At 70.3% G+C, this 111,914-nt stretch carries 107 protein-coding genes, 1 pseudogene and 1 riboswitch (1 of these 109 running past the window's edge); of the genes and pseudogenes, 76 read left to right on the top strand and 32 right to left on the bottom strand.

All coding sequences use genetic code 11. The features are described 5' to 3' along the window. The 6 genes and pseudogenes from RS86_RS05445 to RS86_RS05430 form a co-directional block, all read left to right on the top strand. Positions 1-313 carry the end of a hypothetical protein gene (locus RS86_RS05445; RefSeq protein WP_152642085.1) on the top strand. The gene continues 347 nt to the left of window position 1, outside the view, so 313 of the gene's 660 nt are visible here — the last part of the coding sequence; the start codon falls outside the window, past its left edge; the stop codon is at positions 311-313. 69 nt (positions 314-382) lie between these two features. After that, on the top strand, positions 383-928 hold the full coding sequence (locus RS86_RS05440) for an SdpA family antimicrobial peptide system protein (RefSeq protein WP_152642084.1): 546 nt from the start codon (positions 383-385) through the stop codon (positions 926-928). Continuing rightward, positions 925-1,920: a sporulation-delaying protein SdpB family protein gene (locus RS86_RS20085; protein WP_082076590.1), complete on the top strand. Its 996-nt coding sequence runs from the start codon at positions 925-927 to the stop codon at positions 1,918-1,920. Before RS86_RS05440 ends, RS86_RS20085 begins: the two co-directional genes overlap by 4 nt. 3 nt (positions 1,921-1,923) lie before the next feature. Beyond that, positions 1,924-2,268, top strand: a complete 345-nt coding sequence (locus tag RS86_RS05435; RefSeq protein WP_045271190.1) for an SdpI family protein — start codon at positions 1,924-1,926, stop codon at positions 2,266-2,268. Then, positions 2,255-2,668, top strand: coding sequence for a thiol-disulfide oxidoreductase DCC family protein (locus RS86_RS21160; RefSeq protein WP_082076589.1), 414 nt, complete (start codon positions 2,255-2,257; stop codon positions 2,666-2,668). Before RS86_RS05435 ends, RS86_RS21160 begins: the two co-directional genes overlap by 14 nt. A gap of 360 nt (positions 2,669-3,028) precedes the next feature. Beyond that, a pseudogene (locus RS86_RS05430) lies at positions 3,029-3,367 on the top strand (DUF1992 domain-containing protein); the annotation flags it as partial. 18 nt (positions 3,368-3,385) lie between these two features. On the opposite strand, the gene RS86_RS05425 reads toward RS86_RS05430, so the two are convergent. Together RS86_RS05425 and RS86_RS05420 are read right to left on the bottom strand one after the other, a co-directional pair. Continuing rightward, entirely contained in the window at positions 3,386-3,883 is a 498-nt protein-coding gene (locus tag RS86_RS05425; RefSeq protein ID WP_152642083.1) for a hypothetical protein, read from the bottom strand. Then, positions 3,880-4,350, bottom strand: a complete 471-nt coding sequence (locus RS86_RS05420; RefSeq protein ID WP_045271189.1) for a DM13 domain-containing protein — start codon at positions 4,348-4,350, stop codon at positions 3,880-3,882. The genes RS86_RS05425 and RS86_RS05420 overlap by 4 nt, the downstream gene beginning before the upstream one ends. A gap of 151 nt (positions 4,351-4,501) precedes the next feature. Here RS86_RS05420 and RS86_RS05415 point away from each other — a divergent pair, with 151 nt between their 5' ends. The 13 genes from RS86_RS05415 to RS86_RS05355 all read left to right on the top strand — a co-directional run bounded on the left by RS86_RS05415 (position 4,502) and on the right by RS86_RS05355 (position 16,380). After that, positions 4,502-5,212: a response regulator transcription factor gene (locus RS86_RS05415; protein WP_045271188.1), complete on the top strand. Its 711-nt coding sequence runs from the start codon at positions 4,502-4,504 to the stop codon at positions 5,210-5,212. After that, complete coding sequence (locus RS86_RS05410; protein WP_082076588.1) at positions 5,209-6,357, top strand: sensor histidine kinase; 1,149 nt, start codon at positions 5,209-5,211, stop codon at positions 6,355-6,357. The genes RS86_RS05415 and RS86_RS05410 overlap by 4 nt, the downstream gene beginning before the upstream one ends. Before the next feature lie 266 nt (positions 6,358-6,623). Further along, positions 6,624-7,055 carry a prepilin-type N-terminal cleavage/methylation domain-containing protein gene (locus tag RS86_RS20735; protein ID WP_052680092.1) on the top strand — a complete coding sequence of 144 codons (432 nt, stop codon included), beginning with the start codon at positions 6,624-6,626 and terminating at the stop codon, positions 7,053-7,055. Beyond that, positions 7,055-7,546, top strand: a complete 492-nt coding sequence (locus RS86_RS05400; RefSeq protein ID WP_152642082.1) for a pilus assembly FimT family protein — start codon at positions 7,055-7,057, stop codon at positions 7,544-7,546. The genes RS86_RS20735 and RS86_RS05400 overlap by 1 nt, the downstream gene beginning before the upstream one ends. Next, positions 7,543-8,124: a PilW family protein gene (locus RS86_RS05395; protein WP_045271186.1), complete on the top strand. Its 582-nt coding sequence runs from the start codon at positions 7,543-7,545 to the stop codon at positions 8,122-8,124. Before RS86_RS05400 ends, RS86_RS05395 begins: the two co-directional genes overlap by 4 nt. Next, positions 8,106-9,728 carry a hypothetical protein gene (locus RS86_RS05390; protein WP_152642081.1) on the top strand — a complete coding sequence of 541 codons (1,623 nt, stop codon included), beginning with the start codon at positions 8,106-8,108 and terminating at the stop codon, positions 9,726-9,728. The genes RS86_RS05395 and RS86_RS05390 overlap by 19 nt, the downstream gene beginning before the upstream one ends. Next, positions 9,725-10,645, top strand: coding sequence for a prepilin peptidase (locus tag RS86_RS05385; RefSeq protein WP_152642080.1), 921 nt, complete (start codon positions 9,725-9,727; stop codon positions 10,643-10,645). Before RS86_RS05390 ends, RS86_RS05385 begins: the two co-directional genes overlap by 4 nt. Positions 10,646-10,679: 34 nt before the next feature. Next, positions 10,680-11,738, top strand: a complete 1,059-nt coding sequence (pilM, locus tag RS86_RS19810; protein ID WP_052680091.1) for a pilus assembly protein PilM — start codon at positions 10,680-10,682, stop codon at positions 11,736-11,738. Further along, entirely contained in the window at positions 11,738-12,418 is a 681-nt protein-coding gene (locus RS86_RS05375; protein WP_045271183.1) for a hypothetical protein, read from the top strand. The genes pilM and RS86_RS05375 overlap by 1 nt, the downstream gene beginning before the upstream one ends. Further along, complete coding sequence (locus tag RS86_RS05370) at positions 12,415-13,179, top strand: hypothetical protein (RefSeq protein WP_045271182.1); 765 nt, start codon at positions 12,415-12,417, stop codon at positions 13,177-13,179. The genes RS86_RS05375 and RS86_RS05370 overlap by 4 nt, the downstream gene beginning before the upstream one ends. After that, positions 13,176-14,315, top strand: coding sequence for a type IV pilus twitching motility protein PilT (locus tag RS86_RS05365; protein ID WP_082076586.1), 1,140 nt, complete (start codon positions 13,176-13,178; stop codon positions 14,313-14,315). Before RS86_RS05370 ends, RS86_RS05365 begins: the two co-directional genes overlap by 4 nt. After that, positions 14,315-15,553, top strand: coding sequence for a type II secretion system F family protein (locus RS86_RS05360; protein WP_052680090.1), 1,239 nt, complete (start codon positions 14,315-14,317; stop codon positions 15,551-15,553). Before RS86_RS05365 ends, RS86_RS05360 begins: the two co-directional genes overlap by 1 nt. Positions 15,554-15,654: 101 nt before the next feature. Then, a complete protein-coding gene (locus RS86_RS05355; protein ID WP_045271180.1) occupies positions 15,655-16,380 on the top strand; it encodes an NYN domain-containing protein in 726 nt (241 codons plus the stop codon). Positions 16,381-16,451: 71 nt separating this feature from the next. Here RS86_RS05355 and RS86_RS05350 read toward each other — a convergent pair whose 3' ends face one another. Beyond that, complete coding sequence (locus RS86_RS05350; RefSeq protein WP_045271179.1) at positions 16,452-18,119, bottom strand: GspE/PulE family protein; 1,668 nt, start codon at positions 18,117-18,119, stop codon at positions 16,452-16,454. Between the two features lie 182 nt (positions 18,120-18,301). On the opposite strand from RS86_RS05350, the gene RS86_RS05345 reads away from it, so the two are divergent. The 5 genes from RS86_RS05345 (at position 18,302) to RS86_RS05325 (ending at position 24,068) form a co-directional block, all read left to right on the top strand. Further along, positions 18,302-18,730 carry an SRPBCC family protein gene (locus RS86_RS05345; protein WP_045271178.1) on the top strand — a complete coding sequence of 143 codons (429 nt, stop codon included), beginning with the start codon at positions 18,302-18,304 and terminating at the stop codon, positions 18,728-18,730. Between the two features lie 90 nt (positions 18,731-18,820). Then, the gene (locus RS86_RS05340) at positions 18,821-20,788 is read left to right on the top strand and encodes a M13 family metallopeptidase (RefSeq protein WP_082076585.1); all 1,968 of its coding nucleotides are present in this window, start codon (positions 18,821-18,823) and stop codon (positions 20,786-20,788) included. 140 nt (positions 20,789-20,928) lie between these two features. After that, the gene (locus RS86_RS05335) at positions 20,929-21,321 is read left to right on the top strand and encodes a hypothetical protein (protein WP_045271176.1); all 393 of its coding nucleotides are present in this window, start codon (positions 20,929-20,931) and stop codon (positions 21,319-21,321) included. Positions 21,322-21,774: 453 nt separating this feature from the next. Further along, complete coding sequence (locus tag RS86_RS05330; RefSeq protein WP_045271175.1) at positions 21,775-23,103, top strand: alpha-hydroxy-acid oxidizing protein; 1,329 nt, start codon at positions 21,775-21,777, stop codon at positions 23,101-23,103. Between the two features lie 89 nt (positions 23,104-23,192). Continuing rightward, a complete protein-coding gene (locus RS86_RS05325; protein ID WP_045271174.1) occupies positions 23,193-24,068 on the top strand; it encodes an NAD-dependent epimerase/dehydratase family protein in 876 nt (291 codons plus the stop codon). A 159-nt stretch (positions 24,069-24,227) separates the two neighbouring features. Here the strand turns inward: RS86_RS05325 and RS86_RS05320 are convergent, their stop codons facing one another. Together RS86_RS05320 and RS86_RS05315 are read right to left on the bottom strand one after the other, a co-directional pair. After that, a complete protein-coding gene (locus tag RS86_RS05320; RefSeq protein ID WP_152642079.1) occupies positions 24,228-25,697 on the bottom strand; it encodes a peptide MFS transporter in 1,470 nt (489 codons plus the stop codon). A gap of 46 nt (positions 25,698-25,743) precedes the next feature. Next, complete coding sequence (locus RS86_RS05315; RefSeq protein WP_045271245.1) at positions 25,744-26,160, bottom strand: VOC family protein; 417 nt, start codon at positions 26,158-26,160, stop codon at positions 25,744-25,746. 144 nt (positions 26,161-26,304) lie between these two features. Between RS86_RS05315 and RS86_RS05310 the strand changes: the two genes are divergently transcribed. Then, positions 26,305-27,690 (top strand): glycine--tRNA ligase, encoded by a 1,386-nt coding sequence (locus tag RS86_RS05310; RefSeq protein ID WP_045271244.1) that lies wholly within the window; start codon positions 26,305-26,307, stop codon positions 27,688-27,690. Between the two features lie 2 nt (positions 27,691-27,692). Next, positions 27,693-28,487: a hypothetical protein gene (locus RS86_RS05305; RefSeq protein WP_045271172.1), complete on the top strand. Its 795-nt coding sequence runs from the start codon at positions 27,693-27,695 to the stop codon at positions 28,485-28,487. A gap of 9 nt (positions 28,488-28,496) precedes the next feature. Here RS86_RS05305 and RS86_RS05300 read toward each other — a convergent pair whose 3' ends face one another. The 3 genes from RS86_RS05300 to RS86_RS05290 form a co-directional block, all read right to left on the bottom strand. Beyond that, complete coding sequence (locus RS86_RS05300; RefSeq protein ID WP_045271171.1) at positions 28,497-29,393, bottom strand: RNA polymerase sigma-70 factor; 897 nt, start codon at positions 29,391-29,393, stop codon at positions 28,497-28,499. After that, complete coding sequence (locus RS86_RS05295) at positions 29,390-29,986, bottom strand: carboxymuconolactone decarboxylase family protein (RefSeq protein WP_045271243.1); 597 nt, start codon at positions 29,984-29,986, stop codon at positions 29,390-29,392. The genes RS86_RS05300 and RS86_RS05295 overlap by 4 nt, the downstream gene beginning before the upstream one ends. A gap of 213 nt (positions 29,987-30,199) precedes the next feature. After that, positions 30,200-30,796: a GNAT family N-acetyltransferase gene (locus tag RS86_RS05290; RefSeq protein ID WP_045271170.1), complete on the bottom strand. Its 597-nt coding sequence runs from the start codon at positions 30,794-30,796 to the stop codon at positions 30,200-30,202. Positions 30,797-31,024: 228 nt separating this feature from the next. Here RS86_RS05290 and RS86_RS05285 point away from each other — a divergent pair, with 228 nt between their 5' ends. Then, on the top strand, positions 31,025-31,840 hold the full coding sequence (locus RS86_RS05285) for a serine hydrolase domain-containing protein (protein ID WP_045271169.1): 816 nt from the start codon (positions 31,025-31,027) through the stop codon (positions 31,838-31,840). Positions 31,841-32,047: 207 nt separating this feature from the next. On the opposite strand, the gene RS86_RS05280 is transcribed toward RS86_RS05285, so the two are convergent. Next, positions 32,048-33,004 carry a helix-turn-helix transcriptional regulator gene (locus RS86_RS05280; protein ID WP_152642078.1) on the bottom strand — a complete coding sequence of 319 codons (957 nt, stop codon included), beginning with the start codon at positions 33,002-33,004 and terminating at the stop codon, positions 32,048-32,050. 66 nt (positions 33,005-33,070) lie between these two features. Between RS86_RS05280 and RS86_RS05275 the strand changes: the two genes are divergently transcribed. The 3 genes from RS86_RS05275 (at position 33,071) to RS86_RS05265 (ending at position 35,562) form a co-directional block, all read left to right on the top strand. Beyond that, positions 33,071-34,213, top strand: a complete 1,143-nt coding sequence (locus RS86_RS05275; protein ID WP_045271167.1) for an epoxide hydrolase family protein — start codon at positions 33,071-33,073, stop codon at positions 34,211-34,213. 80 nt (positions 34,214-34,293) lie between these two features. Further along, positions 34,294-34,962 carry a hypothetical protein gene (locus RS86_RS05270; RefSeq protein WP_045271166.1) on the top strand — a complete coding sequence of 223 codons (669 nt, stop codon included), beginning with the start codon at positions 34,294-34,296 and terminating at the stop codon, positions 34,960-34,962. 126 nt (positions 34,963-35,088) lie between these two features. Beyond that, complete coding sequence (locus RS86_RS05265) at positions 35,089-35,562, top strand: S-ribosylhomocysteine lyase (RefSeq protein ID WP_045271165.1); 474 nt, start codon at positions 35,089-35,091, stop codon at positions 35,560-35,562. Between the two features lie 173 nt (positions 35,563-35,735). Here the strand turns inward: RS86_RS05265 and RS86_RS05260 are convergent, their stop codons facing one another. Further along, positions 35,736-38,792 carry an alpha-mannosidase gene (locus RS86_RS05260; protein WP_045271164.1) on the bottom strand — a complete coding sequence of 1,019 codons (3,057 nt, stop codon included), beginning with the start codon at positions 38,790-38,792 and terminating at the stop codon, positions 35,736-35,738. 90 nt (positions 38,793-38,882) lie between these two features. On the opposite strand from RS86_RS05260, the gene RS86_RS05255 reads away from it, so the two are divergent. Beyond that, on the top strand, positions 38,883-39,905 hold the full coding sequence (locus RS86_RS05255) for a LacI family DNA-binding transcriptional regulator (RefSeq protein WP_045271163.1): 1,023 nt from the start codon (positions 38,883-38,885) through the stop codon (positions 39,903-39,905). Between the two features lie 122 nt (positions 39,906-40,027). Continuing rightward, positions 40,028-40,513, top strand: coding sequence for an adenylyltransferase/cytidyltransferase family protein (locus tag RS86_RS05250; protein WP_045271162.1), 486 nt, complete (start codon positions 40,028-40,030; stop codon positions 40,511-40,513). Between the two features lie 12 nt (positions 40,514-40,525). Here RS86_RS05250 and RS86_RS05245 read toward each other — a convergent pair whose 3' ends face one another. The 3 genes from RS86_RS05245 to RS86_RS05235 are packed head-to-tail and all read right to left on the bottom strand — an operon-like array spanning position 40,526 to position 44,606. Then, positions 40,526-41,827, bottom strand: a complete 1,302-nt coding sequence (locus RS86_RS05245) for a sulfatase (protein ID WP_045271161.1) — start codon at positions 41,825-41,827, stop codon at positions 40,526-40,528. Then, complete coding sequence (locus RS86_RS05240) at positions 41,824-43,182, bottom strand: glycoside hydrolase 5 family protein (RefSeq protein WP_045271160.1); 1,359 nt, start codon at positions 43,180-43,182, stop codon at positions 41,824-41,826. Before RS86_RS05240 ends, RS86_RS05245 begins: the two co-directional genes overlap by 4 nt. Then, positions 43,179-44,606 (bottom strand): sulfatase, encoded by a 1,428-nt coding sequence (locus RS86_RS05235; protein ID WP_045271159.1) that lies wholly within the window; start codon positions 44,604-44,606, stop codon positions 43,179-43,181. Before RS86_RS05235 ends, RS86_RS05240 begins: the two co-directional genes overlap by 4 nt. A gap of 172 nt (positions 44,607-44,778) precedes the next feature. Here RS86_RS05235 and RS86_RS05230 point away from each other — a divergent pair, with 172 nt between their 5' ends. The 7 genes from RS86_RS05230 (at position 44,779) to RS86_RS05205 (ending at position 52,220) form a co-directional block, all read left to right on the top strand. Beyond that, positions 44,779-46,074, top strand: coding sequence for an ABC transporter substrate-binding protein (locus RS86_RS05230; protein ID WP_045271158.1), 1,296 nt, complete (start codon positions 44,779-44,781; stop codon positions 46,072-46,074). Positions 46,075-46,103: 29 nt separating this feature from the next. After that, positions 46,104-47,075, top strand: coding sequence for a carbohydrate ABC transporter permease (locus RS86_RS05225; protein WP_045271157.1), 972 nt, complete (start codon positions 46,104-46,106; stop codon positions 47,073-47,075). Beyond that, the gene (locus tag RS86_RS05220; RefSeq protein ID WP_082076584.1) at positions 47,072-48,052 is read left to right on the top strand and encodes a carbohydrate ABC transporter permease; all 981 of its coding nucleotides are present in this window, start codon (positions 47,072-47,074) and stop codon (positions 48,050-48,052) included. Before RS86_RS05225 ends, RS86_RS05220 begins: the two co-directional genes overlap by 4 nt. Beyond that, positions 48,049-49,560 carry a family 20 glycosylhydrolase gene (locus RS86_RS05215; RefSeq protein ID WP_082076583.1) on the top strand — a complete coding sequence of 504 codons (1,512 nt, stop codon included), beginning with the start codon at positions 48,049-48,051 and terminating at the stop codon, positions 49,558-49,560. Before RS86_RS05220 ends, RS86_RS05215 begins: the two co-directional genes overlap by 4 nt. Further along, complete coding sequence (locus tag RS86_RS19805) at positions 49,557-49,787, top strand: hypothetical protein (protein ID WP_052680088.1); 231 nt, start codon at positions 49,557-49,559, stop codon at positions 49,785-49,787. The genes RS86_RS05215 and RS86_RS19805 overlap by 4 nt, the downstream gene beginning before the upstream one ends. After that, positions 49,784-50,818: a hypothetical protein gene (locus RS86_RS05210; RefSeq protein WP_052680087.1), complete on the top strand. Its 1,035-nt coding sequence runs from the start codon at positions 49,784-49,786 to the stop codon at positions 50,816-50,818. Before RS86_RS19805 ends, RS86_RS05210 begins: the two co-directional genes overlap by 4 nt. A 112-nt stretch (positions 50,819-50,930) precedes the next feature. Next, a complete protein-coding gene (locus RS86_RS05205; protein ID WP_235281626.1) occupies positions 50,931-52,220 on the top strand; it encodes an alpha-L-fucosidase in 1,290 nt (429 codons plus the stop codon). Between the two features lie 85 nt (positions 52,221-52,305). Here RS86_RS05205 and RS86_RS05200 read toward each other — a convergent pair whose 3' ends face one another. After that, entirely contained in the window at positions 52,306-52,872 is a 567-nt protein-coding gene (locus RS86_RS05200; RefSeq protein ID WP_045271155.1) for an HhH-GPD-type base excision DNA repair protein, read from the bottom strand. A 79-nt stretch (positions 52,873-52,951) separates the two neighbouring features. On the opposite strand from RS86_RS05200, the gene RS86_RS05195 reads away from it, so the two are divergent. Together RS86_RS05195 and RS86_RS05190 are read left to right on the top strand one after the other, a co-directional pair. Further along, a complete protein-coding gene (locus tag RS86_RS05195; RefSeq protein WP_045271154.1) occupies positions 52,952-53,422 on the top strand; it encodes an SRPBCC family protein in 471 nt (156 codons plus the stop codon). Continuing rightward, the gene (locus RS86_RS05190) at positions 53,419-54,264 is read left to right on the top strand and encodes a metalloregulator ArsR/SmtB family transcription factor (protein WP_082076582.1); all 846 of its coding nucleotides are present in this window, start codon (positions 53,419-53,421) and stop codon (positions 54,262-54,264) included. The genes RS86_RS05195 and RS86_RS05190 overlap by 4 nt, the downstream gene beginning before the upstream one ends. A gap of 24 nt (positions 54,265-54,288) precedes the next feature. On the opposite strand, the gene arr is transcribed toward RS86_RS05190, so the two are convergent. Both arr and RS86_RS05180 read right to left on the bottom strand, forming a co-directional pair. Beyond that, positions 54,289-54,699 (bottom strand): NAD(+)--rifampin ADP-ribosyltransferase, encoded by a 411-nt coding sequence (gene arr / locus RS86_RS05185; RefSeq protein WP_045271153.1) that lies wholly within the window; start codon positions 54,697-54,699, stop codon positions 54,289-54,291. A gap of 29 nt (positions 54,700-54,728) precedes the next feature. Next, positions 54,729-56,063, bottom strand: a complete 1,335-nt coding sequence (locus RS86_RS05180) for a glutamyl-tRNA reductase (RefSeq protein WP_045271152.1) — start codon at positions 56,061-56,063, stop codon at positions 54,729-54,731. Positions 56,064-56,479: 416 nt separating this feature from the next. Between RS86_RS05180 and hemE the strand changes: the two genes are divergently transcribed. The 11 genes from hemE to RS86_RS05125 all read left to right on the top strand — a co-directional run bounded on the left by hemE (position 56,480) and on the right by RS86_RS05125 (position 66,705). Beyond that, positions 56,480-57,538: a uroporphyrinogen decarboxylase gene (gene hemE / locus RS86_RS05175; protein WP_045271151.1), complete on the top strand. Its 1,059-nt coding sequence runs from the start codon at positions 56,480-56,482 to the stop codon at positions 57,536-57,538. Further along, on the top strand, positions 57,535-59,085 hold the full coding sequence (locus RS86_RS05170) for a protoporphyrinogen/coproporphyrinogen oxidase (RefSeq protein WP_045271150.1): 1,551 nt from the start codon (positions 57,535-57,537) through the stop codon (positions 59,083-59,085). Before hemE ends, RS86_RS05170 begins: the two co-directional genes overlap by 4 nt. A 108-nt stretch (positions 59,086-59,193) precedes the next feature. Next, positions 59,194-59,616 (top strand): hypothetical protein, encoded by a 423-nt coding sequence (locus tag RS86_RS05165; protein WP_045271149.1) that lies wholly within the window; start codon positions 59,194-59,196, stop codon positions 59,614-59,616. Between the two features lies 1 nt (position 59,617). Further along, on the top strand, positions 59,618-60,022 hold the full coding sequence (locus tag RS86_RS05160) for a phage holin family protein (RefSeq protein WP_045271148.1): 405 nt from the start codon (positions 59,618-59,620) through the stop codon (positions 60,020-60,022). Then, positions 60,012-60,287, top strand: a complete 276-nt coding sequence (locus tag RS86_RS05155; RefSeq protein ID WP_045271147.1) for a hypothetical protein — start codon at positions 60,012-60,014, stop codon at positions 60,285-60,287. Before RS86_RS05160 ends, RS86_RS05155 begins: the two co-directional genes overlap by 11 nt. A gap of 191 nt (positions 60,288-60,478) precedes the next feature. After that, positions 60,479-61,183: a hydrogen peroxide-dependent heme synthase gene (gene hemQ / locus RS86_RS05150; protein ID WP_045271146.1), complete on the top strand. Its 705-nt coding sequence runs from the start codon at positions 60,479-60,481 to the stop codon at positions 61,181-61,183. After that, positions 61,180-62,211 carry a hydroxymethylbilane synthase gene (gene hemC, locus RS86_RS05145; protein ID WP_045271145.1) on the top strand — a complete coding sequence of 344 codons (1,032 nt, stop codon included), beginning with the start codon at positions 61,180-61,182 and terminating at the stop codon, positions 62,209-62,211. The genes hemQ and hemC overlap by 4 nt, the downstream gene beginning before the upstream one ends. An 11-nt stretch (positions 62,212-62,222) precedes the next feature. Continuing rightward, complete coding sequence (locus RS86_RS05140) at positions 62,223-63,017, top strand: uroporphyrinogen-III synthase (protein WP_374954858.1); 795 nt, start codon at positions 62,223-62,225, stop codon at positions 63,015-63,017. Next, complete coding sequence (hemB, locus tag RS86_RS05135) at positions 63,014-64,018, top strand: porphobilinogen synthase (RefSeq protein WP_200892752.1); 1,005 nt, start codon at positions 63,014-63,016, stop codon at positions 64,016-64,018. The genes RS86_RS05140 and hemB overlap by 4 nt, the downstream gene beginning before the upstream one ends. 184 nt (positions 64,019-64,202) lie before the next feature. Then, on the top strand, positions 64,203-65,525 hold the full coding sequence (hemL, locus tag RS86_RS05130) for a glutamate-1-semialdehyde 2,1-aminomutase (RefSeq protein WP_045271143.1): 1,323 nt from the start codon (positions 64,203-64,205) through the stop codon (positions 65,523-65,525). A 715-nt stretch (positions 65,526-66,240) separates the two neighbouring features. Then, complete coding sequence (locus RS86_RS05125; protein ID WP_045271142.1) at positions 66,241-66,705, top strand: hypothetical protein; 465 nt, start codon at positions 66,241-66,243, stop codon at positions 66,703-66,705. A 121-nt stretch (positions 66,706-66,826) separates the two neighbouring features. Here RS86_RS05125 and RS86_RS20730 read toward each other — a convergent pair whose 3' ends face one another. Beyond that, the gene (locus tag RS86_RS20730) at positions 66,827-69,367 is read right to left on the bottom strand and encodes an ATP-binding cassette domain-containing protein (RefSeq protein WP_200892751.1); all 2,541 of its coding nucleotides are present in this window, start codon (positions 69,365-69,367) and stop codon (positions 66,827-66,829) included. 188 nt (positions 69,368-69,555) lie between these two features. On the opposite strand from RS86_RS20730, the gene RS86_RS05115 reads away from it, so the two are divergent. The 3 genes from RS86_RS05115 (at position 69,556) to RS86_RS05105 (ending at position 74,878) form a co-directional block, all read left to right on the top strand. Beyond that, positions 69,556-70,671 carry an enoyl-CoA hydratase/isomerase family protein gene (locus RS86_RS05115; protein ID WP_235281624.1) on the top strand — a complete coding sequence of 372 codons (1,116 nt, stop codon included), beginning with the start codon at positions 69,556-69,558 and terminating at the stop codon, positions 70,669-70,671. A gap of 209 nt (positions 70,672-70,880) precedes the next feature. Further along, entirely contained in the window at positions 70,881-72,608 is a 1,728-nt protein-coding gene (locus tag RS86_RS05110) for an ABC transporter ATP-binding protein (protein WP_045271141.1), read from the top strand. Between the two features lie 86 nt (positions 72,609-72,694). Beyond that, the gene (locus RS86_RS05105; protein ID WP_045271236.1) at positions 72,695-74,878 is read left to right on the top strand and encodes an ABC transporter ATP-binding protein; all 2,184 of its coding nucleotides are present in this window, start codon (positions 72,695-72,697) and stop codon (positions 74,876-74,878) included. Between the two features lie 210 nt (positions 74,879-75,088). Here the strand turns inward: RS86_RS05105 and RS86_RS19800 are convergent, their stop codons facing one another. Then, positions 75,089-77,014 carry a hypothetical protein gene (locus RS86_RS19800; RefSeq protein ID WP_052680085.1) on the bottom strand — a complete coding sequence of 642 codons (1,926 nt, stop codon included), beginning with the start codon at positions 77,012-77,014 and terminating at the stop codon, positions 75,089-75,091. Between the two features lie 107 nt (positions 77,015-77,121). Further along, positions 77,122-77,231, top strand: a riboswitch (TPP riboswitch). Here RS86_RS19800 and RS86_RS05095 point away from each other — a divergent pair. From RS86_RS05095 to RS86_RS05085, 3 genes are all read left to right on the top strand, one after another. Beyond that, a complete protein-coding gene (locus RS86_RS05095; protein ID WP_045271140.1) occupies positions 77,227-77,868 on the top strand; it encodes an ECF transporter S component in 642 nt (213 codons plus the stop codon). It overlaps the preceding riboswitch by 5 nt. Position 77,869: 1 nt before the next feature. Further along, positions 77,870-79,324 (top strand): ABC transporter ATP-binding protein, encoded by a 1,455-nt coding sequence (locus RS86_RS05090; RefSeq protein ID WP_082076579.1) that lies wholly within the window; start codon positions 77,870-77,872, stop codon positions 79,322-79,324. After that, on the top strand, positions 79,321-80,154 hold the full coding sequence (locus tag RS86_RS05085; protein ID WP_152642077.1) for an energy-coupling factor transporter transmembrane component T family protein: 834 nt from the start codon (positions 79,321-79,323) through the stop codon (positions 80,152-80,154). Before RS86_RS05090 ends, RS86_RS05085 begins: the two co-directional genes overlap by 4 nt. A 71-nt stretch (positions 80,155-80,225) precedes the next feature. Here RS86_RS05085 and RS86_RS05080 read toward each other — a convergent pair whose 3' ends face one another. Beyond that, entirely contained in the window at positions 80,226-80,885 is a 660-nt protein-coding gene (locus RS86_RS05080; protein WP_045271139.1) for a TetR/AcrR family transcriptional regulator, read from the bottom strand. 210 nt (positions 80,886-81,095) lie between these two features. Between RS86_RS05080 and RS86_RS05075 the strand changes: the two genes are divergently transcribed. The 3 genes from RS86_RS05075 to RS86_RS05065 all read left to right on the top strand — a co-directional run bounded on the left by RS86_RS05075 (position 81,096) and on the right by RS86_RS05065 (position 86,656). Then, positions 81,096-82,403, top strand: coding sequence for an MFS transporter (locus RS86_RS05075; RefSeq protein ID WP_045271138.1), 1,308 nt, complete (start codon positions 81,096-81,098; stop codon positions 82,401-82,403). Positions 82,404-82,420: 17 nt separating this feature from the next. Beyond that, complete coding sequence (locus RS86_RS05070) at positions 82,421-84,202, top strand: glycoside hydrolase family 3 protein (protein WP_045271137.1); 1,782 nt, start codon at positions 82,421-82,423, stop codon at positions 84,200-84,202. A gap of 333 nt (positions 84,203-84,535) precedes the next feature. Further along, positions 84,536-86,656 carry an MMPL family transporter gene (locus RS86_RS05065; RefSeq protein ID WP_045271136.1) on the top strand — a complete coding sequence of 707 codons (2,121 nt, stop codon included), beginning with the start codon at positions 84,536-84,538 and terminating at the stop codon, positions 86,654-86,656. 237 nt (positions 86,657-86,893) lie between these two features. On the opposite strand, the gene RS86_RS05060 is transcribed toward RS86_RS05065, so the two are convergent. Further along, complete coding sequence (locus RS86_RS05060; protein ID WP_045271135.1) at positions 86,894-87,682, bottom strand: helix-turn-helix transcriptional regulator; 789 nt, start codon at positions 87,680-87,682, stop codon at positions 86,894-86,896. Between the two features lie 138 nt (positions 87,683-87,820). On the opposite strand from RS86_RS05060, the gene RS86_RS05055 reads away from it, so the two are divergent. Then, on the top strand, positions 87,821-88,612 hold the full coding sequence (locus tag RS86_RS05055) for a class I SAM-dependent methyltransferase (RefSeq protein WP_045271134.1): 792 nt from the start codon (positions 87,821-87,823) through the stop codon (positions 88,610-88,612). A 221-nt stretch (positions 88,613-88,833) separates the two neighbouring features. Here RS86_RS05055 and RS86_RS05050 read toward each other — a convergent pair whose 3' ends face one another. After that, positions 88,834-89,727: a helix-turn-helix domain-containing protein gene (locus RS86_RS05050; protein ID WP_045271133.1), complete on the bottom strand. Its 894-nt coding sequence runs from the start codon at positions 89,725-89,727 to the stop codon at positions 88,834-88,836. Between the two features lie 102 nt (positions 89,728-89,829). On the opposite strand from RS86_RS05050, the gene RS86_RS05045 reads away from it, so the two are divergent. The 3 genes from RS86_RS05045 to RS86_RS05035 all read left to right on the top strand — a co-directional run bounded on the left by RS86_RS05045 (position 89,830) and on the right by RS86_RS05035 (position 92,742). After that, a complete protein-coding gene (locus RS86_RS05045; protein WP_045271232.1) occupies positions 89,830-91,092 on the top strand; it encodes a multidrug effflux MFS transporter in 1,263 nt (420 codons plus the stop codon). An 11-nt stretch (positions 91,093-91,103) separates the two neighbouring features. After that, positions 91,104-92,132 carry a zinc-dependent alcohol dehydrogenase family protein gene (locus tag RS86_RS05040; protein ID WP_045271132.1) on the top strand — a complete coding sequence of 343 codons (1,029 nt, stop codon included), beginning with the start codon at positions 91,104-91,106 and terminating at the stop codon, positions 92,130-92,132. Positions 92,133-92,331: 199 nt separating this feature from the next. Next, positions 92,332-92,742 carry a cupin domain-containing protein gene (locus RS86_RS05035; RefSeq protein ID WP_045271131.1) on the top strand — a complete coding sequence of 137 codons (411 nt, stop codon included), beginning with the start codon at positions 92,332-92,334 and terminating at the stop codon, positions 92,740-92,742. A 194-nt stretch (positions 92,743-92,936) separates the two neighbouring features. Here the strand turns inward: RS86_RS05035 and RS86_RS05030 are convergent, their stop codons facing one another. The 4 genes from RS86_RS05030 to RS86_RS05020 form a co-directional block, all read right to left on the bottom strand. Continuing rightward, positions 92,937-94,100, bottom strand: coding sequence for a PQQ-dependent sugar dehydrogenase (locus RS86_RS05030; RefSeq protein WP_045271130.1), 1,164 nt, complete (start codon positions 94,098-94,100; stop codon positions 92,937-92,939). 354 nt (positions 94,101-94,454) lie between these two features. Next, complete coding sequence (locus RS86_RS05025; RefSeq protein WP_045271129.1) at positions 94,455-95,180, bottom strand: aminoglycoside 3'-phosphotransferase; 726 nt, start codon at positions 95,178-95,180, stop codon at positions 94,455-94,457. 74 nt (positions 95,181-95,254) lie between these two features. Then, entirely contained in the window at positions 95,255-95,419 is a 165-nt protein-coding gene (locus tag RS86_RS20725; protein ID WP_181158297.1) for a hypothetical protein, read from the bottom strand. Between the two features lie 121 nt (positions 95,420-95,540). Continuing rightward, complete coding sequence (locus RS86_RS05020) at positions 95,541-95,795, bottom strand: hypothetical protein (protein WP_045271128.1); 255 nt, start codon at positions 95,793-95,795, stop codon at positions 95,541-95,543. Positions 95,796-96,001: 206 nt separating this feature from the next. Here RS86_RS05020 and RS86_RS05015 point away from each other — a divergent pair, with 206 nt between their 5' ends. Continuing rightward, entirely contained in the window at positions 96,002-96,886 is an 885-nt protein-coding gene (locus tag RS86_RS05015; RefSeq protein WP_045271231.1) for an SDR family oxidoreductase, read from the top strand. Between the two features lie 13 nt (positions 96,887-96,899). On the opposite strand, the gene RS86_RS05010 is transcribed toward RS86_RS05015, so the two are convergent. Continuing rightward, entirely contained in the window at positions 96,900-97,118 is a 219-nt protein-coding gene (locus RS86_RS05010; protein WP_045271127.1) for a hypothetical protein, read from the bottom strand. A 242-nt stretch (positions 97,119-97,360) separates the two neighbouring features. Between RS86_RS05010 and RS86_RS05005 the strand changes: the two genes are divergently transcribed. Beyond that, entirely contained in the window at positions 97,361-97,699 is a 339-nt protein-coding gene (locus RS86_RS05005; protein ID WP_045271126.1) for a hypothetical protein, read from the top strand. Positions 97,700-97,723: 24 nt separating this feature from the next. Here the strand turns inward: RS86_RS05005 and RS86_RS05000 are convergent, their stop codons facing one another. After that, positions 97,724-97,918: a hypothetical protein gene (locus RS86_RS05000; protein WP_045271125.1), complete on the bottom strand. Its 195-nt coding sequence runs from the start codon at positions 97,916-97,918 to the stop codon at positions 97,724-97,726. Positions 97,919-98,269: 351 nt separating this feature from the next. On the opposite strand from RS86_RS05000, the gene RS86_RS04995 reads away from it, so the two are divergent. After that, positions 98,270-99,031 carry an SDR family NAD(P)-dependent oxidoreductase gene (locus RS86_RS04995; protein WP_045271124.1) on the top strand — a complete coding sequence of 254 codons (762 nt, stop codon included), beginning with the start codon at positions 98,270-98,272 and terminating at the stop codon, positions 99,029-99,031. Positions 99,032-99,079: 48 nt separating this feature from the next. Continuing rightward, positions 99,080-99,937: an SDR family oxidoreductase gene (locus RS86_RS04990; RefSeq protein ID WP_045271123.1), complete on the top strand. Its 858-nt coding sequence runs from the start codon at positions 99,080-99,082 to the stop codon at positions 99,935-99,937. Positions 99,938-100,298: 361 nt separating this feature from the next. On the opposite strand, the gene RS86_RS04985 is transcribed toward RS86_RS04990, so the two are convergent. Further along, positions 100,299-101,123, bottom strand: coding sequence for an ankyrin repeat domain-containing protein (locus RS86_RS04985; RefSeq protein WP_082076578.1), 825 nt, complete (start codon positions 101,121-101,123; stop codon positions 100,299-100,301). Between the two features lie 162 nt (positions 101,124-101,285). Here RS86_RS04985 and RS86_RS19795 point away from each other — a divergent pair, with 162 nt between their 5' ends. Then, a complete protein-coding gene (locus tag RS86_RS19795; RefSeq protein ID WP_052680084.1) occupies positions 101,286-102,002 on the top strand; it encodes a DUF3592 domain-containing protein in 717 nt (238 codons plus the stop codon). A gap of 9 nt (positions 102,003-102,011) precedes the next feature. On the opposite strand, the gene RS86_RS20910 is transcribed toward RS86_RS19795, so the two are convergent. Next, on the bottom strand, positions 102,012-102,608 hold the full coding sequence (locus RS86_RS20910) for a ribosomal protein L7/L12 (RefSeq protein ID WP_045271122.1): 597 nt from the start codon (positions 102,606-102,608) through the stop codon (positions 102,012-102,014). Positions 102,609-102,683: 75 nt separating this feature from the next. Between RS86_RS20910 and rlmN the strand changes: the two genes are divergently transcribed. Then, a complete protein-coding gene (rlmN, locus tag RS86_RS04970) occupies positions 102,684-103,937 on the top strand; it encodes a 23S rRNA (adenine(2503)-C(2))-methyltransferase RlmN (protein WP_045271121.1) in 1,254 nt (417 codons plus the stop codon). Between the two features lie 94 nt (positions 103,938-104,031). Here rlmN and RS86_RS04965 read toward each other — a convergent pair whose 3' ends face one another. Together RS86_RS04965 and RS86_RS04960 are read right to left on the bottom strand one after the other, a co-directional pair. After that, positions 104,032-104,508, bottom strand: coding sequence for a SixA phosphatase family protein (locus RS86_RS04965; protein WP_045271120.1), 477 nt, complete (start codon positions 104,506-104,508; stop codon positions 104,032-104,034). A 205-nt stretch (positions 104,509-104,713) separates the two neighbouring features. Continuing rightward, positions 104,714-105,628 (bottom strand): LysR family transcriptional regulator, encoded by a 915-nt coding sequence (locus RS86_RS04960; protein WP_045271119.1) that lies wholly within the window; start codon positions 105,626-105,628, stop codon positions 104,714-104,716. A 63-nt stretch (positions 105,629-105,691) separates the two neighbouring features. Between RS86_RS04960 and RS86_RS04955 the strand changes: the two genes are divergently transcribed. Genes RS86_RS04955 through RS86_RS04945 form a run of 3 tightly spaced genes read left to right on the top strand, consistent with a single transcriptional unit; the run spans position 105,692 to position 108,517 of the window. After that, positions 105,692-106,465: a 3-hydroxybutyrate dehydrogenase gene (locus RS86_RS04955; RefSeq protein WP_045271228.1), complete on the top strand. Its 774-nt coding sequence runs from the start codon at positions 105,692-105,694 to the stop codon at positions 106,463-106,465. Then, complete coding sequence (locus RS86_RS04950) at positions 106,462-107,418, top strand: alpha/beta fold hydrolase (protein ID WP_200892750.1); 957 nt, start codon at positions 106,462-106,464, stop codon at positions 107,416-107,418. Before RS86_RS04955 ends, RS86_RS04950 begins: the two co-directional genes overlap by 4 nt. A 31-nt stretch (positions 107,419-107,449) precedes the next feature. Beyond that, complete coding sequence (locus RS86_RS04945) at positions 107,450-108,517, top strand: alpha/beta fold hydrolase (RefSeq protein ID WP_045271118.1); 1,068 nt, start codon at positions 107,450-107,452, stop codon at positions 108,515-108,517. 106 nt (positions 108,518-108,623) lie between these two features. Here RS86_RS04945 and RS86_RS04940 read toward each other — a convergent pair whose 3' ends face one another. Then, positions 108,624-109,259: an NAD(P)H-dependent oxidoreductase gene (locus RS86_RS04940; protein ID WP_045271117.1), complete on the bottom strand. Its 636-nt coding sequence runs from the start codon at positions 109,257-109,259 to the stop codon at positions 108,624-108,626. 64 nt (positions 109,260-109,323) lie between these two features. Between RS86_RS04940 and RS86_RS04935 the strand changes: the two genes are divergently transcribed. Together RS86_RS04935 and RS86_RS04930 are read left to right on the top strand one after the other, a co-directional pair. Then, positions 109,324-109,902 (top strand): TetR/AcrR family transcriptional regulator, encoded by a 579-nt coding sequence (locus tag RS86_RS04935; RefSeq protein WP_045271116.1) that lies wholly within the window; start codon positions 109,324-109,326, stop codon positions 109,900-109,902. Between the two features lie 194 nt (positions 109,903-110,096). Further along, positions 110,097-111,914, top strand: a 1,818-nt coding sequence (locus tag RS86_RS04930; protein ID WP_152642076.1) for a DUF4407 domain-containing protein, incomplete at its 3' end; no start/stop codon positions are given.

Below are 111,914 nucleotides of genomic sequence, written 5' to 3'. Positions count from 1 at the left end.
GGCGTTCAACGAGAAGGTCACTCTCGCGCTCCAGTCCGGTGACCCGTACACGGCACAGGCGGGAATCGAGCAGTTCCGTGCAGACGTCGCGGTATTGACAAAGCAGGCCGGTCCCGGAGCGGTATCTCCCGACTGTGTCGTAGCCGGACCTGTCTTCTTCGCGGTCGCCGGCGCAGTCGCCGTGTTCATCGTGGCCGCTGCGGGTGCAGTTGTCGTCACGCTGTACGCGGTCGTCAACGCCTACGTGCCGTCGGATGAGGGGACCAAGTTCGATCTCCAAGGCTTCTCAGCCGAGCTCGCTCGCACGATCTGATCGGAGACTGTTGTGTCGCACGCTCAGGACGAGAAAGTGTCACCGGGCAACGCCTCCAAGTGTCAGCTGATGGTCTTCTGGATCGGCGCCGCTGCCATCGCATCGCTGTTCGCGTTGGGGGCGTATGCCTCCTGGCCCACCAACGTTCTGAGCGGCGGCACGGCAGATACGATCAAACGCGCGTTCGGGGAGACCTTCCCCCAGGGGTGGGCGTTCTTCACGAAGAGTCCAGAGGGCCCACAGGCTGGCGCCTATGTCGCCAAAACGAGGGAATCGCTCTTAGTCACCCCGCAGTCTCGCGCTAGCAACCTGTTCGGCCTTTCGCGCAATCAACGCGCACAGGGACCGGAGATCGCGGTCCTGAACGCCGACCACGCGCTCATTTGGGTCGATTGTACTGGCCAGGCGAGCACGTGCTTGTCGAAATCGGCGGAGTCCACCCCTACGCATCTCACCAACTCTGAGTTCACGCGGACGATTTGTGGCGATGTTGTGCTGACGTACGAGACGATCACGCCCTGGCTGTATCGGGGTTTCGAGAGCGTCGGGGACACTCGGATCGTTCGCACCGCGCATGCGATCGTGGACTGCTCGGGAAAGGTCGATCTCCGATGAAGCACCTGCGTACCGTTCTCGCCAATTTCGAACCTCGCACCCCATGGTTCGGAGTTGGGCGGAGCCTGATCGCTTTCGCGCAGCTCACCGTTCTCGTGTTCACCACTCCCGCATCGTTGTTGCAGCCTCTTCTGGGAACTGGGCCAGGCCCCGCGTGCAATGGAGTGAGGTCGATCACGCTCTACTGCATCGGGGGTTCTGAGATCCCTCAAGAACTACGGCGCTGGGTGATGGTTGCGATGCTCGTCATCGTGATCAGCGGGTTCCTGCCGAGATACACCGTTTGGCTTCACGCCTGGGTCTCGATCTCTCTCGGCTGGAGCATCTCGTTGCCTGACGGAGGGGAGCAGATCGCGCGAATCATCGTGGTCCTGCTCGTCGTGATCGGTCTTGCTGACAATCGAACCTGGCATTGGACCCGCCCCACGAAACCAAGACCACGCCTTCTGAGTTCGCTCGCGTTGGCGGCGCTGGTGGGCATCCGTGTACAGGTCGCGATCGTCTACTTCCATGCGGGGATATCGAAGTTCTGGACGGACGACTGGGCAAACGGCTCCGCTGAGTACTACTTCATTCGAGACCCGCTGTTCGGCGCATCAGGCTTACCGTACGTCATCCTGCATGACTTGACGGCGATCCCCATCTTCGTCGCGCTGATGACCTGGGGAGGAATCCTCCTTGAGCTCTTGATCGCGGTACTGATTCTCGGCCCTCGACGGTGGCGAGAGCGTGCGCTTGGGCTCGACATCCTTCTACACGGATTCATCATCGCCACAATGGGACTCTGGAGCTTCGGGCTCATCATGATCGGAACAGCAATTGTCGCTTCGGCTCCGCACACACTTGATCCATCTCCGACCCCCGTAACAGTCCGAAGGCTTCTCGGATACGTTGGAGTGCAGATCCCTCGACGAGCGAAGCAAGCATCAGCGGCACCACGAAAGCCAGGTATCGCAACGCCAGAGCCTGCTCTGAGCCAAGGAGGTAGCTAGATCATGACAACCGCTATCGCGATCCTCTTCCTCGCGCTGGCGGCCCTGAGCGTCATCACCATCGCTCTGGCCGCAGCGGGCAGCCTGGGACGGAATCGTTTCATAGGAATACGCACTGCGGCGACTTTGAGCAGCGACGACGCATGGAAGCGAGCGCATCGCGCCGGATTGCTGCCGGCAGGAGTTGGCGCGTTCATCTGCGCGCTCCTGGCGGTCATCGCGATCGTGCTCGTCCAGACCCACGGATCAGAGCCCCTGGCCGAGGTCACGGTGGGATGCTCAATCGCTGCGATCCTTGTGGGAGGCGTGTGGAGCACGATACGAGCGAGCCGGCATGCGACACCCTGAGCGAACGAGGTCGGACGCCGGAATGCAGCTCCGCGGACACGGCCTTCTCATCTTTGACGGAGACTGTGCTTTCTGCAGTCTCTCCGTCAGGTGGTTGATGAAGCGCAGCGCTGTTCGGCCGGCCTCTTGGCAGTCAGCCCCTCTCGAACGGCTCGGGCTGGCTGAGGATCAAGTGAGGACCAGGGTGTGGCTTCTCGCAGACGACGGGACAGTTCTGGCCTCAGGTGCACGGGCGTTCGCTTGGGTCCTTTCTGGCTCCCCCCAGCGCACCTGGAGATTGGCCGGCTTGATTCTCGGATGGCCCATTGTTCGATCGGTAGCATCGAGAATCTACGGTTTCGTTGCACGACATCGTCATCAGATGCCTGGCGGGACTGCGTCCTGCAAGTTGCTGGTCTAGAGATTCGCCAATGTGGAGAGCGCTGGAGTTCGCCCAGTTCCCAGTCACGTTTGCGGCCAGGAGCCCATTTCAGCTCAACGACCAGCATCACGCGAGGGCGGTTAAGGCGAGTTCTCATCCCCCTGACCTCACGACCGGCGGATGATCCACGCGTCTCAGGCAACTGCCGTCCATCGGAGGCAGATTTCGCGGGCCCAAGAGAATCGAACCGGGCGCGTGAAGACGGCGACCACGACGGATCCCGTCCGCCCACGCGGCTCAAGCCTCTGAGGGAGCCTCGGCGGCCGCAGGCCCGAGGCACTTCATGACCTTCTCGACGCCCAGGATCGAGGCCAACCGAAGGGCGTCCGAACCGTCCATGGCGATCATCACGATCCGGACTGGTGGATCCGCCGCAAGATCGAGCGGGAGAACCTCACCGGTCTCGGCCCGCCCGCGCTCATGCTGCGCGTCGAGGACCGCGAGCTCGACGCCCGGCTCGACGCCCTGCGGCGGGAGGGCGACGTGCGCGCGGTGCTGGAGGACTTCAACCGGCGCGTGGTCGATGCCCGGCGTCAGCTGCTCGGCGGCCCGCCGGTGGTGACGAAGCCTCGGGACGTGGACGCCGAGGTCGAGGCATGGCACGGACGCCGGGCAGCCGCCGCGGCAGCGGAACCCCCGGCGCTCGAACCGAGGAAGCGCTGGTTCCGTCGGAGCTGACGAGGCCTCCCGCACGCGTCAACGCCCGCGCCGTCGCTCCCACCACCAGGCGACCCCCACCCGCCCCGCCCGCGGCAGTGCCAGCACCACGGCCGACAGCAGCACCATCGCCGGGTACTGCGCGATGAGCTGATCCGACGACCAGTACAGCATCAGGGTCGCGATGGATCCGAGGGCGGCGATCGCGGTCAGCACTCGACCAAGGCCGAGCACGAGCAGCAGCCCCAACCCGGCCTCGAGCGCCGGGATCGCGATGCCGAACAGGTCCGGCGCCGCCTGCATGAGGGCGCCCAGAGGGCGGAAGAAGAACGGCACGCGGCTGTTGCCCGCGGCGCCCTGCGCGACGAGCAGGATGTCGGCGGATCCGAATCCGGCGCGATACTTCAGGATCCCCTCGTTCAGCCACAGCGCGCCCGCCGCGATCCGGGCCGCCGCGCCGAGAAGCGCGGAGGCGAGCAGCCAGGGCGCGGTGCGGGCCGGCTCCCCACGGCCGACCCGCACCGCGGTCGCGGTCATGAGAGGGAAGCGGCCCCGAACACCGCCTTGGCCTTGTCGCAGTGGATCACGACGTCGGTGTACATCGAGAGGTCGACGCCGCTCAGCATGAACGTCTGCGACGCTTTGTCGAAGGCGACCGCGTCGATCTGCTTGCCGGCGGAGACGGCCGCCTCGTCGGTGCCGTTCGTCAGGTACACGTGCAGATCCGGGCCCTCGTCGGAGGAGAAGCCGGTGAGCATGAGCTCGGATCCGGACACGGTCACGGAGCCCTGCACCTTCTTGCCGTTCAGGCCCGTGAACGTCCCGGTCTTGTGCATGGCGTCCATGGACGACATCGGGGACGAACTCGGCTCGGACGACGAGGTCGACATCGTGTCGGACGACGGCGAGGAACCCCCCGGTGTCGAGCTGCAGCCCGCGAGCGACAGGCCCAGAGCCAGGACGGCCACGCCGAGCGAGGCGGGGACGAAAGCGATCTTGCGCATGAGTGCTCCATTCCGTGGATGCGCCGGCGACGGACGTGCCGGCTGTCGAGTACGAAACCGACGGTAGATACGGCACGAGCGCCGCGGGGGAGTTCTTTCGGGGCCGTAAGGAACCGGGATCCGGCATGTGCGGCGGGATTAGCCTCTGAACATGGAGACGTCAGCGATCGCGCCGCCCCGCGTGGTGGTCGTCGAAGACGACCCCACCGTGCGCGCCGCCGTCGAGCGCTACCTCGGCGCGAACGGCTACCTTGTCGAGGCATTCGGGGACGGGATCTCGGCGCAGCGCGCGGTACGGGCGGATCCGCCCGATGTGCTCATCGTCGATCGCATGCTGCCGGGCATCAGCGGCGACGAGCTCGCGCGCGATGCGCGGGAGCGATCGGCCGTGCCGATCATCATGCTCACCGCGCTCGGCGAGGTCGAGCAGCGCATCGAGGGGCTGGAGACCGGGGCCGACGACTACCTGGTGAAGCCCTTCGCGCTGCGCGAACTGCTGCTGCGAGTCGGGGCGCTGCTGCGTCGATCCAGGGCGGCTGCGGCGCCGACGCGCGAGATCGTGCTCGGCGACTTCCGGCTGGATCCGGCCCGCCGCCGGGTGCACGTGCGGGGGGAAGAGGTGCCGCTCGCCGCGCGCGAGTACGAGCTGCTCGCGCACCTCGTGCAGCACGACGGGGAGGTGCTGTCCCGTGACGACATCCTGCGCGAGGTCTGGGGCTGGTCGTTCGGCGAGGCCAGCACGGTGACCGTGCACGTGCGCCGGTTGAGGGAGAAGATCGAGCAGGATCCGCGTCGTCCTCTGCACCTGCTCACGGAGTGGGGCGCCGGCTACCGGTTCTCGGCGGACGGATCCGGCTCATGATGCCTCTCGGCGTCGCGGACGTGCTCCTCATCCTGCTCACAGCGCTGGTCTGCGCCGCGGTCGTCACGTGTCTGGCCTTGCTGGTGCTGCGCCGGGCACGGCGGGCCGGGCTGACGCTGCGCCTGGTGGTCGTCGGAGTCGCGTCGGTCCTCGCGCTGGCGACGGGCGTGCTCGCGATCTCGGCCGAGATGTACCTGTCGGTGCACGACTTCACGGTGCTGGTGTGGGTACTCGGAGCCGCGCTGCTGTGCGCTCTCGCGACGGCATGGATCACGGCCCGCGCGGCGCGGAGCTCGGTGCAGGGGCTCACGGACGCGGTGCGCCGGGTCGGCGAGGGCGACGTCGTCGACGGCGGAACCAGCGGCTGGCGCGAGTTCGACGATCTGTCGGGGGAACTGGCCGAGGTGTCGGCGAGACTCAGCGACGCCAGGGCGGAACTGGAGCGGCTGGACTCCGACCGCCGTCGCTTCCTCGCCTGGATCTCCCACGATCTGCGCACCCCGCTCACCGCGATCCGCGCGCTCGCGGAGTCGGCGGAGGAGGGGCTTGCGGATCCGGAGGCATTCCCCGGCCAGGTCCGCGCTCAGGTCGAGACGATGGGCCGGATGGTCGACGACCTGTTCGAGCTGTCCCGCATCACCTCGGGCTCGCTGCGGCTGCGCGCCGAGCAGGTCGAGCTGCTCGATGTGGTCTCGGATGCCGTGGCCGACGTGCGCGCGGCGGCCGGCGCGCACAGGGTGCGGATCGTGCAGCAGGGCATCGACGGCCATGTGCTGTGGGCAGATCCGCATCAGCTCACGCGCGTGATCGTCAACCTGCTCACGAACGCCGTGCGGCATGCGCCGGAGGGATCCGAGATCCTCGTGTTCGCGGAGTCGCCGTCGCCGCACCGGCTGGTGCTCGCCGTGCTCGATCACGGCAGCGGCGTGGCCGTCGAGGACCTGGACCGCATGTTCGAGGTCGGGTGGCGCTCGGATCCATCCCGCACCGGCGGTGCCGCACCGGATGCGGTGGCGTCGGGGGCCGGGCTGGGCCTCGCGATCGCGCGCGGGCTCGCCAGGGCGCACGGAGGAGACGTCTTCGCCGAGCACACCGACGACGGCTTCTGCCTCAAGGTGCTGCTGCCGGTGACGCCCGGATCCTGAGGTCGTCGACGGGGATCGGGGCTCGGCGCGTTTCCGGCCCCGGGGTCTCGGCCGATCGTGCTTGGTATCCCGAAATAGCGGTTTCGCGTTTCCTCTTGCGCAGACACGATGACAGGTCCATCCTTTTCCCAGGATGAGAGCTCTGGGACAGCTCGAGTCCGAATCTGGGGACCGGGACAACCCGGCATTGGTTGATGGGCGCAGGGATGCGTCGGTTCGCAGAGTGCGTTTTTACCCGAAACGACTCTCTGAAATGGGGACAAGCAATGCTCGCTATTCGTCGCGCCTTCGAGGCGAAGAAAGAAGCACGTGAGAACGGTGAAGAAGCCGGATTCTCACTGATCGAGTTGATCATCGTCGTGGTGATCATCGGCATTCTCGTGGCCATCGCACTGCCGCTGTTCGGCTTCATCCAAAAGACCTCGGTGGACGGGGCGACGCAGTCGACTACGAAGAATGCTTCGACCACGGCGGTCGCCGATTTCGCGCAAGACCCGACCAACGGCGCAACGAAGGCCGCGGCTGATATCGCAACCATGCAGACTGGCGGGACCGTGTTGGCGCTTGAGGCCTCATCGACTTCCGCTTCGAACGTCTGCGTTTCCGGGTACAACGCCGGAGGCCAGAACTTCGTTGCGACAGGGAAGTTCTATGCAGGCCCAGGTGCGCTCGCTAACGGCACTGGCTGCAAGCCCTAGTGCCCAACATCGACCAGGGCCGATGTCTGATCCTCGGCCCTGGTTCGGTGTATCACCTGCCCTTTGGTTGTTACTCGGCCGAGGAGACAAAAATGCTTGCCGGGCATCAAGACACTGACGAAGGCTTCGGCCTCGTCGAGCTCATCATCGCGATGTTCCTCCTCGCCCTCATCACGATCGCCCTGATTCCCGCGCTCTACAACGGGATCATCTACTCCTCGCAGCAGGCGACGACCGCGACCGCGACCAGGGAACTGAACGCGCTTGTCGAGACCGCCCGTCAGACACACCAGTGCGGGGCAAGCGGCGCGCCATCCGGTTCCCTGAGTGCGGTGTCTTCGTCTCAGACGTTCCGCGATGGCGCGAATCAGAAGTTCACGACGTCCGGGACGTTCGACTGCACGACCGCGCCTGCCCGGTTGACGCTCGTAGCCACGGATGTCGACGGCAAGCAAATAGTCACGATCAACGCCCTGGTCTACCTCCAATGAACGCCCCGATTGCACGCGACGACGACGGCCTTTCGCTGATCGAGCTGATCTTCTACGTGGTGATCCTCGGGCTGATAACGACGGGAATCGCGGTCGTGTTCTTCAACATGTGGCGGGCGCAGGCCAGCGTGAGCGATCAAACAGATGCGACGGAACGGGGACAGCTCGTGGCGACGCAGATCGAAAAGGCGATGCGCAACGCAGTCGCGTTCGAGGTGACGGACGCCAGTTCTACCCCGGGACTCTCAACCGGGCCCGTGTTGCTGGTCGCGACGGGTCTGACCGGTCAGAACGCCTGCATGGCCTTCAACTTCTCCGCTGGGCAGGCGCAGGTCATTCAGACCTCCGGGTCGAGCATCGCCGCATCGAGCTGGTCCACGTGGCAGACCGGGATCGTTTCTGCGGGTGGTGCTCCGTACTTCAAGAAGACCGCCAACAGCAGTGCATCGATCGACTACAGCTTCGCCGCGACCAGCAAGAACGGTCCCACCGTCCAATTCGGCGGCACCGCGTACATGCGCACCACGAGCGGAAGACTCCCAGGCGGAGGGACCCAGACATGTTTCGCAGCTCCATGAATCCCTCGGATGCGCGAAACGAGCAGGGCGTAGCACTCGTGCTCGTGGTTTTCGTGATGCTCATCGGGCTTATCGCGGCATCGGCCATCGCGGCCGCGATCTTCTTCGTCATCAACGGGAACGCGACGAACAAGAGCAACACGCAGGCATTCATCGCTGCCGAGTCGGGGCGTGATGCCGCTCTCGCGAACGTCCTCAAGAACTGCTCCCTCGTGACCCGGAACTTGATCGGAGGTGGGGGCACGGCGCCGTTCTACGACGCGTCGGTCGACAAATGCCCCAACACCCCGGACCCGGGAGGACCCCCATACAAGTCCACGTTCACGATCACGTCAACGGGCTTCGACCTCAGCGGCGCGAAGACGAAGGTGACTTCGCAGTACATCCGCAACTTCACCTCGGGGATCGTGGGGGGCCAAGTCGCCTATTTCGACGGATCCTTCACTCTCACGCATTCCCAGTACTCGGGCGATCTGGTGATCCGGAGCGGAAACTACAACTGCACGACCTCGAAGTCCACGATCGACGGCGATCTCTGGGTCCTCGGTGGATCGGACGGCACGAACGGAGGCAACGTCACGCTCAGCCAGGGATGCACCGTCACCGGAAGCATCTATGCTGCGGGGTCGGTGACCTTCGGCCAGACGAGCGACACCGTCGGCGGCAGCGTGATCGCAGCGCACGACGTGACCATTTCCACGAACGGCTTCACCATCGGTGCGGCCGACCCTGCGGTCAAAGGCGGCATACACGCCGGCGGCGCCATCAACTTCACCAACGCGAAAAGCGGAACGATCGCCGGTGATGTGCTCGCCGGTGGCACCTACACGGCGAGCGCGGGAGTGACGATCGGCGGGAGCGCGAAGGGCGGTGTCGCGCCGAGTCCCGCCGTCTTCTCGCCGACGTTGCAGGACGTGTACGCGCAGAGCGCGTGGGTGGATCTGTCCACGGCGCGAGCACCGTGGGGTTCAGGAGTCGACTGGCGCACGCCTTCCTCATGCACCGCCGATGTGACTGCGCTGCTCCAGACTCCGCCCGCGGCGGGGAAGACACAGATCGGACTGGACTACTCGGCGTGCAGCAGCGCTGTCGTCGTCGCGATCAATGGACCTGGCAAGAAGCCGGGCAACTATGTCTTGAACTACGACACCGTCGTGCTCGTGCCTGCAGCAGCGTCGATGGACGTTGTGCTGGGGGGATCTCCTGGGCCCGCAGCAGGAACCAAAACTCAGCTGTTCTTCATCCATGGCGACCCGACAGTAAACGCCCAACCCGACTGCAGCACGAACGTCGGCTGGGCCGGTGATGGCATCTCCGTCCCCTCGACCATGGGGAGCGGTCTCAATCTGATGTTCTATTCCGCGTGCGGCGTGGGAAAGATCGCGGGAAATGCGAACCCGTTCACCGGACAGTTCTATGCCGGCGGTGCTGGGCAGACGGGCTGGGTCCAGCCGGTCTTCACCTGCCAACCGATGAAGTGGGAGACCGCAGAGGCCACATCTTTCATTGACATCGGTTGTGAAGTCGGCAAGGCGGGCGGGTCCGGAACCCCGAGTCCTCCGCAACCTCAGATTCCGTTCCTGACGAGCCAGGCGGAGCAATGATGCCGCTCCTCGTGCTCGCGGTCGCGGGCCTCTACGGATTGGTCATCGGATCGTTCCTCAACGTCGTCGCGTACCGCGTGCCGGCCGGGATCCCGCTGGTCCGCGAGAGCCGGTGCCCGAGCTGTGGCGAGCACATCCGCTGGTGGCAGAACGTCCCGGTGATCTCATGGGTCCTGCTCCGTGGTCGGTGCGCGTCGTGCGCCGCCCGCATCAGCGGCCGCTACCCGCTCGTGGAGGCCGCCACAGGAGTCGCATTCGCCGGAGTCGCGTGGTGGGCCATGACAGCAGGGCTTTCTCGTTCGGTCGCGGGCGGCGCCGACGCACCGTCCTCGCTGGGTGTCCCCGGAATCGCCGGGGTCGGAGACCCCACCGTCACGTGGTCGAGCGGTCCCGCGGTCTGGATCGTGCTGGTCGCGTTCCTCGGCTTCGCCGCGGTCTCGATCGTGCTCACGCTCATCGACCTCGATACGCAGCGGCTGCCGAGCGCGATCGTCCTGCCGAGCATCGCGGGGGCCGTCGTGCTGCTCGGCGCGGCGGCCGTGGTCGCTGCGGCGACGGGATCCTCCGATGCCGGCTGGGGGGACCTGCTGCGCGCGCTCGCCGGGGCCGCGATCCTCTACGCCTTCTACTTCACCCTGCGACGGATCAAGCCGCGCGGGATGGGCGGAGGAGACGTGAGGCTCGCAGCCCTGGTCGGGCTGTACCTCGGGTGGACGGGATGGGGCGCGCTCGCGGTGGGGGCGTTCGCGGCCTTCCTGTTCGCCGGGATCTACGCCGGCGTGCTGATGCTGCTGCGGCGGGTCGGGCGCAAGACGGCGATCCCGTTCGGTCCGTGGATGATCGCGGGAGCCTGGGCAGGGATCGCGCTCGGCGAGCCGGTGTGGCGCTGGTATCTCGGACTGCTGGGGATGCACTGAGCCGCGACGGCTCAGCGGGGGAAGGGGAACGGACATGGCGAAGAGTCACGTGGGCGTGGAGATCACGGAGGAGAGCGTCCGCGCGGTCGAGGTGAGCGTCGACCGCCAGCCGCAGGTGCTGGCCTACGGGGAGGTCGTCCTCCCCCCGGATTCCGCGCACGACTCGGAGGTGCTCGATCAGGGTGCGGTCGCGGTGGCGATCCGGCAGCTCTGGAACCTCGCGAAGATCGGATCGAAGTCGGCGACCCTCGGCATCGCGAGCCGTCGCGTGCTGGTGCGCGAGCACACCACGACCGCCATGGCACCGGAGCTGCTGCGCCAGGCACTGCCGTTCCAGGTGCAGGATCTGCTCCCTGTGCCGGTCGCGCAGGCCGTGCTCGACTACTACCCGACATCGCAGCAGGGCGACCAGCTGCACGGGCTGCTGGTCGCGGCCGTCTCCGAGACGATCGAGTCGATGATCGCCTCGTTCGCTCGGGCGAAGATCCGTGTCGACGGCGTCGACCTCGGAGCGTTCGGCCTCGCCCGCGCCGCCGCTCGGGTCGTGCCTGAGGGCACTGCGGCCGTGGTCCACGTCGGCGACCACACCACGCAGATCGTTATCCTGCGCGACGGGATCCCGGACTTCGTCCGCATCACCCCCGTCGACCTGGAGACCGTGGCGGTGAGGAGGCGCGCGGCGCAGATGGTCGCACCCGACGGAGCGGGGGACGGGACGTTCGTCGCCGCCGGTGCTCTGGATCCGGCTCGCCTCGTCGTCGCGGATCTCGTGGGCGCCGCGGGCATCGTGCCGCATGGCGCGCTCCGTTCCGACACCGCCCTGCGCCCGGTCGCCGACGTGATCGGCCGGATACGCAGCACTCTCTCGTTCTATGCGAACAGGCCGGCCGCCCCGCCCGTCGAGCAGGTGCTGCTGTGCGGCGCCGGGGCCGGGGTCGACGGGGTCCTCGGTGGCTTGACGGAGACCGTCGACGTGCCCGTCCGCACCCTCGGCATCGCCGATCTGCTGCCGCTGCGAGTCCCGGAACCGACCGGGGAGCTCGCTCTCAACCTCGTGAGCACGCTCGGGCTCGCCCTCGGAAAGGAACGCTGATGGCACGCATCGTGACCGCCGCGCCCGGCGGGGTGCCACGGGTCGACCTGCTGCCCCGGTCCGAGATCGAGCGCAGGGAGCGTGAAGCCCTCTCCGCCGTCTGGGTGCGGATCTGCCTGCTCGCCGTCCTGCTCGCGGCGGTGCTGATCGGCGGGGCGTTCGTCTGGAACCTCTTCGCGCAGCAGCGGCTGTCCGCGGAGCAGGACCGTTCGCAGCAGCTGATCGGCCAGATCGCCGAGCTCTCCGACGTGAGCAAGGCGCTGGCGACCGAGAGTGAACTGCAGAGCTTTCGAGCCGAGGCCATGGGTTCCGACTTCGCGTGGAGCGGGATACTCGACAAGGTCCGCGACTCCCTGCCCCCAGGCGCGTCGCTCATCGGCTTCGCACTGACGCCAGGGGCTCCGCCCGCCGCGTCGACGAGCGGAACAGATGCAGCGAAGACGGCGAGCGCGGCGAAGAAGGCCGTCGGGCTCACCGGGACGCTCACGATCGACAGTCCGACGGCGGTGGATCTGGGTTCGTACGTGCGCTCCCTGCGCGGGGTCGACGGCATCCTTTCCGCCGATGCCAACGCGACCACGAGCGGCGCATCCGCCGTGGGCCGGTTCACCTACAAGATCGACATCACCTTCGACCAGACGGTCTACTCGGGCCGCTTCGCCGAGGAGGCGACGAGATGACGAAGTCCCTGATCACACTCATCGGCGCGATCGTCTCGATCGCCATCGTGGCGCTCGCCGTGGTCTTCGGTGTGCTGCCGCTGCTCGGGCAGTCGTTCACCGCGCTCGGCGACACCGCACAGGCCGGGACGACGAACAAGGCCTACGAGAAGCAGATTTCCGACCTGCAGAAGCAGAAGGCGCGCAAGGACGAGATCGACGCGGCGGTCTCCGACCTACGCGCGCAGATCGCCGCGGCGCCTGACCTCGACCAGGCGTTCGACGTCATCTCGGGTTCGGCCCAGACTGCCGGCGTGGTCATCACCAGCATCACCCGCGGTGACCTCGCGGCCTACGTCGCACGCACCTCGCCGATCCCGGCCGGCCCCGAGGCCGCAGCCGCCGCGAAGAAGACCCCGCCGGCCGCCCAGCCGACTCCTCAGCCGACGAGCGCATCGGATCCGGTGGGGGCGGCGAACAGCACGGCGGCGCAGGCCAGCAGCAGTGCGGCTCAGACATCGAAGATCGCCGGAGCCGGCGCGTCCCCCGCGTCGGCTCCGGTCGGGGGCAGCCGCCAGCAGATCCCGATCACGGTCGTCGCGAGCGCGTCGGACATGACCGCGGTGCAGTCGTTCCTGGACGGACTGCGCGGATCCGGCCGGTTGCTCGGGGTCGACAAGGTCGAGGTCACGGGCAGCGACGGGAGCTTCGTCGTGAATCTGGATGTGCTCGCCTTCTTCAGCGCCGACGCAGCGGCCCCGACCGCAGGAGCCTCGAAATGAGCGCCGCGGAGCTCACGCGCATCCTCGCGATCGGCGCCCGCGCCGGGGCGAGCGACGTGCATGTCACCGCGGGGGCCGCGCCGCTCATGCGCGTCGACGGCGACCTCGTGCTCGTGCCGCGGCACGAGCAGGCGCTGAGTGCCGACTGGGTCGAGCAGGCCGCGTACGACCTGATGACGCCCGCGCAGCGGGAGGAGTTCGCCACTCACCACGAGGTCGACCTGGCCCACGCCGTGGACGAGATCGGGCGGTTCCGGGTGAACGTCTTCCGCCAGCTCGGCGAGATCGCGATGGCGCTGCGCTTCATCCCCGACCGCGTGTTCAGCCTCGAGGATCTCGGCGCCCCGGCGATCGCGTACGACCTGGCCCTGCGCCCGCGCGGGCTCGTGCTGCTCACGGGACCGACCGGATCCGGGAAGTCGACGACGCTCACGGCCATGGTCGACATCATCAACGCGACCCGTCCCGTGCACGTCGTGACGATCGAGGATCCGATCGAGTTCCACCACACCAGCCGACGGGCCCTCATCCACCAGCGCGAGGTCGGATCAGATACCGTCTCCTTCGCCGAGGCGCTGCGACGCGTGCTGCGGCAGGATCCCGACGTGATCCTCGTCGGCGAGCTGCGCGACCCCGAATCGATCTCGACCGCGCTGTCGGCCGCGGAGACCGGCCATCTCGTGCTCTCCACGCTGCACACGCAGGGCGCGGCGAAGTCGGTCAACCGCATCGTCGACGTGTTCCCCGCCGATCAGCAGCATCAGATCCGCACCCAGCTCGGCGACACCCTGCAGGGCGTCATCAGCCAGACGCTGCTCCCTCGCGCCCAGACGGTGGGGCGCACGATCGCGACCGAGGTGCTGATCAACACCCCGGCGGTGGCGAACCTGATCCGGGAGGGGCAGGTGTCGCAGCTGTACTCCACGATGCAGTCGAGCCAATCCGTCGGCATGCACACGCTCGACCAGGATCTGCGCCGCCTCGTGGGCGACGGCGTGATCGCCGCGCACGTCGCGCGCACCTTCGCCGTGGATCCGAAGTCGATCGACGGCGTGCACGTGAAGCCCGCGGATCTGGACGCGGAATCGTGGTCGACGTTCGCCGCCGGCCGGCAGCTCGAGGAATGGGGATCCTGATGGCCGGAGTGCAGGAGTACGAATACCAGGCGCTCGACGCCGCCGGCGCGCAGACCGTCAAGGGCACGATGGACGCGTCGAGCGACAGCGCGGTCGCGGCCAAGCTCCGCGCGCAGGGCCTCACGCCGCTGCGCGTCGCGCCGGTCGCGAAGACGGGTCTGCATCGCGAGATCTCGCTGCCGTCCCTGCGCAAAGGGGTCTCGGCGAAGACCCTCGCGATCTTCTCCCGGCAGATGGCGGCGCTCATCAACGCCGGTCTGCCGCTGCTGCGCACCCTCACCGTGCTGGCGGAGCAGGCCGATGACAAGAAGCTGCAGCAGGTGCTCGTCATCGTCCAGACCGACGTGGAGTCCGGATCCTCCCTGTCCGCGTCGATGGGACGGCACCCGCAGGTGTTCCCGCCGCTCATGGTGTCGATCATCCGCGTCGGCGAGGCCGGCGGCTTCCTCGGCAAGGCGCTGACCTCGATCGCCGAGACCTACCAACGGCAGTCCGACCTGCACGCGAAGATCCGCTCCGCCACGACGTACCCGCTCGTGGTGCTGATCATCGCGATCCTCGGCGTCACCTCGATGCTGATCTTCGTCGTCCCGGTGTTCAAGAACATGTTCGCAGGACTCGGGACGAGCCTGCCGCTGCCGACCCAGATCCTGGTCACGGTCTCGGAGAACATGCGATGGATCGCGCCGGCGGTCGCCGTGCTGCTGATCGCGCTGTGGATCTGGTGGGCGCGCAACCGGTACACCGACGCGTACCGCAAGGTGGTGGATCCCTTCCTGCTGAAGCTGCCGATCTTCGGCAAGCTGCTGACGAAGATGGCCGTCGCGCGCTTCACCCGGAACCTGTCGATGATGCTCGACGCCGGCGTACCGATCATCCAGGCGCTCTCGATCGTCGGGCAGGCGTCGAACAACTGGAAGATCGAGCAGACGGTGCGCGACATCCAGGAGTCGATCCGCAGCGGGCGCTCGTTCGCCGCGCCGCTGGCCGCGGCCGAGGTGTTCCCGGCGATGGTGTCGCAGATGGTCGCGGTCGGCGAGGAGTCAGGCACGCTCGCCGAGATGCTCGGCAGCATCGCCGACTTCTACGAGGACGAGGTCGAGACCGCCACGGAACAGCTGTCCTCCCTCATCGAGCCGGTGCTGATCGTCGGGCTCGGCGTGGTCATCGGCGGCATGGTGATCTCGCTCTACCTGCCGATCTTCACGCTGTACGGCGACCTCGCGAAGCAGCACTGAATCGGGTGATCGGTCCCTGAGCTCGTCGAAGGGCCGAGGACGAGGATCGGTCTTCTCCACAGGCCCGTTGTTGGCCGCATCCCGGCGCTACGGTGGTGGCCATGAGGGTCGGGGTGTATGTCGACGGGTTCAACCTGTACTACGGCGGGCACGCCCAGCTGGGCGGTCGGGCGGGCTGGAAATGGATCGACCTTCGCGCCTTGGCGACCCGCTACGCATCCTGGCAGGGGGCAACAGTGGAGCGGGTGGTCTACTGCACGGCCCGAGTCAATGATCCGGACGATCCCGGGCAGACCTCTCGACAGGATTTCTACCTCAAAGCGCTGAAGGCCAGCGGCTCGGTGGATGTGATCGAAGAGGGCTACTACGCCTCGTGGTCAGCCGAGTCGGTCATGACCGCGGAGAAGGCCGGTACTCGCGCACCGACAGTGATGCGCGACCCCGGCGCGCAGCTCAGCTGGTCATCACGTCTGCGCGTTCGGCGATCCCAGGACGGCGCGCTGCTTGCAACAGTGCGGAAGCGCGAGGAGAAGGGATCCGACGTCAACGTCGCGACGCACCTGCTCGCAGACGTTCTGCAGAAGCGAGTGGAGGCGGCGATCGTCATCTCGAACGACTCCGACCTTGCGCTACCCATTCGGATCGCGCGTGAACACGTGCCGATGGGCATCATCAACCCAGGAAAGAAGCCTCTGGCGGGTGCCTTGAAGGGGCATCCGGACGACGGGGTAGGACGCCATTGGTGGCGTCGGCTGGACATCTCGGATCTGCGGCAATGCCAGCTGCCGGACCTGGTCGACGGAATCCACAAGCCCCGCGGATGGTGAGCCGGGGAAGATCGCCGTGTGCTAGTCTCGAGTCACCAACCCGCCTCTCCATGTGAGGGCGGGTCTTTCTTTTACACCGAGACCCGCAGCACCTCTTCGATCGTCGTGATGCCCTGCGCCACCTTGGCCCAGCCGTCGTCGCGCAGCGGGATCATCCCCTGGTCGAGGGCGATCTCGCGCAGCTCGCCGCCCGTCGCGCGCCCGACGAGCGCCTGCTCGATGCGGTCGGTGATCTCCATCGCCTCGTGCAGTGCGACCCGGCCGCGGTAGCCCGTGCTCGAGCAGGCCGCACAGCCCACCGCGCGGTGCACGGTGGCGCCGTCGATGAGATCGACCGGCATGCCGACGGCCTCGAGCATCGCGCCGTCGTCGTCGATCGGCTGACGGCACTTGATGCAGAGCCGCCGTGCCAGCCGCTGCGCGATCACCGCGCTCAGCGCCGTCGCCACGAGGAACGGCTCGGTGCCGATCTCGACGAGCCGGGTGAGCGCGCTCGGGGCATCGTTGGTGTGCAGGGTCGAGAGCACGAGGTGCCCGGTCAATGCCGCCTCGATGGAGATCGCCGCGGTCTCGCGGTCACGGATCTCGCCCACCAGCACGACATCCGGATCCGCCCGCAGGATCGACCGCAGCGCGGTCGCGAACGTGAGGCCTGCCCGCGGGTTGACCTGGATCTGGTTGATGTCCGGGATCCGGTACTCGACGGGATCCTCGACGGTGATCACGTTCACGCGCGGATTCGCGACGGCCCGCAGCGCCGTGTAGAGCGTCGTGGACTTGCCGGATCCGGTCGGGCCGGTCACCAGCACCATGCCGTGCGGGCGGGAGATCGCCTGCGTGAAGCGCTCCGCGTTGCGCTCGGAGAACAGCAGGTCCGACATCAGCATGACCTGCCCGCTGTTGTCGAGGATGCGCATCACGATCTTCTCGCCCCACACCGTCGGCAGGGTCGCCACGCGGAGGTCCACGCTGCGCCCCTCGTGCAGCACCGAGATGCGCCCGTCCTGCGGCACCCGCTTCTCGGCGATGTCGATCGAGGACATGATCTTCAGCCGCGAGATGACGCCGTCCTGGATGCTGCGGTCCGCGCGCTGCATCTCGTGCAGCACGCCGTCGATGCGGAACCGCACCGTGAGCCGGTGTTCGCCCGGCTCGATGTGGATGTCGCTCGCACGGTCGTTGATCGCCTGCGTGATGAGCAGGTTCACGAAACGCACCACGGGCGCATCCGCGTCCTGATCGTCGAGATGCTCGGTGAAGACGATGTGCGCGGAGGTCGATGCCTCGCCGATCTGCTCGGACAGGTCGGTGAGCTCCTCGTCCGAGCGCAGGAAGCGCTCGAACGCCTGGTTCAGCGCCTCCGCGGTGACCACGACAGGGCTCACTCGAAGGTCCGTGATGCTCGCGACGTCGTCGAGGGCGATGATGTCGGTCGGATCCAGCATCGCGACCGTCAGCTGATCGCGGTACTGCCGCAGCGGCAACAGGCGGTAGCGCCGGCACATCACGCCGGGCACGAGCGAGATGACCTCGGGATCCAGCGGATACGAGGAGAGATCCACATAGGGCGTGCCGGTCGCGACCGACACCGCCTCCGCCAGCTGCGTCTCGTTCACGAGGCCATGCCGGAGCAGGTACTCCGGCAGTGCGTCGCCGTCGCCGACCGCCGAGACCGCGGAGGTCATCTCATCGGCGCGCGCAGCGCCGGTCAGCACGAGCATCTGCCCCAGGCCGCGCATGGGATCCCCATCCCGCGGCGCCCCACACGCCGCTCCTGTGCTCATCCTAGGACTGCGCGGCCCTTCGCGGCAGTGTCGATATTCCGGTCGACACGGTGCGTCCGCGGGAGCGCGTCGACGCCCTTTCGGATCCCCTCGTCCCGGCCCTGTACCGCGACCGATCCGGGCGGGATACTGGGCTCATGCCCACCGCATCCCGGACGATCGAGATCGCCGCACCCATCGAGACCGTCTTCGCGTTCTTCACCGATCCGAGCAAGGATCCGACCTGGCGAGCGGGCGTCAAGGAGATGCAGGCGCAGGGCGCCCCCGGCGTCGGGACGACCGTGCACCAGGTGGTCGCGGGCCCCGGCGGACGGTCGATCGACGCCGACATTCGCATCACGGAGTACGCCGCGCCGCATCGCTACGCGTTCGCGACGATCGCCGGCCCTGTGCGTCCGGTCGGCAGCTACGCGTTCGACGAGACCGAGCGGGGCACGCGTGTCGCATTCACGCTGTCCGTCGAGCTGGGCGGGCTGAAGAAGCTGCTGATGGGCGGGCCGGTGCAGAAGAGCATGGACGGCGAGATGGCCGCGCTCGACAAGGCCAAGGCGCTCCTGGAGGCCTGAGCGGTTCTTGTGGTCTTGGCTCCTGCCTCCTGCTCCTGATCCTGCGCCGGATCGGCGAGTCCGTCGGTCCCGGCGCATAGGCTGGGCCTCATGACCGACGTTCTTCCCTCCGGCCTCGCCATCGGCGACTTCGACCCCGCGATCCGCCCTCAGGACGACCTCTACCGGCACGTGAACCACACGTTCCTCTCCACGACCGAGATCCCTGCCGACAAGGCGCGCTGGGGATCCTTCCACCTCCTCGCCGATCAGTCTGAGAAGGACGTCCGTGCGATCATCGAGGAGGCGCAGGACGCGGAGCCCGGCACGGAGGCGCGCAAGATCGGCGACCTGTTCACGAGCTTCATGGACACCGAGCGCATCGCCGCGCTCGGCACCGCCCCTCTGGCCGAGCCGCTCGCCGCGGTCGACGCGATCACCACGATCGACGAGTTCCTCGCGACGATCGGATCCTTCGACCGTCAGGGCCTCGCGGCGCTCATCGGAGTGTTCGTGGAACCGGACCCCGGCAACCCGGAGCGCTATGTGCCGTTCGTGGTGCAGGCGGGAATCTCGCTGCCCGATGAGAGCTACTACCGCCTCGACAGCTTCGAGGCCACGCGTGCGGCCTACCGGGCGCACCTCGAGCGGATCCTGACCCTCGGCGGTGTCGCCGACGCCGCAGGCCAGGCCGACCGCGCCTTCGCGCTCGAGCACGACATCGCGGGGCACCACTGGGACAACGTGGAGAGCCGCGACGCGGTCAAGACCTACAACCTGAAGAGCTGGGACGAGTTCCAGACGCTCGTCGGCGTCGACCTCGCCTCCTGGCGCGACGCGGTCGCCGGTCCCGCGGGAGCCGACGCCTTCGCCGAGGCCGTCGTCTACCAGCCGAGCTTCTTCGAGGGGCTCGGATCCCTGCTCACCGCAGAGCGCCTGGAGGACTGGAAGGCGTGGCTGCGCGCCAAGGTCGTGCACGGCCTCGCCGCCTACCTCACGGATGACATCGTGCAGGAGAACTTCTCCTTCTACGGCACCGAGCTCACCGGCGTCCCCACGATCCGGGAGCGCTGGAAGCGCGGCGTCTCGCTCGTCGAGGGCGCGCTCGGCGACGCGGTCGGCAAGGTCTACGTCGAGCGGCACTACCCGCCGGCCGCGGAGCAGGCGATGGGCGAGCTCATCGGCAACCTGCTCGAGGCCTACCGGCAGTCGATCACCACGCTCGAGTGGATGAGTCCGGAGACCCGGGAGAAGGCGCTCGCCAAGCTCGACACGTTCACGCCCAAGATCGGGCACCCGAAGGTGTGGCGCGACTACTCGACCGTGACGGTCGACGCGGGCGACCTCATCGGCAACGCCGGTCGCGCTGCGCGGTTCGAGCACGACCGCACGATCGGCAAGGTGGGCAAGGCCATCGACCGCGACGAGTGGTTCATGCCTCCGCAGATGGTGAACGCGTACTACAACCCGCTCATGAACGAGATCGTGTTCCCCGCGGCGATCCTGCAGTACCCGTTCTTCGATGCAGGGCGCGATGCGGCGGCCAACTACGGCGGGATCGGATCCGTCATCGGTCACGAGATCGGACACGGCTTCGACGACCAGGGCAGCCGCTACGACGGCGACGGCAAGCTGCAGGACTGGTGGACCGACGATGACCGCGCCGCGTTCGAGAAGCGCACCACGTCGCTCATCGCGCAATACGAGGCGCTCGTGCCGGAGGGGCTGAGTGCCGAGCACCACGTGAACGGCGCCCTCACGATCGGCGAGAACATCGGCGACCTCGGCGGCCTCGGCATCGCACTGAAGGCGTACGAGATCGCTCTCGGCGGTGCGGAGGCACCCGTCATCGACGGCCTGACCGGCGTACAGCGCCTGCTGCTGTCGTGGGCGCAGGTGTGGCAGCAGAAGAGCCGCGAGGCCGAGACGATCCGCCTGCTCACGATCGACCCGCACTCGCCCAACGAGTTCCGCTGCAACCAGATCCTCCGCAACATCGACGCCTTCTACGAGGCGTTCGACGTGACCGAGTCGGACAAGCTGTGGCTCGCCCCCGAGGAGCGCGTCACGATCTGGTGACCCTCCTGGCGTGAAGCGACGCTCGCCCTGGCCTGTGCCGGGGCGGGCGTTCCCTTTCGGTTCCCGAGCGAGCGGAGCGAGACGAGGGACGAGCGGGGCGAGACGAGGGACGTCCGCGGGGCGTCGGTTAAGCTCGCCGGATGATCCCCGCAGACTGGACCCCGCATCGCCGCGAGGACGGCGAACTCCTGGGCTGGATCCGGCCGGAAGGCGCCGACTGGCTCGCCGTCGACGTGCTCGGCCGCGAGCTCACCGGCGAGATCGACTGGCTCGATGCCGAGGCCGCGCTCGAGGAACACGGGATCCGGTGGCTCGCGGATCCGTGGGTCCTCGAGGGCGAGGCCGAGGGGCCGCTGCGGGTGCAGATCGTCGAGGTCGTGCCCGAGGGAGAGGGCCGGATCACGGTCAAGATCGACGACTTCGGCGACATGCAACGCCCGCCGACGCAGCGCTACGCCCTCGCGTGGCCGCTCCCCGCACGCCTGCGTCCGCACGGCCCCGGCGACCCCGACGGACGCACGATCACCCGGTAGGTTCGGGCCGGCGCTGCCTTCTGAGTTTGGGCGTGTCCTGTTGGGTTGGGGCGCGACTACCTCGGTTTTGGGGCGCACTCCGCCGGTTTGGGGGCTTTCAGCTCCACTACCTCGGTTTTGGGGCGCATCTCGTCGTTTTGGGGCGCGCTACGCCGCTCAACTCGGTCGTTCTGCGCCCCAAAACGGAGGGGCCCGCCCCAAACCCGGTTGCGTCGTCGTCCGATCATCGGATCCTGCCGGTGCGAGTTGTTCTCCTCCCGGGGTCAGGCTCCTTCGTTTGGGGCGCATCCTGTCGTTTTGGGGCGCGCTACGCCGCTCATCTCGGTCGTTCTGCGCCCCAAAGCGGAGGGATCCGCCCCAAACCAGTCGCGGACGTCGATGTCGTCCGAGTGCGAGGATCCCACTGTGTCCGGGGTGCAGGCTAGCCTGAGCGTGAGTGGACGAGGAGGTCTCATGGTCGGTGCTGTCGCTGCTCCGGATGACCCGGCCGCGGCGCGCGGGATCGCGCGGCGGGCCCAGTCCGACGTCTATCGCGCGGGCGTGAGCGGCGCCCGGCCCGCGGTGCCGACCCAGCCGGGCGCGCTTGAGGAAGCGGCCCGTGCGGCGCTCAGCCCCGAGGCGTTCGCCTACATCGCAGGCGGAGCAGGAGCCGAGCGCACGGTCGCCGCGAACCGCGCCGCGTTCGCGCGCTGGCAGGTGTGGCCGCGTCCGCTGCGGGACGTCTCCGTGCGCGACCTCGGCGCGCGTTTCCTCGGTGTCGACCGGCCCACTCCGCTCCTGCTCGCCCCGCTCGGGGTCATGGAGCTTGCGCACCCCGACGCCGATCTGGCCGTCGCCCGGGCGGCCGCCGCGATGGGCGTGCCATACGTGCTGTCGAACCAGGCCTCGGTACCGATGGAGCGCGTCGCGGGGTCGGTGCCAGAAGGTGCGCGGCTGTTCCAGCTGTACTGGTCCGCGTCCGACGAGCTCAACGCCTCGCTGCTTCGTCGCGCCGAAGCCGCCGGCGCCGAGGCGATCGTGGTCACCCTCGACACGCATCTGCTGGGCTGGCGCACGCGCGACCTCGACCTCGGCTACCTGCCGTTCACGCGGGGCATGGGCATCGCCCAGTACACGTCGGATCCGGTGTTCCGGGAACTCGTCCGAGCGAGGGCAGGATCCTCGACCGGCGGATCCAAGGTGCGGGTCACCCCGAAGACGATCGCCGCGGGGATCTCGATCGCGCGCAACGGCGCCGCGGTCACCGGATCCCCGAGCCTGCGCGGGAACCTGCGCTCGCCGCTGCCCCGGTTGGCGGTCGAGACCTTCCTCGACGTCTTCTCGACCCCGGCCCTCACCTGGGACGACCTGGCGAAGGCGCGGACGTGGACCTCGCTTCCGCTGATCCTCAAGGGCATCGTGCATCCCGACGACGCCGCGCGCGCGGTCGATGAGGGGCTCGATGGCGTGTGGGTGTCGAACCACGGTGGCCGTCAGATCGACCAGTCCGTGCCGACGCTGGATGTACTGCCGGCGATCGTGGAGCGGGTCGCCGGACGCGTCCCGGTCGTCTTCGACTCCGGGGTTCGCGGCGGGGCGGACGCCTTCATCGCCCTCGCCCTCGGCGCGACCATGGTCGCGCTCGGACGCCCCTACGCGTACGGACTCGGGATCGCCGGTGAGACGGGCGTGCGCGAGGTCATCCGCAACGTGCTCGCCGAGCTCGACGTCACGCTGGGGCTCGCCGGGCTCACCGCCGTGCGCGACGTGGATACTGCCGCTCTCCGTCGCACGGACGGCTGACCCCCCGGACGCGTGACGGCTCACGGCCGACCGCGGGCAGCGGATCCGGGTCGGGGAATATCCGCGCGGGTGCGGCGTTCGCGAAGGGTATGAAGGTTCTTCTCACCGGCGCGACCGGCTACATCGGCACTTCCGTCCTCGATCGGCTGCTCGCGGAGGGCCACACCGTGACCGCCCTCGTCCGAGATGCGGCGAAGGCGAGCGCTGTGGAGGCGGTCGGGGCGACCGCCCTCATCGGTGACGTCGCGGATTCCGTGCTCGTGGCGGAGGCCGCGGTCGCCGCGGACGGCGTCATCCACACGGCCTCGACCCCCGAAGGCGATGCCGCGTTCATCGACGCCGTGCTCGGTGCGCTCGAGGGCACGGGCAAGCCGTTCGTGCACACGGGCGGGATCTGGAGCTACGGCACGGCGAGCGACATCACGGAGCAGACTCCGATCGACCGGCCGGCCCTCACCGCCTGGCGCGGCGCCGGAGAGGCGAAGGTGCTCGGCGCCTCCGGCATCCGCGGCACGGTCGTCGCGCCCGCCGCGGTCTACGGACGCGGCGGCGGCCTGGTGCGGATCCACACCGACGCGACCGACGGGGGAGTGCTCCTGATCGGCGACGGCAGCCAGCACTGGACCAGCGTCGATGTCGACGACCTCGCGGCACTGTACGTGCTCGCGCTCGAGAGCGGCCGCGCGGGAGAGACCTACATCGGCGCCTCCGGGCAGAACCCGACGATCCGCGAGATCGGCGAAGCGATCGCGTTCGGATTCGACGTGGCGGAGGGCGTCCGCGCCGAGAGCGTCGAGCAGACGCGCGCGCGGCTCGGCGAGGCGTTCGCCGACGCGCTCCTCCTCGACGAGCAGGCCTCGGGTGCCAAGGCACGGGCCGAGCTCGGCTGGACTCCGACCGCGCGCCCGCTCCTGGACCAGCTCGCCGACGGCACGTATCTGGAGAGCGTGGCCGCGCGGGCCTGAACCCGAGGCGCGGGGCCTGAGCCACGGAGGTGGAGCCGGGCTCGGGGCGCACCTCGCCGGTTTGGGGCGCGTTAGGCCGGGAATTCCTGACCGGACGCGCCCCACAACGGGAGGGTGCGCCCCAAACGGGGAGTGCGCTCCGAGGCCCGCCTCACGTCGTCAGCGCACGCCCTTCATGAGCGCGAGCACGGGCTTGGCCGACACCAGCAGGCCGATGCCGACGACGATCGCGATCGCGCCGAGGATCGAGAAGTACGGGACCTCGTTGTGCGGGTCGTAGAACTGCACGAGCCAGCCCGAGATCGCGGTGCCGAGCGAGACCGAAAGGAAGAACAGCGCCACCATCTGCGTGTGGAACGCGGACGGGGCGAGTTTCGTTGCTGCGGACAGGCCGATCGGCGAGAGAAGCAGTTCGGCGACCGTGAAGACGAACAGGATCCCGATGATCGCCAGCAGCGGAGTGGAGTTCGCGGCCCCGCCGGCGAACGGCAGGAACAGCAGGAACGCGGCTCCCATGATGATCGCACCGAGCGCGAACTTCACCGGGGTCGACGGTTGGCGGGCGCCGAGCTTCGTCCAGATCGCGGCGAACACCCCCGACAGCACGATGATGAAGACCGGGTTGATCGACTGCACCCACGAGACCGGCATCTCCCAGCCGAACAGGTCGCGGTTCAGGCGCTCGTCCGAGTACACGGTCAGCACGGTGAACTGCTGCTGGTACAGCGACCAGAAAGCCACGCTCGTGATGAACAGCGGCAGGAAGCCCCACACCCGGGACCGCTCGGTCGCGTTGATACGGCGGCTCGTGAGGATCACCGCGAAGTAGGCGACCGCCGCGACCGTGGCCGCGATGATCACGACCGTGGCGAGGTTGTCCGCCGTGATGACCCCGGTCAGCACGAGCGCGACGAGGATCAGCCCTCCGGCGATCGCGATGATGACCGCCGTCGCGTAGCGGTTCCGCGGTAGCGGGTTCGCGATGCGATGCGCCTCCGCGGGCAGCTTGCGGCGCCCGAACGAGTACTGCGCCAGGCCGGCGGCCATGCCGATCGCGGCGAGGCCGAAGCCGAAGTGGAAGCCCAGGGTCGATTGCAGCAGGCCGGTGAGGATCGGCCCGAAGAACCCGCCGAGGTTGATGCCCAGGTAGAACAGCGAGAACCCGGCGTCGCGCCGCGGATCCTCGGCCGGGTAGAGCGTGCCGACCACGGAGGTCGCATTGGCCTTGAGCCCGCCGGACCCGATCGCGACAAGCACCAGGCCGACGCCGACGCCGGCGACGCCCGGCAGCAGCGCGAGGGCGATGTGTCCCGCCATGATCACGATCGCGCTGTAGAACAGCGTGCGCTCGGATCCGAGGAGCCGGTCGGCGATCCAGGCGCCGAGGATCGTCGCCAAGTAGACGGAGCCGCCGTAGGCGCCGACGATGCCCCCCGCCACGGCCTTGTCGAGCCCGAGTCCTCCGTCGGTGACGGAGTAGTACAGGTAGATGAGCAGGATGCCCTGCATGCCGTAGAAGCTGAACCGCTCCCACATCTCGACCCCGAACAGGTGGGCGAGGGCCCACGGCTGCCCGAAGAACCGGGTGTCGCGTTCGCCGTGCGGGCGGGCTTCCTGTGCAGTGCTCATCATTCCAGGGTAAGCCGCACCATCGCAGGTCGGGGATCGGGACGGGTCAGCTCCGGGGTGCCAGCACGAACGCCCCGGTCTCGTCGGGGTTCATCGCGATCTCCCACCGGAATCCGTCAGGATCGGCGAAGTAGCCGGAATAGCCGCCCCAGTCGCGGCGTACGGCAGGCGTGACGGGAGCGCCCAGCGCGGCCGCCTCGGCGAGCACCGCGTCGACCTCGGCGTCGGTCGCCACGTTGTGCGCCAGCGTGAGCGGGGCGATGCCGGGGGCGGGCGGTGCGCCGATCTCCGCGGTGAACCCTTCCACGCTCCACAGCGAGAGGATCATCCGTTCCGCGACGGGGAGCATCAGGACCTCATCGGCTTCGAAGATCGGCTGCCATCCGAGACCGTCCACGTAGAAGGCCCTGCTGCGCGCGACATCCGCGACGGCCAGGGTGATGAAGCTCGCTCGTTGTTCCATGGCAGCCATGGTGTCACCGACCTCCGACATCGGTCGCGAGCGGTGCCGCCTTCGGTGCCCTCTCGCGCTCCAGAGGGCACCGATAGGATTGATCTGCGCCTCTTCGTGCGCATTCCCCGCATCATCGCGACCATTGGAGCCACCGTGGCCGAACAGTCCCGTCTTGACAAGGTCATCGCCCTCGCCCGCCACCGCGGGTTCGTGTTCCAAGCGGGTGAGATCTACGGCGGTTCCCGCTCGGCCTGGGACTACGGCCCCCTCGGCACCGAGCTCAAGGAGAACATCCGGCGGCAGTGGTGGCAGACCTTCGTGCGCGGCCGGGGCGACATGGTCGGCCTCGACTCGTCGATCATCCTCCCCAAGCGCGTGTGGGAGGCTTCCGGCCACGTCGCGACGTTCACGGATCCGCTCGTCGAGTGCCTGCAGTGCCACAAGCGGTTCCGCGCCGACACCCTCATCGAGGACTTCGAGGCCCGCAAGGGCCGCCCCGCCGAGAACGGCTTGGCCGACGTGCCCTGCCCGAACTGCGGCACGAAGGGCCAGTACACCGAGCCGAAGGCGTTCTCTGGCCTGGTGAAGACCTACCTCGGCGTGGTGGACGACGAGTCGGGCGTGTACTTCCTGCGCCCCGAGACCGCGCAGGGCATCTTCGTGAACTTCTCGAACGTGCTCACCGCGAGCCGCAAGAAGCCGCCCTTCGGCATCGGCCAGGTCGGCAAGGCGTTCCGCAACGAGATCACCCCCGGCAACTTCATCTTCCGTACGCGCGAGTTCGAGCAGATGGAGATCGAGTACTTCGTGCCGCCCGCCGAGGCGCAGGAGTGGTTCGAGCACTGGGTGCAGGAGTGCTGGGACTGGTTCATCGACCTCGGGATCAGCCCTGAGAACATGCGCCAGTTCGACGTGCCGGAGGATGATCGCGCCCACTACTCGGCCGGCACGATCGACGTCGAGTACCGCTTCGGGTTCGCCGGCAAGGAGTGGGGCGAGCTCATGGGCGTCGCGAACCGCACCGACTACGACCTGTCCAGCCACAGCGAGGCCTCCGGCTCGTCGCTCAGCTACTTCGATCAGGCATCGGGCGAGAAGTACATCCCGTACGTGATCGAGCCCTCGTTCGGCCTCACCCGCTCGATGATGGCGTTCCTCGTGGACGCCTACGTCGAGGAGGAGGTGCCGAACGCCAAGGGCGGCACCGATGTGCGCACCGTGCTGAAGCTCGACCCGCGCCTCGCCCCGGTCAAGGTCGCGGTGCTGCCGCTCTCGCGCAACGAGCGCCTGTCGCCGCTCGCCCGCGAGGTCGCCGACAAGCTCCGCGGTCACTGGGCGATCGACTTCGACGACGCCGGCGCGATCGGGCGACGCTACCGCCGCCAGGACGAGATCGGCACCCCGTTCTGCGTCACGATCGACTTCGACTCGCTCGACGACGACGCCGTGACCGTGCGCGACCGCGACACCATGGCGCAGGAGCGCGTGCCGCTGGCCGAGCTCGACGCCTACCTCTCGGAGCGTCTGAAGGGCGCCTGATCATGACGTCGGCGGCGCCCCTGCCGGGGGTCTCGGCAGGGGCGCCGTCGCGTCCGCGCACCGTCGTCATCGTCCTCGCTCTCGGGATCGCGCTGGCACTCGGATGCGCCGTCGTCGTGTTCGCCCTGCGTGGCGCGGAGGATCCGGAGTCCACGCGGCTGATGGTCCTCGGGGGGATCCCGTCGGCGCTGGTCGCGGCGGTCGTCACCGCGCTCGCCCTGACCGGCTTCCCCGTCACTGCGCGTGCGGCGGCGTGGGGTGCCGGAGGTCTGGTGCTGGCCGCCGGCCTTCCCTGCGCCGTGGCGATCACGGTGCAGGACGGATACGCCGAAGGGCTGGGATCCGCCCTGCTGTTCGCGCTGCTCCTCGTGCCGCTGGCCGAGCTGCTCGGCATCCTCGTGGGCATGATCGTGCTGTGGCCGGTGGCGGTCGTGCTGCACGCCCTGACGCGGCGACGCGGGCGCACGTCGCCGCGCGTCCTTCTCGTCATGATCCTGCTGCTCCTCGTCGCCGTCTCCGGCGTGACGGCCATGCTGGCCCTGGACACCCATGGATGGGCCCCGGGGCGGGGGTCGGGTCCCGCGATGCTGGGCGTCGTGTTCGGCCTCCCGATCGAGGACGTCACCGTGCGATCCGTGCCGATGCTGTGGGCGACCCGTGCCATCGTCGTGGTGATGGCGGGATGCGTCGTCGCACTGCTGGGCATCGAACGCAGCGAGGAGCGCGCTCGCCGTGAACCTCGGGCGGGGCAGGGGCGACGACCGCGCGGCAACCGATATCGCGGACCGGCCGAGTAGTGCCGCAGGTCAGCGGGCGAGCGGTGCCTCGGCGCCGAGGCCCGAGAGCTTCTCCGGATTGGCGACCGAGAACACCCGGGTGATGCGACCGTCCTCGACCGCGAAACTCACGGCGGCGAGCAGTTCGCCCCCGACCTGGATCCCCGCGCCGAGCATGCCGTTGACGCGCAGGGGCACCACCGCGAAGGCCATATCGAGCTTCGCGATGCTGCCCCGCAGGAACGCCACGACGCGCTCTGCGCCGTGCAGCGGCCGCCGAGCGGCATGCCGGACGAGTCCGCCGCTGTCGGTCACGGCAACCACGTCGGGCGCGAGCACGTCCATGAGCGATTGCACGTCGCCCGAGTTCATGACCGCGATGAAGCGCTCCACGACGCGGTCGTGCTCGGAGGCGTCGACGGCGACGCGCGGACGGCGGGCGGCCACATGGTCGCGGGCGCGGTGCGCGATCTGCCGCACCGTCGCGGGCGTCTTGCCCACGGCCTCGGCGATCTCGTCGAACGGGACGTCGAACACCTCGCGCAGGACGAACACCGCGCGCTCGGTCGGCCCGAGGGTCTCGAGCACGGTCAGCATCGCGAGCGAGACGCTCTCGGCGAGCACCACGTCGTCCGCGACGTCCGGCGTGGTGCGCAGGGGCTCCGGCAGCCAGGGCCCGACGTACTCCTCGCGCCGGCGCGAGGCCGTCCGCAGCTGATTGAGCGCCTGCCGCGTGACGATCCGCACCAGGTAGGCGCGAGGGTCGAGCACATCGCCGCGGTCGTCGGCGGACCAGCGCAGCCAGGATTCCTGCAGCACGTCCTCGGCGTCGGCAGCGGACCCGAGCATCTCGTACGCGACCGTGAACAACAGGCCGCGGTGCGTGACGAACGGATCCTCGGGCGCCGGCCGGCTCGCGTCGCTCATGCCTGCGACGTTACGCGGGTTTCGCTCCGCGTGGCCAGGGGCGCAAGACCGCACGCGTCCGCGAATCCGTCGGAGTGGATCCCGAGCGCGATGTTGGATCGGGCCGTCGCGTTGAGGTAGCCGACCTTCGCGGCGAGCTCGAGCAGCGCAGGGGCGCCCAGCTCCGCGAGCAGCGCGTCGGAGAGCTCGTCGGTGACGGCGGGCGGCGTCAGGCTCATCGCCTCGGCGTACTCCATCACGAGCCGCTCCCGGCGCGTGAACCGGGAGGACTCGCGCCAGATCGGCACCTCGCGGGCCTTCTCCTCGTCGAGCCCCTTGTCGTGGGCCATGAAGTAGTGCAGGTCGAGGCAGAAGCTGCAGCCGACGGTCGCCGCCGCCGTCATGGCGGCCAGCGTCGACAGGCTCTTGTCGAGCTCGTGCCACTTCTCGGTCTTGCGGCCGAAGTTCATCATGTCGGTGAAGACCGGCCGGTGGTGCCAGAGCACCCCGATCGAGTCGGGCACCCGGCCGAACATCTTCTTCGTGGCGAACTTCACCACGGCGCCGTACAGTCCGGTCACCTCGGTCGCGGGGATGCGGGCCTGAATCGTCATGATCTGCTCCTTCTGCGGCACGGTTCTCGTGCCTTCGAACATGGAGACACCGGCCGGCGCGGAAGTGTGACATCGGCGCAGCACCGCTCGTCGAGTGCACGGCATCGCCCCGAGGGCACCGGAAGTTCACGCGACCACGCCGCGCACTCGACGGCTTCCCGTGCACTCGGCGCCCAAAGCGTCCTACTCCCTCACTGCTAGCCGGGCGGCGAGTCAGCCTGCCGCCTGCGGGGCCCGCCAGTATGTCTGCACCCGCGCGCCGCCGGCGAGCTCCACCAGAGCGTGCGGGCGGTATCCGAGCCTCTCGTAGCGCACGTCGTTCGCCGGGTTCGACGACTCCAGGTAGGTGGGGATCCCCGCCTCGTCATAGCGGGCGAGCGCCGCCCGGAGCAGCCCCATGCCGTATCCTCCGCCGCGTGCCTCGGGGGCTACGCCGAGCAGGGTCAGGTAGGCGTGCGGCTCGCTCGGCCGGGCCTCTGCGAACTGCGCGCCGGCCCGTTCCAATGCGGCGGCGGCCTCCGCGTCGAGCAGGTCGCCGACCAGGGCGTCGTAGGCGGGGTGGGCCTCCGCCGAGATCTCGTCCTCGCCCGGCGGGTACCAGACGGAGACCGCACGAAGAGTTCCGCGCTCGACGGCTTCGGCCGGACCGTCGAGCGCGATGTCGAGCACCCGCGACTCGGAGAAGCGCAGCGCCTCCCCAACCATGAACCGCCAGTACGCGCCGGCCACCTGCGGACGCGTCGCGCGGTCGGGGAACGAAGGGCCCCACACCGGATCGTCCAGGAAGGACGCGGTGAGGATTCGAGTCATCTCGTCCAGGTCGGCGGGGGTGGCCGGACGGACTCCCCGCGGGAGTAGGTCGCTGCTCAAGAAGGTCCTCGTCTCACTCGTGCTCGTCGAGCGGTCAGCCTACAGACTCGGCGAGAAACCAGATCCTGCATCAAACACCACGTCAGCCCTGGTGTCTCGTGCGGGATCTGGTGTCTCGCGGAGGGCGGAAGGCGGAGGAGGGCATCGGCCCCATGGGACTATGGATCCGTGGAGACGACGACCTTCGCCGCGACCGACGGCTTCCCGCACACCGCCCTCGTCGGGGTCACCGGTCCCGACGCGACGCTCGCGGTACAGGGCGATCCGCAGACGGTGCTTCCCCTGGCGTCCGTGACGAAGCCGCTGACCGCGTGGGGTGCCCTCGTCGCGGTCGAGCGCGGGCTCGTGGATCTGGACGAGCCGGCGCGGCCCGCGGGCTCGACCGTGCTGAACCTGCTCGACCACACCAGTGGTCTGCCGATGGAGGGTTCCGAGCCGCAGAAGGCCCCTGGCGAGCGGCGCATCTACTCCAACGCCGGGTTCGACGCGCTCGCCGCGCATGTCGCCGACGCCGTGGGCATGGAGTTCTCGGACTGGATGCTGCGCGAGGTGACGCTTCCGCTCGGCATGGACCGCACCGACGTGACGGGCCGCCCGTCGGCCGGGGCGTCCTCCTCGATCGAGGATCTGCTGATCTTCGGCCGTGAGGTGCTGCGTCCCACGCTCATCCCTGCCGCGCTGCGCGATCTCGCGCTCACCGTCTCGCATCAGGGGCTGCGCGGCCTCGTCCCCGGCTACGGCTCCTACCCGGACAACCAGTGGGGCCTCGGTTTCGAACTCAAGGGCGTCAAGAGTCCGCACTGGCTGAGCGACGAGTTCCCGCCCGAGACCGCCGGCCACTTCGGCGCCCTCGGCAGCTTCCTGTTCATCGACCGGTCGCGCGATATCGCGGCGGCGTTCCTCTCCGGGGTGCCGTTCGGCGAGGAGCACAAGCGGATCTGGCCTCCGCTCACCGAGGAGATCGTCGGGCGCTACGGACGCTGACCGGCCCCGACGCCGGATCCGGATCCGGATCCGGAGAGATGGAAAAGGCAGCTCGGAAGGCGCTCGCGGCGGCGTTTTCCATCTCATGCGCGTGGGACGAGCCGATACGGGATGGAAAAGGCCGCTCGGAGGGGGTTCCCCGCGGTGTTTTCCACCTTCTGACCCTTCCCGCGACGGATGCTCAGGATCCGGATCGGGTCCCGTACGTCAGGATCCCGCGACGGCCCTGGCGTAGCGCTCGGACAGCAGGCGCAGCCGGGGGATCAGCTCGGGCGGGCTCTCCACGGTGAAGTCCATCATCAGCATCCCGATGTACGCGGCGACGGTATCGAGGCTGTCGGCGCCGGTCACCAGGACGCAGTGGTCGGCGTCGAGCGGTTCGACCACGCCGACGGTGGGGTTGATGCGGTCGAGCACGCTCTGCGCGGGGGCGTCCACGCGCAGTCGCGCATGCACCTTCCACCCGCTCGCCGCGATCGTCCGCATCGCGAAGGCCGTGTAGTCGCCGCCCGCGAGCGGCTGCGGCGTGAACGGCCGTCGTGTCGGCATCCGCAGCGTCATCCAATCCACCCGGTAGGTGCCCCAGGATCCGTCCTGCGGGTCACGGGCGACGAGGTGCCACCGTCGCTGCCAGCTCAGCAGCCGGTACGGCTCGACCAGTACGGGCGCGTCCTCGTAGTCGAAGCGCAGCCATTCGGTGTCGCGGATCGCCGCGGCGACGGCCCGCAGCGCGGCGGGATCGACCTCGGGATCCGGCGCGTCGGTGCCGACGTTCTCCTGTCCGCGGTCGACGGTGGATCCGAGCGCCTCCACGGTGGGCCGCAGATGCGCCGGGAGCACCTGCTCGATCTTGGCGAGCGCCCTGGCGCGGACGTCCTCGATGCCGGCGATGCCCGCGGCGGCCTGCAGGCCGACGGTCACCGCGACGGCCTCCTCGTCGTCGAGCAGGAGAGGAGGGAGGGATCCGCCCGCGCCCAGGCGATAGCCGCCGACCGCGCCGCGCGTCGCATCCACCGGATAGCCGAGTTCGCGCAGCCGCTCGATGTCGGCGCGCACCGTGCGGCCGCTCACGCCGAGGCGCTCGGCGAGCTCCGTGCCGGTGCGCGCGGATCCGGTCTGCAGCAGCGAGAGCAGCGCGAGGAGCCGCGCGGAAGGGCCGGTCACGGGATCTCCCATCGGTGCGATTCATTAGGAACGAATCCAGCCTAATTGGCTCATAGTGTCGGAGACATGAACAACACCGCAGCCCTCGCCCCCCGCCCGTTCACCGTCTCCGTCACCGACGCCGAAGTCGCCGACCTGCAGGATCGCCTGACGCGCACCCGCCTGCCGCAGCCGGCCCCCGCCGACGACTGGACCACCGGCACCCCCAACGACTACCTCCGCGAGGCGCTCGCCGCGTGGCGCGCCTTCGACTGGCGCGCCGCCGAGGCGCGCATCAACGCCTTCCCGCACTTCGTCGCCGAGATCGACGGCCAGGACATCCACTTCATCCACGTGCGCTCGGCGCACGAGGGGGCGACGCCCCTGCTGCTCGCGCACACCTACCCCGGATCCTCGGTCGACTACCTCGACGTGATCGACCGCCTCGTCGACCCGGTGGCCTATGGCGGCCGCACGGAGGACGCCTTCGACGTCGTGGTCCCCGATGCGCCGGGCTACGGCTTCTCGCAGCCGGTGACCGCGTCGGGATGGACGATGGCGCGCGTGGCCAGGGCGTACGACGCGCTCATGCGGGGGCTCGGCTACGAGAGCTACGGCGTGCACGGATCCGACAACGGCGCGATGGTCGCGCGCGAGATCGGTCTGCTCGCCCCGGAGGGCTTCCTCGGCCTGCACGTGCTGCAGCTGTTCTCTTTCCCCTCGGGAGACCCGAGCGAGTTCGAGCGTCTCGAGCCCGCCGACTACGCCGGACTCGAGCACATGCAGTGGTTCCAGTCGGTGGGCGGCTACAACACGATGAACGCCTCCCGCCCGCAGACGGTCGCGGTCGGGCTCAGCGATTCCCCGATCGGCCTGCTCGCGTACAGCGAGTTGTTCAACAGCTTCGGCAACGGCACCTCCCTCGTGCCGCTGGAGAAGATCCTGCTCGAGGTCAGCGTGAACTGGTTCGCGAACGCGGCGGCGGGCATGAGTCGCAGCTACTTCGAGAACGCGCAGGCGCAGGCCGAGCCGCAGGTGAACCGCGCGCCCACCGGCGTCGCCGTCTTCAAGGACGACTTCCAGACGATCCGCGTCTTCGCCGAGCGCGACAACGACAACATCGTGCACTGGAGCCGCTTCGACGAGGGCGGCCACTTCGCCGCGCTGGAGCGCCCCGACCTGCTCGCCGGCGACGTCCGCGCGTTCTTCGCGGGGATCCGCACTCGCTGAGGCGGCCGGCTCGAGCGCAGAGTCCGCGGTCCGGGATGCCGGGCGGCGGGCTCTGCCGCGCTCGGGGGTAGGGTCGGGGCATGGTCACCGTGGACCCCGGATCCGGAGCAGCAGTGCAGCGCCGGCGCACGTGGGTGCTCGGGGGAGTGCTGCTGGTCGCGTCGGCGACCGCCATGCTCGCCGCCCAGGGGCGGCTCTTCGTGCTGTCCTCGCTGATCGACCCGCTCTTCGCGCTGGGGGCTCTCGTCTTGGCCGTCGGGATCGGTCGGGCCGGGAGCGTGACCGCGCGCCGACCGCTCGGCACCGGGGCTGTGATCGGGCTGGTCGTGGTCATGATGTCGCAGTCGTTCGTCTACTCCGTGCTCGCACCTCCCCCGCAGCGGGAGATGCCGTTGCGGAACTCCCCGTCTCCCCTCGAGCTCGTCTTCCCCGTGACTCAATCGGTGATGCTGCTGCTCGCCATCACCGCCGTGGTGCAGATAGGCCGGATCGGGGTCGTGCCCCGTCCCTGGAACTGGGCGCCGCTCTGGGCGCTGGCCGCCGTCGCCCTCGCAAGGGCACTGCCGATCGCGCCTTTCTGGTCGCCGCTTCTGGCATCCGGGGAGAACGTCGTCCCGCTCTTCCAGGTGTTCGACGTGCTCTCTCTGCTCAATCCGCTCGCGGTCGCATTCCTCGGCATCGTCGCGATCGTGCTCGGTTCCCGCACGGAGCCGGGGCCCGTTCCCGTGTATCCGTCCGCGGCCCAGTAAGGCACGTGATCCCGCCGCTCCGTCATCGTGTTGCGGACGAGGGCCCCCGTCGCGGGTCGGCGGGGTAGCCTCGGATCCGGGCCGGATCCGGCCCCGTCATCCATCCGCCACACGAAGGAGATCCGCATGGCCGAGGTCGAGAGCTTCACCCTGGACCACACCGCCGTCAACGCGCCCTATGTGCGCCTGATCGGCGTCGAGCAGGGGCCGCGCGGCGACGAGATCTCCAACTTCGACGTGCGCTTCGTGCAGCCGAACGAGGGCGAGATCCCCACCGCCGGCCTGCACACGATCGAGCACCTGCTGGCCTCGCTGCTGCGCGACCGCGTCGACGGCGTGATCGACATCTCGCCGTTCGGCTGCCGCACCGGGTTCCACCTCATCATGTGGGGTCGCCCCGAGGTCCCGGCGCTCGTGGACGCGATCACCGACAGCCTGCGCTTCATCGCCGAGAAGGCGGAGTGGAGCGACGTCCCCGGCGTGAGCGCTGTGGAGTGCGGCAACTACCGCGACCACAGCCTGCACAGCGCCCGCGAGTGGTCCGCGCGGATCCTGGAGCAGGGCATCAGCCGCGACGCCTTCACTCGCGTCCTGGGCTGAGCCGCCCCCTCGCGCCGCGTCACGACGGCTCCCGGACCGCGTCCAGATACGCCGACGCCCCCTCTGCGCACCGACGCCCCCTCTGGGGTGCGTTAGTGGGAGGGGGCGTCGGTGCTGCGAGGGGGTCTCGGCGGGAGTGGGGCGGGCGAGCCAGCGCGCGAGCCCAGCGCGCGTCAGGCCCGGGCGATGCGGAGCGTGCGGACCTCGAAGGGGCGCAGGGACAGCGTCTCACCGGTGCGCGGTGACTCCAGTTCGTCTTCGATGAGCGAGACCTCGCGGATCCCGCTGTGTGCGAAGCCGACCGACAGGGATCCGGACGTGCGCCGTCCGAGCGACTCGTAGACGCGCACGATCACGTCTCCGGAGCGGTCGTCGGCGAGCTTCACGCTCGACACCACGATGCCCTCACCGGACACGGCGACCAGCGGCTCCACCTCGTTCGCGCCGCGGACGACGGTCGACGGCGCGTTCAGCGCGATGCCCTCCGCGGTCGCGATCTCGGCGTCGGCGCCGATCACCAGGCCCACCTGGATCTCGTGCCGCCCGTGATCGGTGTCGGGGTCGGGGAAGCGCGGGGCGCGCAGCAGCGACAGGCGCACGGTCGTGGTGACGTCGTCTCCGTCCACGTCGCGCGTGGTGTCGAAGCCGTAGATCGAGTCGTTCACGAGCGCGGCGCCGAAGCCGCCGTCCTCCTGCACCAGCACGAAGCGGTGCATCGAGGTCTCGAACTTCGCGGCCTCCCAGCTCGTGTTCACATGCGTGACCCTGCGCTGGAAGCCGAACTGCGTCTCGGCGGCCGTCTCGCGGGCGAACACCTCGAGCGGGAAGGCGAGCTTGAGCAGCTTCTCCGTCTCGTGCCAGTCGATCTCGTTGCGGAGCAGGACCGTACGGGATCCAGGACGCAGGGTGATCGTCTGCCGCAGGGAGGACTCCGAGAACGGCCGCTCGACGACGATCGTCGCGACGCCGTCTTCGACGGACGCCGAGATCGACGACACCGCCACGAGGTCGTCCACGCGGTTGCGGTAGAACCTGTCGATGTCCCACGCGTCCCACATGTTCGGGAAGTCCTGGTGCAGCTGGAACAGGTTCGCAGGCTTGCCCGCGGGGATCGTCTCCCGGCCCGAGGCCTTGTCCAGGGCGGAGACGATGAGGCCCTCGGGGGAGACCGTGACTGCGACGAGGTCGTTCTCGAGACGGAAGCCGTCGGTGGACTCGGTGAGGGAGATGCCCTTCGTCTCGTCGGTGTCCGGTTCCTGAGCGAGCGAAGCGAGACGAAGGACGCTCGGGGACCGGCGCGCGGCGGCGCCGAGCGCGCATCCGCCGCCGACCGAGGTCGGGGTGAAGACGAGCTCCACGTCCCCGGAACCGGCGAGCGCAGCGCGGGCAGCCTCGGACAGCGCGCGGGCCTCGTCGAGCACTCCGGAGAGCACCGAGACCGCCTCGCGGTGCACCCACGCGATCGAGGTGCCGGGGAGGATGTCGTGGAACTCGTGCAGCAGCACCGTCTGCCACAGCCGGTCGAGCTCGTCGTGCGGATACGTCGCGCCGAGGCGCACGGCCGCGGTCGACGCCCACAGCTCGGCTTCGATGAGCGCCTGCTCCGCCCAGCGGTGCAGCGCCTTCGTGGCGTGCTGGCTCGTGAGCGTCCCGCGATGCAGCTCGAGGTACAGCTCACCGACCCAGACGGCCGGATCCGGAAGCTCCGCCTTGGCGGCGTCGAAGAACTCGTCGGGGTGGATCCACTCCACCTGGGCGGATCCCTCGAGCGAGGCGAGGCGGGAGGCCTTGCCGGTCATCTCGCGGGTCGTGCCGCCGCCGCCGTCGCCCCAGCCCACCGGGGCGATCGAGCGCGTCGCGACGCGGTTCTCCTTGAACTGGCGCGAGGCCTTGGCGACCTCCATGCCGCTCAGCTGCGAGTTGTAGGTGTCCATCGGCGGGAAGTGCGTGAAGATCCGCGACCCGTCGATGCCCTCCCAGTCGAAGCTGTGGTGCGGGAACACGTTGCGCTGGTTCCACGAGATCTTCTGCGTGAAGAACCACTCGAAGCCGGCCCGCCGCATGAGCTGCGGCAGGGCGGGGGAGTAGCCGAAGCTGTCCGGCAGCCACACGCCCTTGGACCGGATCCCGAACTCGCTCTCGAAGAAGCGCTGTCCGTGCGAGAACTGCCGCACGAGCGACTCGCCGGTCGGCATGACGGTGTCGGATTCGACCCACATGCCCCCGAGGGGCAGGAAGCGTCCCTCGGCGACGGCGGCCTTGATCCGGGCGTAGACCTCGGGACGGTGCTCCTTCATCCAGGCGTACTGCTGCGCGCTGGACATGCCGTAGCGGAACTCCGGCTGCTCCTTGAGCAGGGTCGTCATCGACGAGGTGGTGCGGGCGACCTTGCGCACGGTCTCGCGCAGCGGCCACAGCCAGGCGGAGTCGATGTGCGCGTGCCCGATCGCGGCGATGCGGTGCGCACTCGCATCGGCCGGCGCCGCCAGCACCTCGGCGAGCTGCGCCCTGGCGTCGCCCGCGGTCTGCACGATGCGCTGCAGATCGAGCACGTCGAGCGCATCGTCGAGCGCCTGCAGGATCCGCATGCGGCGCGGGCTGGTCTCGGGGAGCTCTGCCTGCAGGTCGAGCAGCACCTCGAGGTCGAGGGAGAGCTCGAACACCTCGGTCTCGAAGACCGCGAGGTCCATGTGCCGCACGCGGTAGAGCGGATCCGGCGATGAGGTGAGGATGTCGCCTTCCTGCGTCGGCAGGAAGGGGTGGTAGTCCAGCAGCACAGGGTTGGAGGCGCCCTCGAGGTACAGCTCGATCGCCTCCTCGCCCTCGGCCCGCTCCGTGATCGGCAGCCACTGGTTGCGCGGGTTGAGGCTCTTCACCGGGATCGGCTCGCCGTCGGCGCCGGTGCGGTAGGCGAGGGCCTCGCACTGGAAGCCGGTCATGTTGATGTCGAAGCCGAGGTCGACGAGCGCCTCGACGCGCTTGCCCGCCCACTCGGCCGGCACGGTGCCGCGGAGGCGGAACCACGTCGTGCCCCACGCGGGACCCCACTGCTGCCCGGCCGAGAACAGCGCGTACTCGAGCGCCATGCCCTCGGCGGCCGGGATCGGCTCGCCGGGCAGGACGTGCGCGGCGATCTCCAGCGGGATGCGGGCGGAGTGGACGGCGGGGCGCACGCGCTCGCCGAGCACGCGGGTGACGCGGCCGACGGTGAGCGAGGTCTCTTCGTGCACGGGGGTGCTCCTTCGCGGTGCGAGAATGTCAGAACGCCTGGGGAATCCTCTCCCACAGGGCCAACTAAAACGATCTAGTACGGTGAGTCTATGTCACAGGCGAAGCGCATCACCATCGCCGATATCGCCCGGCTCGCGGGAGTGTCCCCCGGCGCGGTCTCCTTCGCGCTGAACGGGCGCCCCGGCGTCAGCGAGCAGACCCGTCAGCGCATCCTCGACATCGCAGAGGAGCACCAGTGGCAGCCGAGCTCGGCCGCGCGGGCCCTGGTCGGATCCCGCGCCGGCGTCGTCGGCTTCGCGGTCAACCGCCCGGCGCGCACCCTCGGCACCGAGGCCTTCTTCACCGACCTCATCGCCGGCGTGCAGTCGGCCCTGGCTCAGCACGGCGTCGCGCTGCAGCTGGTCGTGGTCTCCTCGATCGAGGAGGAGATGGCGACGTACCGGCGCTGGCGCAGCGCGAATCAGGTCGACGGCGTGATCGTGATCGATCCGCGCGACGACGACCCGCGTCTGGCGCTGCTGCCCTCGCTGCCGTTGCCCGCCGTGGTGATCGGCAGCAGGGACACGGCAGGGGATCCTCCCGCCATCTGGCTCGATGACGAGGCCGCCGCGCACGCGCTGTTCGACTACCTCGCCGCGCTCGGGCACCGCGAGATCGCCTACGTCTCCGGGCCCGCCGAATTCCAGCACACCCGCATCCGCGCCGACGTGCTCGCCGCTCTCGCGGCACGGGACGTCGCGGGCGAGACCTTCGTCACGGACTTCTCCCCGGCGGCCGCCACCGCTGCCACCCGCACCCTGCTCAGCCGTGCGACGAGGCCGACGGCCGTCGTCTACGACAACGACGTGATGGCGATCGCGGGACTCAGGGTCGCGCAGGAGATGGGCGTCGGGGTGCCGCAGGCGCTGTCGGTGGCCTCCTTCGACGACTCCGTGGTGACCGGGCTGGTGCATCCGTCGATCACGTGCCTCACCCGCGACACCTTCGCGCTCGGCGAGCAGGCCGCGGCGTTCCTGCTGGAGCGGATCGGATCCGCGGATCCGCTGCCGTCCCGGCGCGGCACCGCCCCCGCCCTGACGATCCGCGAGAGCACCGCCGCGCCCGGCCGCTGAGACGCGGCGGCCGCGGCGCGCGGCGAACGACGCATCGGGCAGGCGCGGCGATGGAACGCGCGCCCAGGGACGGTCCCGACCCGTTCGATAGAGTGCTCTGGGCCGACGAGAGGAATTCGCTGATGACGCCGGACGCCGTGAACGCGAAGAAGCACCAGGACTACAACCCGGGGCCGCGCGTGGGGATCACCTTCTCCACCTTCGACCTGCTGCACGCGGGGCACATCATGATGCTCGCCGAGGCCAAGCGGCAGTGCGACTACCTCATCTGCGGCCTGCAGATGGATCCCACCCTGGACCGCCCGGAGAAGAACGCTCCCACCCAGACGGTGGTCGAGCGCTACATCCAGCTGCGCGGCTGCGAGTATGTCGACGAGATCGTCCCGTACTCGACCGAGCAGGACCTCGAGGACATCCTCCGCTCCTTCAAGCTCGACGTGCGCATCGTCGGCGACGAGTACGAGGACCGGGACTTCACCGGCCGCGCGTACTGCGAAGAGGCCGGGATCGAGCTGTACTTCAACAGTCGCGACCACCGGTTCTCCAGCTCCGGCCTGCGCAAGATCGTCGCGGCCAAGGAGGCCGAGCGGGTCAACGGCCAGGGCTGACCTGCCCGGCGCTCACAGCCAGGGCGCCGGATCCCAGCCGAAGCTCCGCGCCCACTCCTCGAGCTCGGCGCGCAGCGCGTCCGCGATCTCGGGGTGCTGCGCGGACAGATCCACGGTCTCGGCCGGATCCTCGTCGAGGTTCGCGAGGACGCTGGCGCCGAGCACGAACGGCCCGCCGAGGTGCTCCCGGGGCGACGTCGTGAGCTTCCAGGGCCCGCGGCGGGCGGCCAGCTGAGGACCGTACTCCCAGAACAGCGTGCGCTCCGCCGGAAGCGGTTCGAGCGCGCGGAGCGCGGCCAGCACGCTCGTGCCGTCGGCGTCGTCCGCCGCCGGAGCGCCGATCGCCTCGAGCACGGTGGGCACGATGTCGGTCATCGCGCCCGGCTCCGCCCACTCCGCACCCCGCGGCAGCGCTCCGGGCCAGGAGACGATCGCGGGCACCCTGATCCCGCCCTCGTACAGCGAGCCCTTGTTGCCGCGCAGGCCGCCGGTGGATCCGCCCTGGTAGTCGATCTCCTCGCCGTTCAGCCAGTTGCGACTCTCGGTGGAGGGGCCGTTGTCAGACGAGAAGAACACGATCGTGTCGTCCGCGATCCCCGCCTCGTCGAGCGCATCCAGGATGCGGCCCACGCCGTCGTCCATGGCAGCGATCATCGCCGCCATGATGCGGCGATCGTCTGGCAGGTCCGGGAAGCGGTCGACGTACTCCTTCGGTGCGTGCATCGGATAGTGCGGAGCGTTGAACGGCACGTAGCAGAGGAACGGATCCGCGGCGTTCGCGCCGATGAAGTCCGCGGCCTTCTCCGCGATGACCTCGGTGAGGTAGCGGCCGTTGTCGTACACCTCGCGCTCGTCGTCCCACAGGTCGTGTACCGGGTTCTGGCCCTGGCCCCAGTAGAAGATGTGCGAGTAATAGTCCACGCAGCCGGCGAGGAAGCCGAAGTGCTGCTCGAAGCCCCGGTCGAGCGGGCGGTAACCGGAGCCCGTGCCGAGGTGCCACTTGCCGAAGATCCCCGTGCGGTACCCCTCGTCCTGCAGGCGGGAGGCGAGCGTCGGCTGCGCGGGCAGCCCTGCGGTGCCGCGCTTCCCGCCGAGGATCTCCTGCACTCCGGCGTGCACCGGGTGGCGCCCCGTCAGCAGCGCCGCGCGGGACGGCGAGCAGACGGGCGAGTTCGAGTACCAGTTCGTCAGCCGCACCCCGCGTGCGGCCAGCCGGTCCAGATGCGGAGTGAGGACGTCGTCGCCGCCGAAGCAGCCGACATCGCCGTAGCCGAGATCGTCGGCGTAGATCACGACGATGTTCGGCCGGGTCATGCGGAGACCTCCGCGGCGTCCTCCGCACCGTCGACGACGGTGTTGTTGGAGGAGTAGCTCCCGGATCCGGTGCTCAGATCGGGACGGATCAGGTCGGTGATCCCGCGCGCGGCGAGGTCGGCCGGATCCGCCGCGGTGCGCGAGGTGACGAAGGTCACGTCGAGAGCGGACCCGCAGGCGTCCACCCACGCCTGGAAGATGGCGCCCCCCGGGCTCATTGCGGCACGGCTGACCGGGATCTCGTCCGCGTCGACCTCGATCACGATCGCCGTCGTGCGGGCCGGCGCCTGCTGCCGCGCGCGCAGCTCGGGGATGATCTCCGCGAAGCGCCGCCCGATGGGCTTGGCCTCGCCCTTCTGGTCGATCAGGCCGAGGGAGTATTCGAGCTCGGGGTAGTCGGCGAGTTCGCGGCCCACGTCATGGGAGCACCACCAGGTCACGCCCCAGAGGTTCTCGGTGCGCGCCGCCGCACGCACCGTCGCCTCGAGGAAGTCGGGGGTCTGCTCGGGGGTCAGGCAGTTCGACGGGGCGCCGACCTCCTGCAGCCAGACCGGACGGTGCGGATCCGTCGCGAAGGCGCGAGACAGCTCGATCATGTACTCGGCGTGCCGGTCGCTCGCCGCGCTCCGCCCGCCGTAGCGCTGGGCGGTGCCGTTGAAGATCCACGAGTGCACGGTCGTCATGGCGCCGATGCGGCTGGCGTGCGCCGGCACGAAGCCATGGCCGTCCATGTACCAGGCCGCGTCGTACTCGCTGTGCACGTGCGGGAGCCTCGGAGCGGAGCGCTCCGCCGCGTCCAGCAGCGCGGTGAGCCAGGCCGCGGCCTCATCGGGCGTCACGGGCCACGGGTGCGGGTGCACGGCCGCGGAGAACTGGTTCACCTCGTTGCCGAGCGTGAAGCCGAGGAAGTTCGGGGCGTCGTGCAGGGCCTCGCCGAGGCGCTCCACGAGCGCGACCTGCCCGCTCAGCGCCTGGGGGTGCGTGAACATGTTCTTGTCGTGCCAGGTGAACAGCCACGACGGGATGAAGTCGAAGCTCGACAGATGGCCCTGGATCACGTCGACGCTCGCGTCCATGCCGAACTCGGCGGCGACGTCGACCACGGCGCGGACGTCGGCGACCGCCTTCTCCCGGATGAGGGTCCGGTTCGGCTGCAGCACCGGCCACAGCGGGAAGATCCGCACATGGTCGAGTCCGAGCGCGGCGAGCCCGGCGAAGTCGCGCCGCACGACCTCGAGGTCGAGGTCGAGCCAGGAGTGCATCCACTCCTTCGACGGCGTGTAGTTCGCGCCGAACCGCAGCGGGGCGGCTCCGCTCGGGACGGCGGAGTGTGCGGCGTCGGTGCCGAGGGTCATCGAGTACGTCCTTCCGGGACGGGCTGGCGCGGGTGGGGGGAATCGCCGAGGTCCTGCTGGAGATCCCACAGCTTCAGGGTGAGCTCACGCCGGATGTCGGCGTACGCGGGATCGAGATGCACGCTGGTGAGCTCGTACGGATCCTTCTCGAGGTCGAAGAGCTCCCACTCCGGAGGATAGGACGTGTTGCCCGTATTGGGCAGCCCCATTCCGTCGGCGTAGTAGTAGATCAGCTTGTAGCGGTCGGTGCGCACGCCGTAGTGCGCCCAGACATGGTGCATGTGATCGTCGTGCTCGTAGAACCGGTAGTAGTGGGCGTCGCGCACGGGAGTCGGATCCGCCGCGGTCAGGAGCTCCACGAGGCTGCGGCCCTGCATGCCCTCGGGCGCTGCGACCCCGGCGAAGTCGAGCAGGGTCTGCGCGATGTCGACGTTCGAGACGAGCGCCTCCGTGCTCCCGCCGGCCGCGACGCGGGCAGGGTAGCTGAGCACGAGCGGCATCCGCAGCGACTCCTCGTACATGAACCGCTTGTCGAACCAGCCGTGCTCGCCGAGGTAGAAGCCCTGGTCGGACGCATAGATCGTGACCGTGTCGTCGAACCGGCCCTTCTCGTGAAGGAAGTCGGTGAGCGCCTGCACGCCCTCGTCCACCGCAGCGACGCAGCGCAGGTAGTCCTGCATGTAGCGCTGGTACTTCCACACCGCGCGCTCGGCGTAGCCGAGCTCGGCGGGCGGATCCTCCTTGAGGTCGATGTCCGTGAGGTAGTCGGCGATGCGCATCGTGGCGTGGTGCGCGGGGGTGCCGCGGCCGTCGTAGTCGTCGTCGAAGGTGGGCGGCAGCGGGATCGGATCCGTGAACAGGTCCGCGTGCCGCGGATGCGGAAGCCAGGGGCGGTGCGGGGCCTTGTGCCACACCAGCACGCAGTAGGGCTCGTCGCCCTGCGCCTCCATCCACGCCAGCGCGTGGTCGGTGATGATGTCGGTGACGTAGCCCTCGCGGCGCACCGGGCCGTCCGGCGTGAAGAACTCGGGATCGAAGTACTCGCCCTGATCCGGCAGCACCTCCCAGTGGTCGAAGCCCACGGGATCGTGCTCGGGGCCGTGGCCGAGGTGCCACTTGCCGAACATCGCGGTGCGGTACCCCGCCGCCTTGAGCGCCGTGATGAAGGTCTCGTGGTCGTTCGTCAGATGCGTGGCGAGCGTGGTGACGGCGCTGGTGTGGCTGTAGGTGCCGGTGAGGAACGCCGCGCGGCTCGGCGTGCACAGCGCGTTCTCCACCAGAGCGCGGTCGAAGCGCATCCCGGCCGCCGCGATCGCGTCGATGCCGGGCGTGGTGTTCACGACCGATCCGTAGCAGCCGATCGCATTCGAGGCGTGGTCGTCGGTCAGCACGAACACGATGTTCGGGCGACGGGGACTGCTCATCGCGTTCCTCCTTGAGTCGCTGAAGGGATTTGGTTCACCGTGTCGGCGGTGAGTGGTGCTGTTGGACGACACCGCGTCCTTGTGGCATGCTAGGCACACTATATCGTTTTAGTGATGGGATGCCAGCGCCGGCCGGCGATGCACCCGGGACACTTCGAAGGAGAACACGTCCATGAAGATCCGATCGACTATCGCCGTCGGCATCGCCGCGGTCGCGGCGCTCGCTCTCACCTCCTGCACCGGGGGAGGGGCGGCCTCCGGAGGAGGATCCGCCGACGGCGAGATCAAGGGCACGGTCACGTTCCAGACCTGGTCGCTGAAGAACGACAAGTTCACGCCGTACTTCGAGGACATCGCGAAGAGCTTCGAGAAGGAGCACCCCGGCGTCACGGTCAAGTGGATCGACCAGCCCGCCGACGGCTACGAGGACAAGATCCTGCAGCAGGCCGAGTCGAACGAGCTCCCCGACGTCGTGAACCTGCCGCCGGAGTTCGCGCAGGAGCTCGCCAAGGCCGGCCAGCTCGCCGACCTGAAGAAGGACTCGAAGATCATCGGCGACTACGTCGACGGCGGTGTCGCGGCCTATACCTACGACGGGCTCGAGGGCACCTACGCCTTCCCGTGGTACCTCGGCACCGAGCTGAACTACTGGAACATGGACCTGCTCGGCAAGGCCGGACTCACCGCTCCGCCGAAGACGTTCGACGAGACGCTGGACGCCGCGTCGAAGCTCGGCAAGCTCGGCATCGCGACGCTGTCCGACGTGCCCAGCCCGAAGTCGCTGCAGATCGACATCAGCGACCAGGGCAAGACCTTCGACTTCGTCAAGGACGGCAAGTTCGTCTTCGACACCCCCGAGGCCGAGGCGATCGTCGAGCGGTACGCCGAGCTGTACAAGGAGGGCGCGGTCAGCCCCGAGGCGCTGCAGAACGCCGGCACGGCCAACGCCAACGTCGACAACTTCAACAAGGGCAGCGTCGCGTGGACGACCGCCGGCCCGAACTACATCGACAAGAACCTCGCGGTCAACTCGCCGGCACTGCTTCCCTCGGTCAAGGTGACCGGCGGATTCGGCGAGCCGCCGCTGTTCGTGCAGGGCATCAGCGTCTCCAAGAACGCGAAGAGCCCTGCCGCCGCGGTCGCCTTCGCCGAGTACGTCACGAACGACGCGAACCAGGTCGAGTTCATGAAGCTCGCCGCCGGCTTCTTCCCCGGCACGAAGAAGGCCAACGAGGACCCGTCCGCCTTCGCCGGCACCGCGCAGAACGCGGAGCAGGCCCAGGCGACGACCTTCGCGGCGGCGCAGATGGACAAGGCCCGCGTCCCCGGCGCACCGGGCAGCGGCTACGTCGACTCCATGGAGAACTACGCCAAGCAGCAGATCGCGCTCGCGATCAAGGGCGACATCACGGCGAAGGACGCGCTGAAGAAGGCGCAGGACTACGCCAACCAGAACGTCTCGAAGTGACCCGATGAGTGAGAGGAGGGGGTGAGCAGATGAGAAGACAGCGTTGGTACACGCCGTATCTGCTGGTGCTTCCCGGTGTGGTCTGGGTGCTCGTCTTCGCCCTGTGGCCGTTCCTGAACACGGTGGTGCTCGCCTTCACGGACGCCCGCCCCCTCCGTCCCGTCTCCTTCGTGGGGCTGGACAACTTCACCCGCCTCGCGGGGGACGAGCGGTTCGGCTACGCGCTCACGACGTCGCTCGTGTACGTGCTGGTGTGCGTGCCGCTGCTCACCTTCCTCCCGCTCCTGCTGGCGCTGCTGGTGCGCGCGAAGATTCCGGCGATCGGGTTCTTCCGCACGACGTTCTACTTCCCGGTGATCGCCTCGGCCGTGGTCGTCGCGATCGTGTGGGAGTTCCTGTTCTCCAGCACCGGAACGATCAACTCGGCGCTGACGTTCTTCGGCCTGGCGGACCGGCCGATCGAGTTCCTCTCCGACCGGTGGCTGCTCATCTTCTGCGCGATCGGCCTCACCGTGTGGAAGGGCCTCGGCTACTACATGGTCGTGTACCTGGCCGCCCTCGGGAACGTCGGGCGTGAGCTGCACGAGGCCGCCGCGATGGACGGCGCCGGCGCCTGGCGCCGGTTCTGGTCGGTGACCGTGCCGGGCGTCCGCGGTCCGATGATGCTCGTCTCGGTGCTCATCTGCGTGGCCGCGGTGCGCGTCTTCACCGAGCTGTTCATCCTCTCCTCCGGATCCGGCGGTCCGGGAGGCCGGTCGATGAGCATGGTGATGCTCATCCAGTCGATGGGCAAGGGTCTGAACGGCCAGATCGGCTACGCCTCGGCGATCTCGATCGTGCTGTTCCTGCTGACGCTCATCCCGCTGACCATCGTCGGCATCGCCAACAACGGCGAGATGATCCGCGACGCCCTGGCGGGTCGTCGCACGCGCCGCGACCTGCGTGCGCAGCAGCGCGCCGAGCGCCGTGATGCCAAGGACCGTGCGGAGGTGACGGCATGACTTCCTTCCAGACCCCGGGCAGCGCCGGCGTGATCGAGGAGCAGGCGACGGCCGCCCTCCACGCGGCTCAGGATCCGGTCGGCCGCAGTCGCGGCACCCGTCCGCCGCGGCGCGAGAAGGCGTACCGCACACGCGGATCCGCCGACATCATGAAGCCCTCCCTGGCCGGCCTGATCGGCAAGTACGTGCTGCTCGTCGTCGTCCTCGGGATCATGGTGTTCCCGTTCCTGTGGCAGCTGTCCACGTCGTTCAAAGGATCCGCCGAGAACATCTACGGCTTCCCGCCGAACCTCATCCCGAGCGCTCCCACGCTCGACCACTATGCGGAGGTCTTCCGCACCATCCCGGTGCTCGACTACGCCCGCAACTCGCTGCTGGTCGGCGTCGGCACCGTGATCACCAACGTGATCTTCGCCACCCTCGGCGGCTACGCGCTGGGGTGCCTGAAGTTTCGCGGCAAGGGGATCGTCATGGCGATCTTCTTCTCCACGCTGCTGCTGCCCGGCGAGGTCACGCTGACGAGCCAGTACCTGACGGTCAAGTCCCTGGGCCTGGCGAACACCCTGTGGGGCGTGTTCCTGCCCGGTGCGATCGCCGCGATCAACGTGCTGCTCATGGCCGCCGCCTGCCGGATGATCCCGGCGGACACCCTGGACGCCGCGACGATCGACGGCGCGAACACGATGCAGCGCCTGCGCCACATCGTGTGGCCGAACATCCGCGGCATGGTCTCGGTGGTCGCGCTGTTCGCGTTCATCGGCGCCTGGGACGAGTTCCTCTGGCCTCTCGTGGTGCTGTCGGATCCGGCGAACTACACGCTCACGGTCGGCATGAACTACCTGAACTCGAACTTCGGATCCAACCCGCGCGTGATCGCGGCGGGCACGATGATCGCGCTCGTGCCGATCATCGTCCTCTTCGCCGTCCTGCAGAAGCAGTTCTTCAAGGGCGTCGAGGAGGGGAGCGTCAAGGGATGAGCCCCTCCGGCCGCCCGGGCCCTGAGCCTGTCGAAGGGCGCTGGATGGCGATCCCGCAGCCCACGGCGTTCGAGCCGGCCGGCGGGGTGTGGAGGCCGGAGCGGGTGCGGGTGATCGCGGCGAGCCGGGGGCTGCGCCGGGAGGCCGAGCGCCTCGAGGCCGAGCTGCGGGCCTGCGGGATCGCGGCGGCCGCCGACGTCTCGGATCCGGTGATCCGGCTGAGGCTGAGCCCGCTCGCGACCCGTGATCCTGCCGACGAGTCGTTCACGATCGACGTGGCCGACGACGTCGTGGTGACCGCCCCGTCCGCGGCCGGGGTGTTCCGGGCCACGCGGCAGCTGCTGCACAACCTCCGCGCACAGGGGGCCGTCCCGCAGGGGGTCGTGCACTCCGCGCCGGCGGTCACCGAACGCGGCCTGCACCTCGATGCGGGGCGCAAGCACTATCCCGCGGAGTGGATCCGCGCGCAGCTGCACGCCGCCGCGGACATCGGCGTCAACGTCTTCCAGTGGCACTTCTCGGAGAACCCCGGATTCCGGCTCGAGTCGGCAGCCTTCCCCGAGATCGTCTCGGCCGAGCGGATCAGCCGTGCCGAGGCCGCGGACATCGTCGCCACCGCACGCGACCTGCACGTCGACCTGGTCCCGTCTCTCGACATGCCCGGTCATCTGCAGCACGTGCTGACGGCGCACCCCGAGCTGCGGCTGCCGGAGACGCCGGGGCTGGCGACGGATCACGCCCTCGACATCACCCGCGAGGATCCTGTCCGCTTCGCCCTCGCCCTGATCGACGACATGATCCCGGTGTTCCCGCACAGCACGCGCTGGAACCTGGGCGGCGACGAGTTCGTGGACTTCGACCGGATGGCCGACTTCCCCGCGCTCGCGACGGCTGCGGCGGAGCGCTACGGCGCGCAGGCCACCGGGTTCGATCTGCTCACCGCGTTCGTGAACCGGGTCGCCGTGCACCTGCGGGAGCGCGGCTTCGAGGCGCGCGCGTGGAACGACGGCCTGCTGCGCAGTGCGAGCGAGCGCCTGGATCCCGAGATCGTGCTGACCTGGTGGACGAACTGGAACGCCGGGATGCGTCCGGTCGCGGATGCCGTCGCCGCCGGCCACCGGCTGGTCAACGTCAACGACGCGCTGTTCTACTACGTGCTCGGCGAGAACGCGGGCTACCGCTACCCGACCGCGGAGCGCATCTGGGAGGCCGCCTGGCACCCGGGGCTCTTCCCTGCGCTGTGGGGACCGGACGGGCAGGGCACCGTGCGGCAGGAGCTGGCGCTCCCCTATCCCGCGCTGCTGCTCGGGGCGTCCTTCGCCGTGTGGTCGGACCGGCCGGAGGCGCAGACCCCGGCCGAGGTCGCCGCGGGGATCCGCGGACCACTGCGGGCGATGGCGGAGCGGTCCTGGAACGCGGGATCCGCCCTGTCGCTGGAGGACTTCGCGGCGCTCGACGTCGCGATCGGGGAAGCCACCCCACTCGAAGAAGAGAGAAGGCACGCATGACACGCATGAAACGCACGACAGCCGCCGTCGGACTCGGCGCGCTCATCGCCGGAGTCGCGATCATCGGAGCGCCGTCCGCCCTCGCGGAGACGAGCTCGGCGCCGGTCGGGAACACGTCGCAGTGCTCGGCCGAGCCGCTCACGATGGCGTACTACCGCACCTGGCGCGACGTCACGGTGCCGCAGAGCGCGAACTCGAACCTCCCCGATCCCATGTCACGCGCATGACGGATCTTCCGCCCGAGGTGGACGTGGCGATGGTGTTCGACGCCGGCGCGACCGCCGACACCGACTACTGGCGTGCTCTGCGCGACGAGTACGTGCCCGCGCTGCATGCGCGCGGCACCAGGGTCGCGTACACGCTCTGGATCGACAAGCTCGCGAAGGCGGACATCCCGCTGACGGACCAGGCGTATCGCGACTACGCGCAGAAGCTCGTCGACACGTACGTGACCCCGTACGGCCTGGACGGCATCGACATCGACGTGGAGTCGTACCCGACCGGTGACAACCTGACCAGGGCGATCGGCGTGTTCAACGCCCTCGGCGACATCATCGGCCCGACCTCCGGCTCGGACAAGATCCTCATCTTCGACACCAACCAGAACGGCAGCACTCCGCTGTTCACGGCGGTCTCCTCGAAGGTGTCCTACGTGCTCCTGCAGGCCTACGGCCGCGGCACCGCGGGCATGCAGTCGACGTGGAACACCTTCGCCGACAAGATCGCCCCCTGCCAGTTCCTGCCCGGATTCTCCTTCCCCGAGGAGCAGGACCGCACGCACTGGGGTGACGCCGAGGGGATCTACGACCCCGCGACGGCGCCAGGATCCACGGCCTACGAGTACGCGACCTGGCAGCCGCAGGGTGGCACCAAGGGCGGGTTCTTCGCCTACGCGGTCGACCGCGACGGCAAGGTGTGGGGCGACAACAGCATCACGCCGACCTCCTTCACCTGGATGAAGAACCTCTCCGCCGTGCAGGACGATGCCGCGGGCGTCGCGCCGAAGGCGGCCACGGCCGCGCTCGCCGCGGACCGCATCACGATCCGCGGCGTCGGAGCCCCCGGCGCCACGGTGAGCGTGAAGGTCACCGGCCCGGGAAGGATCCCGACGGCGGCCTCGACGACCGCGGCCGTCGACGGCAGCTGGACGCTCGTGCTCAACCGCAAGCTGACCGAGCCGCAGACGGCCACGATCACGCAGAAGCTGCCGCACACCGGCCCGTCCGCCCCGACCGAGGTGCGCTTCATCGGCGACTGACCGTCGCCGACACCAGAACGGCGCGGGATCCGGCCCGAGGGGGAGGGAGGCCGGGTCCCGCGCTCTGTCCGGCGGATGGATCCCCGCGATGCGCCGGATATCCTCTCCCTCTGTGACCACCATCTCCGCGCAGACCGCCGCGCTGCACCCCGCGCCCGTCCAGCTGCAGTGGCAGCGGGACGGCGTGGGCGTCTTCCTGCACTTCGGGCTCAACACCTTCTTCGGGGTGGAGTGGAGCGACGGCACCCTGCCCGCATCCGGATTCGATCCGGTGCAGCTCGACGCGCGGCAGTGGGTGGCCGCCGCGCGCACGGCGGGAGCCGCGTACGTCGTGCTCACCGCGAAGCACCACGACGGGTTCTGCCTCTGGCCGACTGCGACGACGGACTACTCGGTCGCGGCGAGCCCCTGGCGGGATGGCCACGGCGACGTCGTCCGCGAGCTCGCCGATGCCTGCGCCGAAGCGGGGATGGGGCTCGGACTGTACCTCTCGCCGTGGGACCGGCACGAACCGCGCTACCCGGATCCGGCCGCCTACGACGAGGTGTACTGCGCGCAGCTGACCGAGCTGTGCACGCAGTACGGCGATCTCGTCGAGGTGTGGTTCGACGGCGCCGGATCCGCGGGCCGCGTCTACGACTGGGAGCGGATCACCGGCATCGTGCGGAAGCATCAGCCTGGCGCCGTGATCTTCAACATGGGCGACCCCGACATCCGGTGGATCGGCAACGAGGACGGCCTCGCGGCCGACCCCGTGGAATACGTCGTCGACGTCACCCCGAACGACGTGCACACCGACGCGATGCTCGGCCTCGGCGGGGCGCGGTACCTGCCGCCGGAGTGCGACGTGTCCCTGCGGCACGGCTGGTTCTGGCAGCCCGGGGACGAGCCGAAGAGCCTCGAGCATCTCCTCGGGATCCACTACCGCTCGCTCGGGATCGGCGCGAATCTGCTGCTGAACGTCCCGCCGAACCAGGACGGGCTCATCGACGCCGCGGACCTCGCGCGGCTCGCCGAGTACTCGACTGAGCTGGCGCGGTGGTTCGGCGCTCCGCTCGTGGCGGAGCTCACCGCGCTCGGCGACGGCCGCTGGCGCGCCGACTTCGGGGCGGATGTCGCGATCGATCACCTCGAACTCGAGGAGGAACTCGCAGACGGGCAGCGGATCGCGGGCCATCGCGTGCTCGACGCCAGCGCGGAGGTCTGCGCCGGCGGGACCGTCGGCGTGCGCCGGCTGCATGCGTTTCCGGCCCGCACGGTGCGGTCCCTGGAGATCGTGCTCGACGGGCCCTCTCCCGTGCTCGCCGCCGTGCGGGGCCATCGCACGGGCGTCGAGTCGGCGCCGGTCGTGCCGTCGACCGAGGACTACCGCGCCGACGACGCCGACATGATCATGATGTGAGCCCCCGGTCCCTGAGCGAGCGCAGCGAGACGAAGGGCGCCTGGCCCGGTCCCTGAGCGAGCGCAGCGAGACGAAGGGCGCCCGGTCAGGCTTTGGCAGCAGCCTTCATCGCGCGCTTGTGCTCCCGGACCTTGGTGAGCGACTCGGGTGAGACGATGTCGGCGACCGAGCGGAAGGATCCGTCTTCGCCGTAGGGCGCCGAGGCCTCCCGCCAGCCGTCGCCGGTGAAGCCGTACTGCTTGCCGAGCAGCGCCAGGAAGATCTTCGCCTTCTGCTCGCCGAACCCGGGAAGCGTCTTCAGCCGGCGCAGCACCTCGGCGCCGTCGGGATCCCCCTGGGTCCAGAGGTTCGCGGCGTCACCGTCCCAGTCCTCGACGAGCCTCTGGCACAGGGTCTGCACGCGGGCGGCCATGGAACCAGGGAAGCGATGCACCGAGGGCGACTGCTTGAACGCGGCGAGGAACTCGTCGGGATCGTAGGCGGCGATCGCTGCGGCATCGGTCGCGCCCGTGCGCTGCTCGATCTTGAGCGGACCGGCGAACGCGGTCTCCATCGCGACCTGCTGATCGAGCAGCATGCCTACGAGCAGGGCGAGCGGGTTGTCGCTGAGGAGGGTGTCGGCGGCGGTGTCTCCGGTGATGTGAAGGGCCATGGGACCAGTGTGTCATCGCGTCGTGGAGGAGGGGAGAAAGCTCTTGACATATTCGTCTAGACGAATGCATCATGGATCCATGAACGAGATCATCGAACGAAACGTCTCCGCCTCCCCGCAACGGGTTTGGGAGCTCTGGACCACTCCGGCGGGCATCTCGCGCTGGTGGGCGCCGGACGGCTTCCGCACCGACGTGACCGCCCTCGACCTGCGCCCCGGCGGTGCGCTCAAGTACACGATGACGGCTGTCGCGCCCGAGCAGGTCGCCTTCATGGAGCAGAACGGGATGCCGCTCGCCACGGCGTCGCGCAAGCGCTTCACCGAGATCGAGGAGCCGACGCGGCTCGGGTACTCCTCGCTCATCGACTTCGTGCCGGGCCACGACGAGTACGAGCAGCTCACCGAGATCGAGCTGCAGCCCGCGGTGGACGGCGGCACCCGCATCGTCATGAAGGTCGAGTCCCTGCACGACGACGTGTGGACGCAGCGCCTGCTCGCGGGGCGGGCGAACGAGCTCGACAATCTCGCCGCGCTCGTCGCTGCCGAATGAGCGACCCCGGGGGAGCACCGGCTTCCGGGGATCTCGCGGGCGGGGTCCCCGGATCCGCCGATCCGCAGCGGGCCTTCGCCGCGATGGGGGAGCCGACGAGGTTCCGGATCCTGGAGGTCCTCGCCGCGAGTGCGAGCACCGTCGGGGGCGTCGCAGAGGCGATCGGCGCCCTGCAGCCGCAGACCACGAAGCACCTCCAGGCCCTCGAGGCGGCGGGACTGGTCACGATCCACAAGCTCGGTCGGCGCCGGGTCGTCAGCCTGGACAGCGCCGCGTTCGCGTCCCTCGCGACGTGGCTCGGTGGCTGGGCGCAGGCCGATCGCGACGACCAGGCGCTGCAGGCGTACGGGCGGGCGATCGCTCAGGAGGAGGCGGCCCCCGGCGGCGCTCGTGCTTTCTCCCTCCGCGCCGAGGTCGGCGCGGACATCGATGCCGTATGGCGCGCGTGGACGGATCCGGCATCCGCTGCGCGGTGGTGGGCGCCGCCGCACTTCGATGTGCGCGAGCTCTCGATCGCGCCGGAGGCCGGGGCGCACATCCGGTTCGCACTCGGCGAGCCGGGGGGCGCGACCTATCGTTCGGAGGGGCGCGTGATCGAGGCGGATCCAGGCCGGCGTCTGGTGTTCGCGCTCGCGCCGGTCGACGAGGCCGGGGAGGCGCTCTTCGCCGCTGTGCACACGGTCGAGCTGCGTGCGGCCGGTGACACCACGGTGGTCGACCTGAGGATCGAGGCGGACGGTGTGCGGTCCGGTGCTGTCGAAGCCATCGCCGGGCTCGAGCAGGGCTGGACCCAGCTGCTGCAGGGACTCACCGTGCTGTTCGACGACGGAACCCTCGTCTGAGGGCGAACCCCGGGATCGGACCCGCTAGTTGATGATCTCGCCGCGCTCGTCGGAGAGGAGCGACGCCAGGTGGTCGCGCCAGTCCTGCAGTGCCTCCGGGGCGAGCCGGGGCCAATCGTCGATCTCGGCGACGACGCGGAGCGGATCCGCGCTGCGGTAGGAACGGGTCGGATTGCCGGGGAACTTCTTGTCGGTGACGTTCGGGTCGTCCTCGAACGCGCCGATCGGCTCGACGAGGTACACGCGCGGTGCAGCATCGCCGGCCGCGAGCTCCGCCGCGAGGCCTGCGCCATCGCGCAGCGCCGTGAAGTAGATGTGGTTCATCACGATCTCGGGCCGGTAGTTCGACCGGAACCCCGCCGTGAGGAGGTCGCCAGGCTGCAGATCCGCCTTGGTGCCGTGGAAGAACGGTCCTTCGTCTGTCACGTCGCTCACCGTCTCAGGCTAGTCGCGAGGGGACGGAATCAGGCCGTGGCGGCGTCGTCCTGCTGCGCCTCGACCTCGGCACTGAGGCCGTACAGCGTCTCGACGGCGGCGATGAACTCGGATCCGCGTCCCTGCGCGGCGAGCTCGTGCGCGCGGCTGGTCGGCGCGTGCAGCAGCACGCCCGCGAGGTGGCGCATCGCCTGCTCGACCTGTCCGCCGTCGTCGCCGCGCTTGCGGGCGCGGTCGATCTCGGCCTCGAGCAGCCCGAAGATGTGCCCGCGCAGGGCGACGACGGCCGGGGTCACGCTCTCGCGGGCGCCGACCTCGTGGAACGTCGCGGCGGCGGCGCGCACGATCGAGCGGGCCGCGTCGGTCGCCTGCAGCTCCTCGAGCGGCGCGTGCAGGCGGATCGTCTCGAGGTCGAGCAGGGCGACGCCCTCGACCTCGGCGACGTCCGGCGCCACGTTGCGCGGCATGCCCAGGTCGACGATCAGCTGCGACGGCGTCGCGCCGGCGGAGAAGCCGTGGCCGGGGATCGGGCAGTCGACGGCCGTGCCGTCCGGGGCGGGCAGCGCGGTCAGCGCCGGCCCGCGGCCCTCGCGCAGGATCGCGGCATCGAGCACGGGCTGCTCGGCGCTCGTGCACGTGATCACGATCGAGGCGTGCGCGGCGGCCCGGGCGTACTCCGCCTTGGGCAGCGCGCGGATGCCGTGCTTCGCGGCGAATGCGGCGCCGCGCCCCGAGGGGGAGTGCACGCTGATGTCGTGGGCGCCGCGCTCGCGCAGCGTCGCCAGGGTCACCGCGGCGTAGGCGCCGGTGCCGACGAGCAGCACGCGGGCGGTGCCCCAGTCGGCGATGCGGCTGTCGGCCAGCTCGAGGGCGAGGCGCACGAGCGACCGGCCGGCGCGCCCCAGGGCGGTGTCGTTCTTGACCTTGCGCTGCGCTTCGCTCGCGCGCTGGAACAGGCGCTCCAGCTCGGGGGAGGTCGTGCCGTGCGTGCGGGCCGAGGTGAGCGCGCGCCGCACCTGGCCGGCGATCTCGCCCTCGCCGGAGACCACGGACTCGAGTCCGGACGCGACGGCGAAGAGGTGCTCGACGACCCTGGCGCCGGAGTGCACGGCGGAGGAGGCGTTGAGCGTGTCGGCGGGGATCCCGCTGCGCTCTGAAACGGTGCTCAGGATCCGGGCGACGTCGCTCTCGTCGGCCGTGCCGTCGACGTCGACATAGGCCTCGAAGCGGTTGCAGGTCGCGAGCACGACGGCGCCCTTGGATCCTTCGGAGAGGGATCCGGCCAGGTCATCCGGGGTGCGACTGAGTCGTTCGAGGAGGTCGAAGGGGGCGGTCTTGTGATTCGCCGTGACGCAGAGCAGCACCCTGAGAGTTTACGCTCCGCGCCCTTTGCGGATCCTGGACGCCGTCGCGCGGCGACACGGATCCGACCGGTCTCGGTCTGTTCGTCTCGCCGATTCGGGGCGCGCCACGTCGTTTTGGGGCGCGCCGTGGCCGGGAATCGTGGCCTAGGGCGCCCCAAAGCGGCAGAGGGCGCCCCAAAACCGGCTCGAGGTGACCCCCTGAGCCCTCGGGGCCTCGTCTTCTCGAGAACCCCGATTCGGGGCGCGCCACGTCGTTTTGGGGCGCGCCACGGTCGGGAATCGTGGCCTAGGGCGCCCCAAAACGGCAGAGGGTGCCCCAAAACCGGCTCGGGGTGCCCCAAAACCGGCAGCCCGACGGATCCGACCACCGACGGATCCCCATTCGCTGCAAAGCAGAGGTCGGGGAGAATGGATCCATGCCCCTCAACGACGCCCCGCTGCTGCGCGCCCTCGCCGGAGACCGCCCCGACACCACCCCCGTGTGGTTCATGCGCCAGGCCGGCCGCTCGCTGCCCGAGTACCGCGACCTGCGGGTCGGCACCCGGATGCTCGACGCATGCCTCACCCCCGACCTCGCGGCGGAGATCACCCTGCAGCCCGTGCGCCGGCACAAGGTCGACGCGGGCATCTTCTTCAGCGACATCGTGGTGCCCCTGCGCCTCGCCGGCGTCGAGGTCGAGATCGAGCCAGGACGTGGACCGGTCTTCGCGTCGCCCGTGCGGACCGCGGCGGACGTCGACCGGATCACGGCGATCGACCCGGCCTCGCTCGACACGACGCAGATCGCAGAGGCGGTGCGGCTCGTCGTCGCGGAGCTCGGCGACACCATCCCGCTGATCGGCTTCGCGGGAGCGCCGTTCACGCTCGCCGCCTACCTCGTCGAGGGCGGGCCCTCGAAGGAGCACCTGCGTGCCAGGGCGATGATGCACACGGATCCGGACTCGTGGAACCGGCTCGCGGGCTGGCTCGCGCGGATCTCGCGCACCTTCCTCGACGCGCAGCGCGCGGCAGGGGCGAGCGCGGTGCAGCTCTTCGACTCCTGGGCCGGTTCGCTCAGCCCCGCCGACTACCGGGCCTTCGTCGCGCCGCACTCGGCGGCCGCCGTCGACGGCATCGACGCCCCGGTCATCCACTTCGGCGTCGGCACGGGGCCGTTCCTCGCGGACATGCGCCTGGACGGGCGCGCCGACGCGGTCGGCGTCGACTGGCGCCTGCCGCTCGACGAGGCCGTCGCCGTGCTCGGCGATGACGTGACCGTGCAGGGCAACATCGACCCCGCACTGCTCACCGCGCCCTGGCCCGTGCTCGAGGCGCATGTCCGCGACGTGCTGCGCCGCGGCACCGCCGCCCGCGCGCACATCCTGAACCTCGGCCACGGCGTGCCGCCCGAGACCGACCCCTCGGTGCTCACCCGCATCGTCGAACTCGTGCACGAGGTCGGCGCGGAGTCGGTCGCCTCCGGAGCGGCGCGATGAGCACGCCGGATCCGGGGCGCGTCCCCGGACAGGGGCGCGCCTCCGACCCCGCGCACACCCCGGAGCTCGCCGCGAAGGCGGCGCACCTGCGCGTCGCCGTGGTCGGCGGCGGGGTCGCGGGGCTCGTCGCAGCCGAGTCGATCGCCGCGATCGGCGCGCACGCGACCGTGTTCGAGGCGCAGGAGCGGGCCGGCGGCGCCGTGCAGTCGGGCGAGGCCGACGGGCTCGCCTTCGACGCCGGAGCCGAGAGCTTCGCCGTGCGGGGCGGACATGTGCGGGCGCTCCTGTCCGACCTCGGCCTCGACGACCGCGTCGTCTCGCCGGAGCCGGGCGGAGCCTGGGTCGCGGGGATCCCCGGCGGCGCGGCTCCGCTGCCGAAGGGCGGGCTGCTCGGCATCCCGGCGAACCCCTTCGCCGAGGACGTGCGCCGCGTGATCGGCTGGAACGGCACCTGGCGCGCCTGGCTGGATCGCCTGCTGCCGCCGCTCACGATCGGCCACGACCACAGCCTGGGTCGTCTGGTGCGCAAGCGCATGGGCGCCCGCGTGCTCGACCGCCTCGTGGCCCCGGTCAGCACGGGCGTGTACTCCGCGCACCCCGACGACATCGACGTCGACGTCGCGGCGCCCACTCTGAACGCGGCCCTGACCCGCGCCGGATCGCTCTCCGGCGCGGTCGCCGAGATCACCGGCGGATCCGGGCGCGCCCCCGGTGCGGCGGTGCAGGGCCTCGCCGGCGGCATGTCCGGCTTGGTCGACGCCCTGATCGCCCGCATCGAGCTGCTCGGATCCGAGGTGCGCACCGGCGCTCCGGTCGAGGGGCTCTCGCGCGACGACGACGGCTGGACCGTCCAGGTCGCGGATCCGGATCCGACGGCTGCTGGGTCCGAGACGGCGCCCGAGGGGATCGAGGGCGGCGGCGCCGACCTGTCCGGCGCCCCACTTCGCTTCGACGCCGTGATCGTCGCCGCCGATGAGGCGACGGCGCGGCGGCTGCTCGCTCCGCATGTGCCGGAGCTCGCCGCGGTCGTGGCCGGTTCCTCCCCGCGTATCGAGATCGTCACCCTCGTCCTGGACGCCCCCGAACTCGATGCGGCCCCTCGGGGATCCGGCGTGCTCACGGTGCCCGGATCCCACACCGCGAAGGCCCTCACGCACAGCAGTGCGAAGTGGGCCTGGCTGCGCGAGCGGGCCGGATCCCGGCACGTCGTGCGGGTGTCCTTCGGCTCGGCGGGGGAGGATCCGGCGACCGGCGCCCTCGACGACGAAGCGGCGGGCGCACTCGCACTGGCCGAGGCCTCGGCGCTCCTCGGCGTCGCCCTTCGCCCCGCACAGCTGCGCGGCAGCCACCGGGCGCGGTTCGTGCAGGCGCAGCCCTCCGCGGTGCTCGGCGCGGCAGAGCGGCGCACCGCGGCGTCGGCGGCGGTCGCGGCCGTACCTGGCGTCGCCGCGACCGGGGCGTGGCTGAGCGGCACGGGGCTCGCGCAGGTCGTCCCGCACGCGAAGGCCGAGGCGGAGCGCATCCGGCACGCCCTTCTCTGGGGCTGACGACTCGGACATCGCCGTCGTTCCGCGGTCCTCCGGCCGATAGATGCCGAAATCGGCATACAGGGTTACGCTGGAGGTCCGCAGAGACCGCAATCGTGAGGAGACCCCATGAAGGGGAAGATCGGACTCGTCGTCGGACTCGGCGTCGGATACGTGCTGGGCACCCGTGCAGGGCGCGAGCGCTACGAGCAGATCAAGAAGCAGTGGCTCAAGGTCTGGCACCTCGATCCGGTGCAGGCGCAGGTGCACAAGGTGCAGGACTTCGCGAAGACCCAGGCTGCCGCCGTGCCTCAGGCGCTGTGGACCGGTGCGGTGAAGATCGTCAAGGCCGCGACGTCCGACGGCACGCCGGGTCAGCGCGTGGACTCCACCCTCGCGAGCGGCAAGACCGTCGCGGCCGAGGTCAAGCAGGCCGCGGAGGAGACTGTCGCGGCGGCGGAGGCGACTGTCGCGGCCGCCGAGGGCAAGGCGAAGCCCCGCACGGCGTCCGGCGCGAAGACCGCGACGAAGAAGCCTTCCGCAGGCGCCTGACATGGCCGGCAATTTCCGGGATCGCGCCGACGACAGCCTGCTGACGCTGCTCGGCGACCTCCCCGACCTCGTCAGCACCCTGGTCAAGGCCGAGATCGACGCGGCCAAGACCTGGATCTCGCGGACCGCGAAGGACGCCGGCATCGGCAGCGTCTGGTTCCTGGTCGCGCTGTTCTTCCTGTTCTGGACCGTGCCGGTCGTGCTCGTGTTCGCGATCGCCGGGCTCTCGTCGTGGTTCCCGGTGTGGCTCTCCGCGATCATCACGTTCGGGATCCTGCTGCTCGCGGTGCTCGTGTTCGCGCTGCTCGGGATCCTGAAGTTCCGCAAGGTCCTGCGCCGGGAGAACCCCGCGCAGGCCGTGGCCACCGACATCCGCATCGTGAAGGAGGCCGGCGATGGCCGTTGACCCGGTGAACATCCCGCGCACGGCGGTGCCGAACGGGATCGTCGATCCCGTCGCCTCGGCCCGTGCCGAGCTGAAGGCGGCGCTGCTCGCGATCGAGGAGAAGGGCAACGTGCCCCGCCGCCTCGAGAAGGCGACCGTCGAAGGCAAGGTCAAGCTGCGCTCGTTCGTGCGCCGCAACCCGGTCGGCGCCATCGCGGCGGTCGTCGGTGTCGCGGCGGTCGTCGGCGGCGTTGTCTGGGCGGTCGCCCGCAGCATCTCCCGCTGACCGCCGGCTCCCTACCTGACCGCGAGACTCCAACTCCGCGACGAGACTGCGTGCCTGATGCGCAGTCTCGTCGCCCAGTTGGAGTCTCGCGGTCATCCGGGGTGAGCGCGGTGACGGCGGATCCGGGCGTAGCGAGCCCCGGATCGGTCTCGCGGTCTGCACCTCATAGCCGGAGGGGGCAGACTGGATCCATGGCTGAAGCTGCAGAAACGCCCGTGCTCGCCGCCGACTCCGACGCCTCGCCCCAGGGTTTCACCCTGTGGGCAGTGTGGCGCCGCGACCCCTCCGCTCCCGTGGTCGAGTCCGACGCGACCGAGCTGGAGGACATCGTCCGTCTCATCGAGGACGGGGGGATCTCGATCCGCGGCTTCTACGACGTCTCCGGACTCAAGGCCGACGCCGACCTCATGGTGTGGCTGCACGGCCCCAGCCCCGAGGAGCTGCAGAAGGCCCTGCGACGCCTGCGCCGCACCGAGCTCCTGCGCACCCTGCTGCCGACCTGGAACGTGATGGGCGTGCACCGCGACGCGGAGTTCAACCGCGCGCACGTGCCCGGCTTCCTGCGCGGCGTCGATGCGAAGGACTGGCTCTGCCTGTACCCGTTCGTGCGCACGCCGGAGTGGTACCTGATCGAGGAGGACGAGCGCCGCCGCATGCTCGCCGAGCACGGCCGCAAGGGTGCCGCCTTCCGCGGGGTCATCGCCAACACCGTCGCCGCCTTCGCGCTGGGCGACTACGAATGGCTGCTGCCGCTCGAGGCGGACGACCCGACCGAGCTCGTGGACCTCATGCGCGACCTCCGCTACACCGACGCGCGCCGCTACGTGAAGGAGGAGGTGCCCTTCTACACCGGGCGCCGCCTGCGCCTCGAGGAGATCCCAGAGGTCCTGCAGTGACCGCTGCCGGCGACGTCATCCGCCTCGGCACCCGCCGCAGCGCTCTGGCCCAGGCTCAGTCCGGTCATGTGGCGAAGGCGCTCGAGGCGGTCTCGGGACGCCGGGTCGAGCTCGTCCCCATCACGAGCGAGGGCGACACCAACCGCGCCTCGCTCAGCGAGATCGGCGGGCAGGGCGTGTTCGCCACGGCTCTCCGCGATGCGCTGCGACGGGGCGAGTGCGACATCCTCGTGCACTCCCTGAAGGACCTGCCCACGCAGGTGCCGGACGACCTCGTCATCGCCGCGATCCCGGCGCGCGCCGACGCCCGCGACGTGGCCGTCACCCGCGACGGCACGCCGCTGCACGAACTGAAGACCGGATCCGCGATCGGCACGGGATCCCCTCGCCGCATCGCGCAGGTGCACGTCCGCAACCCGCGCCTGCACACGGCGGATCTGCGCGGCAACGTCGACTCCCGGCTGCAGCGCGTCGCATCGGGCGAGCTCGACGCCGTGATCCTCGCCGCCGCCGGACTCAGCAGACTCGACGGCGACCCGCTCGGAGAGCTGAAGGCGGAGCCGCTCGGACTCGCCGAGTGGCCGACCGCACCGGGACAGGGCGCGCTCGCCGTGGAGACGACCGCCGACGCCCCGGCGGAGTTGCTCGCCGCGCTCGCCGCCCTCGACGACGAGGCCACCCGCATCGCCGTCACGGCCGAGCGGGCGGTGCTGGAGGGCCTCGACTCCGGCTGCCAGGCGCCGATGGCCGCGCACGCCGAGATCATCGACGGGGACCTGCGCGTGCGGGCCGTGGTCTACGCCCCGCGCGACGGCTGGCGGATCGGGATCGACGTCACGGAGCCGCTGCATCCAGACTCCGTGAAGGCGGGCGCACCGGGCGAGGAGTATATTCATCCCAACGGCAGTGGCAACGGTGCGGACTCTGCCGATGGTGCAGACCCGATCAGCGCATCACGCGCGATCGGGTTGTCTGTTGCCCATCGGCTGCTCGAACGTGGGGCGGCTGACCTCCTTCCGCGCCCCTGAATCCGATGATGATGACTGAATCGAAGCAAGAGGCCAAGCCGTTGACCGGTTGGCGCGTGCTCGTGCCGCGCGGAGGACCGTGGGGCGACGGCGTCGCCGCGAGCCTGCGCGCGCAGGGGGCGGTGCCCGTCGTGGCCCCCCTGATCAACTTCGCGCCGACGAACGACCAGGCCGCCCTCGACGACGCCCTCGCGAAGCTCTCGGCCGGAGAGTTCGACTGGCTCACCATCACGAGCGCGACCACGGTCGATGTGCTCTTCGCGCATCGTGCCGAGATCCCCGCCTCCACGAAGATCGCCGCCGTGGGGGAGACCACGGCCGCGGCGCTCGCGGCGGTCGGCTACCACGTCGACCTCGTCCCTGAGGACGACAACTCCGCCGAGGGCATGGCCGGGCAGCTCATCGCGCTCGAGCCGGAGCCGAAGCGGATCCTGACCCTGCGCAGCGAGATCGCCAAGCCGCTGTTGACGAGGTCGCTGATCAAGGCCGGCCACGACGTGTCCAGCGTGGTCGCCTACCGCACGGTCGGCGTGCCGGTGACCGAGCGGATCATGCGCGACGTGCAGAACGGGCGGATCAACGCGATCCTCGTCACGAGCGGATCCGTCGCGGAGCAGGTGCGCGAGCAGTTCCCGGACATCCCCGACTCCACGCTGCTCGCAGCGATCGGCCCTCGTACCGCGAAGGACGCCAAGAAGGCGGGTCTTCCGATCACCGTGGTCGCCGACAAGCAGACCGTCGACGCTCTCATCGACGCGGTCTCGCAGTTCACCCTTCCGCACGCAGCCGACGAGTTCGCCCCGTGACCGGCGGACTCGGCGCCTCGGCCGGCTTCCCCGACATCCGCCCCCGCCGGGTGCGGCAGTCCGTGGCGGTGCGCTCGCTGGCACGGGAGACGGACCTGCTTCCGCGCCATCTCGTGCTCCCGGCGTTCGTGCGCGAGGGGCTGACGGATCCGGTGCCGATCGGATCCATGCCCGGCGTCGTGCAGCACTCGCTCGACTCCCTGCGCCGTGCCGCCGTCGAGGCGGCCGAGGCCGGCGTCACCGGCATCATGCTCTTCGGCGTGCCCGCCGTGCACGACGCCGTCGGATCCGGTGCGGATGATCCGGACGGGATCCTCAACGTCGCCACCGCCGCGCTGGCCGCCGAGGTCGGAGACGCGCTCGTCGTGCAGACCGACCTGTGCCTGGACGAGTTCACCGACCACGGCCACTGCGGTGTGCTCGCGGCCGATGGATCCGTCGACAACGACGCGACCCTGGAGCGGTACGTCGCCATGGCGCTCGCGCAGGCGCGTGCCGGGTCGCAGCTGCTGGGCCTGAGCGGCATGATGGACGGCCAGGTCGCTGCGGTGCGCCATGCGCTCGACGCGGAGGGCTTCCAGGGCGTGCTGCTGCTCGGCTACGCGGCGAAGTACGCGAGCGCGTTCTACGGCCCGTTCCGCGAGGCTGTCGACTCCCAGCTGCAGGGCGACCGGCGCACCTACCAGCTCGACCCGGGCAACCGGCGCGAGGGCGTGCGCGAGGCGCTCCTGGACGAGGCCGAGGGTGCTGACGTCGTCATGGTCAAGCCCGCGATGGCGTTCCTCGACGTGATGCGCGAAGTGCGCGACGCCGTGCGGGTGCCCGTGTGGGCCTATCAGGTGTCGGGCGAGTACGCGATGATCGAGGCCGCCGCGCAGAACGGCTGGCTCGATCGCGAGCGCACGATCCTGGAGTCCCTGCTGTCGATCCGCCGCGCCGGCGCCGACACCGTGCTGACCTACTGGGCGACCGAGGCCGCCCGCTGGCTCGCCCGCGGCTGAGTTCCTCCCCGGGTCGTTGAGCGCCCTTCGTCTCACTCCGCTCGCTCCGGAACCGGACGGCGAAGCCGACCGAGACGAGACGTGGCGCCCTCGCGAGCGTGCGCCGTTCCCTCGCCGGCTTCACGCGCATTCGCTCGAACCCGCCGAGCAGGAACGGCACAGCGACCTCCGGGAGAATGGATCCATGACCGACCGCAATGACGACCTGTTCGACGCCGCCCGTGCCGTGATCCCCGGCGGGGTGAACTCGCCCGTGCGCGCCTACGGGTCGGTCGGCGGCACGCCGCGGTTCCTCGCGAGCGCTTCCGGCGCCACGGTCACCGATGCGGCCGGCGCGACCTACCTCGACCTCGTCGCGTCCTGGGGTCCCGCCCTGCTCGGGCACGCGCATCCCGAGGTCGTCGCGGCCGTGCAGGAGTCGGCGACCCATGGTCTGTCCTTCGGCGCCCCGACCGAGGGTGAGGTCGAGCTCGCGACCCTCATCGCCGACCGCGTGCGGCATGGCGACGCCCGCCCCGTCGAGCGCGTGCGGCTGGTCTCCACGGGCACCGAGGCGACCATGACCGCGATCCGGCTCGCCCGCGGCGTGACCGGACGCGACCTCCTCGTGAAGTTCGCCGGGCACTACCACGGTCACTCGGACGGCCTGCTGGCCGCGGCCGGCTCCGGCGTCGCGACCCTCGCCCTGCCCGGATCCGCGGGCGTCCCCGCCCCGATCGCGGCGCAGACGCTCGTCATCGACTACAACTCCCCGGAGGCGCTCGCGGCGGTGTTCGCCGAGCACGGCGACCGGATCGCGGCCGTGATCGTCGAAGCCTCCGCGGCGAACATGGGCGTGGTCGCACCGCAGCCCGGATTCAACCGCCTCATCGCCGAGACCGCGCATGCGCACGGCGCCCTCATGATCCTCGACGAGGTGCTCACCGGTTTCCGCGTGCACCCGGCCGGATTCTGGGGCCTGCAGCAGGCCGCGGGCGAGGAGTACCTGCCCGACATCATCACGTTCGGCAAGGTCGTGGGCGGCGGCATGCCGCTCGCCGCGCTCGGCGGCCGTGCCGAGGTCATGGACCAGCTGGCGCCGACCGGGCCGGTCTACCAGGCCGGCACGCTGAGCGGGAACCCGCTCTCGGTCGCCGCGGGCCTGGCGACCCTGCGCCTCGCGACGCCCGAGGTGTACGCGCGGATCGACGCCGCGGCCGCCCGGCTGTCGGACGCTCTCGACCAGGCGCTGGCGGATGCCGGGGTCGCGCACGCGGTGCCGCGCGCGGGCAACCTGTTCGGCGTGGTCTTCGCGTCGGAGGCCCCGCGCGACTACGCCGCGGCGCAGGCGCAGCAGGTGTTCCGGTACGCCCCGTTCTTCCACGCGATGCGCGAGCAGGGCGTGGCGCTGCCGCCGAGCGTGTTCGAGGCCTGGTTCCTCACGGCCGCCCACGGAGACGCCGAGCTCACGGCGATCGAGGCGGCGCTGCCCGCCGCCGCCGAGGCCGCGGCCCGCGCGACGGCCTGACGGCCTGACGGCCTGACGGCCTGACGGCCTGACGGCCGATTCGGGGCGCTCTCTCACGTTTTGGGGCGCACCCCGCCGGGATTCCCGGGTGAGACGCGCCCCAAAACGGAGGGATACGCCCCAAATCCGCACTGGACCCACCGGCCAGATCTGGCCGGACCCGGGCCCACCATGGTCGGATCCAGGTCGTCCGACGGTGGCGGAGCCGGTTTGGGGCGCTCTCTCACATTTTGGGGCGCCCCCTGCCGGGAATCCGGGTCGTGACGCGCCCCAAAACGCGCAGGCGCGCCCCGAAGTCCGCGCCCCGGTACAGGCCGCCGCTCGTCGACGGGAACCCCAACTGCGAGCCCCCCGACCGGGTTCGGGCCTACGAGACCCCGACCGGGGCCGGCCCCGTCCCGGCTGCTCCTTGCCTCGTTTGGGGCGCATTTCGATGTTTTGGGGCGTACCCCGCCAAGAATCCGGGTCGTGACGCGCCCCAAAACGTGCGGACGCGCCCCAAACGGACCGCCAAACGGACCCCCGAACCGCCCCTCGAACGGACCGCCGATCCGACTCCGAACCGACTCCGATCCGCACTCGAACCGACCCCGAACCGCACATCCGACGGCGCCCCCGCCGACCGTCGCACTTGTCGGACTTCGCCAGCGGGATCGTTGCCGTCCTGTGAGGTGCCTCGCGGGCGGATTCGGGGCGGCGCTGGCAGACTGGGGGGATGGTGACGCTGCTGCTGGATCGGACCCGCCTCGAGGTGGAGCTCTCTCCGCTCGAGCGCGCCGTCTCGTTCCGCCGCGACAACCTGCACATCGCCCGCGAGGCGATCGTCAAGGTGCAGCTCACCGACGACGCCTGGACGTGGTTGCGCGGAGTCGGCAGCCCCGGCACGCATGTGCCCCTCGTGCTCGCTGCCGGCACCTGGAAGTCGGCCAACGGCGACGACTTCGTGCTCATCCGCCGGCACAAGCCGAGCGTCGTGATCGATCTCGAGGGCGCGGAGTTCCAGCGTCTCGTGCTCACCACGCGGCACGGGCTGGCGCTCGCTCAGGCGCTGCGCCTCGATGCGAGCTCCGAGCTCGCCGAGGTGACCGACATCGCCGCGACCGGCGCGATCCCCGTCGCAGAGCCCTCCGGAACCCCCGGGCGCGGACGCAGGCGCAAGCCCTCGCCCCGCCCCGCCTGACCGCGCGGAGCGGCTCCGGCTGAGCCCCGCGGCGACGTCCGCATCCGGCTCGACGACGTCTGAACGCCGGAGCGGCGACCGTCCTCAGACGATCGCCGCTCCGTTCGGACGCGTTCTCGCGTCAGTGCCCGTGGTGCTCCCCGTGGTTGTCGCCCTCGTGGTGCTCGCTGTCCTGGCCCTGCTCCTGCGGGGCCTCCTCGTCGTGCTGCTCGTCCGACGAGGAAGACGCGTCGTGCCCGGCGGGCTCGCCGCCGTTCTCGTCGCTGGGGCCGGGTGTGTACGAGGGGGCGTCGTCCGTGAAGAACGCGCGTGCGGCCGCGGCGAGCGATGCGCTGACGGCGGCGGCGCGGGGATCGTCGTCCTGGTGGATCTCGCCCTGCGTCACGTCCTCGAGGTCGTCGTCCTCATCGGGCGTCTCGTCAAGAATGACCTGGATCTCCTGGGTTCGTCCGTCGGCGAGGGCCGCGAAGATCTCGATACCGGCGATCTCAGTGGTCTCGGTGCTCGGCTCGGGGGTGGCGAACTCGCCCTCGGCGGCCGGCGTCGTGATGATGGTCGTCGCCGCCGTGGGGGCGTCGTCGATGTCGTCATCGCTGTGCTCGGCGCCCTCGTCCTGCGGGCCTGCGCCCTCGCCCGCTGCGTCGCCCTCGTTCTCCGCAGCGACGTCCTTCGCCTCGTCCGAGGTCTGAGCGTCCGACGGCACGCCGGTGATCAGGTCGTCGAACGACACCGGCGCCGCGTCCGGAATGGTCAGGGCGGCGGTCTCGAAGGATCCGAGCGCGGCGCCGTCCTCATCCGCCTCACGATCGGCGGCGTGGGTGAGCGGGGCGTCCTGCGCCTCAGCGTCGGCGGGGTGCTCGGAATCCTCTGCACCCTCGTGGTGCGCCTCGCCCGGCGTGTAGTCCGCGACGATGGGGGCGGTCAGCGCGACCCCCGCGGCGATCGCGCCGTCGTCGTGCGCATCCTCGGACGAGTCATCGGACTCGTCGGCCGAATCCGCCGCGTCGCCGGAATCAGCGCCGGCCTCGGTCCCCGCCTCGTCCCCGGCCTCTGCCTCGGTCGCTTCAGCGGGGGACTGCTCGGTCTCGGACTCCTCCGGCTCGGCGTCATCCGCCGCTGCTTCGGCGTCCGCGCCCTCGTCGAGCCCGGGGGTGCCCTCCGCGGATCCGTCCTCGTCAGAGGCATCCTCGTCGGAGTCGGAGTCGGAGTCGGAGTCGGAGTCGGAGTCGGAGTCGGACGATTCCGCTCCTTCGGTGACGTCCTCGTCGGAGGCCTCAGCCTCGTCGCCGGAAGCGTCCCCATCCTGGCCCTCGGCAGCGCCATCCGCGCCAGCGTCAGTGCCGTCGGCGACCTCAGCGTCCTCGGGCGAACCCTCGGCGTCCTCCGACTCGGAATCGTCCGCGGATCCGGATCCCTCGGTCGATGAGTCCTCCGCGCTGGTAGCGCCCTCGGACTCGTCCGTGGCGGACTGCGCGGCGGCGAACTCGGCGGCTTCGCGGCGCGTGGTCGGAATCGCGACGGTGCCCTCGGCCGGGGCTGCTTCCGCCGCGGCGCCGAAGAGGCCGGCCACGCCGGCGCTCGCGGCGGCCACGACCGGCACCGCTGCTGCGGCGCCGAAGAGGCCCGCGGTCGGAACGTGCTCGGCGTCGGCCGGAGCGCCCTCGCCCGAAGTCCCGCCCTCCGTCGCACCCGGCTCAGCGCCGGCCTCAGGCTCCGCAGCGGCGACCGCGGGAGCGCCGACGACCGGGATCGAGCCCGTGAGGGGGTCGCGACGGCCGTGCACGAGGTCGAGGAAGACCTCCTCCAGGCTCGGTCCGCGCTGCAGCAGCGTGGTGAGCGCGAGCCCCGCGGAGGCGGCGACGGCGCCGACCGCCGCAGCGTCGGTGTTGTGCACGGTCAGGCCAGACCGCAGCACGTCGAAGGTCAGTCCGGCGTTCTGCAGGGCGGTGGCGAGGGCCGTGCGGTCGTCGGCGTCGACGACGACCGATCCGGTGGTCGGATCCGAGAGCTTGCCGATGCTGTCCGCATAGACCAGGCGGCCCTTGGAGAGCACCAGCACGTTGTCGGCGATCTGCTCGATCTCGCTCAGCACGTGCGACGAGACCAGCACCGTGCGGCCCTCGTCGGCGAGGCGGCGCATGAGCAGGCGCATCCAGCGGATGCCCTCGGGATCGAGGCCGTTCGCGGGCTCGTCGAGCACGAGCGCTCCGGGGTCGCCGAGCAGGGCGCCGGCGACGCTGAGGCGCTGCCGCATGCCGAGCGAGTAAGCGCCGATGCGCGTCTCGGTCTCGTTCTGCAGGCCCACGAGGGCGAGCACCTCGTCCACGCGGGAGAGCGGGATCCCGTTCGCCTTCGCGGCGATCGACAGCTGGCGCGGGGCCGTGCGGCGGGGCCGGTAGACGGCCTCCTCGAGCACGGATCCGACGGTGCGCAGCGGGTGGCGCAGCTCGGCGTGCGCGACGCCGCCGATGGTCGCGGTGCCCGAGGTCGGGCGGATCTGGCCGAGCATCATCCGCAGCGACGTCGTCTTGCCGGCGCCGTTCGGCCCGAGGAACGCGGTCACCGCCCCCGGCTCGATACGGGCGGAGAGGTCGTCGACAGCGGTGAGAACGCCGAAGCGCTTCGTCGCATGCGAGAACTCGAGCACTTGTCCGTCGGTCATCCGCGGCCTCTCATAGATACAGCAGTACCCCTCTATCTTGTCGGATGCGACCTGAAAATGCTCGTTGATCCGGGGCATTCCGCGCAATGCGAGGGCCTTCGCGTGCTCGGCGCGAAGGCGGATGCGCGCTGCGTCCCTCCGGCCGCCGACGGCTCGGGGGGAGCACCGCGCGGGGTAACGTGGCATCCGTGAGCATCGTCGAAGACGCCCAGGGATCCGCCGCCGCAGACGCCGAGGTGCTCGTGCGCACCGAGGGGGCGCTGGGCTGGATCACGCTGAACCGCCCGAGGGCGCTCAACGCGCTGAACGTCGGGATGATCGGCGCGGTGCATGCGGCCCTCGACACCTGGCGCGACGACAGCGACATCGAGATCGTCTACATCGACGGTGCGGGGGACCGCGGCCTGTGCGCGGGCGGCGACGTGCGCGAGCTGCACCGGCAGATCACCGCGGGACGCAGCGCGGACACGGTGGAGTTCTTCCGTGAGGAGTACGCGATGAACGCCGCGATCGCGGAGTACCCCAAGACCGTCGTCGCGATCGCCGACGGCATCACGATGGGCGGCGGCATCGGCGTCGCGGGGCATGCCGCGATCCGCGTGGTCACGGAGCGCTCGCAGCTCGCGATGCCCGAGGTGAAGATCGGCTTCACGCCGGATGTCGGCGGCACGTGGCTGCTCGGCCACGCGCCCGGTCGCCTGGGCGAGTTCCTGGCGCTCACTGCGGGGACCATGAACGGATCCGATGCGCTCTACGCCGGGTTCGCCGACTTCTACGTCCCGTCCGAGCGTCTCGAGGCGCTGCGCGACGCGCTCGCGCACCGGGCGGATCCGACCGGGCCGAGCGAGATCGTCATGCTCTTCGACGAGACGCCGGATCCTTCGCCGCTGTCCGCGCAGCAGGGCTGGATCGACGAGGCCTTCTCCGCCGACACCGTGCCGGAGATCGCGGCCCGTCTGCGCGCGAACCCGGCCCCGGAGATCGCCGACGGAGCCGGCCCCGAGCCCACGCCGGCGGACACCGCCGACCTGCTCGAGTCGCTGGCCCCGACGGCGCTCGTGGTCACGCTCGACGCCGTGCGCGAGGCCCGGGGGATGGACTCCGTGCGCGACGCCCTGGCGGGGGAGTACCGCCGGGTGCTCTGGTTCGTGCACAACCACCCTGACCTCGTGGAGGGGATCCGCGCGCAGCTCGTGGACAAGGACCGCGATCCGCACTGGGATCCGCAGACCCTCGCAGACCTCGCGCCTGATGCCTCCGCCGAGGCGCGCGACTACGTGCCGCCGGTTCCGCTCTGGGCGTAGCGAACCTTCCGCAGGGTGTCCCGGTTTCTTAACCGGATCCGCAAATCTCGGCGCGAGCAGGGATTCGTTTCGCCCTCAGCGAAGATCTGAGCCGATCCTCCTCAAGGGGGATGTGAATGTCGGTGCCGCGTGGCAGGGTGATTCGTGGTCGATTCTCGACTTCTTCCGCTTCCCCTCGGGAAGTCCGCTCCCACAAGGAAAGTCCGCCTGTGCTCGGAAAGATCCTCTTCCGCTATCTGAAGCGTTATAAGTGGCTGCTGCTCGGCGTCCTGGTGTTCCAGTTCGGCAGCGCCTTCGCCGCGCTCTACCTGCCGCGCCTCAACGCAGACATCATCGACAAGGGCGTCGCCAACGCCGACACCGCCTACATCTGGTCGCACGGCGGGCTCATGCTCGCGGTCTCGCTCGGCCAGATCATCGCCTCCGTCATCGCGACCTACTTCGCTGCGCGCGCGGCGATGAGCCTCGGCCGCGACATCCGCGCCGACGTGTTCGCCCGCGTGAGCGGCTTCTCCGAGCGCGAGGTCTCGCAGTTCGGCGCCGGCTCGCTGATCACCCGCAACACGAATGACGTGCAGCAGGTGCAGATGCTGGCGATGATGGGCTCGACGATGTTCATCACCGCCCCGCTGCTCGCGATCGGCGGCATCATCATGGCGCTGCAGACCAACCTGGGTCTGAGCTGGCTCATCGCCGTCTCGGTGCCAGCGCTGCTCATCGTCGCCGGCATCATCATCGGCCGCATGGTCCCGCTGTTCCGCAGCTACCAGGGCAAGCTCGACAACGTCAACCGCATCATGCGCGAGCAGCTCACCGGCGTCCGCGTGGTGCGCGCGTTCGTGCGCGAGCGCATCGAGGAGGAGCGCTTCCGCGGCGCCAACACCGACATCATGGTCGTCGGCCGCAACGTCGGTTCGCTCTTCGTCCTGCTCTTCCCGCTGTTCATGCTGATCCTGAACGTCACCATCGTGGGCGTGATCTGGTTCGGCGGCATCGAGGTGAACAACGGCACGGTCGAGGTCGGCACGCTGTTCGCATTCATGCAGTACATCGGTCAGATCATGATGGGCATCATCATGTCCAGCTTCATGGCCATGATGATCCCGCGCGCCGCGGTCTCCGCCGAGCGCGTCGGCGAGGTGCTGGACGCCGAGCAGAGCATGACCCGCCCGGAGAACGGCGTTAAGACCTTCCCGATCCCGGGATCCGTGGCCTTCGACGACGTCTCCTTCACGTACCCCGGCGCCGAGTCGCCGGTGCTGCACGGGATCAGCTTCGCGGCGGAGCCCGGCGAGACCGTCGCGATCGTCGGATCCACCGGCGCGGGCAAGACGACCCTGATCTCGCTCATCCCCCGACTGTTCGACGTCACGGGCGGCTCCGCCTCCGTCGGCGGCACGGACGTGCGCCAGGCCGATGTCGATGTGCTCTGGAAGAGCATCGGACTCGTGCCGCAGCGTCCGTTCCTGTTCAGCGGAACGATCGCCTCCAACCTGCGCTACGGGCGCGAGGAGGCCACCGACGAGGAGCTGTGGGCCGCGCTCGACATCGCGCAGGCGAGGGACTTCGTGTCGGAGATGCCCGACGGGCTGGACTCCAGCATCGCGCAGGGCGGGACGAACGTGTCCGGCGGCCAGCGCCAGCGGCTCGCGATCGCCCGTGCGATCCTCCACCAGCCCGAGATCCTCGTCTTCGACGACTCGTTCTCGGCGCTCGACCTCACCACCGACGCCCGGCTGCGCCAGGCGCTGTGGCGGGAACTGCCGCACGTGACCAAGATCGTCGTCGCGCAGCGCGTCTCGACCATCACCGACGCCGACCGCATCGTCGTCCTCGAGGGCGGCACCATGGTCGCCGTCGGCACGCACGAGCAGCTGCTGGAGACGAGCGACACCTATAGAGAGATCGTCGAGTCGCAGCTGGGGGTGGACGCATGAGCGACAACGTGGACAAGAAGGCCGCACGCGCAGAGCGCATCCAGGCCCGCCGGGCGAAGTACGCCGGCGCGTCGGCGACCGTCGAGATGACCGACGCCGAGAAGGAGGAGGCCGAGCAGGCCGAGAAGGCGCGCCAGCAGGGCGGTGGGATGTTCGACGGCCCCGCTCCCGGCAAGGCGAGCCAGTTCGGCCCGAGCTTCAAGCGCATGATCGGGCTGCTCAAGCCCAGCGCCGTGTGGTTCGTGCTGGTCTCGATCTTCGGGGCGCTCGGCGTCGTGCTCGCCGTGGCCGCGCCGAAGGTGCTCGGCAACGCGACGAACATCATCTACGAGGGATTCACCTCGCTCGCTCTGGGCAAGGGGCAGAACGGCTTCCCCGGGTTCCCGAAGGACACCACGCAGGCACAGGTCGTCGAGCAGCTGCGCGCGGCGAACCAGAACCAGTTCGCCGACATGGTGGCCGCGTTCGCGCCGTTCAAGGTCGGCGACGGGATCGACTTCGGGCAGCTGCGCTGGGTGATCACCGCGGTGCTCGCGATCTACGTCGGATCCGCGCTGCTGAGCTGGATCCAGGGCTACGTCATCAACGTCATCATGGTGCGCACGATGTGGCGCCTGCGTGAGGACGTCGAGGCGAAGATCAACCGCCTGCCGCTGTCGTACTTCGACAAGGTGCAGCGCGGAGAGCTGATCTCCCGCGTCACGAACGACATCGACAACATCACGCAGACCATGCAGCAATCGCTGTCGGGCGCTCTCACCTCGGTGCTCACCGTGGTCGGCGTGCTGGTCATGATGTTCTCGATCTCGTGGCAACTGGCTCTCGTCGCCCTCGTGGCGCTGCCGCTCATGGCCGTGATCTTCGGCGTCATCGGACCGCGTTCGCAGAAGGCGTTCGGGATCCAGTGGAAGAAGGTCGGCCGTCTGAACGCACGCGTCGAGGAGGCCTTCTCCGGCCACGCGCTGGTCAAGGTCTTCGGTCGCGAGAAGGACGCTCTGGACAAGTTCCAGGTCGAGAACGAGGAGCTCTACCAGGCCGCGTTCAAGGCCCAGTTCCTGTCCGGGCTGATGATGCCGGCCATGACCTTCATCGGCAGCCTCACCTACGTCGGCCTCGCCGTGCTGGGCGGCCTCATGGTCGCGAGCGGCCAGCTCCGCCTCGGAGACGTGCAGGCGTTCATCCAGTACTCCCAGCAATTCACCCAGCCGCTCAGCGAGCTGGGCGGAATGGCGGCGGTCGTGCAGTCCGGCACCGCCTCGGCCGAGCGCGTGTTCGAGCTGCTGGACGCGGAGGAGCAGGATCCGGATGCCGAGGACGCACCCACCGTCACCGACGGCAACGGCGTCATCGAGTTCGAGCACGTCGCGTTCTCCTACACGGAGGACCGCCCGCTCATCACGGATCTGTCGTTCCGCGTGGAGCCAGGCCAGACGGTCGCGATCGTCGGCCCGACCGGTGCGGGCAAGACCACACTGGTCAACCTCATCATGCGGTTCTACGAGCTGAGCGGCGGGCGGATCCTTCTCGACGGGCAGGACATCGCCCAGATGGAGCGTTCCGACCTGCGCGCGCGCACGGGCATGGTGCTGCAGGATCCGTGGCTGTTCGCGGGCACGATCCGGGAGAACATCCGCTACGGCCGTTCGACCGCGACGGATGACGAGGTCATCGACGCCGCCAAGGCGACGTACGTCGACCGCTTCGTGCACGCTCTCCCCGAGGGCTACGAGACGAAGCTCGACGAGGACGCCTCGAACGTGTCGGCCGGTGAACGCCAGCTGATCACGATCGCGCGCGCGTTCGTCGCCCAGCCGTCGATCCTCATCCTGGACGAGGCCACGTCGGCCGTCGACACCCGCACCGAGCTGCTGCTGCAGCACGCGATGGCGGCCCTGCGGCACGGACGCACATCGTTCGTGATCGCGCACCGCCTGTCCACGATCCGCGACGCCGACCTCATCCTCGTGATGGAGCACGGCGACATCGTGGAGAAGGGCAATCACGAGGAACTCATCGCCGCGCAGGGCGCGTACTGGCGGCTGTACCAGTCGCAGTTCGAGCAGGCCGCGAGCGACACCGACGCGGACGAGGCGCTCGTCACCGGGACCGTCACGGTCCCGGTGGACGGATCCGTCGCGTCCGAGGTCGAGGCCGGTGCCGCCGCCGCGATCGGTGCGGGGACCGCCCCGGTCGCCGTCGCCGAACGCGTCATCGAGTCGGCCGAGTCGCCGGAGAGCTCCTCATGGGAGATCGAGGACGACAGGGTCTGACCCGGTCCGCACCGACGTGAGCGCCGTCGTCCTGTTCGCAGGGCGACGGCGCTTTCTCGTGGCGTGGCCGGGTGTGGCCGGCGTACTCGGCGCCTTGCGGCGTCGTTCAGGTCGCGATATTTGCTCTTCCGGGGCGGCAATAGCGGCAGAAAGTGCGACCTGAGCGGGGAAAGTGCGACCTGAACGGAGCCGGTGCGGCCGGATCCGGTCCTACTTCGTCAGGCCGAACAGCTCGAGGGGGTGCGTGAGGCGCCACCAGAAGCTCGGGCCGTGCAGGGCGGTGCGCAGCTCCAGGGGCACCGAGGCGGAGTCCAGCGGGCCCTTGAGGCTGAGCGTGCCCGCCTTCTCGCCGGCCTTCCAGTCGTTCCCGAGCGAGAACTTGGTGGTCGCCGTCGCGGAGGCGCCGTTCCACAGCACGACTCGAGCGCTGTCGGCGGCCACCACCTGGGTGGTCTCACCCCACGCCGTGTCGACCGTGCCGAGCGTCGCGCCCTTGTCCACCGTCTGCGGCTGGTCCTTCAGGGCTGCTTCGAGACCTGCGTACAGAGCACGCGAGGCATCGACCCGACCCGCGTCGCTGTCCTGACCGAGCGCGGCGACGTAGATCCGCACGGTGGCGTCCCCATCCGTGACGTCCTTGGCCGAGAGCAGGTTGTACCGGGTGTCGGCGCCGTCGCCGATCGTGCCGGTCTTGATGCCCACGATGCCGGCGTCGTCGATGAGGCCGTTGGTGTTCTTGACGACACCGGCGCCGGGCAGCTCGACGCTCTTCTGCTTCACGATCCCGGCGATCACGGGGTTCTTCTCGGCGATCTCTCCGAGCTGGATGAGCGCACGGGGGGTCGAGACGTTGCCGAAGTCGAAGCCGGAGGGCGTCACGACGGTGATGTCGGCGAGGTCGTGCTGGCTCAGCCACTGATTCGCGGCGGCCGCATAGTTCTCGTCCGAGCCCCACACCTCGCGGGCGAGACGGTCGGCGTAGTTGTTCGCCGAACCGAGCAGGATCCCCTCGTACAACTGGTACTGCGTGAGGGATCCGCCCACCGGGACGTCGAGCGCGGACTGATCCTGACGGAGGTAGTCCCAGTAGTCGTCGCTGTCGGCCTGCGTGAACGCGAAGGACGGACCCTGCTCGCCGGCCTTGAGTGGCATCTTGTCGAGTGAGGCGAGCACCGTCACGAGCTTCGTGATGCTCGCCATCGGAGCGTGCTGCTCCGCCGAGGCGACGGTGCCGATGCCGGCGACGCCCACGGCGGCACTGCCGATGGCGGGCCATGCCGCAGCGGCGGCAGGGGCGGCCGCAGGCTGGAAGGCGACGGGGGCTGCGACGGGCTGCACGGCATTGAGCGGCCAGAGCGTGGTCGCGGCACCGTACGCGATGACGACGGCGAGCACCCCGCCCAGCGGCAGCAGCACTCCTGGCCGGGCGAGGGTGCGGTGCGGGGCATCGTCCAGCAGCGCACGGGACGACGCCGCAGCAGCGGCCGCATTGCCGGCGCCGACCCGGGCCACGTCCACCCAGGCGAGCGCGGCGGTCGGGGTGCGGTCGGGGCCTCGGACGAGCGATGCCGAGGGCAGCGGCCGGGTCGTGCGCGCCCTGGTGGCGGGACCGGAAGCGGGGGTTGCAACAGGGGCAGAGGCAGGCGCAGCGGCCACGACGGGGGCGGTGTCTGTCGGAGTGTCCGACGGCTCGACCGGGGCCGGATCCGTCGCCGAGATCGCTGGGGCCTCGCCGATGGCAGACGTCTGGGAGGCCGTCGGGGCCGGTCCGGCGGCAGGAGTCGCGGAGGTCATCGAGGCTTCGCCGGTGGTGAGGCCCTCGGACGCCGCCGTCGCACTCTCGATCGTCCGATCCTTGTCGACGACCGATGCCGACGGGTCCGGGTCCGTCGTGCCTCCGAAAAGCGGTGCAGAGGTGGGGGCGTCCGGCGCGGGGAACAGCGGCTCAGCCACAGGGGCCTCGCGCGGGGGGAACAACGGCGCGGGTTCGGTCGGCTCCGGTGCGTCGGGGAACAGCGCTGCGGGTTCCGGTGCGGCCTCGTCGATGGCCGCGCGGGAGGCGTCGGCAGCGGGTGCGTCGGCGTCGGCGATCTCCGGATCGACCTGGGCGGCCCCCGGACCGTCGTCATTGTTCACCCCCCTACCGTATCTGGCGGCCCTGTCAACGGCGGGTATCGCGGGCGTTCTCGCGTCACGCCGTGTGACGAGGCGGTCGCCGGTGCGCCCCGGCGGGGCTAGGATGGGCGGATCACCACGGGAGTCCGGCGAGCCGGGCTGAGAGGGAGCGAATCGCGCTTCGACCGTCGAACCTGATCCGGATCATGCCGGCGCAGGGAGGAGCATTTCTCATGCATGCATCTGCAACCGCACAGAACGTGAACAGCAGCGGGGCGGTCGCACGTCGCCTGAACTGGCGCGTCGTCGACATCGTCGTGGCCGCCGTGCTCGGCGTCGCGATCGGCCTGGTCTTCTGGGTCTGGAACACGATCGGCTACGCCTGGTTCACCGCGGCCGACGGCCTCACCCCTGGTCTCGGCGGCATCGCCGTCGGGATCTGGCTGCTCGGCGGCGTGGTCGGCGGGCTCGTGATCCGCAAGCCCGGCGCCGCGCTCGTCGTCGAGGTCGTGGCGGCGATCGTGTCGATGCTGATCGGCAACATCTGGGGCGTTTCCACGGTGCTCGAGGGCATCGCGCAGGGCCTCGGGGCCGAGCTGATCTTCGCGATCTTCCTGTACCGCCGGTTCTCGCTCCCGATCGCCGCCCTCGCCGGCATCGCCGCGGCCGCGGGCGCCTGGCTCTTCGAGCTGTTCTACGGCAGCTCGCCGAACATCCTGAAGTCCGCCGAGTTCAATGCGATCTACCTCGGCGCCCTCGTCGTCTCGGGTGCCCTGCTGGCCGGAGTCCTCGGCTGGCTGCTCGTGCGCGCCCTCGCCGCGACCGGCGCTCTCAGCCGCTTCGCCGCCGGACGCGAGCTCCGCCGCGAGGTCTGACATGACCGCGGGTGCCGCGCGCGTCGTCGCGGACGGGTGGGGCTGGCGTTACGCCGGCCGCCGCCTGCCCGCGGTCAGCGACGTGACGTTCACGATCGAGCCGGGGGAGCGGGTGCTCCTGCTCGGTGCGTCCGGGGCCGGGAAGTCGACCCTCCTGACCGGCATGGCGGGGCTGCTCGGCGACGCCGACGAGGGTGAGAGCCGCGGATCCCTGCAGGTCGACGGATCCGATCCGGAGAGCCAGCGGGGCAGGATCGGTCTGGTCCTGCAGGATCCGGACGCCGGCGTCGTGCTGAGCAGGGTCGGCGACGACGTCGCCTTCGGCTGCGAGAACCTCGGCGTGCCCGCGGAGGACATTCCCGCGTGCGTCGCCGAGGCGCTCGGCGCCGTCGGCCTCGACGTGCCGCTGGACCGTCCCACGGCGGCGCTCTCGGGCGGTCAGAAGCAGCGGCTTGCGCTCGCCGGGGCTCTCGCCATGCAACCGGGGCTGCTGCTGCTGGATGAGCCGACGGCCAACCTCGACCCCGACGGCGTGCAGGAGATCCGCGCGAGCGTCGAGCGCGTCGTGGCCGCGACCGGAGCCACGCTCGTGGTCATCGAGCACCGCACTGCGGTGTGGGCGGATCTGATGACCCGGGTGATCGTCGTCGGCGCGGACGGCGGCCTCCTCGCCGACGGCCCCCCGGACGAGGTGTTCCTGGTGCACGGCGACGCCCTCGCGGAAGCAGGCGTGTGGGTGCCGGGGCATCCGGTGGGACTTCCGGTGCTGCCGGTGCGTCCGGCAGTGGACCCCGCCGATGCGATCCTCGCGGCCCGCGCTCTTGCCGTCACCAGGGATCGCCGTCATGCCGTGCAGCGCGGGCTCGACCTCGCGGTGCCGGATGGCGAGGCGACGCTGATCGTCGGTCCGAACGGCGCGGGCAAGTCCACGCTCGCGCTCACGCTCGCGGGGCTCCTCGACGCGCTCGACGGCACCGTTCAGGCGGCGGAGAGTCTCCGGGGGCGACGCGGCCGGGCTCCGATCCGCTGGACGTCGCGAGAGCTGCTCACCCGTATCGGGATGGTCTTCCAGGATCCCGAGCACCAGTTCCTCACGCAGACCGTGCGCGACGAGCTCGCGGTCGGGCCGCGCGCGCTCGGCTGGGACAAGGACCGGATCGACGCCGTCGTGGACGCCCTGCTGGAGCGGCTCGGGCTGACCGCGCTCGCCGCCGCGAACCCCTTCACGCTGTCGGGAGGGCAGAAGCGCCGGCTCTCGGTCGCGACCGTGCTCGCCGCCGCGCCCGCGGTGATCGTGCTCGACGAGCCTACCTTCGGGCAGGATCGCCGCGGCTGGATCGGCATCGTGAGCCTGCTGCAGGAGGAGATCGCCCGCGGCACGGCCGTCGTCGCCGTCACGCACGACGCCGACGTGATCCGTCACCTCGGCGGCCACCGGATCGAGCTGACCGCATGAGCACGGGTTTCGAAGCGCGCAAAACGCTCGATCTGTCGGCCGAACGCAGCCATTCGGGCGCTTCGAAAGCGGGCGCGGTATGGATCGACGGGGTCAACCCGGTCACCCGGATCCTGCTGGCGCTGCTGCTTTCGGTGCCGCTGTTCGCATCGATCGACGTCACGAGCGGGCTCGTCGCGATCGGGCTGCAGCTGCTGTGCATCCCGCTCACCGGACTCCGGCTCGGCACCGTGCTGCGCCGGCTCGCGCTGCTGCTCGTGATCGCGCCGGTGGCCGGCGTGAGCATGCTGCTCTACGCGGCGCCGGGCGGGCAGGTGTTCTTCAGTTTCGGGTTCGCGCACATCAGCGAGGCATCGATCCAGCTCGCGATCGCCGTGTCGATCCGCGTCGTGGCGCTGGGGCTGCCGACGATCCTGCTGTTCGCCCGCACGGATCCGACCGAGCTCGCCGACGCCCTCGCCCAGGTCGCGCACCTGCCCAGCCGCTTCGTACTGGGCGTGCTGGCGGGCACCCGGATGCTCGGGCTGTTCCTGGACGACTGGCGCACGATGTCGCTCGCCCGCCGGGCGCGCGGGGTGGGCGACCGCGGCGCGTTGCGACGCTTCTTCACGATGTCGTTCGTGCTGCTCGTGTTCGCCGTGCGACGCGGCACCAAGCTCGCTCTCGCGATGGAGGCGCGCGGATTCGGATCCGACATCCCGCGCACCTGGTCGCGCCCGTCCCGGCTGTCGGGGCGCGATGCGATCGCGCTGGCCGGAGGCGCGGCGATCATGGCGCTGTCGATCGCCGCCGCGGTGCTGTTCGGAACGTTCCGGTTCGTCTGGAGCTGAGGTCGGGCGACGGCCGGCACGGACCGCGAGACATCACTTCGAGCGCGAAGCACCACGCCAGGAGTGGTGTCTCACGCGGAAACGGGAGTCTCGCTGCTGGAGACCGGCGCCACGTCGAGAGGCACCACGTCGAGAGGCACCACGAGCAGTTCCTCGATGCGGCGGCGCACGGTCTCGGCCATGTCGACGGAGGTCGGATCCAGCAGCCACTGCAGTTGCAGACCGTCCATGAGCGCGGTGAGCTCGGCGGCGGCGCGGTCCTCGTCGACGTGCGAGGCGAGGTGGCCTGCCGCGCGTGCGTCCCGCAGGGCCTTCGCCGTGCCGGAGCGGATCCGCTGATAGCGACGGACGAAGTAGTCGTGCGCGGGATGCGAGGGGTCGGCCGCCTCGGCGGACAGCACGGCGTACAGGGCGATGATGCCGCCCACCTCGGTGTTGTGCCGGGCGAGATCGACCATGCCGCGCAGGATCCCGATGCCGTCCTGACCCTGCGAGCCATTGCGCCGGAACCGCTCGCGATCCTCGAGGTCCCTCGTCTCCAGCACCGCCTCCATGAGCGATTCCTTCGTGGGGAAGTGGTGGGCGAGGCCGGCACGGGAGATCTCGCAGACCTGCGCGATCTCGAGCATGGTGGCGCTGTTGAAGCCGACGCGTCCGAAGAGCGCGGTCGCAGCCGCGATGATCCGCTCCCGCCGGGCGCGGCCCGTCGTGTATCCGCGTTCGGTCGTCATCGGTGTCCCATCGTATGCGTCGGCGGGCGTCGTGCGGGGTTCTGCACGGTCCGGATCGGAGGAGGAAGGGGCCTCCGGAACAAAAACCTACACTTGTGCCGGTTTTCATGCTAGCGTGCGTCTACCGGATGAGCGGGGCAAGGACCAGCCCTATCGGATCCGGTGAGCACGACCCGAACCCGAAGTCCCACCCCGAACCAAGGACTGACAATGTCGTCGACTTCTTCTGACGCCCCAGAGGTGCGCGCGCCCATCACCGAGACCACGTTCGTGGCCACCGCCTCCGGCGAGGACGACCCGCCCACGCCCCGCAAGGGGGTCAGGCGCCTGCTGTGGTGGATCATCCCCGCGAACTTCGCCATCTTCGTGATCTGGGGCGCGGTGCCCGGGATCCTGCTGCAGGCCCAGATCATCGCGATGTTCCCGGATGAGAAGACCCAGGTCGCCAACATCGCGATCGTGTCGACGATCGGCGCCCTCGGTGCGATGATCGCCCAGCCCGCCGCCGGACAGCTCTCCGATCGCACTCGTTCGAGGTTCGGTCGCCGCGCGCCGTGGATCATCGCGGGCGCGATCGTGGGCGGCATCGCCCTCATCGCTCTCGGCTTCATGAACAATCTTGTGGGCATCATCGTCGCGTGGACGCTGATCCAGATCGCCTACAACTTCGCGCAGGGACCGCTCTCGGCGATCCTGCCGGACCGGGTTCCGGTCGCCCGCCGTGGCACGTTCGCGGCGCTCTCCGGCATCGGTCTCATGTTCGGCGCGCTCGGCGGCCAGATCATCGGCTCGCAGCTCGCGCACTCGATCACGCTCGGCTACATCATCTTCGCCGTCTTCGCCGTCGTCGTGCTGCTCGGTTTCGTTATCGCGAACCCCGACCACCCCAGCCTCAACTTCCAGAACGAGCCGTTCAGCTTCGGCGAGTTCCTGCGCACGTTCTGGGTCAGCCCGACCAAACACCCCGACTTCTTCTGGGCGTTCACGGGTCGTCTGCTGCTGTACACCGGGTACTTCGCCGTCACCGGGTTCCAGTTGCTGATCCTCAAGAACTACCTCGGTGTGAAGGATCCCTTCTCGGTGATCCCGCTGCTCGGCATCCTCAGCCTCGTCGGGATCCTCATCGCGACGGTGGTCTCAGGTCCGCTCTCCGACAAGGTCGGCCGCCGCAAGCCGTTCGTCTTCGGATCCTCCCTGCTCATGGCGGTCGCGCTGGTGTTCCCCATGATCTCGCCGTCGTACACGTCGTGGATGATCATGACCGTGATCAGCGGCTTCGGGTTCGGCATGTTCCAGGCCGTCGACACCGCCCTGATGAGCCAGGTGCTGCCGTCCGCCAAGAATTTCGCGAAGGACCTGGGCGTCGTGAACATCGCGGCGACGCTGCCGCAGACGTTCGCCCCCGGCGTCGCCGGTGCGATCGTGCTGGCGTTCGGATACGGAGCGCTCTTCCCGATCGCGATCGTGCTGAGCGTGCTGGGCGCGGTCAGCGTCTGGTTCATCAAGTCGGTCAAGTAACTGAGGAGAACATCGATATGACGGACACCGTGAACGAGGCCGTGCTGCCCTACCGCGACGCCACCCTGCCGATCGACGAGCGCGTCGAGGATCTGCTCGGCCGGATGGAGCTCGCCGACAAGGTCGGGATGCTGTTCCACACCATGGCGGCCTTCGCCGAACTCGACGAGGGCAACCCGACCTTCGGCCTTCCCTCGATCTCCTCGATGGTGCGCAAGCGCCGGATGAGCCACTTCAACCTGCTCGGCGCCGCACCCGGCGGTCGTGAGTTCGCGGCCTGGCACAACGCCCTGCAGCGGATGGCGCTGGACACCCCGCTGGGCATCCCGATCACGCTCTCGACCGACCCGAGGCACTCGTTCAGCGACAACCCGCTCACCTCGCTCATGGCGGGTCCGTTCTCGCAGTGGCCGGAGACCCTCGGTTTCGCGGCCCTCGGATCCCCGGAGCGCCTCGAGCGCTTCGCCGACATCGCGCGGCAGGAGTACCTCGCGGTCGGCCTGCGGGTCGCGCTGCACCCGCAGATCGACCTCGCCACCGAGCCGCGCTGGTCGCGGATCGCGGGCACGTTCGGCGAGGACGCGGACCTCACCTCGCGCCTCGTGGTCGGCTACATCCGCGGCTTCCAGGGTGAGGAGCTCGGGGCGGACTCCGTCGCGACGATGGTCAAGCACTTCCCGGGCGGCGGTCCGCAGCTCGACGGCGAGGACCCGCACTTCGCCTGGGGCAAGGAGCAGGTCTACCCGGGTGATGCGCGCGACTATCACCTGCGTCCGTTCATCGCGGCGATCGGCGCCGGCGCCACGCAGATGATGCCGTACTACGGCCAGCCCGTCGGCACCGACTGGGAAGAGGTCGGCTTCGGCTTCAACAAGGGCGTGCTCACGGATCTGCTGCGCGATGAGCTCGGGTTCGAGGGCATCGTCTGCACCGACTGGGGCCTGCTCACCGACGTCGTCGTGTTCGGCGCCGACATGCCCGCCCGTGCGTGGGGCGTCGAGGACCTCACCCGGCCGCAGCGCATGGTCAAGGCCCTCGACGCGGGCATCGACCAGTTCGGCGGCGAGCTGTGCACCGAGGAGCTCCTCGGGCTCGTCGAGCGCGGCGAAGTCTCGGAGGATCGTCTGGACGTGTCGGTGCGGCGGCTGCTGCGCGAGAAGTTCCGGCTCGGACTGTTCGAGAACCCGTTCGTGGACGAGGAGAGCGCGGAGTCCGTCGTCGGCCGTCCCGACTTCGTCGCCGAGGGGCTGGATGCGCAGAGCGACTCGCTCACGCTGCTCACGAACAACACCGTCGACGGAGGATCCCCGATCCTGCCGCTCGCGCGCGGCGTGAAGGTGTACGCCGAGGGCGTGGCCGCCGAGGCGCTCGCCGCATACGCGACTGTCGTCGAGAGCCCCGAAGAGGCCGACGTCGCGATCCTGCGCATCAAGGCCCCCTTCGAGGACCGCGACCGCGGCGGGTTCAGCGACCTGTTCCACTCCGGATCCCTGGAGTTCCCGGCCGAGGAGCACGCCCGCCTGGCCGCGATCGCCACCGCGGTGCCGACGGTGATCGACATCTACCTCGACCGTCCCGCCGTGCTCGGCGGTCTCGAGGAGGCGGCGCACGCCGTGCTCGCGGACTACGGCGCCTCGGACGAGGCCGTGCTCCGGGTGCTGTTCGGCGAGCGCGGGCCGCAGGGCGCGCTGCCCTTCGACCTGCCCCGTTCGGACGCGGCCGTCGCGGCGAGCCGCACCGACGTCGCGTTCGACACCGAGAACCCCACATTCCGGTTCGGTCACGGCCTGCGGTACTGACCGGCCCCTCTGCCCCGGGCGCCTCGAGATCACGGGGCGCCCGGCACCACGAACGCGGTCTCCTCCGGGAGGCCGTTGAGCGAGCCGGGCCGCCCTTCGTCTCGCCTTCGTCTCGCTCAGGGACCGATCCACGGACCGGTCCCTGAGCGAGGAGCGAAGCGCCCGATCCACGGACCGGTCCCTGAGCGAGGAGCGCAGCGACGAGACGAAGGGCGTCGCTTCGCTCGCTCGACGACCCCGGAGCGGCGGGGATCCGGTCTCGTCCCTTCGATCGATCTTTCGATCAACCTTGTGCACGATGGCACGCTGCGTGCACGCGGGTGGACTGGAGGCATGGCAGATTCCGTCGCGCGCTCGCGCCTCTCCGATGCTCTGACCTCGCGCCGCGGCGCGTGGATCTCGCTCGGGCTCGTCCTTCTCCTCATGGTGCTGCTGTTCGGCGCCTTCGGCTCGGCAAAAGCGCCGGGCGGCAATGCGCAGGCTCCGGCCGCATCGGAGTCGACCCGGGTCTCCGAGCTCCTGAAGACCTTCCCGAACGCCGATCGGCAGTCGGTGCTCGTCGTCGCTTCGCGGGAGGACGGCGCTGCGCTGTCCGAGGCGGACCTGGCGGGGCTGAAGGATCTGGTCCCGGTGCTGGACGCCCGCGCGGCGGCGGACCCGTCGGGACCCGTGGTCAGCGATGACAAGAAGGCTGCGGTGATCATCACCCCGATCACAGCCTCGGACGCGAATGCCGAGAACGCGAAGGCGATCGCCGCGCTGCGCTCGGATGTCGCCGCGCACGCGCCGGACGGCCTCACGCTGCAGGTCACGGGCGGGCCCGCTTTCGGCGCCGACATCGCGTCATCGTTCGAGGGCGCCGACTTCACGCTGTTGATCGTCACGATCCTCATCGTCGCGATCCTGCTCATCCTGACTTATCGCTCGCCGATCCTGTGGCTGATCCCGCTCGTGGTCGTCGCGCTCGCGGACGGACTCGCGGGCCGGATGACCGCGGCGGCCGGATCCGCGTGGGGCCTGCAGTTCGACGCGGGCATCATCAGCGTGCTGGTGTTCGGCGCCGGCACGAACTACGCCCTGCTGCTGATCTCGCGCTACCGCGAAGAGCTGCAGCAGGAGACCGATCACCGTCGCGCGCTCAGCACCGCCTGGCGCAAGACGGCACCAGCGATCGTCGCCTCGAACGTCACCGTGGTGCTCGCGCTCCTCACGCTCGTGCTGGCCGTGATCCCCGGGACGCACGGGCTCGGGATCTCCTCGGCGATCGGCCTGCTGATCGCACTCGCCTCCGTCCTGTTCCTGCTGCCGCCGCTGCTCGCGGTGTGCGGGCCGAAGGTGTTCTGGCCGTTCGTGCCGCGTCCCGGTGAGCAGCGCAGGCAGGGACGGGCGTGGCGCGGGATCGCCGGCGGCGTCGTGAAGCGCCCGCTCGTGGCCCTGCTCGCGGGCGGCGCGCTGTTGGCGGTGATGGCCGCGGGCCTGTTCGGCACCTCGGTCGGGCTCGACCAGGTGGAGAAGTTCCGGGTGCCCTCGGAGTCGGCGGCGGGGCTCGAAGTGTTCTCTGCGCACTTCCCTGCGGGTGAGGCGCAGCCGATCCTCGTGGTCGCCGATTCGGCGCAGACTCGGGACGTCGTCGCGGCGGCGAAGGACGTCGAAGGCGTCGTGCGCGCGCAGCCGGTCGGCACGACCGAGGACGGCGACCTCACGAAGATCATGGTGACCAGCGACTACGCCCCGAGCACCGAGAAGAGCCTGAACCAGATCACCGAGCTGCGCGCCGCGGTGCACGCCGTGCCGGATGCGCACGCCCTCGTCGGCGGGGCGGTCGCGACGGACGTCGACGCCCGCACCGGCAACCGGCAGGATCTGCTGCTCATCGCGCCCCTCGTGCTGCTGGTCAGCTTCCTGGTGCTGCTGATCCTGCTGCGCTCGGTCGTGGCCCCCGTGCTCCTGCTCGTCGTGAATCTCGCCAGCGCGCTCGCCGCGATCGGTGCGGGCGCGTGGCTGAGCCGGGTGCTGTTCGGTCAGCACGCGCTCGACCTGCAGGTGCCGCTGCTCGCGTTCCTCTTCCTCGTCGCGCTGGGCATCGACTACACGATCTTCCTGGTGCACCGCGCCCGTGCCGAGGCCGCAGCGCACGGCACGAGGGTGGGGATGGTCGAGGCGATCGCGCACACCGGCGGCGTGATCACGAGTGCGGGCATCGTGCTGGCCGCGGTCTTCGCCGCGCTCGGCGTGCTGCCCCTGGTGACCCTCGGCCAGCTCGGCCTGATCGTCGGTGTCGGCGTGATCGTGGACACGCTCGTGGTGCGCACCGTGATCGTTCCCGCGATCTTCGCTCTCCTCGGCGACCGGATCTGGTGGCCCGGCCGCCTGCGCCGTGAGGCGCCGGCGACGGCGTCCGGGGAGGCGGGCGTGGAGGGTCCGGATCTCGTCTCCTCTCCTCGGGGCCGTTGAGTGAAGACGCCGAAGGCGACTTCCTGCCGGGGTCGTTGAGCGAAGACGCTGAAGGCGACTGAGACGAAACGCGGTGCGCCGACGGACTCGATCCGCGAGCGCACCGCGTTTCGTCTCGCTTCGCTCGCTCAACGACCCCGGGGGGAGCGGAGCGGGGAAGCGACCCCGGGGGGAGCGGAGCGGTGCAACGACCCCGGGGGGAGCGGAGCGGTGAAGCGACCCCGGCGGAACGGGTCTTCAGACGGCGGGGAGCCAGAGGGTCATCCGCACGCCGTCCTCGGGGAGGTGCAGCACCTCGTAGCGGCGGGCGGTGACGGTGCCGTCGGCCGAGCGCACGTGCGTGATGTCGCCGCGACGGCGCTGCACGAGGTGACCGCTCCACCAGGTCCGGAACAGCGGGCTCTGCGCGCTCAGCTCCTCGACGAGGGCGGAGAGCTGCGGATCCTGCAGATCGTCCACGTTGGCGGCGCGGAGGTGCGCGACCGCGCCGCGGGCCAGTTCCTCCCACTCCACGAACGTCTCGCGGGCACGCGGATCGAGCAGCAGGGAGCGGCACGTGTTGCGCTGCGCGGGCGGGAGATCGGCGAGCCCCTCGTGAAGCGCGAGCCCCTCGGGGTTCGCTGCGACGACCGTGCTGAGCCGGTCCAGGACGTAGGCCGGGTTGGGGCGCACGGCGTCGACCAGCATCGTCATGCGGGCCACCAGAGTGGCGTCGGCGGCGGGCGGATCCGCGGGCTCGGGGCGTGCGGCACCGGGGTGGGCGTCGCGCAGCCGGTGCAAGTGGTGGGTCGCGTCCTGGTCGAGCCGGAGCGCGCGGGCGAGGGCGTCGAGCACGGCGTCGCTGGGGTGCGTCTCGCGTCCCTGCTCGAGGCGCGTGTAGTAGTCGGCGCTGATGCCGGCGGAGGTCGCGACCTCCTCGCGGCGCAGGCCCGTGGTGCGGCGGCGTGCGCCCGGTCGCGGCGCCTCCGTCTGCAGCCGGGCGTCGGTGCGCCGGGCGCGGAGGAAATCTCCGAGTGCGTTCGACATCCGCGGCCTCCTGGATCCTCCGCATCAGCGAGCGCCGCCGAACGAGGGTGCGGCGCTCCTAGGAAGACTACGGTCTTCCGCGCGGTGCGCCGAACCGGAACGCTGGGGAGCGAAGCCCCCTGGAACAGAGGAGACCCGATGGCCGCCTACACACACGGACACCACGATTCGGTGCTGCGATCGCATCGCTGGCGCACCGCGCAGAACTCGGCCGCGCACCTGCTGCCGCACCTGCGTCCGACGGACCGCCTGCTCGACGTGGGTGCGGGGCCCGGCACGATCACCGCGGACCTCGCCGGACTGGTCGCCGAGGTCGTCGCCACGGAGATCGGCGCGGAGGAGCTGCGGCTCAGCCGCACCACCGCGGCCGAACGCGGCGTGACGAACATCGAGTTCCGCGTCGCCGACGTGCACGCCCTCGACTTCCCAAACGACAGCTTCGACGTGACGCACGCGCACCAGGTCCTGCAGCACGTCGCGGATCCGGTCCAGGCACTGCGGGAGCTGGCCAGGGTGACCAAGCCGGGCGGGATCATCGCCGTGCGCGACAGCGACTACGGCGGCTTCCGGTGGTGGCCCGCCGTGCCGGCGCTGGACACCTGGCTCGACCTCTACCGCACCGCGGCGCGCGCGAACGGGGGTGAGCCGGACGCCGGCCGGGTGCTGCTGTCGTGGGCGCACGCGGCGGGGCTGACCGACGTCGTGGCCACGTCGAGCACCTGGTGCTACGCGAACGACGAGGACCGTGCCTGGTGGGGCGGCATGTGGGCGGACCGGATCCTCGACTCCGCGATCGCGCCCCAGCTCCTGGAGTCGGGAGCGGCGAAACCCGACGATCTGCGGCGTGTCAGCGAAGGCTGGCGCGAGTGGGCGGCCAGCGAAGACGGCTGGCTCTCGGTCCTGCACGGCGAGATCCTCTGCCGCGTGTGACCCTGTTCCCGCTCCCGCTCCCGTTCCTGTTCCCGTTCCCGTTCCCGTTCCCGTTTCCGTTTCGTTCCCGTTCCCGTCTCCCACTTCCGAGTCGTCCCCGTGAGCGCACGCCATAGGGTCCGCTGGCGGGGACGACGCGAAGGTGGGGGAGCCAGAACGAGGAGTCGTCCCCGTGAGCGCACGCCATAGGGTCCGCTCACGGGGACGACGCGAAGCGGGGGTCAGGCGTCTGCGGCGGAGATCGACGGGCGCTCGGACTCCTGCGTGGCGGCCCAGGACGCGAGCAGCGCGAGACCCTCGGCCGACGGCGAACCGGGCTCGGCGGTGTAGACGAGGAGCACGTTGCCCGGCTCCGCGGTGATCGCCAGCTCCTCGTACGCGAGGGTCAGCTCGCCCACGACCGGGTGGCGGAAGTGCTTGGTGCCGGCTCCGTGGCGACGCACGTCGTGCTCGGCCCAGAGCCGGCGGAAGACCTCGCTCCGGGTGGACAGCTCGCCGACGAGCTCCTGCAGCGCGGTGTCGTGCGGATCCCGCCCGGCCTCCGCGCGCATCACGCCCACGCACATGTGCGCGAACAGATCCCACTCGGGATAGAAGTCGCGAGCGGCCGGATCCAGGAACTGGAAGCGAGCCAGGTTCGGAGTGCGCCCGCCGTCGCCGATCACGGGGGAGTAGAACGCCCGCCCGAGCGCGTTGGTGGCGAGCAGGTTCTGCCGCGGATCGCGGACGAAGGCCACGCCATCGGTGATCGAGGACAGCGCCCATTGCAGACTCGGACGCAGCGGCGCGGGTCGACCGCTTCCCCGCCGCCGTGCACGACCGCTGGTGGGGATGCCATCGGCCGCACGCGCCAGGTCGAGGAGGTGGGCGCGCTCGGCGTCGTCGAGCTGCAGCGCGTCGGCGAGCGCGTCGAGCACCGCCGCCGAGGCTCCGGCGATCGCGCCGCGTTCGAGCTTCGCGTAGTACTCCACGCTGACCCCGGCGAGCGCGGCCACCTCGCTGCGGCGCAGACCCTCCACGCGGCGGTTCGCGCCCGCGGGCAGCCCGGCGGCCTCGGGGGAGACGCGGGCGCGGCGGGTCATGAGGAACTCGCGCACCTCGGCTCTGTTGTCCATGCACAGCAGGGTAAGCCGATCCCGTCACCGGAGGGAGGCCCTGCCGGTACACCCCTCGACAGGGACTCCCACCAGCGCAGGATCGAGCGGAGAGTGGTCCTCATGAACCGCACCGATCCCGGATCCGCCGCGCGCCCCACGGTCTCGAGACTGCTGCCGTCGCTGCTGCTCCTGCTCACCGTGTTCGGCCCGATCTCGATGGACCTCTACCTGCCCGCACTCCCGGCCCTCACGCGCGAACTCGGGGCGGCGACCTCGATCGCCCAGCTGACCGTGACCGCGTGCCTCATCGGGCTCGCGCTCGGCCAGCTCGTCGCGGGCCCCCTCTCGGATCGCTTCGGACGACGGGGGATCCTGCTGATCGGGGTTGCGGCTTACATCGGCACCTCGCTGCTCTGCGCGGCGGCGCCCTCGGTAGGCCTGCTGATCGCGGCCCGTTTCGTGCAGGGCCTGGCCGGAGGCGTCGGGATCGTCATCGCGCAGGCGGCAGGCCGCGACGTTCATGCGGGCGGAGCGCTCATCCGCTTCTACGGCCGTCTCACGGTGGTCGGCGGATTCGCCGCGATCGTCGGACCGCTCCTCGGCGGTGCGCTGAGCACGGTCGCCGACTGGCGCGGGCTGTTCCTGTTCCTCGCCGTGATCGGATCCGCGATCCTGCTGATCACCCTGCTCGCCTTCGGGGAGACCCTTCCCGCCGCCGACCGAACGGTCGGCGGGCTGCGGCGCACTCTGCAGGACTTCCGTACGCTGCTGGCCGACCGGATCTTCCTCGGCGCGGTGCTGAGCCAGGGGTTCCTGTACGCGGCGGTGTTCGCCTATCTCGCCGGCGCGACGTACGTGCTTCAAGACGTCTACGGCCTGTCGCCGCAGGGGTACGCCCTCGCGTTCGGCGCGAACTCGGCCGGCTTCATGGTCTTCGGCTACTTCGCGGGCCGTGCCGCCGAGCGGTGGAGCGTGCGCGGCACGCTCACCGTGGGAGTCGCGATCACCGGCCTGGGCGCCCTCGGGCTGCTCGCCGCGGGGATCGCCCCGATGCCGCTGTGGGTCGTGCTCGTCTCGCTCTTCGCCCTCGCGAGCGGCGTCGCGACGGCCTCCCCGCCCGCGACCACCCTCGCGCTCGTGGAGTATCCGCAGATCGCGGGCACGGCGTCGTCGCTGCTCGGAATGGTCGGGGGTATCGCCGCTCCACTCGTGGGCATCGCGGGCGCCGCCAGCATCCTGCCGCTCGGACTCGTCACCGTGGCCGCGACGGTCCTCGCCGCGGTCTCGTTCGCGGTGCTCGCCCGTCCCCGACGGGGCGGCGCCCCCGCTCCCGGGCCCGGCGGCCCTGCCACCACCACTGCCACTGTCATCACTGCACACTGAGGAGAACGATCATGCGTGGAGTCGTCATGCACGCCCCGGGCGATGTCCGGACCGAAGAACTCGAGATGCCCGTCATCCTCGAGCCCACCGACGCGATCATCCGCGTCACCGCCACCTGCATCTGCGGATCCGACCTGTGGCCCTACCGCGGCGCCGAGGCGATCCGCGCCGGCGGGCAGCGCATGGGTCACGAGTACATCGGGGTCGTCGAGTCCGTCGGCGGCGAGGTGGCCCGGATCCGGCCCGGCGATCACGTCGTCGGATCCTTCGTCGCGAGCGACAACACCTGCGAGATCTGCGCGGCGGGGTATCAGTCCCGCTGCGTGCATCAGGTGATGATGGGCTCGGTCGGCACCCAGGCGCAGTACGCGCGGATCCCGCTCGCCGACGGCACGCTCGTCGTGACGCCGGGGGAGCTGCCCGCCGACCTCATCCCTTCGCTGCTCGCGGCGTCCGACGTCCTCGGCACCGGCTGGTTCGCCGCCGTGGCCGCCGAGGCGGGCCCCGGCAAGACCGTCGCCGTCGTGGGGGACGGGGCCGTCGGGCTGCTGGGCGTCCTGGCGGCGAAGCAGCTCGGTGCGGAGCGGGTCATCGCGATGTCCCGTCATGCCGATCGGCAGGCCCTCGCACGCCGCTTCGGAGCGACGGACATCGTGACCGAGCGCGGTGAAGAGGGGGCGGCCCGGATCAAGGAGCTCACGGGCGGCCTCGGCGCGCATTCCACGATCGAGGCGGTCGGAACCCAGGAGTCGATGGAGCAGGCGATCCGCGCCACGCGCGCGGGAGGCCACGTCGGCTTCGTGGGCGTGTCCCATGACGTCGCGCTGGACGGAGCCGAGGTCTTCTTCTCGAGCGTGCATCTGCACGGCGGACCGGCGCCGGTGCGTCGCTTCCTGCCGGAGCTCGTGGATCTCATCTTCCAGCGGCGCATCGATCCCGGCGCCGTCTTCGACCTGACCCTGTCGATCGAGGATGCGGCCGAGGGCTACCGGGCGATGGACGAGCGCCGCGCCACCAAGGTGCTGCTCACGACCGACTGAGCACCGGTGGATCCGGCTGGATCCATCGGGGCCCACTGAATCCGGGTCGTCCCCGTCAGCGCACGCCATAGAGTCCGCTGACGGGGACGACCCGGACGTACGGCCAGACCAGATCTCGGTCGTCCCCATGAGCGCACGCCATACAGTCCGCTGACGGGGACGACCCGGAAGCGGAAGCAACAACAGAGGAGAAGCTGGAATGAACATCGAATCCGCCGTGCCCACGGTCAAGAACCCGCCGGAGCAGTTCCACGGTGACGTGTGGCTCGATCGCATCGCCACGCCGCATGAGGCCGATCAGCGCATGACGGTCGCCCTGGTGCGATTCGCACCCGGCGCCCGCACGGCCTGGCACTCGCACGCTCGAGGCCAGTTCCTCCGCGTGACGAGCGGCGTCGCTCTCGTGGGCGATCGGGACGGAAACGTCGTCGAGCTGCATCCCGGGCGGACGCTCTACACCCCGCCCGGCCAGGACCACTGGCACGGCGCCACAGCGGACTGCTTCATGGAGCACCTCGCGATGCTCGAGGCCGGCGACGATCCCGCCACCACGACGGTCTGGAAGGAACACGTCACCGACGCGGAGTACGCCCGCCGCCGCGCCGAGTGATCCCGCCTGCTTCCGGGCCCCCGTTCGGGCAGTGCCTCACCTTCGAGTCGTCCCCGCGAGCGCACGCCATAGGGTCCGCTGACGGGGACGACTCGAATCGGGGCAGCCAGGACCGGGAGTCGTCCCCGCGAGCGCACGCCATAGGGTCCGCTCACGGGGACGACTCGGAAGTAGGGAGAAGGACGGGGCGGGGGTCAGCGGCGACGGGGGAGCTGGAGCAGGCGGTCGTCGGCATCGCCGGGGGAGCCTCGGCCGTCGGTGTTGTTCGTGAGCACCCAGAGTGCGCCGTTCGGGGCGGCCACGACGTCGCGCAGGCGGCCGAACTCGCCCGTGTACGCGGCCTGCGGCTGCGGATCCGGTGACCTGGTGTCGAGCGTCCACAGCCTCTCGCCCCGCAGACCGGCGACGTAGACGACGTCATCGACGATCGCGATGCCACTCAGACTGGCCTCCGACGGACGCCAGGTCACGACAGGATCGATCGCGTCGGCGGCGCCGGCGCGGCCCTCGTGGTCGGGCCAGCCGTAGTCACCGCCGGGCTGGATGCGGTTCAGCTCGTCCCAGGTGTCCTGCCCGAACTCGCTCGCCCACAGCGTGCCCGCGGTGTCCCACGCCAGCCCCTGCACGTTGCGGTGCCCGAGGCTGTACACCGCGGTGCCGAACGGATTGCCCGGCGCGGCCCGGCCCGTGGGCGTGAGCCGCAGGATCTTGCCGCCGAGGTAGTCGCGATCCCGCGCGCGATCGCGCTGCCCGGCGTCGCCGGTCCCGACGTAGAGCATCCCGTCCGGGCCGAACGCGATCCGCCCGCCGTCGTGGTTCCCCGCTCGGGGAATGCCGGTGAACACGACTTGCGCGCTCGCCGGATCGAACCGCAGCGCACCCGGATCGCCGGTGAGACGCAGCCGCACGACGCGGTTGTCGGCGGCGGTCGCGTGATACGCGTAGAGCCAGCGCGTTCCGCCATCGTCGTGGATCGCGAGCCCGTTCAGTCCTGCCTCGCCCCCGGAGACCACGTCGGGGACCGTGCCGACGTCGTGCACTCCGCCGGCCGGGGTCCACTCGAGCACGCGCCCGTCGTCCCGCTGCGAGATGAGCGCCCCCGATCCGATCGGCGCGATCGACCAGGGCGCGACGAGCCCCGTCACCAGAACGGACGGCGAGTCCGGCACCGACGTCGGCGCCGAAGACGAGGACGAGGGCGACGGGGTCTGCGCGGACGCGACGGGTCCCGTCGGCGTTCTCGTCACGGGCGGTGGGGTCGTCGGCGCGCACGCCGTCAGCGCGAAGGCGGCCAGTGCGATCGCGACCAGGGCAGCGATGCCTGAGCGCGCTGCCTCGCCCTTCCCGGACCCGCTCATGACCACCTCCCGATGTCAGTGCGTCCTCTCAGGATCCTCGCCGTCCGCGATTCTCGCCAGAGCCGCCGCCCGCGCCCAGGTCGCCCCGGTTGGGCAGGCCCATCTCGAGTCGTCCCCGGGAGCGCACGCCATAGCGTCCCCTGACAGGGACGACTCGGAGATGGGGGGAGCCAGAATCCGAGTCGTCCCCGGGAGCGCACGCCATAGCGTCCCCTGACAGGGACGACTCGGAAGTGGGGGGAGCGAAGAGCCGGCGAGCCCTCGTCCGACCGGCGAGCCCGCGTCCGACCGGCGAGCCCCGCGTCCGAACCGGCGACGCCGCGTTGCCGGCGAAGCCGCGTTCCGGCCGACGCCTCAGGTCGCGTCCCAGAGGTCGCGGTAGTAGGCGAGGCGCTCACGATCCGGATCCACTCCGTACGCCTCGATGAGGAGGTCCTCGTATCCGGGACCGTAGTTCCACTCGGTGCTCATCGAGGCGACCGCGATGTCGGCCCAGCGGTCCGCGGTTCCGAGCGCGCCGAGGTCGACATGCGCGATGCCGCGACCGGCGCCGTCGAGCAGGGTGTTCGGCACGCAGGCGTCGCCGTGGCAGACGACGAGGCGGTCGATCGGCGGGGCCGCGTGCAGGCGTTCCGGCACGACGATCCCGCGCTCTGCGGCGTTCGCGATCCGGTCCTCGACGCTCCAGCTCCACGGGCATTCGTCGCTGGGCAGGGCGCCGTGCAGCCGGCGCAGCGCCGATCCGACGGCGCGCACGGCGATCTCGGGCCGTGCGATCCAGTGCGGATCCACGGCGCTGCGGCCCGGGATCGATGCCGTCACGAGCCATTCGTGCGTGCGATCCTCGCCCTGATCCAGGACCTGCGGCACCAGGGTCCAGGCGTGAGCCCAGCGCATCCGCTCCGCCTCCGTGCGCATCGTCGCCTCCCGGTGCCGCGGGCCCCACTTGAGGAATCGGCCGTCGTCGGTGCGGAAGGTGAGTCCGCCGATCCCGTTCTCCCACACCGGGGTGAGTGCGGCGGATCCAGCCAGCTCCCTCACCCGATCGGGCACGGTCACGTCGTCGACGGGGATGCTCATGCACCCATCCTGCCCGCACGAGAACGAAGGAGAGCCGGCATCGCCGGCCCTCCCTCGTCAGTGCCCTGCGGCCGTCACGGCGCCCGGCGACCCGTGACCGACCGGAGCAACCAGGCGATCACGGCGAGGACGAGCAGTACCAGGCCGACCCAGAGCAGGAAGTTCAGGGACTGCACGAGGCCACCCGTGATGGCCAGGATGATGGCCACGATGATGATGATGACGAAGAGGATGTTCATGACGGACTCCTTCCAGGTGCCGCGGGTGCGACCGCCGACTCACGGTAGGCGGTGACGATCGCCGCTGCACAGGGGCTTGACGGCGAGGGGTGCGGGATGGCAGGGCCCGGTGCGCAGCGGTTCACGCCGGCCCGCCCGCACGCCGTTGCTGCGGCGGCGCGCTGCGCACGGCCTCCAGCACGTCCGCAACCGAGTCGTAGCGGATCCTCTCGGCCACGGGCTGCAGCCAGATCACCTCCACCTGTTCCGCCGAGAGCCGGCTCACGCAGGCGACCGTGTGCCGCGCGTCGCTGCGGTCGAAGCCGTCGTCCAGGATCAGCCATTCGCTCTCCGTGAGCCTGCGCATCTCGAAGCGGGCCGGTGTCGTCATCGACATCTCACTCCCCTCGTCCACGGAGGAGGATGAGTCCTGCATCGACCCGCGTCACGGCCCTTGACAGCCCGGCCGGCGGAGGTCTATCAGCGGCGCGCACACTGCACCGAGGAGGCGTGCTGTGTCGGCGTCGCCGTCACCCGTAGACAACCCGATCGCGATCGTCAAGCCCCTCGTCGGTCCGGTGCGCCCTGTCTAGCGTGCCCGGCATGAGCTACAGCATGACCGACCCGCGCACCAAGTACCCGCCGTTGCCCGACCCGCCGGATCCGGGGAACGACCAACCAGGGCTGCTGGAGGAGACGGAACCGCGCCCGGACCACGGCGAGGAGAGCTACCGTGGCTCCGACCGATTGCCCGCACGGCACGCGCTGGTCACCGGCGGCGATTCCGGGATCGGACGTGCCGTGGCGATCGCGTTCGCGCGGGAGGGTGCGGATGTGGCGCTCAGCTATCTGCCTGAAGAGCAGGCGGACGCGGAGAACACCGCGGACTGGATCCGCAGGGCCGGCCGACAGGCGGTGCTGCTCCCGGGGGACCTCACGGACGAACAGGGATGCGCAGATCTGGTCGCGGATGCCGCCGAGAGCCTCGACGGGCTCGACATCCTGGTCCTGAACGCCGGATATCAGCGCAGCAGGGGGGAGATCGACGACGTCCCGCCGGAGGAGTTCGACAAGGTCATGCACACCAACCTCTACGCTCCGTTCTGGCTCGCGCAGGCCGCGCTGCCGTTTCTGTCGCCGGGATCCTCGATCATCGCGACCACGTCGATCCAGGCCTACGACCCGTCGCCAGGGCTGTTCGACTACGCGCTCACGAAAGCGGCCCTCGTCGCCTTCGTGCAGATGCTCGCCGAGCAGCAGGGACCGCACGGGATCCGCGTCAACGGCGTCGCCCCCGGGCCCATCTGGACGCCGCTCATCCCGGCGACGGCCTGGCCGAGGAAGCTGCCGACCTTCGGCGAGGACACTCCTCTCGGCTGCGCCGGGCAGCCTGCGGAGCTCGCGGGCGCATACGTCTTCCTCGCCTCCGAGGATGCGTCCTACGTCTCGGGCGGCATCATCCCCGTCACGGGCGGGCGCCACCTCTGAGCGGCACCGGGCGTCAGTCCACCATTTCCTGCCGCGTGCGGATGAACGTGCGGTCACCGTCGCTGAGCTGCGCCGACGGATCCACGGCCTCGCCGATGATCCGCTCGATCTCCTCGCGGACGTCGTCGGGCACGACCCCGTCGTCCTGTTCTTCCAGTCGCTGCTTGGAGCGCGCGGACAGGTGGGGCCACCACTTGTGGACCTCGGGCAGCAGGTGGATTTCGGGAACCATGATCTCCTCCTTCTTCACCGGCGGACGTCAGAGACCACCGCGTCCAAGGTGCTGATCCTGAGGCTCCGCGTGGCACGAACGCTACGCGCCTGTGCTTGGTGGCGCCTGGGACTTCCGGTTCGGGCGGTGCAGACGTATCATCCCCGAGCCATGCGCGTCGAGGGGGTCCCGCCGCGCAGTTTCGCAGACCATGATGTGGGGTGAGGGCGATACGCGGGGAACGATCAAGGAGACGGAACGAGATGGGCAGATTCAGCTACGAGGGCCAGACGCATGCGGATCTGGACGACCGCGCGCTGGCTCACGTGCAGATGGTGGTCGCCAACAAGCTCCGCCGCGGGGAGCCGTTCTACTTCACCTGGAAGGACGACCCGAGCATCGGGCACGGTCGCACCTCCGTCTGGATCCACCCCTCGTGCACCATGGTCTTCACCTACCACGGCGGCCGCCGCCCGCCCCTGAACCGGCTCTGGGTCGAGGCGCTCAGCCAGCTGGCGAATACGCCGGGGGGTCTCCGGCTGATCCCCGAGCCTTCACAGGTCGACGAGATGCAGGTCGACGACAGCGGTCAGATCCAGTGACGGCGGGGTGAGCCGCCGGGGCCGTCAGCCCCGCTCACCGGGCCGACGCGACGACGTCGCCGCGGCGCGCTTGCCGTACGGATCCTCACCGGGTTTCGCGTACGGGTCATCCGACTCCTCCGGACCGTGGCGCCGGGCGCTCGCCGCATGCCGGTACCCGGTTCTCTCCGGGCCCGCGTGATGCACGTTCGGCGGGGGTCCCTCGTCGATTTCGCTCATCGGTCTCTCCTCTGCTGAGCTCCTCTGCGGGGCATCGTCTCGGCCCAGGGTCCGCGATCACGGCGCTCGCGGCCAGGGCCTTGACAACCGCCTCCTGATGTCCTCGGTCGCTTCTCCCGTGACTCGGATCCCCCGCCCGCCGAGGGGCGGATCCTGTGACATCCGCTGGTGCGGGGCCGTAGGCTCGCATCGACGACGATCCCCGCCGTCCGTGCCGTCGGGTCTCCGATCCGTGCGGGCGCACGGTGCGTGCGGGGTGAGACGCGGACTCACGTAAGCTGAGACTCAGTCGCAGGCCTCGAAAGTGGCCGTGCCGTCTCACGGAACAGAGCTGTTCGAAAGGAGTGGGCAATGCAGATCCAGGGATCCGGAGCCCTTGTCACCGGCGGTGCCTCGGGGCTCGGCCTCGCCACCGCACGACGCCTCGCCGCCGCCGGTGCGACCGTCACGATCATCGACCTGCCGAGCTCGAAGGGTGCGGAGATCGCGGAGGAACTGGGTGGCGTCTTCGCCCCGGCCGACGTGACGAACCCCTCGGAGGTCGCCGCAGCCGTCGCCGCAGCCCAGGCCGCGGCGCCGCTGCGCATCGTGGTGAACTGCGCCGGCATCGCCCCGCCCGCCAAGGTGCTGGACCGCGACGGCAACCCCGCCGACCTCGCCGGCTTCGAGCGGATCGTCCGGATCAATCTCGTGGGCACGTTCAACGTGATTTCGCAGGCTTCCGCGGTGATCTCGAAGAACGAGCCCCTGGACGGCGGCGACCGCGGAGTCATCGTGAACACGGCGAGCGTCGCGGCGTTCGACGGTCAGATCGGACAGCCCGCGTACTCGGCGTCGAAGGGCGGCGTGCACGCGATGACGCTGCCGATCGCGCGCGAGCTGGCCCGCTACGGCATCCGCGTGTGCACGATCGCCCCCGGAATCATGGAGACCCCGATGCTCGCGGGCCTGCCGCAGGCCGCGCAGGACTCGCTCGGCGAGCAGGTGCCCTACCCGGCCCGCCTAGGCCGGCCCGACGAGTACGCCTCGCTCGTGCAGCAGATCGTCGAGAACGGCTACCTGAACGGCGAGACGATCCGTCTCGACGGCGCGATCCGGATGGCGCCCAAGTAAGCGGATCCGGATCCGCCCTTCGATGACCGCCACGAACCCGAGGAAGACATGACCGAGACTGCCTTGACCACCGACAGGCCCCTCGCGGGCAAGACCATCCTGATGTCCGGCGGCAGCCGTGGCATCGGCCTCGCGATCGCCCTGCGCGCGGCCGCCGATGGCGCGAACATCGCGCTGTTGGCGAAGACGGACACCCCGCATCCGAAGCTCGAGGGCACGATCCACACCGCCGCCGAGCAGATCCGCGCGGCCGGCGGCCGGGCTCTGCCCATCCTCGGCGACGTGCGCGACGACGAGAGCGTGACCGAGGCCGTGCTGAAGACGCAGGGCGAGTTCGGCGGCATCGACATCGTCGTCAACAACGCGAGTGTGATCGACCTGTCCGGATCCCTCGACCTCGCCGCCAAGAAATACGACCTCATGCAGGACGTCAACGTGCGCGGCACGTTCATGCTGTCCCGCGCCGCGGTGCCGGTGCTCAAGGACGCCCCGAACCCGCACATCCTGTCGCTGTCGCCGCCGCTCAACATCACGCCGCGATGGCTCGGGGCGCACACCGGCTACACGCTCGCGAAGTACGGCATGACGATGGCGACGCTCGGCCTCGCAGCTGAATTCGCGAAGGACGGCATCGCCGCGAACACGCTGTGGCCGCGCACGACGATCGCGACGGCCGCGGTGCAGTTCGCGCTCGGCGGCGACCGGATGATGAAGGTCAGCCGCACGCCCGAGGTGTACGCCGACGCCGCCTACGCGGTGCTCGCACAGCCGGCGCGCGAGTACACCGGGCAGACGCTGATCGTGGAGGACGTGCTCGAGGCCGCGGGCATCACGGACTTCTCCGGCTACGCCGCCGTCCCCGGTACCCCCGACGACCAGCTGTTCCCGGACATCTTCCTGGACTGAGGCGGACGGGTCCTCTCGGGCTTCTCCTGGTTTTGGGGCGCGTCCCTGCCGTTCGGGGCGCGTCCCGCCGGTGATTCCCGGTGTGGTGCGCCCCAAAACGGAAGAGGACGCCCCAAAACCGGGGCCGGAGCCAGGGCCGGAGCCAGGGCCGGGGCCAGGTCCGGTTCCGGGTTCCGGTTTCGGGTTCCGGTTCCGGTTCCGGGTTCCGGTTCCGGGGATCCTGGTTCCCCCCGGCTTTGGGGCGCGCTTCTCCCGTTTTGGGGCGCGTCCCTGCCGCTATTTCCGGGATGGTGCGCCCCAAAACGGGAGGCTGCGCCCCGAAGTCAGGGTCGGGACGGGCGGCGAGGGCTCCAGGCCGGCCTCAGGCCTCGTCGATCGCGGCGACGATGTCGCGGTATCCGTGCGAGGCGGCGAGGTCGCGTGGCAGCACTCCGTCGCCGTCGCGGATCGTCACGTCGGCGCCGCCGGCGATGAGGGTGCGCACGATGTCGACGTACGTCTGCGAGCCGTCGCCCAGGACGATCGCCTCATGCAGCGCCGTCCAGTTCAGGTTGTTGACGTGATTCGGATCCACGCCCGCGGCGAGCAGGATCCTCACGGTGCTGAGGTGGCCGCGCTCGGAGGCGGGGATCAGTGCGGTGCCGCCGTAGCGGTTCGTGCTGCGCAGGTCGGCGCCGTGCTCGAGCGTCGCCCGCAGGATCTCGTCGTGCCCGCGCGCGCCCGCGTACAGGTACGCGGAGTCGACGATGTCGTCCTTGGCGTTCACGTCGGCGCCGGCATCGATGAGCGCGAGGGCCGCGTCGATCCGGTTGCCCTTAGTGGCGGCGATCAGGGCGGTCATGCCGCCGGATCCACGCGCCTCCAGGTCGGCGCCCTCGGTGATCGCGGTGCGGACGGCGGCAGCGTCACCGGCCGTCGCGGCGTCGAACAGGCGGGAGTTCAGAGCGGTCATCTCGGCCTCGGTTCTGGGGGATGCGGGGGAGGGGCTCGCCACCGCGGGAGACGTGCTGGTGACGGTCGGCGTGGATTCCGGCGCGACCGCCGCGCAGCCGGCGAGCAGGAGTGCGGTCACGCCGAGCCCGGCGATCGCGCCGGCGGCGCGCTTCCGGAACGGGGCGGGATCCTCCCGGTGCGGCGCTCTGTCCGGAGGGCGGGCGACGCACGGCGGAGGCGAGGTATCGGGCATGAAAATGGTATACCACGCGAGGGTGGGCATCTCCTGAGGCGGCGTCGCTCGATCCGGGCAGCGGCGATCCGGTCCCTCGGCGGGTTCGTGCGAAGAACCCTTGTCGAGTCCGCGCGAAGAAACATCGAGCGGAGAAGCGCCTCGCTGTGCTGAGATCGTGGCATGAGCACGATCGATCCGGACGCCGCATGGCGAGAGCATTCGCCCCGGCGGACTACCGGGGCGAGTCTCCTCGTCCCCGGCTTGCTCCTGCTCGGTGCGGGTGCCGTCCTGGCATGGGCGCTCACGCGCGGCGCTGCGACGGGCTTCTCCGATGACGCGCAGGAGCAGGACGTCGCCGCGATCATCGCGGCGATCGCCTCGTTCTTCGTGCTCCTGATCGCGCTCGGTCTTTGGGTCGGCGTCGCCTCGCGCAATCCGCGTCTGCCCGGCTGGCTCACTGCGGTCGGTATCGCGGTGCTCGGTGCGACCGTCGGCCACGCGGTCGTCGCGCTGCCGCCGGAACTGCTGCAGGATCCGGTCGTCGATCCGCTGGCGTTCGGGCTCGCGATCGCCGCGGTCGCCCTCCTCGGGCTGGGGCTGGTCGCGCGCGCCGGCAGGGCGCGTCGCCTCGACGCCGCCGACGAGCTGGTGCGCACCACGACCCCGGTCACCGGCTCGGTGACGAATCAGGGCTACACGCACTTCGACGACGCGAGCCGGATCCTCACCGCCGTCACGTATACGTTCCGCGACGCCGCAGGGCAGCAGCGCTGGGTCAAGCGCGCCGCGACGATCGACGTGCGCAACCCGCTCGTGAACGGCGAGGAGGTCGACGTCTGGTTCGACCGTCAGGATCCGTCCGACGAGAACCGGATCGTGATCCGTCGCCGGGTCTGAGAAGCGGACTCAGCGCCAGGACTCGACGGCGTTCTTCGAGTCCTTCAGACCGAGGCCGGTGGCCTCGCGCAGCAGCTTGATCGCCGCGATCTTCTGCTCCGCGGCGATGAGGCGTCCGATCTCGGCGCGCACGTTCGGATCGAGGTGCGCGACCGCCTCGGAGGCGGACAGCTCGCCGGCGTACGAGGGCGCTCCGGCAGGGCGGGAGTCGGAGCGGGTGAGCGAGACGGGAGCCGAGTTCATCGTGCCGGGTGCCGACGGGATCCAGGCGTCGATCTGGTCCTTGGCCGCGCGCAGAGAGAGGCCGGAGTGCTCGCGCAGCACCTTGATCGCCGAGATCTTCTGATCGGCGGCGACCAGCGCGTCGATCTCCGCGATGACGGAGGGGGCGAGCGGACCGGGAGTCGCCGGCGACTCCCGGCGCGTCGAGGCCGCGGCGGACGTGGCGGCTGCGGCCCGCGCGGCGGGCGTGGCGGCTGATGGCGTCGCGAGGGTGGTTCCCAGCGGCTCCGGCGCCTTCGGCCGGATCGCGCGCAGGGTCACGGCGATGACGATGAAGAGGATGACGATCACGCCGGCGAGGAGGATCCAGATCCAGAGGTCCATGCCGCCAGCGTACGGGGCGGATCCGCCGGGCCGCGCCCAGCGCCTTCGCACCTTGCAGGCTCTACCCTGGAAGACATGTCCGAGACTCCTGCGTCCGCCCGCTCCGGCGCGCCCGCGACGCGCGCCGCCCAGGTGCGCCCCGCCACCGAAGGATGGACGCAGAAGAAGGATGCCGAGGGGCGCCCGCTGCTGCAGTTCGCCAGCCCCAAGCGGGGCAAGCCCCCGGTGCACCTCGCCGACCTCACGCCCCCCGAGCGCATCGAGAAGGTCAAGGAGCTGGGCCTGCCCGGATTCCGCGCCAAGCAGCTCGCGACGCACTACTTCACGCACTACACCTCGGATCCCGCGCACATGACGGATCTGCCCGCAGGCCAGCGCGACGAGCTCGTCGCGGGGATGCTGCCGCCACTGCTCACCGAGGTGCGGCGCCTGGAGACCGATCGCGGCGACACGATCAAGTTCCTCTGGCGTCTGCACGACGGCGCGCTCGTCGAGTCGGTGCTCATGCGCTACCCGGGCCGCATCACGCTGTGCGTGTCGAGCCAGGCCGGTTGCGGCATGAACTGCCCGTTCTGCGCCACGGGGCAGGCCGGACTCACGCGCAACATGTCGACGGCCGAGATCGTCGAGCAGATCGTGCGTGCCAACCGCCTGATCACAGAGGGGGGCCTCGGCGGCAAGAAGGCCGACGACCACTCCATGGAGCGCGTCTCGAACATCGTGTTCATGGGGATGGGCGAGCCGCTCGCGAACTACAAGCGCGTGATGGATGCGGTGCGCGTCATGGTCGCGCCCCAGCCCGAAGGTCTCGGCATGAGTGCCCGCGGCATCACCGTGTCGACGGTCGGCCTGGTCCCGGCGATCAACAAGCTCGCCGACGAGGACATCCCCGTCACGTTCGCGCTCTCCCTGCACGCGCCCGACGACCAGCTCCGCGACGAGCTCATCCCGGTGAACTCGCGGTGGAAGGTCGACGAGGCGCTCGACGCCGCCCGCCGGTACTTCGAGAAGACGGGACGTCGCGTCTCGATCGAGTACGCGCTGATCAAGGACATGAACGACCACCCCTGGCGCGCCGACCTCCTCGCGGAGAAGCTCAACGCCCGCGGCCGCGGCTGGGTGCACGTGAACCCGATCCCGCTGAACCCGACCCCCGGATCCATCTGGACCGCGTCGGACAAGGACGTGCAGGACGAGTTCGTCCGTCGTCTCAACGACGCCGGCATCCCGACGACCCTCCGCGACACCCGCGGCAAGGAGATCGACGGCGCCTGCGGCCAGCTCGTCGCCACCACCGAGGACGAGGCCGCCGCCGCCGCGATGGCCTGACCCGCCACTTCCGAGTCGTCCCCATCAGCGGAGCCTATGGCGTCCGCTGACGGGGACGACTCGCAGGTAGTGGGGACGTAGGGAGGGGCCTGGATCAGTCGCGCGGGGTGCGCAGGCGGAGCAGGGTGCCGGAACCCTCGATCAGCTCGGACCAGGAGGCGACGTCGACCGCGCATTCGGCGACCGCGCATGTCGGGAACTCCACGAAGGATCCGGTGAGCTCGGCCACTGCATCCGCCATCCCGGGGTTGTGCCCTACGAGCATCGCGACCTCGACGTCATCCGGGAGAGCGGACGCGATCCCGAGGATCGTGCGGGCGGACGCCGCGTAGAGCGCGGGCTCCGCGACGACGGCGAGTCCGAACGCCGCCGCGTACTCGCCGGCCGTGCTGCGCGCGCGGATCGCCGTGCTCGACAGGATCCGCTGCAGGCGCACATCCTCGTCGCGCAGCCGACGGGCCATCATCGGGGCGTCCCGGCGGCCGCGTGCGTTCAGCGGGCGGTCGTGATCGCGCAGGCCGGCCGTATCCCAGTCGGACTTCGCGTGGCGCGCCAGCAGCAGGGTCTTCACACTCCCCAGCGTGCCACCAAGGGGGCGCCGACGCATGCCCCCCCCGCTCATGCTTCGGGTCGTCCCTGTGAGCGGAGCCCCTGGGGTGCGCTGGTGGGGACGACTCGAAAGTGGGGTGCCCGCACGTTCCGCCGCCATTTCGGGTCGTCCCAGTGAGCGGAGCCCCTGGGGTGCGCTGGTAGGGACGACTCGGAAGTAGGGGGCGTTACGCCGGCTTGCCGAGCAGGTGCGGGCGCACTTCGGTCAGGCGGGCCTGGAGCGCCTCGAGGAACGCCGCGATCGCGGGCTGGTTCAGCGCCTCGGGGCGCGCGATGAGCCAGTACGGCAGTCGCTCGTCGATCTCGTCGGGCAGCACGCGCACCAGATCCTCGTGCTGATCCGCGAGGAACGCGGGCAGCAGCCCGTAGCCCGCACCACCGCGGGTGGCGTCGACGTGCACGTACACGTTCGTGCTCGCCACGGCGTCGTGCATGCCAGGAACCGCGCGCCGCGCGTCGTCGAGGGAGTCGACGTGCAGCATCGACTCGATGAAATAGACGAGCGGCTGCCCGGCCAGCTCCTCCGGATCCTGCGGCGCCGGGTGCTCGCGCAGCCAGTCGCGGCTCGCGTAGAGGCCGAGTGCGTAGTCGGCGAGGTGGATCGCGCGCGCCCGCCGCACTTGCGGACGCCCCACCACGACTTCGAGGTCGGCGCCCGTGCGCTGATGCGAGGCCTGCCGGGTTCCCGTGATCAGCTCCAGCTGCACCTCGGGATGGACGCGCCGCAGCGCGGCCATCGCGGGAGCGGCCACGAATCCGCTGAACCCGTCCGTCGCGGACAGCCGGATCAGCCCGCCGATCCGCGCGGTGTCGCCGCCGTCCAGGCGTCCGAGCGCCCGCTCCACGCCCTCGGCCGCGGCCAGGGCGCGGGAGCCGAGCGGCGTGAGCTCCCACCCCGCGCCCTCGCGCGAGAGCACGCGCCCGCCCAACTGCGCCTCGAGGGCGGCGATGCGGCGCGCGACGGTGGTGTGGTTCAGCCCGAGCTGCGCTCCGGCGGCGGTGAACCGGCCGCTGCGCGCGACTGCGAGCAGCACGAGCAGGTCGTCCGCGCTGAGCGGCGGTGCGGGGAAGTGCGCGTCCATCTGTGCAGTTTTGCATAGCCGGATCCCCTTCCGTCGTGCGCGAGGGTGAACTACCGTGCAGGCATGGCAGCGCAGCGATCCCCGGGACCCGACACCGACCTCCGGGGGCGCACCGCCCTCGTCACGGGAGCGGGAAGCGGCATCGGGGCGGCGTGCGCCAGGGCGCTCGCGCAGGACGGGGCGCACGTGCTGCTGCTGGACCGCGACGCGGAGGGGGCCGCCGCGGTGGCGGCGGAGATCGGCGGCGAAGCTCTGGCGATCGACCTCGGCGATCTGGACGCGCTCGCTGCCCGCGCCTTCGACGCCGACATCCTCGTGAACAACGCGGGGCTCCAGACCGTGGCGCCCATCGTCGACTTCGACCCCGCGATGTTCCGCCGCATGCTCGACATCATGGTCACGGCGCCGTTCCTGCTCATCCGGGCCGTGCTCCCCGGGATGTACGCCCGCGGGTGGGGGCGGATCGTCAACATCAGCTCCGTGCACGGCCTGCGCGCGAGCGAGTACAAATCGGCCTACGTCACCGCCAAGCACGCCCTGGAGGGGCTCTCCAAGGTGACGGCGCTCGAGGGCGGCCCGCACGGGGTCACGAGCAACTGCATCAACCCCGGGTACGTCAATACGCCCCTCGTGCAGAAGCAGATCGCGGACCAGGCCCGCACGCACGGCATCCCCGAGACCGACGTCATCGAGAAGGTCATGCTCGTCGAATCGGCGATCAAGCGACTGCTCGAGCCCGAGGAAGTGGCGGATCTGGCGCGGTGGCTGTGCGGTCCGACCGCGGGCTCGGTCACGGGGGCGTCGTACACGATGGACGGCGGATGGAGCGCGCGGTGACCGACAACGGGTTGCGGGGAGCGGAGGGCACTGATCCGGCGCGCGCCGCGGCCGCCGTGACCGTCGCGGCCGAGGGGGCCGTGGATCCGGTCTTCGCGACCGCGGCGGCCGCGCCCCAGACACTCGCCGTCACGTCCTTCGGCCCCTCGTCCGACGCCGAGGCCGTCCTCGCGATCCACGGCATCACCGCCAACGGCCGCTCCTGGGACACGGTCGCCGCTCTCCTGCCCGCGCGGCGCATCCTCGCCCCCGACCTCAGGGGAAGGGCGCGCAGCAACGCGCTTCCCGGGCCCTACGGGCTGCGCCGGCACGCCGAGGATCTCGCCGCGGTGCTTGATGCGGACGGCGGCGGTGCGCGCACGGTCCTCGGGCACTCGATGGGCGCGTTCGTCGTGGTCGCGCTCGCCGCGAGGCGGCCCGACCTCGTGGCCCGCCTCGTGCTCGTCGACGGCGGGTTCCCGCTCGCGCTGCCGGAGGGGGCGAGTGCCGACGACCTCGACGTCGCCGCGCTCCTGGGCCCGGCCGCGCAGCGGCTGTCCATGGAGTTCTCCGACGAGGACGCCTATCTGGATTTCTGGCGGATCCATCCCGCCTTCGCCCGGGACTGGTCGAGCGCGGTCGAGACGTACGCGCGACACGACCTGGACGGATCCGCCCCGCACCTGCGCTCCTCCACGGTCGCCGCCGCGATGCTTCAGGACGGCGGCGAGCTGTACGGGCCGGACTGGTACCTCGACGCACTGCGCGGGCTGCGCATGCCGGTGACCGTGCTGCGCGCGCCGCGGGGGCTGCTCGACGCGGATCCGCTCTACGCTCCGGGAACGCTCGACCGGTTCCGCGCACTCGTGCCGCAGTTGCGGATCGTCGAAGTACCCGATGTGAACCACTACACGATCCTGTTCGCCGAGCGGGGCGCCGTGCGCGTCGCCGCCGAGGCGGACGCCCGACCCTGACCGCATTCCCTGCTCTCCCGAAGGGGCCGACATGACCGCCACCCTGTTCGACGGCATCACCGCACGCCGCGTCGAGACGCCGCGCTACGCCGCCAACGTGCTCGAACGCCCCGCGGCAGATCCTGCGGCGCCGACTGCGACGGTCGTGTTCGTGCACGGCAACGTGTCGTCGGCACTCTTCTACCAGCCGACGATGCTCGCCCTCCCGGCGGACGTGCGCGCGCTCGCGATCGACCTCCGCGGCTTCGGCGACAGCGAGACCAAGCCCGTCGACGCGACCCGCGGGCTGCGCGACTTCGCCGACGACGTGCGCGCGGTGCTCGACGCCCTCGGCCTCGACGCCGTGCACCTCATCGGCTGGAGCATGGGCGGCGGCGTCGTGCTGCAGGTCGCGCTGGATGCGCCGGAGCGCGTGCTCTCGCTCACCCTGGAGTCGCCGGTCTCGCCCTACGGCTTCGGCGGCACGCACGGCCCGGACGGCGCGCGCAACGACGCGGACGGCGCCGGCACGGGCGGCGGCGGGGCGAACCCGGACTTCGTGGCGCGACTGGATGCGGGCGACACCACGGATGAGGCGCAGACCTCGCCGCGCACCGTCTACCGCACTGCGTACGTGGCGCGGCCCGAGACGCAGACCCCGCACGAGGACCTCTGGGTCGCGTCGATGCTCACCACGAAGACGGGTCTCGACAACTACCCGGGCGATGCGGTCGGATCCGACAACTGGCCGGGATTCGCCGCCGGCGCCCGCGGCGTGCTCAACACGATGGCTCCGCAGCATCTGGATCTGTCGGGCATCGTCGATCTCTCCGTGAAGCCCCGGATCCTCTGGATCCGCGGGGAGAAGGATGCGATCGTGTCGGACGCCTCGTTCTTCGACCTCAATCAGCTCGGCGCGCTCGGCGTGATCCCGGGCTGGCCGGGGGAGGGCGTCGCACCCGTGCAGCCGATGGTGACCCAGACCAGGGCCGTGCTCGAGCGCTACGCCGCGAACGGCGGGGAGTATCGCGAGGTCGTCCTGCCCGAGGCCGGGCACGCGCCGCACCTCGACGAGGCAGAGGTCTTCGATCGCGAGCTCGCCACCCACCTCGGGTTCTGAGCCCCTCACCTCTCCCTATCTCCGAGTCGTCCCCATGAGCGGACGCTATGGCGTGCGCTGATGGGGACGACCCGGAGATGGAGGGGGCATAGGGAGGGGCGCCGCGTCAGGCTGACGCGGTCGCGGTCGCGGTCGCGGGCACGTGGGAGGCCTGTGCCGGGGTCGCGGTCTTCGCGTCGCGGGCGCCGTCCGCCGCGCCGAGCCGCGCGGCACGATCGAACCACGCTTCGATGCGTGCGGGAGAGGCGTCCTTCACGCCGAGCATCCGCGTGGTCCGCACGTCCCTGATTCCGCAGAACCGCATGGTCGCACGGGCGACGTGCGTCTGTCCCGGCAGGCCGGTGAGAGGGCGGAAGTACCAGGGGGTGTCCGCGAGCAGCAGCAGTCGGCCGTGCGGCGCGGTCAGCAGCCCCTCGGGGAGTCCGGAGGGGCGGTACCGGTACTCCTGCTGGGGCAGCAGGCTCCTGTCGAAGAAGCCCTTGAGCAGTGCGGGAACGGATCCCCACCACAGCGGCGTCGCGACGACGACCGTGCGGGCGGCGTGCAGGGCCTCCCGCGCCTCGACGAGGTCGGGTTCGAGCGTCATGCGCTCGCGGTAGCCGTAGCGCAGGATCGGGTCGAAAGCGAGATCGCGCAGGGCGAGCACGCGCGCATCGCCATGCGCCTCGGCGTATCGCCGGGCGAGTGCGGCGGTGAGGGAACGGGCGTCGGGGTGGCCGTCGATGACGAGGGCGGCGGGCATGCGATCTCCAATCTGGACACTGTCAACTAGGTGGACACTGTCAAGATAAGAGAGGATGTTGCTCGTGTCAAGTTCACGTTCCGGGTATCACCACGGCGATCTCGCGCATGCGCTCGAGGACGCGGCGATGCAGCTGCTCGCGGAGAAGCCCGCGAAGGAGATCAGCCTGCGCGAGGTCGCGCGCGCCGCGAACGTGAGCCACAACGCGCCGTATCACCACTTCGCCGACCGGAACGGCCTGATCAGGGCGATCGCCGAGCGCAGCATGGCGGATCTGCTCGCGCTCGTGCGGGCAGCGATCGCCGCGAGCACCGACCCGAGAGCGGCGCTGCGGAACGGCGGCGGCGCCTACATCCGCTTCGCGGTCGAGCATCCGAACGCCTTCGAGGCGATCTACGATCCGACCGTGTGCGTGCCGGGATCGCCCACGGCGACGATGGCGCCGCTCATCGCCGGTCTCGAGGAGGCACTGGGGGAGGCTGCGCTCGCCGCAGGGCTGGACCGCGCCGCGGACGCCGTGGGCTTCTGGGGGCTCGTGCACGGCCTCGGCACGCTCTCCGCGGCCGGGCATTTCCCGATCGAGGTCGCGCTCGCCGGATACGAGAGCGCGGTCGATCGGATGCTGCCTCACGCCTCCGTCTGACCCCCCGCGGAAACCGACTTCCTCCGCCTTCGACCCTCTCCATCTCCGAGTCGTCCCCGTGAGCGGACCCCATAGCGTCCGCTGACAGGGACGACTCGAAGGTGGAGGGTCCATAGGCGGCACCTCGGATCCGCCCGGCCTGCGCCCAGGGTTCGCCCACCGCTCTTACAGGCGGGTTTTCGTACGGTTGAGGGATGTCCTATTCCGCCCACCGCCCTGGCCGCATGGATTCCCAGGGCCGGATCGCCTTCGACGTCGATGGACAGCCCGACCCCGCGAACCCCTCCGACCCGGCCGCCGAGGACCCGTTCATCTTCGTGCGCGACTACACGCCGACCGGATCCGATCCCGCCGCCGAGACCGCTCCGATCGAGCCCGTCGCCCCGCCGCGTCCGCCCGCGCCGGCGCCCGTGCCGGAGCCGGAGCAGATGCCAGAACCCGAGGCCGAGCCCCGCATCGAGGACCTGCTCGCCGCGGCCGAGGAGCCTGCCGCGCCGCACACCCCGGAGCCGGCCGCCATCGTCGAGCCCGCTCCGGTCGTCGCCACGCCCGCACCCGCGCCCGCCGCCGCGCTGCCGCCGAAGCAGCCCAGGCCCCCGAGACAGCCGAAGGCCCCGCGCGAGCCCCGCCCGCAGGGCTGGTTCTGGCGCCGGCTGGCGATCCTCGGCGGCGCCGACGGCACGATCCTCGACCGCGTCCCCACCGAGCAGCCGCGCTTCGTGCAGATGTTCTTCGTGCTGGCGGGCACCGCGCTGGTGTCCGCGCTCTCGATGCTGTTCGCCCTCACCACGGGCGTGCAGGTGCTGGTCTGGCTGGCCGTGCCGCTCGCCATCGTCTGGGCGCTGCTGATCTTCAACCTCGACCGCTTCCTCACCTCGACGATGCGCTCGACCCGCAACATCTGGCGTCTGCTGGGTCTCGCGATCCCGCGTGTGCTGATGGCCGCGATCATCGGGTTCGTCGTGGCCGAGCCGATCGTGCTGCAGGCGTTCCACAACGACATCGCCCGTGAGGTCACCGCCACCAACCTGGTGCAGGCGCAGTCCGACCAGAAGGCCGTGACCAGCGGTCCTGAGAAGAAGGCGCTCGACGCGGCCTCCGCTCGCCTCGCCGACCTGCAGAACCAGGCATCGACCGGCATCGTGAAGGGCACGTCCAGCGACTCCGCCTCCCAGAAGGCGGCGCAGGACACGGTCACCAAGATCACCGGTCAGATGACGGACCAGCAGAAGGTCATCGACCAGGCGCGTGCGCTGTACCAGTGCGAGCTCACCGGGCAGGGTGCAGGCACGGTGCCCGGCTGCACCGGCGTGCAGGGGGACGGCGCGAGTTCGACCGCGGCGAAGTCGCAGCTCGACCAGTCGCAGCAGACCTATGACGCGCTCGCCGCGCAGCTGCGGCAGGCCAACACCGACCTCGAGTCCGCGGACAGCTCGTCGAAGACGGCGACCTCGGCCACCGAGGCGCAGAACCGCCAGCAGGCGAAGGACCAGATCCCCACCGCCGAGCAGGCCTACAAGACCGCGCTCGACGCATACAACGCGCGGGCCGCGTCCGTGGCGGGCACGAACGCCGGTGCGGTGGGTCTGCTCAGCCAGATCTCGGCACTCGACCGCCTCTCCGCGAAGGAGCCCGTGCTGGGCTTCGCGCACTGGCTGATCGCCGCGCTGTTCTTCATGATCGAGCTGCTCCCGGTCATCGTGAAGGTGCTGACCAGCTGGGGAGAGCCCTCGCTCTACGAGAAGGCCGAGGCGATCGCGAAGCAGGTCGAGCTCGACCGCGTCACGTCGAAGGGCTACCGCGACCGCGCCGCGATCATCGCCGAAGAGGCGAAGCACCGCGCCTTCGCCGACGCGCACGAGGCCGAGACGGCCGCCGCGGCGTCGGATCCGGCTCCCGCGTCAGCGACGGCCCCCGTTCCGGTGAGCATGCCGGATCCCGCGACCGCGCCCACGACCGCGCTCCCAACGGTCGCGGCCGAGGCCGCCCCCGCCCCGCCCGCGCACACGGCC

It is taken from the genome of Microbacterium azadirachtae (assembly GCF_000956505.1).
Classification (GTDB): Bacteria; Actinomycetota; Actinomycetes; order Actinomycetales; family Microbacteriaceae; genus Microbacterium; species Microbacterium azadirachtae_A.
Note: the sequence above shows the minus strand (reverse complement) of the source record. Positions and strands in the feature narration are given on the sequence as shown.

Coding starts and splice junctions, on each gene's coding strand:
- RS86_RS05440 (WP_152642084.1), top strand. CDS start 383: ATGGTCTTCTGGATCGGCGCCGCTGCCATCGCATCGCTGTTCGCGTTG.
- RS86_RS20085 (WP_082076590.1), top strand. CDS start 925: ATGAAGCACCTGCGTACCGTTCTCGCCAATTTCGAACCTCGCACCCCA.
- RS86_RS05435 (WP_045271190.1), top strand. CDS start 1,924: ATGACAACCGCTATCGCGATCCTCTTCCTCGCGCTGGCGGCCCTGAGC.
- RS86_RS21160 (WP_082076589.1), top strand. CDS start 2,255: ATGCGACACCCTGAGCGAACGAGGTCGGACGCCGGAATGCAGCTCCGC.
- RS86_RS05425 (WP_152642083.1), bottom strand. CDS start 3,883: ATGACCGCGACCGCGGTGCGGGTCGGCCGTGGGGAGCCGGCCCGCACC.
- RS86_RS05420 (WP_045271189.1), bottom strand. CDS start 4,350: ATGCGCAAGATCGCTTTCGTCCCCGCCTCGCTCGGCGTGGCCGTCCTG.
- RS86_RS05415 (WP_045271188.1), top strand. CDS start 4,502: ATGGAGACGTCAGCGATCGCGCCGCCCCGCGTGGTGGTCGTCGAAGAC.
- RS86_RS05410 (WP_082076588.1), top strand. CDS start 5,209: ATGATGCCTCTCGGCGTCGCGGACGTGCTCCTCATCCTGCTCACAGCG.
- RS86_RS20735 (WP_052680092.1), top strand. CDS start 6,624: ATGCTCGCTATTCGTCGCGCCTTCGAGGCGAAGAAAGAAGCACGTGAG.
- RS86_RS05395 (WP_045271186.1), top strand. CDS start 7,543: ATGAACGCCCCGATTGCACGCGACGACGACGGCCTTTCGCTGATCGAG.
- RS86_RS05390 (WP_152642081.1), top strand. CDS start 8,106: ATGTTTCGCAGCTCCATGAATCCCTCGGATGCGCGAAACGAGCAGGGC.
- RS86_RS05385 (WP_152642080.1), top strand. CDS start 9,725: ATGATGCCGCTCCTCGTGCTCGCGGTCGCGGGCCTCTACGGATTGGTC.
- pilM (WP_052680091.1), top strand. CDS start 10,680: ATGGCGAAGAGTCACGTGGGCGTGGAGATCACGGAGGAGAGCGTCCGC.
- RS86_RS05375 (WP_045271183.1), top strand. CDS start 11,738: ATGGCACGCATCGTGACCGCCGCGCCCGGCGGGGTGCCACGGGTCGAC.
- RS86_RS05370 (WP_045271182.1), top strand. CDS start 12,415: ATGACGAAGTCCCTGATCACACTCATCGGCGCGATCGTCTCGATCGCC.
- RS86_RS05365 (WP_082076586.1), top strand. CDS start 13,176: ATGAGCGCCGCGGAGCTCACGCGCATCCTCGCGATCGGCGCCCGCGCC.
- RS86_RS05360 (WP_052680090.1), top strand. CDS start 14,315: ATGGCCGGAGTGCAGGAGTACGAATACCAGGCGCTCGACGCCGCCGGC.
- RS86_RS05355 (WP_045271180.1), top strand. CDS start 15,655: ATGAGGGTCGGGGTGTATGTCGACGGGTTCAACCTGTACTACGGCGGG.
- RS86_RS05350 (WP_045271179.1), bottom strand. CDS start 18,119: ATGCGCGGCCTGGGGCAGATGCTCGTGCTGACCGGCGCTGCGCGCGCC.
- RS86_RS05345 (WP_045271178.1), top strand. CDS start 18,302: ATGCCCACCGCATCCCGGACGATCGAGATCGCCGCACCCATCGAGACC.
- RS86_RS05340 (WP_082076585.1), top strand. CDS start 18,821: ATGACCGACGTTCTTCCCTCCGGCCTCGCCATCGGCGACTTCGACCCC.
- RS86_RS05335 (WP_045271176.1), top strand. CDS start 20,929: ATGATCCCCGCAGACTGGACCCCGCATCGCCGCGAGGACGGCGAACTC.
- RS86_RS05330 (WP_045271175.1), top strand. CDS start 21,775: ATGGTCGGTGCTGTCGCTGCTCCGGATGACCCGGCCGCGGCGCGCGGG.
- RS86_RS05325 (WP_045271174.1), top strand. CDS start 23,193: ATGAAGGTTCTTCTCACCGGCGCGACCGGCTACATCGGCACTTCCGTC.
- RS86_RS05320 (WP_152642079.1), bottom strand. CDS start 25,697: ATGAGCACTGCACAGGAAGCCCGCCCGCACGGCGAACGCGACACCCGG.
- RS86_RS05315 (WP_045271245.1), bottom strand. CDS start 26,160: ATGGAACAACGAGCGAGCTTCATCACCCTGGCCGTCGCGGATGTCGCG.
- RS86_RS05305 (WP_045271172.1), top strand. CDS start 27,693: ATGACGTCGGCGGCGCCCCTGCCGGGGGTCTCGGCAGGGGCGCCGTCG.
- RS86_RS05300 (WP_045271171.1), bottom strand. CDS start 29,393: ATGAGCGACGCGAGCCGGCCGGCGCCCGAGGATCCGTTCGTCACGCAC.
- RS86_RS05295 (WP_045271243.1), bottom strand. CDS start 29,986: ATGACGATTCAGGCCCGCATCCCCGCGACCGAGGTGACCGGACTGTAC.
- RS86_RS05290 (WP_045271170.1), bottom strand. CDS start 30,796: ATGACTCGAATCCTCACCGCGTCCTTCCTGGACGATCCGGTGTGGGGC.
- RS86_RS05275 (WP_045271167.1), top strand. CDS start 33,071: ATGAACAACACCGCAGCCCTCGCCCCCCGCCCGTTCACCGTCTCCGTC.
- RS86_RS05270 (WP_045271166.1), top strand. CDS start 34,294: ATGGTCACCGTGGACCCCGGATCCGGAGCAGCAGTGCAGCGCCGGCGC.
- RS86_RS05265 (WP_045271165.1), top strand. CDS start 35,089: ATGGCCGAGGTCGAGAGCTTCACCCTGGACCACACCGCCGTCAACGCG.
- RS86_RS05255 (WP_045271163.1), top strand. CDS start 38,883: ATGTCACAGGCGAAGCGCATCACCATCGCCGATATCGCCCGGCTCGCG.
- RS86_RS05250 (WP_045271162.1), top strand. CDS start 40,028: ATGACGCCGGACGCCGTGAACGCGAAGAAGCACCAGGACTACAACCCG.
- RS86_RS05245 (WP_045271161.1), bottom strand. CDS start 41,827: ATGACCCGGCCGAACATCGTCGTGATCTACGCCGACGATCTCGGCTAC.
- RS86_RS05240 (WP_045271160.1), bottom strand. CDS start 43,182: ATGACCCTCGGCACCGACGCCGCACACTCCGCCGTCCCGAGCGGAGCC.
- RS86_RS05235 (WP_045271159.1), bottom strand. CDS start 44,606: ATGAGCAGTCCCCGTCGCCCGAACATCGTGTTCGTGCTGACCGACGAC.
- RS86_RS05230 (WP_045271158.1), top strand. CDS start 44,779: ATGAAGATCCGATCGACTATCGCCGTCGGCATCGCCGCGGTCGCGGCG.
- RS86_RS05225 (WP_045271157.1), top strand. CDS start 46,104: ATGAGAAGACAGCGTTGGTACACGCCGTATCTGCTGGTGCTTCCCGGT.
- RS86_RS05220 (WP_082076584.1), top strand. CDS start 47,072: ATGACTTCCTTCCAGACCCCGGGCAGCGCCGGCGTGATCGAGGAGCAG.
- RS86_RS05215 (WP_082076583.1), top strand. CDS start 48,049: ATGAGCCCCTCCGGCCGCCCGGGCCCTGAGCCTGTCGAAGGGCGCTGG.
- RS86_RS19805 (WP_052680088.1), top strand. CDS start 49,557: ATGACACGCATGAAACGCACGACAGCCGCCGTCGGACTCGGCGCGCTC.
- RS86_RS05210 (WP_052680087.1), top strand. CDS start 49,784: ATGACGGATCTTCCGCCCGAGGTGGACGTGGCGATGGTGTTCGACGCC.
- RS86_RS05200 (WP_045271155.1), bottom strand. CDS start 52,872: ATGGCCCTTCACATCACCGGAGACACCGCCGCCGACACCCTCCTCAGC.
- RS86_RS05195 (WP_045271154.1), top strand. CDS start 52,952: ATGAACGAGATCATCGAACGAAACGTCTCCGCCTCCCCGCAACGGGTT.
- RS86_RS05190 (WP_082076582.1), top strand. CDS start 53,419: ATGAGCGACCCCGGGGGAGCACCGGCTTCCGGGGATCTCGCGGGCGGG.
- hemE (WP_045271151.1), top strand. CDS start 56,480: ATGCCCCTCAACGACGCCCCGCTGCTGCGCGCCCTCGCCGGAGACCGC.
- RS86_RS05170 (WP_045271150.1), top strand. CDS start 57,535: ATGAGCACGCCGGATCCGGGGCGCGTCCCCGGACAGGGGCGCGCCTCC.
- RS86_RS05165 (WP_045271149.1), top strand. CDS start 59,194: ATGAAGGGGAAGATCGGACTCGTCGTCGGACTCGGCGTCGGATACGTG.
- RS86_RS05160 (WP_045271148.1), top strand. CDS start 59,618: ATGGCCGGCAATTTCCGGGATCGCGCCGACGACAGCCTGCTGACGCTG.
- RS86_RS05155 (WP_045271147.1), top strand. CDS start 60,012: ATGGCCGTTGACCCGGTGAACATCCCGCGCACGGCGGTGCCGAACGGG.
- hemQ (WP_045271146.1), top strand. CDS start 60,479: ATGGCTGAAGCTGCAGAAACGCCCGTGCTCGCCGCCGACTCCGACGCC.
- RS86_RS05140 (WP_374954858.1), top strand. CDS start 62,223: ATGACTGAATCGAAGCAAGAGGCCAAGCCGTTGACCGGTTGGCGCGTG.
- hemL (WP_045271143.1), top strand. CDS start 64,203: ATGACCGACCGCAATGACGACCTGTTCGACGCCGCCCGTGCCGTGATC.
- RS86_RS05125 (WP_045271142.1), top strand. CDS start 66,241: ATGGTGACGCTGCTGCTGGATCGGACCCGCCTCGAGGTGGAGCTCTCT.
- RS86_RS20730 (WP_200892751.1), bottom strand. CDS start 69,367: ATGACCGACGGACAAGTGCTCGAGTTCTCGCATGCGACGAAGCGCTTC.
- RS86_RS05105 (WP_045271236.1), top strand. CDS start 72,695: ATGACCGACGCCGAGAAGGAGGAGGCCGAGCAGGCCGAGAAGGCGCGC.
- RS86_RS05095 (WP_045271140.1), top strand. CDS start 77,227: ATGCATGCATCTGCAACCGCACAGAACGTGAACAGCAGCGGGGCGGTC.
- RS86_RS05090 (WP_082076579.1), top strand. CDS start 77,870: ATGACCGCGGGTGCCGCGCGCGTCGTCGCGGACGGGTGGGGCTGGCGT.
- RS86_RS05085 (WP_152642077.1), top strand. CDS start 79,321: ATGAGCACGGGTTTCGAAGCGCGCAAAACGCTCGATCTGTCGGCCGAA.
- RS86_RS05080 (WP_045271139.1), bottom strand. CDS start 80,885: ATGACGACCGAACGCGGATACACGACGGGCCGCGCCCGGCGGGAGCGG.
- RS86_RS05075 (WP_045271138.1), top strand. CDS start 81,096: ATGTCGTCGACTTCTTCTGACGCCCCAGAGGTGCGCGCGCCCATCACC.
- RS86_RS05070 (WP_045271137.1), top strand. CDS start 82,421: ATGACGGACACCGTGAACGAGGCCGTGCTGCCCTACCGCGACGCCACC.
- RS86_RS05065 (WP_045271136.1), top strand. CDS start 84,536: ATGGCAGATTCCGTCGCGCGCTCGCGCCTCTCCGATGCTCTGACCTCG.
- RS86_RS05060 (WP_045271135.1), bottom strand. CDS start 87,682: ATGTCGAACGCACTCGGAGATTTCCTCCGCGCCCGGCGCACCGACGCC.
- RS86_RS05055 (WP_045271134.1), top strand. CDS start 87,821: ATGGCCGCCTACACACACGGACACCACGATTCGGTGCTGCGATCGCAT.
- RS86_RS05050 (WP_045271133.1), bottom strand. CDS start 89,727: ATGGACAACAGAGCCGAGGTGCGCGAGTTCCTCATGACCCGCCGCGCC.
- RS86_RS05045 (WP_045271232.1), top strand. CDS start 89,830: ATGAACCGCACCGATCCCGGATCCGCCGCGCGCCCCACGGTCTCGAGA.
- RS86_RS05040 (WP_045271132.1), top strand. CDS start 91,104: ATGCGTGGAGTCGTCATGCACGCCCCGGGCGATGTCCGGACCGAAGAA.
- RS86_RS05035 (WP_045271131.1), top strand. CDS start 92,332: ATGAACATCGAATCCGCCGTGCCCACGGTCAAGAACCCGCCGGAGCAG.
- RS86_RS05030 (WP_045271130.1), bottom strand. CDS start 94,100: ATGAGCGGGTCCGGGAAGGGCGAGGCAGCGCGCTCAGGCATCGCTGCC.
- RS86_RS05025 (WP_045271129.1), bottom strand. CDS start 95,180: ATGAGCATCCCCGTCGACGACGTGACCGTGCCCGATCGGGTGAGGGAG.
- RS86_RS20725 (WP_181158297.1), bottom strand. CDS start 95,419: ATGAACATCCTCTTCGTCATCATCATCATCGTGGCCATCATCCTGGCC.
- RS86_RS05020 (WP_045271128.1), bottom strand. CDS start 95,795: ATGTCGATGACGACACCGGCCCGCTTCGAGATGCGCAGGCTCACGGAG.
- RS86_RS05015 (WP_045271231.1), top strand. CDS start 96,002: ATGAGCTACAGCATGACCGACCCGCGCACCAAGTACCCGCCGTTGCCC.
- RS86_RS05010 (WP_045271127.1), bottom strand. CDS start 97,118: ATGGTTCCCGAAATCCACCTGCTGCCCGAGGTCCACAAGTGGTGGCCC.
- RS86_RS05005 (WP_045271126.1), top strand. CDS start 97,361: ATGGGCAGATTCAGCTACGAGGGCCAGACGCATGCGGATCTGGACGAC.
- RS86_RS05000 (WP_045271125.1), bottom strand. CDS start 97,918: ATGAGCGAAATCGACGAGGGACCCCCGCCGAACGTGCATCACGCGGGC.
- RS86_RS04995 (WP_045271124.1), top strand. CDS start 98,270: ATGCAGATCCAGGGATCCGGAGCCCTTGTCACCGGCGGTGCCTCGGGG.
- RS86_RS04990 (WP_045271123.1), top strand. CDS start 99,080: ATGACCGAGACTGCCTTGACCACCGACAGGCCCCTCGCGGGCAAGACC.
- RS86_RS04985 (WP_082076578.1), bottom strand. CDS start 101,123: ATGCCCGATACCTCGCCTCCGCCGTGCGTCGCCCGCCCTCCGGACAGA.
- RS86_RS19795 (WP_052680084.1), top strand. CDS start 101,286: ATGAGCACGATCGATCCGGACGCCGCATGGCGAGAGCATTCGCCCCGG.
- RS86_RS20910 (WP_045271122.1), bottom strand. CDS start 102,608: ATGGACCTCTGGATCTGGATCCTCCTCGCCGGCGTGATCGTCATCCTC.
- rlmN (WP_045271121.1), top strand. CDS start 102,684: ATGTCCGAGACTCCTGCGTCCGCCCGCTCCGGCGCGCCCGCGACGCGC.
- RS86_RS04960 (WP_045271119.1), bottom strand. CDS start 105,628: ATGGACGCGCACTTCCCCGCACCGCCGCTCAGCGCGGACGACCTGCTC.
- RS86_RS04955 (WP_045271228.1), top strand. CDS start 105,692: ATGGCAGCGCAGCGATCCCCGGGACCCGACACCGACCTCCGGGGGCGC.
- RS86_RS04945 (WP_045271118.1), top strand. CDS start 107,450: ATGACCGCCACCCTGTTCGACGGCATCACCGCACGCCGCGTCGAGACG.
- RS86_RS04940 (WP_045271117.1), bottom strand. CDS start 109,259: ATGCCCGCCGCCCTCGTCATCGACGGCCACCCCGACGCCCGTTCCCTC.